This window comes from Klebsiella sp. WP4-W18-ESBL-05, assembly GCF_014169075.1.
Taxonomy (GTDB): domain Bacteria; phylum Pseudomonadota; class Gammaproteobacteria; order Enterobacterales; family Enterobacteriaceae; genus Kluyvera; species Kluyvera ascorbata_B.
Genome location: NZ_AP022057.1, coordinates 514,051 through 627,837 on the forward strand (window position 1 = coordinate 514,051; position 113,787 = coordinate 627,837).

Below are 113,787 nucleotides of genomic sequence, written 5' to 3' on the forward strand. Positions count from 1 at the left end.
ACTCGACGATCAAAATGGCGTTCTTCGCCGATAGGCCTATCGTCGTCAGCAGACCCACCTGGAAGTAAACGTCGTTATTCAGACCGCGCAATGAGGCTGCCAGCAGCGCACCCACAACGCCCAGCGGAACAACCAGCATAACCGAAAATGGGATTGACCAGCTCTCATAGAGCGCGGCCAGGCACAAAAAGACCACAATCAGCGAAATAGCATAAAGCGCTGGCGCCTGGTTTCCGGATAAGCGTTCCTGGTACGACATTCCTGTCCAATCGAAGCCGATGCCAGACGGCAGCCTGCTGGCCAGTTGTTCCATCAGCGCCATCGCCTCGCCGGTACTTTTACCCGGCGCCGCTTCCCCCATAATTTCCATGGAAGGCAGACCGTTGTAGCGTTCCAGGCGTGGAGAGCCGTAAACCCAACGTGAGCTGACGAAAGCGGAGAATGGCACCATTTCGCCATTGCTGCTGCGCACATACATATTGTTGACATCGCCCGGCAGCATGCGGAATTTGGCATCTGCCTGAACATACACCTTCTTCACACGACCGCGATCGATAAAGTCGTTAACGTAGGCGCCACCTAGCGCCGCCGAGATAGTCTGGTTAATATCCGACAGCGAAACGCCCAACGCCTGCGCTTTTTCCTGATCGACTTCAAGTTTGAACTGTGCGGTATCTTCCAGACCATTAGGGCGTACGCGCACTAACTGGTCCGGATGCTGCTGCACCATACCCAGCAGCTGATTGCGTGCCTGAGTGAGCGCCGTGTGGCCAAGGTTGCCCTGATCGATGAGCTCGAAGTCAAACCCGGTCGCCGTGCCCAGCTCGATAATCGCCGGCATGTTGAAAGGGAACACCATGGCGTCTTTTATCTGGCTAAAGGCCATCGTCGCCCGCTTGATAATAGCCCCTACGCCGTTTTCATCACCGCTGCGCGTCTCCCAGGGCTTGAGGCTAACGAAGGCCATGCCTGCGTTCTGACCCTGGCCGCTGAAGCTAAAACCGTTGACGGTAAAGACGCTTTCAACGTTGGCCTTCTCGTTGTTCAGGTAATACTGAGTGACCGTATCCAGCACCTTCTGCGTACGTTCTTGCGTCGCACCGGCGGGCAGTTGGACCATCGTCAGGAATACGCCCTGATCTTCATCCGGTAAGAACGAGGTGGGCAGACGGACAAACAGCAGCGCCATCCCGACCACGATCAGCACGTAGATAACCAGATAGCGCCCGGTATTGCGCAGAATGCCGCTTACGCTGTGGGTGTAATGGTTTACGCTACGATCAAATTTATTGTTGAACCACGCGAAGAACCCTTTCTTTTCGTGATGCCCGGCCGCGCTGGGCTTCAGTAACGTCGCGCACAGCGCAGGTGTCAGAATCAACGCAACCAGCACCGACAGCGCCATTGCCGACACGATGGTAATGGAGAACTGTCGATAAATGGCACCAGTAGAGCCACCGAAGAAGGCCATCGGTACAAAGACCGCCGACAGCACCATGGCAATACCAACCAGCGCCCCCTGGATCTGCGACATCGATTTTTCCGTCGCTTCGACCGGAGAGAGCCGCTCTTCCACCATCACGCGCTCGACGTTTTCGACCACCACAATGGCATCATCGACTAACAGGCCTATTGCAAGCACCATACCGAACATCGTCAGGGTATTTATCGAATAGCCGAACATCGCCAGCACGGCGAAGGTGCCCAGCAGCACCACCGGCACGGCAATGGTCGGAATCAGCGTGGCGCGCATATTTTGCAGGAACAGATACATCACGAGAAAGACGAGAATGATGGCCTCAAACAGCGTCTTGATCACTTCATGAATCGAAATAGTGACGAAAGGCGTGGTGTCATAGGGATAGACGACCTTCATTCCCTGCGGAAAGAACGGCTGCAGCTCCGCCAGCTTCGCCTTAATGGCATTGGCGGTATCCAGCGCGTTCGCGCCGGTGGCAAGCTTAATACCGAGCCCCGAAGCTGGCTTTCCGTTGATGCGGGCAACCACGTTGTAGTTCTCGCCGCCCAGCTCAATTTTTGCAACATCGCTCAAGTGAACGACAGAACCGTCGGCGTTGACGCGGAGGGTAATATTGCCAAACTCCGCCGGATCTTTCAGCCGCGTTTGGGCAATGATTGAGGCGTTGAGCTGCTGCCCCTTCACGGCAGGCGTACCGCCCAACTGGCCCGCGGCAATCTGGTTATTCTGCACCTTCAACTGATTGATCACGTCAACCGGCGTCAGGTTGTACTTGTTGAGCTGATTGTTGTCGAGCCAGATACGCATTGCGTACTGAGCACCGAACAGCTGCACGTCGCCCACGCCGTTCAGTCGGCTGATGGGGTCTTTTACGTTGGAAGCAATATAGTCAGAAATATCGTCCTGAATGGTCTTCGGGTTATCGGAGATAAACCCGGCAACCAGCAGGAAGCTGCTGCTTGATTTCTCAACGCTGATTCCCTGCTGCTGTACTTCCTGCGGCAAGAGAGGGGTAGCCAGCTGCAGCTTGTTCTGCACCTGCACCTGTGCGATGTCCGGATCGGTCCCTGAATTAAAGGTCAAGGTAATGGTCACCGATCCCGCGGAGTCGCTGGTTGAGGACATATACATCAGGTTATCGATACCGTTCATATTCTGTTCGATAACCTGCGTCACGGTATCCTGCACGGTCTGCGCGTCTGCTCCGGGGTAGTTGGCAGAAATCGCCACGGCAGGCGGCGCAATGGTCGGATACTGGGCGATAGGCAGCTGTAAAATAGCTAGCCCACCCGCAATCATCATAATGATCGCCAGAACCCAGGCGAATACCGGGCGATGGATAAAAAACTTAGACATAGGATAGCTACCTTATTGCGCAGCCGGAGCCGCGGTGTCCTCTTCTGCTTTGACGGTGACGCCCGGATGTACTTTCTGCAGCCCGCTGACGATAACCTTCTCACCGGCCTTCAGGCCGCTGGTGACCAGCCACTGGTCGCCTACGGCTTGCGCCGCCACCACGTTGCGGATTTCTACCTGATTTTTGTCGTTCACCAGCAGTACGGTGGCATCGCCGCGCGGCGTACGGGTGACGCCCTGCTGTGGTACCAGCATTGCGCTCGGGTTGACTCCCTCATCGATGCGCGCGCGTACAAACATGCCCGGCAGCAGCGTATGCTGAGGGTTAGGGAATAGTGCGCGTAGCGTAATGGAGCCGGTGCTCTCATCAACGGTGACGTCAGAAAACTGCAGAGAACCTTTCAGCGCGTAGGGTTGACCGTTTTCCATTAGCAATTGAACGCTTTTGGCACCTTCGCCCTGTTGCAGGCTTTCTTGTTTCAGACGCATAAAATCACTGCTGGACTGAGTCACATCGACGTAGATGGGATCGAGCTGCTGCACCGTGGCCATGGCTTCCGCCTGGCCGTTGGTAACCAGCGCGCCTTCCGTTACGCTGGATTTACCGATACGGCCGGTAATGGGAGAGGTCACTTTGGTGTAGGCCAGATTAATACGCGCACTCTCAACGGCGGCTTTCGCGGCCATAACATCGGCGTCAGCCTGGCGCGCGGTAGCCACGGCCTGATCGTAATCCTGCTGGCTGATATATTTCGTTCCCAGCAGCGGGACGTAGCGTTTGACCGTCAGATGTGCGATGGCGGCGGCGGCTTCCGCTTTAGATGCATCGCCTTTGGCGCTGTCATACGCAGCCTGGTAGGTTGCAGGGTCTATCTGATAAAGCGATTGCCCGGCTTCAATATCGCTCCCTTCTACAAAGTTGCGCTTCAGAATAATGCCGCTGACCTGCGGTCGCACCTCCGCGACGCGAAACGCGGAAGTACGGCCCGGCAGTTCCGTGGTGATAGAGAGCGGTGCGTTGTTCACGATGTGAACGATGACCTGAGGTGTGGGCGCATGCGCCTGCTGATCTCCAGAATTATCGCAGCCGCTCAGTAATGTCGCAGAGATAATTAAGCTGGATAAGAGTGTAATCCTGGCGTGGCTCGTCATTGCGGTTCCTTATAGATTGATAGCCATTTTTGACCACGAATCTGAGAAAGAAAGGGAGAATAGAAACAGTTCGATATCCTACAAATAAATATCGGTGGATGTAAGTGATAGTTATTTTTAACAGAATGCCAGGGCACGGAAACACAAAAATAGCAGGAATGGAGAATTCTCCAGATAAAATAGAGGTGGTTGTTATTTGCGTGGTGAATATGATTGCGTGAAATATATGTATTTTTGATTTATTAATTTTCAATAACCATCAAACTTTTTGGTAAAATTTATCTGTCACGCGGTGGTAAATTAGCTGGAGTATTCCATTCACCGCTTATTCAGCGGCAGGCGACCGATGGTATGGCCAGAAAAACACGGGAAGAGGCGCTCAAAACGCGCCAGCTGCTGCTGGACGTGGCAATTGAGCAGTTCGCGTTACGCGGAGTCAGTAACACGACGCTGACCGATATCGCCGCGGCTGCCGGCGTGACGCGCGGTGCCGTATATTGGCATTTCGTCAGTAAGAGTGAGCTGTTTAATGCCATGTGGCAAGCGCAGCTCCCGCTGCGCGATCTTATTCATCATAAATTGATACCAATAGAGCATGAAAATCCGTTGCTGGCGCTGAGGAATAAATTCGTGGCGGGGCTGCAATATATAGCCGAAACGCCGAGGCAGAAAGCGCTGATGCAAATTTTGTATCACAAGTGTGAATTTACCAGCGATATGATGTCGGAGCAGGATATCAGGCAGAAAATCGGGTTTGACTATAATACCGTGCGGGGTATTTTACAGACATGCGTACGTAACCGATTATTACCTGTAGATACAAATATTGAGATTATATTGATTGTCTTGCATAGCGCATTTATCGGCATCATTAAAAACTGGCTTATGGAACCACGGCAATTTGATCTCTATCAGCAGGCTCCGCTGCTGGTGGATAATATTATGTCTGTTCTCTGCGACTCACATCTTTGGGCTGCCTCGCCGGTACGGGCGGCGAAGGGTTGATTTTGGCCTCGCGAACGGGGCTGAAAAGATTTCATCTCGTTACGCTTTCCCTGTTGCGGCCATGCGCAATCTGTCATCTTATCGATAACTTACCGTGCTTATCATGAGGTGCTTATGAAATGTGTGTCTCGCCAGATTGGCGATTTTGAAGTCATTGCATTGAGCGACGGAAACATGTCCGCCAGTCTGGATTTGCTCTCAGGCATTACGACAACGGATGCCGGCGAGATTCAGCGCAGCGCTGGCGTAACGGATCCCGGCAACCTGCACATTTATGGCTATCTGATTCGCGGGCGCGGGCGAACGATTCTGGTTGATTCTGGTACGGGAGGAGCAAACAACGTCGGTGGCCAGCTCGCTGGGCATTTACAGGACTTTGGGGTTGTGCCGCAGGCGGTAGACACGTTGCTGTTGACGCATGCGCATCCGGACCATATCGGCGGTCTGCTGAACGAGGCGGGCGATGCGGTGTATCCCAATGCACAGCTGTACCTCCATCCGAATGAAGTCGCTTTCTGGCAAGATGATGAACGTCTGGCGCAGGCGAACGAGCGGGCGCAGCGCAATTTCACCCGGGCAAGGCGGACGCTGGCGGTATACGGCGAAAGGGTCCATCTGCTGGACGACAAGCCGATCGTAGAAGGCATTCGGCCTGTTGCACTACCGGGCCATACGCCGGGGCATACGGGCTATCGGATTGACTCGCCGCAGGAAAGCCTGATTATCTGGGGGGACATCGTACATTTCCCCTATATTCAGACCGCGCAGCCGGATGTGTCTATTGCGTTTGATATCGATCCTGAGCAGGCGAAGGCATCACGTAAACGGATTCTGGCTCAGGCGGTGCAGGAAAAGCTGCTGGTGGCGGGAATGCACTTTGGCGGGTCTGGCTTCGCGCGGGTCATCCCTGAAGGTCAGGGCTATCGTATGGTGTATTGCGAAGCATAAGCAGGCAATAAAAAAGGCGCATCCCCATGCCGAGTAGCGCCTTTTCTATCAACAACATAACTGATTAGTATCAGTTCATGCCGTACTGTCAAACTTCCTGTTTTTATGTTTTTCTATGATTATTATATTCCTTATAAAATCAATTATTTAAGAAAAATAATGACTGTATATTGTTCCAGTGCTTTTTGTTGTTTATGCTGTTGTGCAACGAATTCTGTATAAACATTTGTATAAACACTTTGGGCTGGGTGGTGGTTTATGGCTGGCGAACTTAACAAACTGAGCGACAGGAAGTTAAAGGGATTACATGGCATCCCGGCCAGTAAGATTGAGTTTTATGCTGATGGTGCCGGGTTGAGCGCGAAGGTAACGAAAGCTGGCGGTATTAGCTGGGTGTTTACTTACAGACTCGACGGGCAGAAGCTGCACCGGCTGACTCTGGGGCGCTACCCGGATATGAGTCTCAAAGAGGCCCGTTCCTCGCGTGATAAATGTCGCCAGTGGTTGGCTTCAGGTAAAGACCCAAAGCACCAGTTGGCGCTAACTACTCAGGAAACGCTTAAACCGGTTACGGTGCAGGAAGCTATCGAATACTGGATACGCGAATATGCGGAAGAAAACCGTGCGAACGTTGAGCGGCATAAAGCGGAGTTACGCAAACATATTTACCCTTACATTGGGAAAATGGCGCTCGCTGACTGCGAAACTCGATACTGGCTTGACTGTTTTGACAGAATGAAAAAGAAAACGCCAGTTGCAGCGGGTTATGTATTCCAGATGTGTAAGCAGGCCCTGAAATTCTGTCGTGTTCGCCGCTACGCCGTCAGTACCGCCCTTGAGGATTTGAGTATTCCCGATGTTGGTAAAAAGCAGGCGAAAAAAGATCGGGTATTGAAAGATAAAGAGGTTGGGGGATTGTGGGCTGCGATATCGTCCGGTGATGTTTTTTTGCCTTACTACACAAACTTGCTCAGAATCGCCACTTTATTCGGTTGCCGAACCCAAGAGGCCAGATTATCAGAGTGGACCGAATGGGATATGGATGCGTGGGTGTGGACTGTTCCGAAAGCACATAGTAAAGGTGGTGAAAAAATTGTACGCCCTGTTCCGGAGGCGATGCACTCATTTATTAAAATGCTCCACGATGAGACAAAATCATCCGGCTATCTTCTCGGAGTAGTGAAGAATAGCGAGGCAGTTAGCCAGTGGGGCCGTAGCGTTTATAAAAAACTGGGGCACTCTGAACCCTGGACTTTACATGATCTACGGCGAACTCTTGCAACGCATATGAATGATATGGGTATCGCTCCACACGTTGTTGAACAGTTGCTGGGCCACTCAATGCCGGGGGTTATGGCTATTTATAACCGTAGTCTGTACTTGCCTGAGAAGCTGGACGCGCTGAACAAATGGTATGACCGCTTAGAACTTCTTGCAGGTAATCATCAAAATGTGGTTCTGTTATCTGTAACGAATAGAAATTAAACTGATATTGCGGGCCTAGGTCGGCCAACCGAAAAGCGGGATACCCTACCTGCCTGGCCCGCAAATTATTTAGGGGCGTTGAGGGTGACGGTATGGGTATGCCATTACGTGAGTATTATCCTATAACTCGAGTGGCTAGTTTATTAGGATATGAAACAAATGATCTTTTACACTGTGATGTAGCCCCCTGAAACACCGGACAGTAGCTGTATCTCCAGATAAGAGATAGGCTTGAATATATGTCTAACACTAACGCCAATTTTGAGATGACCGGGATCCTGTTAGGGCAAGAAGTCCGTAAACGTAAAACTCCTCAGGAGAAGATCGCCATTATCCAGCAGACGATGGAGCCGGGTATGAATGTCTCCCATGTCGCCCGCCTGCATGGTATCCAGCCCAGCCTGCTGTTTAAGTGGAAGAAGCAATATCAGGAAGGCAGCCTCACCGCCGTTGCGGCTGGAGAGGAAGTCGTTCCTGCTTCTGAGCTTACTGCTGCTCTGAAGCAGGTCCGGGAGCTTCAGCGCCTTCTGGGCAAGAAAACGATGGAAGTTGAGATCCTGAAAGAAGCCGTGGAGTACGGTCAGTCGCGAAAATGGATAGCGCACGCGCCCTTGTTGCCAAAGGACGGGGAATAGCCATGGTCAGCCGGACCATGGGCGTGTCGCGTGCGCAACTGTCACTGCGGATTAACCGTTCTGCCGACTGGCAGGACAGGCGCTGTAACCGGCGTAATGAAGAAGCAGACGCAGAAATACTGTCGGCTATCCTCAACATTATCAGCGATATGCCGAGTTATGGTTATCGACGCGTGTGGGGCATCCTGCGCAAGCAACGTCGCACAGAGGGACAGCCACCTGTGAATGCCAAACGGCTTTACAGGATAATGAGCGAGCATAACCTGTTGTTGTTGCATCACAAACCAGAGCGACCGAAGCGTGAACATAAGGGCAAGATAGCGGTGGCAGAAAGCGATATGCGCTGGTGTTCAGATGGCTTCGAGTTCGGCTGCGACAACGGCGAAAAACTGCGGGTAACGTTCGCGCTGGACTGCTGCGACCGTGAGGCCATAGACTGGGCAGCAAGCACGGGAGGCTATGACAGTTCGACCGTGCAGGATGTGATGCTGAGGTCGGTGGAAAAGCGCTTCGGCGACAGGTTGCCCGACACAGCGGTGCAGTGGCTGACGGATAACGGTTCAGCGTATACCGCGTATGAAACGCGGAGGTTCGCGAGAGAGCTGAATCTGGAGCCCTGCACAACAGCGGTGAGCAGCCCGCAGAGTAATGGCATGGCCGAACGGTTCGTGAAAACGATGAAAGAAGACTATATCGCGTTCATGCCAAAACCGGATGTGAGAACAGCACTGCGAAACCTTGCAGTAGCGTTCACGCATTACAATGAAAACCACCCGCACAGCGCGCTGGGATATCACTCCCCGAGGGAATACCGGCGGCAGCGGACATCGTTAACTTAAGATACAAAAGCTGTTCGGAGATGGAGGGTCAAGATCATGATCTTTTACACTGGGCCTCTATTGGTTCAATACGATTATTTATTAATTTCGATGTAACTAACTTAACAAAAGGGTATGTTGTATTCACAGATGAAGGCCTGTCTTTGAGAACGAAATTCATTGAAAAAGGTATCGCTTCTGATTCGTTTTCGAGGGTCTATAATTTAAAAAATATTAGGGATATTAACTACCCAGATCCAAAAATAAATTATGATGGAAGTGAGCTTATTTTAAAGGATGCATTGGAGTGTGGGTTTAGTGGTTTTTGGCAACTACCTAAAACATTCTTTGGATTGACCGAGCTTTATGATATTCATCCTCAATTCTTTCAGGTGTGGATGTCAGTATCGAACAAGATGATAGTTAATTTTAATAGTGAGGAACCTATTGATTTTGATTTGGATGATATCTATGTCATGAAAAATGACTTTATCATGTTAAGAGATAGTAGAGATGGTGAGTCATTACCTAGTTTTTATAATGGCGGTGTATTACCTCCTGATACTGAAGTTTCAACAGCCGCGCTAAATCCGGGGAGGGCAGAACATCATGCAAAAAAGAGAGAAGAAGTATTAAAAGCTGCCATTTATATTAAACATTGCCACCCCGAACTGTGTGACAATTATACCAACTGGGCTAATGCTATTAGTGACCATGCTCATAAATTTTGGAACAGTGGTGAAGCACCCTTATCGATTAAAACGATTGCTGCATTAATTGGTGAGGCTCATAGGCTACCAACACCATCATCGTAAGCAGGTTCCCGAGTTAGGGAAGGTGCGAACAAGTTCCTGATATGAGATCATCATATTCATCCGGAGCGCATCCCAGAGGGACATCATGAGCCATCAACTCACCTTCGCCGATAGTGAATTCAGCACTAAGCGCCGTCAGACCCGAAAAGAGATTTTCCTCTCCCGCATGGAGCAGATTCTGCCATGGCAGAATATGACCGCTGTCATCGAGCCGTTTTATCCCAAGGCGGGCAATGGCCGACGGCCCTATCCGCTGGAGACCATGCTGCGTATTCACTGCATGCAGCATTGGTACAACCTGAGCGACGGTGCCATGGAAGATGCCCTGTACGAAATCGCCTCCATGCGCCTGTTTGCCCGATTATCCCTGGATAGCGCCCTGCCGGATCGCACCACCATCATGAATTTCCGCCACCTGCTCGAGCAGCATCAACTGGCCCGTCAATTGTTCAAGACCATCAATCGCTGGCTGGCCGAAGCAGGCGTCATGATGACCCAAGGCACTTTGGTGGATGCCACCATCATTGAGGCACCCAGCTCTACCAAGAACAAAGAGCAGCAACGCGATCCGGAGATGCATCAGACCAAGAAAGGCAATCAGTGGCACTTTGGCATGAAGGCCCACATTGGTGTCGATGCCAAGAGTGGCCTGACCCACAGCCTAGTCACCACCGCGGCCAACGAGCATGACCTCAATCAGCTGGGTAATCTGCTTCATGGAGAGGAGCAATTTGTCTCAGCCGATGCCGGCTACCAAGGAGCGCCACAGCGCGAGGAGCTGGCCGAGGTGGATGTGGACTGGCTGATCGCCGAGCGTCCCGGCAAGGTAAAAACCTTGAAGCAGCATCCGCGCAAGAACAAAACGGCCATCAACATCGAATACATGAAAGCCAGCATCCGTGCCAGGGTGGAGCACCCGTTTCGCATCATCAAGCGGCAGTTCGGCTTCGTGAAAGCCAGATACAAGGGGCTGCTGAAAAACGATAACCAACTGGCGATGTTATTCACCCTGGCCAACCTGTTTCGGGTGGACCAAATGATACGTCAGTGGGAGAGATCTCAGTAAAAACCGGAAATAACGCCAGAAATGGTGGAAAAAATAGCCTAAATAGGCTGATTCGATGTGTTTGCGGGAAAAAAATCGGCCCAGATCCGCGAAATTTTAATCAGCGAGTCAGCTTGGGAAGAAATGACCTGCTTATTCGCACCTTCCTTAGCTTAATTCCTCCCCGAGTTATGCTAACTCGGGTTTCAATACAAAGAAATATGCATCAAGATTCTCCAAACAACGCCAGAACAGATAGGAAGTGTTCCTTCTGAGGACGTTAACTGGAGGTTTTATGCTAAATACTGTTTTCATCCCACCAACGGCTGAGCAGCGCCGCCAAATTCTTAGGGACTACGGATTTGAATATGACCGACGTATTCGTGAGGCCGAATGCTTGGAAATAACTAGTCTTTCCCGCTCTACCCGCTGGAATATGGAAAATGAGAGTAAATTTCCTACCCGATGCCACTTTGGGCCTAACAGCTGCGCATGGCTCCTTTCTGACATTCTTTGGTGGGTTCGTAACCCGCCTTCAGTTTTAAACGTTAATAATCCGCACAGCCGCAAGTCTGCATAAACAGTTTAGATAAGATCATTACTGAGCATTTGTTGCGTGCTGTTGCGTTAGTTATACAGCAGTATTGCTAACGCTGTCGCGGCGGCTCTCAATGTGAATATATTGGAGCACTGAAAATGGTATCGAAAAAAATTACTGCCTTAACTGGTAGCGGCCAAACTCAATCTGAAACCAGCCTAGAGGATATTTCTGGTAATAATTTTGCTGCGCGAATCCCTGTAACCATGAGCACTATTGGCGGGAAAGAAATTCAGTCTGTAAGCGGTCGTAAGTTGCATACGTTTTTGGCTGTAGGGCGTGACTTTACCAACTGGATCAAAGGGCGCATTAAGCAGTACGGGTTCGTCGAAGGGGTTGATTATGCGATTGTCGAATATTTGACCTCGCCAAAACGGGCGAGCTCAAAATCTCGCCAGCGTATTGAGCATGACTACATTGTCAGCCTGAATATGGCTAAAGAGCTTTCTATGGTTGAGCGTAACGCGCAAGGCAAGATGGCCCGCCAGTATTTCATTGACTGTGAAGAACGTCTGCGCCGTGTAGCACCAGAGGAACATGAGGCGGCGATGCTGGGCTGGCGTAAAAATCGTGTAGCTGCCTGCGAAGATCATAAAAGCATGGCCGACGCAATGAAGGGCTATATAGAGCGCACCGGCGACAGGCAGCACGGATTTGCCTACAGCAATGAATGCTCGTTCCTGAATAGCCTTGTGTTGGGTATGCACCCGCGAACGTGGGCGAAACAGAAAGATATTCCGGTAAAGCAGGTTCGTGACCATATGAATGCAGATCAACTGGCACTGCTGGCTTATCTGGAAAGTCGTGATTGTGCTCTGCTAGATCTTGATACCCGTACGGCAACCCGCAAGACAAAACTCACTGAACTGGCACAGCGCTGGCTGGTTAGACGTGTTGGAGGTGCCGGATGATTGCGTATGAAGAAAAGGCGACCTTGCCGGGTCGCCAGTGCGGAATAAATCAAAAGCAAAATTATATTACTAAATAGCTGCGCCTAATACCGCTACACTTTTGCCTGACCATGTTTTCCTCCGGGGAATGGGCTGGCGGTTTCCATAAAATGGCGGACCTTTTTCAGTAACTGCCACATTGAGCGGCACTGATGATTACGGGTTATCGTGTCATGAAGTGCCTGCCATAGCCGTTCCACATGATTCACCCACGGCGAGTAAACCGGCTGGTAAATTACCCTGAACTTGGGATTTGCTTTCAACCAGCGCTGTGTTTCGCGGCTTTTATGGATAATGTAGTTATCAACGATCAGCGTGATTGTTTTCGCCCGCCGGTAAGTGGCTTTCAGGTGCTTCAGCAGAGCGATAAACAGCGCTGAACTTTTGCTGTTGCCGCCCACGTAGCTGACTTTACCCGTGCCACTGTGCAGTGCGCCGGCCAGATAGTATTTTTCGTTCTGCCCCGGCGTCACTACCCGTTTCTGCTGTCCGCGCAACTGCCAGTCCGCACCGATTTTAGGATTAAGGTGGATATCCACTTCATCTTCATAAAATACCGGATGCTCTGCGCTGCATTCATCCAGCGCTTTGTGGATTACCGCCATCTTTTCATCTTTATGTGGGTCACGGATACGCAGAGTTGGCGCGGCCCTGCGCCATACAAGCCCCGCAGATGGCAACCAGCGGCGAACGGTTCCTGCATGTAACTGGCAACCGGTTATCTCATTGATTTTTATTGCCAGTAATTCGGTGCTCCAGCGTGAACGTTGATAACCAAAATCGCCGGGAGAATGCTTTATCAGCTCACGTAACAGGGTGCAGATATGTTCAAAAGGCCAGCGTCGGGAGCGCCCTGCGGGTAAGGATTTCAGGCCTTCAATACCTGAGTGCGTAAACCAGTTAATCCAGCGACCAACGGATGAACGGGCACAACAGAGAGTTCTGGCAACATCGCTGACCCGTTCACCCCGATGAAGCATCAGCATGGCCGTGAGTCTGCGGGCATGATTTTTATCACGCGTTTTATGAATAGCTTTCTGCATCAGGCGTCGTTCGCCACGGGGTATTGGTACTATGATCGGCATCGCTCAGTCCGGTTGGTGATTTTGGTTGGTTTGGCGATTGATCAGATCGCACAATCCGGGCTGAGTTCCCTTTCAGTGATCTACTATTCCGCGCAGCTATTTAGGCTAGCTGCTGGTGGTCAAAGGCTGAGCGATACGGGACTAGTTGAGTTATCTCCTGATATTTCAGGAACTGTGGCAATGGCGCAGTTGGGGGGTACTGCAATGCAGTATACCCCGGATTTAAAATCTGACCTTTTGCACACCTCATTAAGAGTTGCACAAATGCAACTCGGTACATCCCCCCAGAACTGGGGAAACCCAGATATTAGCGACCAAACGCCAGAACTGGAGTCTGCTCAGCCCTTCGGCTCAATCCCCTGCCGACGTAATTCGGCACGAGCTAACTCTTTCATCCAGTTACCGAGGCTAATGCCATCACGTTCTGCTGCTTCATTAAGTTGCTGGCGTAATTCAGGAGTAATTCGGATTTGGAAGGTTGGTGATAGCCCTTCACCTTTTGGTGTTTTGTCTCGTTTGATAGTTGACATGTACGTACGTAATCCTCTAGCATGGATTTTATTATGTACGTACGTTAACACGACGAACATACAAAAGACAACGCCCCGGACTGTTAGAGCAGTACCGAGGCGTCTAACCAAACCGTTATACGAGGTAACGACTATGGCTGAATCACAGCATACCCAAACTCGCCCTGAATTTACATGGCGTTTTCTCTCCACCTCTGAACGCTACCCTACCGCTAAACCGTTGGTGATCTACGTCAACGCATCCAGTGAGCAGGAAGCACGTGACACCATGCCGGGTGTAAACCTCATTTTTGCTGCCCGTCTTCCTTATCACTCGTTTAAGGTTCTGGAGGTGCGCCATGCGTAAAACCTTCCAGGCTTATGGTTTTGCCGTTAACAAGCGCGGCCACACAGTAGGTATTCACTACACCTTAACCAGCACAAGTTATGACGATGCTAAATCAGCAGCTCAGTTGTTGGCTCAGCAAGAGGGCTATAAGCATGTCCGTATCAACTTCGTTCGGGAGGTGAGTCATGCATAAAATTAAATGGTCGGAAATTGACATTGAAGATGAACTACGTCGCCTGGAATCGCTGCTCTCAACATCGCTGTATATGAATTTAGATGATGAAACTGAATACAGCGTTGCTATGGATTTGATCAGCATGTCGTTGTCCCGCGTTAGGGAACTGAAAGTGGCTAGTGAGGTGAGTCATGCGTGATATCTACCATCAGTTAGTTAAGCACTCACATGAGTTTAAAAGCCTCACTAATGAGGATTTGGCTGAGACCAGTGATTTATATGCTGCTGGGGCATTCGCCATCAATAGCGCACTAACCCTTATCGGAAATTTGGCTCACGATGCTACGACTGCCGAAGACTATGCGGATGAAGATGCTCGCCGCGATCTGGTCCTTGTTAGCCATGTATTGCGGCACCTCCCACGAATGGCGCTGGCACTTAATCAAAGCAGCGAAGCGGCAGATTATGTGCGTGCCCAGCGCAGAACAGCAGGGGAACAATCATGATCAGCAATATCGAATTTAACGAGCTGGAGAAGCGCGTTGATCTGCTGGTGGATAAGGTGCTTTCCCTCGAGCTGCGGATCAAATCGCTGACTGATAGCCAGGGTGGAGAGATTCCGCCGGGCATGGCTCCGGTTTCTTCTCTGGCAGCCGAGTATGGCATTTCCACCAAGAAGGCCGAAGAACTGGCGAAGAATACGGGCGTGATGCTGGTGAAGATGAAATCGGGTGGTTTCGTCGCCCCGGCTGAAAAATTCAGGGAAGAGGCCCGGATGGTGCTTAGAGCAGCCAAGCGTAAATATGGATCGGCGTTCTGGTATCACCCATTACTGGGCAAGTTTCAGATGAGTGGGGGGATCCCGAAATGAAAAGCGCTCCGAACCTGAAACATCTGCCAAAGGAAAAATTCACAGAGGCGGTTATTTTTGCCGGTGCTGATGCCTACGCCCACGCTAAGGGATGGGAAGAGGGGCTCGGTAAGCAAATTGCCGAAGATACAACGCCGCCTATCTATCTGGGGCCAAAGCAGCTGGCAGAGCTGGATAACCTGCAAATTATCGATAAAGGTCGCCGCAGTGCTCGTGTATATCTGGCCGGGAGCATTGAACCGATACTGATTAACGCCATTGGTGAGAAGCTGGCTCAGGCAGGAGTTCAGGAAGCCAAGTTCTATAAGGGGATTCCGGATCGTCAGCCTGAGGACTGGCACGACTATCTGAATCGGATACGGGAGCAATCCAAAACTGAGGAAAGCAGTATTCTCCAGTTTCCAGGAGCTAAACAAGAGCAAAAAAAAGAGACGGGTGATGAACTTAAACCTCGTGTCGAAAGCCGTGATGATGGCATTTTCTGGATTACGCCGAAGGTCGATAAAGAAACCGGAGAGATTATTAACCCTGAAACGTGGCTATGCTCACCTCTTGAGGTGGTTGGGGCGGGTAGTGACGGGGCAGAGCGATATCTTGTGTTGCGCTGGCGTTCGCCGCGTGGTCACGAAGAAATCACTCGGGCGATCCCCTGTGCTGATATCGGTGAACGTGATGGCTGGCGCTCTCTCAAGGCTGGTGGAGTAAACGTCACCACGAAAAATACGTTTAGAGCGATTTTGGCGGACTGGCTGCAACAATGTGGCAAGGGGCGGGAATGGATAATCAGCCACACCACCGGCTGGCATCACGGGGCATACATTATGCCCGATGGTGAAGTGATCGGCGATCCGGAGACTCCAATACTGTTTAACGGTCGCAGCGCGGCATCCTCCGGTTATGCGGTTGCTGGTACTTCTGAGAGCTGGCGTGATTCAGTTGCCCGTCTGTCCGGAGGTAACCCTTCAATGATGCTGGGCGTGGCAGCTTCATTATCAGCGCCGCTTATCGGTCTGGTGGGGGCTGATGGCTTTGGTGTCCATCTGTTCGAGCAATCTAGCGCCGGTAAGACGACCACCGCCAATATTGCGAGCAGTCTTTGGGGGGAACCGGATGCATTACGGCTTACATGGTACGGTACGGCGCTGGGCATCGCCAATGAAGCGGAGGCCCATAATGACAGTCTGTTACCGCTTGATGAAGTGGGGCAGGGCAGCAGCGCCAAAGATGTCGCTACATCAGCATATACCTTGTTTAACGGTGCCGGGAAGCTGCAGGGAGCTAAAGAGGGTGGCAACCGGGAGTTGAAACGCTGGCGTACTGTGGCGATCAGCACCGGGGAAATGGATATTGAAACGTTCCTGGCTGCTGGTGGAATTAAGGTTAAGGCTGGTCAGCTGGTGCGCTTGCTGAATATCCCTATGGAGAAATCAACGGTCTTTAACGGTCTGCCAAACGGTAAGGCTCATGCTGATGCACTGAAAGAGGCATGGATCGATAACCACGGAGCAGCAGGGCGTGAGTGGGTCAAATGGCTGGCAACTCACCAGCAGGAGGCTAAACAGGCTGTGCGGGATGCGCAGACACGCTGGCGAGGTCTTATTCCGGCTGATTACGGTGAGCAGGTACACCGTGTGGCCGAGCGCTTCGCTATTCTTGAGGCTGCGCTGGTAACTGGTTCGCCGATCACCGGTTGGAGTGAACAGGCCAGCCGTGATGCTATCCAGCATAGCTTTAACGCCTGGGTAAAAGAGTTTGGGACAGGTAACAAAGAACACCAGCAGATCATCGAGCAGTGCGAGGCATTCCTTAACGCTCATGGCCTGAGTCGTTTTGCTCCGCTGCCATACTGCCCGTCAGATATGCCAATACGTGATCTGGCTGGCTACCGCGATAGGGGTAAGCATGATGATTCACCAATGGTGTTTTATACCTTCCCTTCTGCGTTCGAAAAAGAGATAGCGCAGGGGTTCAATGCGAAGCAGTTCGCCAGAGTTCTGTCTGAATCTGGAATGTTGACACCCCCAGCAAGCGGCAGGGGATATCAGCGAAAATCACCGCGTATCGATGGGCGGCAGATTAATGTTTACGTCATTCAGTACCAGCAGGAGGGAACCGAAGAATAATTACACGTGAGGGTTTATTTTGTTGGTTCAGTTGGTTCAGTAGGTAGTGTGCATTGTTATCGTGCTGTTTATATTGATTATTTCACACAGAAACTGAACCAACACTGAACCAACAAATGCCTGTTTTGAACCAACAAACGGGGGATTTGAACCAACATGTCTACCCTGCCCGAATAAGTGTTTTTACTGAACCAACATAAAAACGGCGTTGTTGGTTCAAAACGGGGCTTTGTTGGTTCACTAAATGAAAATAAGTCTTTTAAAAACAACGCTCTTTACAAATTGAACCAACTGAACCAACTGAACCAACATAGTTTTGTTTATATACGCAGAAAAATGAGGTGAAAAATGTTGGATGCCGGAATGATTGAGAAGAAATCAGCAGGAAGTGCATCGTTGTGGATGCGTGAGGCTGTGGAGGAGATAGATAAATAATTTGGCATTGGCTATGCCAGCAACAACCCTGAGCTGGTGGCAGGGGTCATGCAGGCTGCAGCCATTGATCAAGCGGGGATGTATATCCGATCGCTGGTGGAAACGCTGGATTTATGGCCCGGTTCGCTGGCTTAAAGCTGAGAGTAAGCCAATGATCACTTAAGCACATATATTTTTAAGCAGATAAGCAACATAATTGATGGAGGTAAATTATGGCCTTTAACGATTTTATGGAAGAATCAGAACTGTTTGAGTTACTGGGCAAGAAAAAAACTGCTGTATGGCGGTTACGAAAAGACCATGGCTTTCCGAATCCAGTTCTTACCTACCCGTCGCGCTACAGCCGCAAAGCTGTAATGAAATGGCTTGAAGATGGTGGTATTAACCGTACGGTTTAAGGTTATTGAACCTGAATTTTTCTGGCTGCACTCTTTTGGGTGCAGTTATTTTCCTGTCAGGTAGGGATGGATGTTGATCATTACCTGTAATCATTATTCTCCGGCATACCGTTCGCCTCTTCGCGTAGAGTTTCCAGGCCATTGGAAACCTCACCTTTCTGACCAGTTAGAAAAATCCTGGTGGTTAACATCTGTTGAATAAAGCAGCAAAAAGGAGTTCACACCTTACGCACTATACAGTGCTACGCCCAAAGCCGCGTCAGCGCTGGCTTTAGGGGTATACACCCCTTGTGCATAAATAGTGAAAGTTGTATACAAAAATGCGGAAAATCGGCCTGTAAGCCGCACCAGATAAGAGTTGTCTGTGTATACAGATAGGATTTAAATTTGTTTAAACTAACCCCCCTTTGATATGGTTTGATTGTTCAGTTGTCTGCTGGCTGTAAGCGTACCCAACGGGGAAGAGTGATGTTCCTCGCACTAATGTTTTCATTAAACGGGTATCTTTAATGGAGTTTGGTTAAGGATTCACAGCAGGGTTGTAGAATGTTTTGGTCATTAATGGAGATAATGAAATATGCAAAGACTGGTTGAAATTAAAAAACGTCTTGAATTAATCGAAGAAGCATTAAATGAACAGTATCCAAATTATAAATCAGACCCTGAGATTACGGCACAAATTACAGAATTGAAAGGACATGTACAAGACGCTCGTAAAATAATACAAAAAAAGAAATCCCTAGGTGAACTATCAGACTTTGAAATAGCATTTATCGAACCAGCTATTAATGATGTTTACTTAACCTCGATCGATAAAATTCGTCGTGGAGCCAAACCTAGCCCTAGCGTAAGTGAACATATATACGATACGTCTGTGACTTTGGATCATTGGTTGGGCGAAATTGGTAGGTTTAAATCCAATCAGAATGGTTAAAGTGATTTGTAATGTTTTGATTTTTGTAAGGGTGGAATTCGGAGGGGAGAAATGGTAGCAAGCGTATCAACTAAGGAAAATTTGCCTAAGCTGGAGACAACCTTTCATGTCAAAGCGAATGGTTCAAGTATAAATATCAAACTTGGTGCTTTAGAGTTTAATCATGTCTTATCTCCATGTGAAAAATATTTATATGTTCAACTTTGTAACTCAACGTCTGAGGACTCAGGTAAATTCATTAAATTAGATGTAACTACTGGACGTAAAATTTATTCGGTAGGGCCTGAGTGGGGATGGGCCAGAGGCTATACATTTAATCATGATGGAAATATTTGTGTTGAGACAGATCACTATGGTACTTGGCTAGTTAATGATGATGGAGGTATTTCAGACCGCGCTGGTTACTATATGCGCCGCGTGAAGACTGCTGATTATGGAACGATGAGAGCTTTGCCTGATTTTTTTGAGTTGCATGGGAAAACACCTGAAACATGTGCCGTGGCGATGGAGGCTCTTGAACGATTTTTGAGTACATGTTCATCCATGTTCCATGGGCTGTCGTATGGTGCTCTGGCATTAAAATCACGTGCTGAGATTCAAGCCTTTTTGGGTGATAACTCAGGGGCACTACAGAGTTGCGTTGATGCTTTATGCCTTGACCCAAAAGTTACAGTTAAACGAATGCTGAATTCACTTAGTAAAAAACTTAATCTTGATAAAGATACCTTAAAGCCTTCTGATTGGGTTGAGTCGCTAAAAGTTGATATAGAAGCCAATCGTAATGTTGAGATTAATAAGATTGAAGAAAATCGCAATCAGATAAAAGATAAGGATGTGATTGTTGTCGGTGAGATGAAGTTTATGAATAAAGAACCACATGCTAAAAATAACATCATGAAATATTTTTTGCTGATAGTGGTCTTAGTGGCAGCATTAGTCGCTCTCTTCAAGTGATATTCATATAGGTAATTAATAATCATAAGGTTTAGATTATGCAGGAGCTAACGATACAGTTTGCCAAAGATTTACACAGTGTGTTTCAAAGCAATTGCAATAAATTAGATAAGATAGGAATACCATTTTTTTATAGTTTTCCGACAAATGCATGCCAGGGCGCATCTGTGTATCTTAGCTTATTTTTTACGTGGCTTGTGCCGGAGGCTAATGTCAGAGTTGTTAAAGGAAGTCATAGAACGCTGGATCATCATCACTACTGGGTCGAACTTGATGGGAAGGTGTTTGATTTGACAAATGCTCAGTTCGAATCCTGGTTGGGAGAAAGGTATCCTGAGCTGGACTCTCCTGTATATGCTCAAAGAAAGCATCCTCTTCGTAATTATTTTTTTTATAAAGAAAGAGAGTCGGCCATCCGTGCTTATGCAACATTTTGTAGCGAGCATGCGAACGTAAAAGATGTAGACAAGGCGCAATGGTTTGTTATGGGGAAACTCAGAGAAATGGGCTGGGAACTTGAGCAGGATATCACTGGTGGCCGATTGATAAAAATAAGATAGCCAGTTACCACCACTGATAACTATTGGCGATGTCGTTACATCGCCTTTTTCATATTATTATCGTTTCATTTTATGCAATGAATGTGTTGATCGTTTCATAATCGGCAACTACAATTACTGTATAAACATCAGGGGGTGGTATGAACAAGAAGCAAAACTCACAAGTAGTGCTACTGACGCGTGGACAGGTTGAAGCTTTGCAACGCATTCAGGAAGAGGAGCGTAAACGTTCTGAATTTGGCATTCAGCCGTCAATCCATGAAATTGCACGCAAGCTGGTGGATAAGGCGCTGAGTTATCACGGAGGCGCTTTCTGATGGCAAAAGTATCGTTAACAGCACTCCTTGGATTTACTGGGATTACTGGTGGTGCAAATAACGTCCGCAATCCCCAAAAGCCAACACCTCGACAGCGGGAAAAATCCATGAGCAAAAAAGAGCGTAGCTTTGCACATCTTGATGCTGCAGCTAATCAAACGATTGTTGTGCAGGACCAGCAGCAAACCCAGACTCTGAAACCAGCAGGTTCTTACCGTATTTCCAGTCAGCATAGCCGTGGGCATAACGTTGCAATTTCAGAGGAAGGGAAGAATAGCCCTGTTCTGGCGGTTAAGCTGTTACGTGAAACGAAACTAAGCTCCAGTAAAATCCGCGCCCGCCTTCGGGAAGAGCCTGCGGCTTTATCAAAGTTCACGGCAGATTTCATGGAAGAAAATATGCCCGGCTGGGAATTTCTCAACGATGAGGAAAAATCCAGAACTGCCATGCAGCTATCCATCCGTGATAATGATCAGAACGGTTATCACGCTTCCCGGAATCGTGCATCTCAAACGCTTAAATCGCTTGAAGAACCACTTACTGACGATGAAAAGCAGGCGATGATCGAAAATCTTCGTCTGGACCAAAATGCTTCCGATCCTGATACACCGGATAATATAGCGGCCAGAAAACAAGCTGACGATGAATATCAGGAGCAGGTTGCCAGGGCTATTGTTGCCAGAAACAATCAAATGCGTTCCACCGGTGTGTTCTTACCAGGCGATACCCGTACAGCTGGTGGTAAGCCCTCCGCACCTCGAAATGAGTTGCAGATGATTAAGGCTGGTCTTAAATCCGGGGCTATCGTGGTTTCCCTGCCCTCAAATGGAGAAATCCATCCATGAATTTCAGCCACCTGAATAACAGTCCCATGGCTGTGGCAGGTGGCCTTTGGGCCTCTGTCACCCCGGTAACAAATGATGTTGCTGCGTTGTCAGTGCATTCAGAGGCCCACTATATTGCGAGCAGCAAACCAGCTAAACACAACCCCATACTTGCTCTCCGTCTTATTGAACAGGGCATACCTCACCAGAAAGCAATCAGTCTGCTGGAGAAGTCCCCGCGAGCACTAAGCAATTATACCGTTCGGAAAATGGAACGTTTCTGCCCCGGCTGGGAGCTGATGACTGAAGAGATGCAGAATATGGAGGCGTATCTCCATAGTGTCAGAACCAGCGATGGAAATGGATATCTGGCTTGTATGAATGCGGCCACAGCGGCATTAAATAAATTTATAGAGCCGGTAACGGCTGAAGACTTTATCCTGGTGGGAGATAGTGCTGATGTCTAATTCATTTGATTTTGAGCTGGTGGCTGACGATAAGGTCAGTGGTGCAATTGAGCGTATTAATGAATCACTGAATGACTTGCAGCCGAAGCTGGATAAAACCAGAACGGGGCTGCAATTCGGTGGGCAGGAAACACTGGATGGTTTGAACGGGTATAACTCTCGCCTTGATCTAATGGCTCAAAGTGCCAGAGATAATGTGCAGTATATCGGTGATATGGTCCCGCCATTAAAAATGGTCGGAGATGTTTCCAGAAAACTTGAGGGATTGGCAAAGATTGGCCTTGTTGGCGGTGCTATCGGCGGTGTCGCCTACGCCACTGGAAAACTGGCTGAAAGCTATCGGGAGGCGGCTCGTGAAGCTTACAACCTTGACGTATCGTCTAAAAACGCTGGGATGCGGGTGGATGACTTCTCACGCGTGGCTGGTGCGTTGCAGTTTGTCGGCGCAGATAGTGAGAGTGCAAGAGCATCAGTCGAGAGTTTTGCAAAGGCGCTGAAGGAGGCAAGTAGCGGCAGCAATCAAGGAATAATGGGAGCTTTTGCGATGATTGGCGTGGAGATACAGAAAAATAAGGACGGTTCTGTTGATACGCTGAAAACGTTACAGGAGATTGCGCGTATATTTCCAACGCTGCGTCCAGAGCAACAGAAGTCCTTTGGTGATGCAGTGGGCTTTACTCCTGACATGCTGGCCTTAATGCGCGAAGGGGCCAGGCTAACCGAGATTCTTACAAAAGCCGATAAAGTTGGTCTGACTGTTGATCCCGCGCTCAATAAGCAATTGACGGACTTTAACTCAGCAATAAACGAGGTCAGCGCCTCATGGGATGGCTTTAAGTCTAAAGTCGAGCGTAAAATTTACTCACACCTTGATAATAACGGCATAACGGATACTGTTCGTGGCGCGTCCGATATGCTTGAGAACAACTTCGACAATATCTCAATTGGCCGCTTCTCGGGACAAAACAAAGGGGATGATTCTGCATTAATGCGCCGAGCATTGCGCGACCCTGAGTTTATCAAACAGCTCGATGGGAATGAAAAAAACCAGCTGACTGCTGGCGTTATGACTGATCAGGCGAGAAATAAATACCGCAGACATTATTATAACCAGGACAGGTCACAACAATTACTGGACGATATGTCTGCCATTACCCGCCCTGAGGTTCCTGGTAGAAACAATGTGCCATATAACCAAGGGGGGCAGTATGATTCTATTTTTAGCGATGCTGGCAAAAAATGGGGAGTCGACCCGCGGCTACTCAAAGCCATTATGATGCAAGAATCTGGTGGCAATCCTAACGCTATTAGTGATGCTGATGCTCGTGGGTTAATGCAGATAATCCCCCAGAACTTCAAAGCCACCGGGATAACGGACTGGAAAGACCCAAACCAGAATATTAATGCCGGAGCACAAATTTTATCTGAAAACTTACAGAGGTCAGGTGGCGACGTACCTCTGGCGCTTAGATATTACCACGGAGGATATGACCGCCGTCGATGGGGACCAAAGAATCAGGCTTATCCATATGCGGTCCTCGATAATTACCAGCAAATTATTAAAAGTGAAGCCCGCCAACGTGACGGCTTTCCAGATATCCCTATTAATGGGCAATCTGCAGGTTCAGGCATTTTGCAGCCAATTCAGAATGGGAGCCGTAGTGAAAGTGTGCTCACTGATAACCTGGCTCGTTCGCTTAAAGAGGCAATGTCCGATCAGACGCTGAAGCTTGAAATCACCATGGTCAATGACAAGGGTGAACGTAAGACCTACAACGTTGAGAATAATGGGCGGATCACTACGCCAATGAATTATTGATACCTATAGGCACTCAGGAGGTGACCGTATATAAAAATGGGTCCTTCCTGAGACTTTTGTAAGGCACGGGCATTGCGCGCCGCAGTGTTTTCCTAGCTACAGGTTTTGAATTTGATTGACACTTTACACTAAGGTTTTTCCGGTTGCTGGGTTGTTAACTCCCTTGAGCGGCAAGGGATTACCGGGAATAACCGCCGATCCTGATTGACAGTCAGGTTGACACTTTCTGTCTGAAAAGTGTCAACCTGACAGAAAAAGTGTCAAGTAGCTGGCGTTTTACAGTTTGATTGACAGTTTCCCGCTGGTGGGTTGACACATTGCCTGCCAATGATAATTACCCAGGAGAAAAAAATATGTTGCTGATGAGTGTGAGTCAGTACGCTAAACACGCAGGGCTAAGTCGTCAGGCCCTTTACAACTGGGAGGCTAAGCAAGGTTTCCCCGCACGAGTGGACGGCAAGATTGACCAACTGGCCTGTGATGCTTATCTGGCCCGGTATCGTAGTAGTAGCGACCCGCGTACAAAGAATGCAAAGAGCAAGCCCATATCGGCCAAGGGGGTAAAGTCGATGGGGCGTGAGCCGGTGGATATGAGCGTGAGCGAGATAAAGCGCATTATGGCTGGCGACGCTAACAAAGCGACCGGAATGGTTCTGGAAGAGCATGCTCAACTAGCCGCGCAAGCAGTGGGCTTGTTTTTGAGTAAAGGTCCGAATAATCCCCCTATCACGTTTGGTGGTTACCGCTTGTCGATTGTTGAAACGCCAGCTCATGAGGTCGGGCAGATCATTGCTGGTGGTGCGTTCGGCCTGTCTGCTGACGATGTGATTTTTGAATGCCGGGATTACACTCTGGCACTAATGAGTGATGAGATCGAAGAAACAGCCATGCGGAGGGTAACTCCTTCGCTACTGTACGCCCTGGCCGACTACAACCACTAAAGCAAAGTGTGCCTGCAGGCTCCTGTTTGCCAGCCTCCGGGCTGGTTTTTTTGCGTTATTGCTCCATGAGTTCGGATCACAAAAGGATACTATCATGTTGAAACAGGCAAAAATCGAGGCTGTGATTGAAGAATTGGCACGCCAGCAGGGGCACGAGCTTAATGCCGCCGATATGCTGGAGATTCGTTGCCGTGTGGCCTGTACGCTAGCGGCCAAAGAACGGCACCGCCGGCGCATGACAGCACCCGAATACCGATGGCGCAAGCCTGATAAATTACGCCGTTGAAAGAGGTTTCGCCCTTAAAGCACCAGCACTGTTCTGGTGCTTTTTTGTTGGTCCAGCCAAACATGTATAAACATCTGTATAAACAATAATAAAAAAGGCGCGTCCCCATGCCGAGTAGCGCCTTCTTAAACAACAACTTAACTGATTAGTATCAGTTCATGCCGTATTTTTTCAGTTTCTTACGCAGAGTACCGCGGTTGATGCCCATCATCAGGGCTGCGCGGGTCTGGTTACCACGGGTGTATTGCATCACCATGTCCAACAGGGGCTGTTCTACTTCAGCCAGTACCAGCTCATACAGGTCATTAACGTCCTGACCGTTCAGTTGAGCAAAATAGTTCTTCAGTGCCTGTTTAACCGAGTCACGCAGGGGTTTTTGGGTTACCTGATCCTGAGAGTTAACGGTAGAAACGGTCAGTACGTCAGAATTTACGCGTTGTTCGAACATAGTTCTGTCAGCTCTTTATTTCTATTACGCAAAATTTTCGAAGTATGCCTCCAACGCCTCCAGCTGTTCGCTGGCATCCTCAATGGCGTTGAATGTGCGCCGAAACTGGTCATTTGGAGCGTGCTCCTGGAGATACCAGGAGACGTGTTTCCGCGCGATTCGGTAGCCTTTTGCTTGACCATAAAAGTCGTGCAGTTCCCGAACGTGCGCACAAAGCAAGCGCTTAACCTCTGCCAAAGGCAGCGGGGGCAGCAGCTCCCCAGTGTCCAGATAATGCTGGATTTCCCGAAAGATCCAGGGTCTTCCCTGAGCCGCACGGCCTATCATCAGGGCATCAGCCCCCGTATAGTCGAGTACAGCTCTGGCTTTAAGCGGGTCAGTAATGTCACCATTCGCGATAATCGGAATGGAAACGTTCTGCTTAACTGTCCGAATGCTGTCGTATTCAGCTTCTCCGTTAAACAAGCAGGCGCGAGTGCGTCCGTGAATAGTCAGAGCCTGAATGCCACAATCTTCAGCCAGTTGGGCAATCTCTACACAGTTACGGTGTTCAGGAGCCCAGCCAGTGCGAATCTTGAGTGTGACAGGAACGTCCACCGCCTTTACAACCGCGTTCAGGATAGCCTTCACCTGATCCGGGTATTGCAGTAGGGCTGAGCCTGCGAGCTTGCGATTCACCTTTTTTGCCGGACAGCCCATATTGATATCAATAATCTGGGCGCCGCTTTCCACATTAATGCGGGCGGCTCCGGCCATTTCTTCAGGATCGCTACCGGCGATTTGCACCGTGCGAATACCTGGCTCATCCACGTGCACCATCCGTAGCCGGGACTTGTCGCTCTCCCACACCTGTGGGTTGGAGGACATCATCTCTGATACGGTTAGGCCTGCCCCCATCTCGTAGCACAACGTCCGGAATGGTCTGTCAGTAATGCCAGCCATGGGCGCTGCGATCAGGCGATTTCTGAGCTGGTGTTGTCCGATGCGCATGAGTTAAGAAATGACCATACTGTGACTGCAAGGCGGCGTATATTACGCATTTTTTGCACGAGATGAAAGGCCAAACTTTGAGCAATCAGATGTTGTAGATCAATGAATCTCAGTCCTGAAAGCGATTCGAAGATAAATTTCTATATTAATCATAAAATTAAATAAAAGTGGATGATTTGTGCGCATTGATAAAATCATCAAACTTCTCTCGCATTCTTACGTAATGGCCAACGTCTGAACGATAAAACGATGATATTATGAACAATATTGAAGAGCTAAATGAGATCTGTCTCGCATTTATGGCGGGGAAAAGAGAGCAGGTAGGGGAAAATGCGGCCCGCAGGCCGCATTGAGAGAAGATTATTTTTTGCGTCCGGTAATCCGGCACCACTCTTCTTTTTCGACTACAGCATCGAGGTCGAAAAGGTCGGCGTACGCTTCGCACACGCTTTCCGCCTGGCTGGCGAGAATACCGGAAAGGCCCAGCAGGCCGCCTGTAACCGGCAGTACGCTGATTAATGGCGCCAGCTCGCGTAACGGGCCGGCCAGGATGTTAGCGACCACCACGTCGGCTTTCATGGCTTCTGGCTGGTCCTGCGGCAGATACAGCTCCAGACGCTCAGAAACGCCGTTACGCTGGGCGTTATCGCGGCTCGCCTGAATAGCCTGCGGATCGATATCGATCCCGATTGCGCGCGCGGCACCCAGCTTCAGTGCGGCGATCGCAAGGATCCCTGAACCGCAGCCGAAGTCGATCACGGTTTTACCCGCCAGATCCAGACCGTCCAGCCACTGCAGGCACAGAGAGGTTGTTGGATGGGTGCCGGTGCCAAACGCCAGACCCGGATCGAGCATGACGTTGACCGCGTTCTCGTCCGGCACGTCGCGCCAGCTTGGGCAGATCCACAGACGTTCGCCAAAACGCATGGGGTGGAAGTTATCCATCCACTCGCGTTCCCAGTCTTTGTCTTCCAGCTGTTCGATTTTATGCGCAAAGCCTGTGCCCAGCAGCGGATGCTGTTCCAGGAGGGCAACGACCTCTTTCATGTCGGTTTCTGCGTCGAACAGGCCGATAACGTCGGTATCGCCCCACAGGCGAGTTTCACCCGGCAGCGGCTCGAAGACCGGCGTGTCATGCGTATCCTGGAAGGTGATGGAGACCGAACCGGCTTCCATCAGCGCATCGCTAAGATCTTCGGCATTCTCGCCGGTTGTGTTCAGTTTCAGTTGGATCCACGGCATGGCAAAACTCTTTATTTATCAGTAGAAATTACGGCAGCCTGCGGTGCTGGGTGACCAAAACGGTTCCCGACCACAAACGCCAGCAAACTTAGCAGTAACGAGGGCACAATCGGATGGAAGCCCAGGTACTGAATCTTAAACGTCGCCAGCACGGCGTAAAGTACGCCGCCGACGATCATCGCGCTTAATGCACCGGCGGCGTTCGCGCGCTCCCAGTAGAGGCCAAGCACTAGCGGCCACAGGAATACGGCTTCCAGCCCGCCAAAGGCCAGCAGGTTCAGCCAGATGATCATCTCCGGCGGTCGCCAGGCGGCCAGCATCATCAGAATGCCCAGTACCAACGTGGTCCAGGTTGAGATGCGTTTCAGGCGGTGTTCGTTATGTATTTTAGTCGGCTGCGAACTGAGCCACAGATCTTTAACGATCGTCGCCGACGCCTGCAAGAGGTGGGCGTTTACGTTCGACATAATCGCCGCCATCGGTGCGGCAAGAAACAGGCCGGCGGCCCACGGCGGTAGAACCTGTACCATCAGCGTCGGGATCACCAGATCCGGTACGGTGAGGTGTGGTAGCACCGCACGCCCGAGCGCGCCCGCCAGGTGCATCCCCAGCATCAAAATTGCGACGACGATAGTGCCGATAATAATCCCGCGGTGCACCGCCTTACTGTCTTTATAGGAGATGCAGCGAACGGCAGTATGCGGCAGGCCAATCACGCCAAAGCAGACCAGTACCCAGAACGAGGTCATAAAGGTTGGCGTCAGGATATCGTCCGCACCGTGTGGAGAGACCAGCTGCGGGTTGATCTGTTCCAGCGTATTGACCGCGTTATGCAGACCACCGGCGGCATGAACCACGCCAACCAGCAGCACGATGGTGCCAATCAGCATCACCATCCCTTGCATGGTGTCGTTGAGCACGCTGGCGCGGAAGCCGCCAAAGGCGGTGTACAGTGCGATGGTGATACCAAAGATCAGTAGCCCGGTTTCGTACTTAATCCCCGCTGCGGTTTCCAGCAGCCGCGCGCCGCCGATAAACTGGACGGCAATCGCCCCCACAAACGCAATCAGCAGGCTGATACTGGCGATCCAGACGACAGCACGATTCTGGTAGCGAGCCTGCAGCATGTCGTTAAGGGTAATGGCATTATAACGGCGCGCCAGAATGGCGAATTTCTTGCCCAATACCCCCAGCGATAGCCAGATAGTCGGCACCTGAATCAGCGCCAGCAGCACCCAGCCTAGCCCGTATTTATAGGCGGCGCCTGGCCCGCCGATAAACGAGCTGGCGCTGATATAGGTGGTGGTCAGCGTCATTGCCAGCACAAAACCGCCCATCGAACGGCTACCGAGAAAATACTCGCTGAGGAAGGAGCCGGTGCTGCGTTTACGCATGGCGTACAGCGACAGGCCGAACACCACGAACAGGTACAGCACCAGGACAACGATAATCTCAGTTTGCATCGTTATCCTCCAAAGGAATATCACGGAAGATAAAGCGCACCATCAGCCAGCAAAGAAGGATAAACACCAGCGGCATCAGCAGGCAGGCCATTTCAAACCAGCGCGGCAGGCCGGTGAAGCCCTGCATTGAGCTTGGTATGTAAGCGCTTGCTAACCATGCTGCAAGATAAAGAAGGGTTAGCCCCAGCGCCCAGCGCGCCTCTTTATGGGCCTGAACAAAACGCTTGTCCATTTTTTGTCCCTTGTGGATGAAGAAAGCGGGGATTGTACCGCAAGGAAAAGATGAGGGGAGAGAAAAACAAAAAAGGCCGGAAAATCCGGCCTTTTGCTGCGAGAACAGGATTATTTTTCCTGCAATCCGAGTTTTTTCTCCAGATAGTGGATGTTAGTACCACCATGCTGGAAGTTCTCGTCGCTCATAATACGCATCTGCAGATCAACGTTGGTTTTGATACCGTCGATGATCAGCTCCTGCAGCGCATTCTTCATGCGAGCAATCGCCACGTCACGGGTCTCACCGAAGCAGATGAGCTTGCCGATCATTGAGTCATAATACGGCGGTACGGTGTAGCCGGCGTAGATATGAGATTCCCAACGAACGCCAAAACCGCCCGGCGCGTGGAAGCGGGTAATTTTACCCGGGCTTGGCAGGAAGGTATCCGGGTCTTCGGCGTTGATACGGCATTCCACCGCGTGGCCGCGAACCTGAACTTCTTCTTGCTTGATGGACAGCGGCTGACCGGCAGCGATACGCAGCTGCTCTTTGATCAGGTCAACGCCGGTGATCATCTCGGTAACCGGGTGCTCTACCTGGATACGGGTGTTCATTTCAATGAAGTAGAACTCGCCGTTTTCGAACAGGAACTCGAAAGTACCTGCACCACGGTAGCCGATATCCACGCACGCTTTCGCGCAGCGTTCGCCGATGTAGCGACGCAGTTCCGGGGTAATGCCCGGCGCTGGTGCTTCTTCGACGACTTTCTGGTGACGACGCTGCATAGAGCAGTCGCGTTCAGCCAGATAGATAGCGTTGCCCTGGCCATCAGCCAGCACCTGGATCTCGACGTGGCGAGGATTTTCCAGGTATTTCTCCATGTACACCATGTCGTTGTTGAAAGCAGACTTCGCTTCCGCTTTGGTCATGGCAATGGACTGCGCCAGATCGGCATCGCTGCGCACCACGCGCATACCGCGACCGCCGCCGCCGCCGGAGGCTTTTATAATGACCGGGTAGCCGATGCGTTTCGCATGTGCGCGGTTAGCGTCCATGTCGTCGCCCAGCGGGCCGTCAGAGCCCGGAACGGTTGGTACGCCGGCTTTCTTCATCGCGGTGATTGCAGACACTTTGTCGCCCATCAGGCGAATGGTGTCGGCTTTCGGGCCGATGAAGATAAAGCCAGAACGTTCAACCTGCTCGGCAAAGTTGGCGTTCTCAGAGAGGAAGCCATAGCCTGGGTGAATCGCAACGGCCCCGGTGATCTCAGCGGCGCTGATGATAGCCGGGATGTTCAGATAGCTTTTTACGGACGGAGCCGGGCCGATACAAACCGTCTCATCCGCCAGCAGTACGTGTTTTAAATCGCGGTCCGCAGTGGAGTGTACAGCGACGGTCTTAATGCCCAGTTCTTTACAGGCACGCAGAATACGCAGTGCGATCTCGCCGCGGTTCGCGATGACAATTTTATCCAGCATCTTCGCCTCGTTACTCGATGACGACCAGAGGCTCGTCAAATTCAACCGGCTGACCGCTTTCTACCAGGATTGCTTTCACAGTCCCTGCTTTGTCAGCTTCGATCTGGTTCATCATTTTCATCGCTTCAACGATGCACAGGGTGTCGCCCACGTTAACTTTCTGACCAATTTCCACGAATGCTTTAGCATCCGGGCCTGGGGTGCGATAGAAAGTACCAACCATCGGGGAACGTACGATGTGACCACTGATTTCAGCTTTAGCCGGAGCTTCAGCTGCAGCTGGTGCTGCCGCGACAGGTGCCTGCTGTTGCATTACAGGCGCTGCATAAGCCTGCTGCATCACTGGAATGCCGGTGTTCGGTGCTGAACGGCTGATGCGTACAGACTCTTCGCCTTCAGAAATTTCCAGTTCGTTGATGCCAGACTCTTCGACCAGCTCGATCAGTTTTTTAATCTTACGAATATCCATGAGTGGGTTCCGTACTCTTTGTTTAGTTTGATTGTGACAGGCGTTTTACCGCCGTCTGTAAAGCGTATGAATAGCCGTCAGCCCCGAGTCCGCAGATAACGCCGGAAGCGATATCAGACAGATACGAGTGATGGCGGAATGGTTCGCGCGCATGAACGTTGCTCAGGTGAATCTCGATAAACGGGATGCTCACCGCCAGCAACGCATCGCGAAGGGCAACGCTCGTGTGCGTGAACGCGGCCGGATTGATCAGGATATAGTCAATATTGTCTTTAGCCTGATGAATACGGTCGATGAGGACGTACTCGGCGTTGGATTGCAGGCTATCGAGCGTGACGTTCAAGGCTTCGGCTTCCGCGTTTAAGCGGCTTACGATCTGGGAAAGCGTCAGCGTGCCGTACTTCTCTGGCTCACGGGTGCCTAACATATTCAGGTTCGGGCCGTTCAAAAGCAAAATGCGAAACTTGTCAGTCATTGTGCTGCTATCTCCTGCAATTCTCGGGTAAAAAACAAAATATACCTTCGATGCGCGATTGTCACCTTTTCAGAGGCTTAAAACCCCCTCCAGGAAAACCAAGGTCGCACATTATAACTATTTCGTAGCATTTGGCAGCTAAATACTGGTCTTATCAGGGAAGATTATCAACCGCTATCGTGTAAAGAACGTCTGACTATAAGTGAATTGTGGTAAACCGCACATATCGCGACATCATCGCCACCATTGGCGAAACTTCTTGTATCGGCAGGCCAACAGCACGATGGCGCACCCAGCGTAGAGAAGCGGCTGGGGTGAGATTATCTTCACCGACCATAGGTAATGTATCGGCGCGAGGATCGCGACAAGATAGACGAAATTGTGCAAAAGCTGCCAGCGCCGACCTAATTTTCGCTGCATAGCCTGAGTAGAGGTCACCGCCAGCGCGAGCAGGATTAACCAGCAGGCGAAACCCAGCAACAAATACGGCCGGGTAACAATCTCCTGCCCTAATAGCGACACATTGCGGATGCCGAGCTCCAGTAAACTGTAGCTGGTCAGGTGAATCGTCGCCCACGCAAAGCACCACAGCCCCAGTAATTGGCGCGTACGAATCAGCAGCGGCTGTTTAGCGTAGCGCGCCAGCGGAGCGACTAACAAGGTCGCCAGCAGTAATTTCAGAGCCATCCTACCGGTAAAATGCTGAATATCCTTCACCGGGTCGGCGCTAAGCTGGCCGTGAGAAACCGCCCAGAACAGCCAGACAAAGGGCAAAAATGCCGCCAGATGCAGGAAAACTTTCAGCCAGATAACCTGTTTAGCCGTTAAACGCATTAAAAGTTCTCCCGCAGGTTCATGCCGCGATACAACGATGCCACTTCATCGGCATAGCCGTTAAACAGCAGCGTCGGCTGGCGTTGGACGTCGAGGATGCCGCCTGCGCCAATAAAACGCTCGCTGGCCTGCGACCAGCGCGGATGATCGACGTGTGGGTTAACGTTGGCATAAAACCCGTATTCATCCGGCGCCGCCAGGTTCCACGTAGAATGAGGCCGCTCGCGGGTGAGCATAATGCTGACGATCGATTTAATGCCTTTAAAACCGTATTTCCACGGCACGGTCAGGCGGATCGGTGCGCCGTTTTGCGGCGGCAGCGCTTTGCCGTAGACGCCTACGGTCAGCAGCGTCAGGGGGTGCATCGCCTCGTCGAGGCGTAACCCTTCTATATAAGGATACGCGAGGCCGCCGCCGATAAAGCGGTCTTTTTGTCCGGGCATGGTTTCCGGCGAGTAGAGCGTTTTGAAGGCGACATATTTGGCGTTGCTGGTGGGCTCGACGGCAGCCAGCAGCTTATGCAGCGGGAAGCCAATCCACGGAACCACCATCGACCAGGCTTCAACGCAGCGCATACGGTAAATTCGCTCTTCCAGCGGAAAACGTTTTGTCAGAGAGTCATGGTCAAGCGTTAAGGGTTTCGCGACTTCACCGCCGATGGTCAACGTCCACGGGTTGGTCGGCAAGCTTCCGGCGTTGGCCGCCGGGTCGGCTTTATCAAGGCCAAACTCATAGAAGTTGTTGTAGCCGGTGACTTTATTTTCCGGCGTTAACGTCAGCTTATTTTGCCATTGTGTGGGCTGCGTGAAGGTCAGCGGCGCACCGGAGGGGGCGGCGGGACGGTCATTACCTTTAAACCAGTCGGTGAGGCTGGAGGCGTGAAGCGGAAACGAGGCCGTGGCGGCGCCGAGGCCTAGCATTTTCAGCACCTGGCGGCGCTTGAGCATAAACACGGACTCGGCCGTGACGTCTGCTTCGGTCAGTTTTTTGTAGCTCATGATGCACTCCGTCATGCTTTTTTTCTAAGCATGACGGAGGCAACGGGTTAATGCGAATATGTCACGAAAAATTGCAGATTAGGCGATTTTGACCAACGTACGGCCCTGAATCTGGTTGTTAATGATTTTGTCGGCGAAGCGCGGTGCGTCTTCCAGCGCTATCTCCGTCGCACTCTGCGCAAAGAACGATTCCGGCAGGTCGACAACCAGACGCTTCCAGGCTTCAGCGCGCCGCGCCGCTGGCGTCATGACCGAGTCGACGCCCTGAAGACGGACATTGCGCAGAATAAACGGCATGACGGTAGTCGGCAGGGCAAAACCGCCCGCCAGGCCGCAGGCCGCAACGCAGCCACCGTAGTTCATCTGCGCCAGCACTTTCGCCAGCACTTTGTCGCCAACCGTATCCACGGCACCGGCCCAAATCTGTTTTTCCAGCGGACGGGTTTCGGCAAATTCATCGCGGCTCAGAATACGGTTTGCGCCGAGCGCGCGCAGATAGTCGTGAGTGCTTTCTCGCCCGGAAACCGCCGTCACCTGGTAACCCAGCTTGTGCAGCAGGGCGATCGCGGTGCTGCCTACGCCGCCGCTGGCGCCGGTCACCACGATTTCCCCGTCGTCAGGACGCACGCCCGCGTCTTCTAACGCCATGACGCAGAGCATGGCGGTAAAGCCCGCAGTACCGATGATCATCGCCTTACGCCCATCAAGACCTGCTGGCAGCGGCACCAGCCAGTCGCCGTTGACGCGTGCGCGCTCGGACAGCCCGCCCCAGTGGTTTTCGCCCACGCCCCAACCGGTCAGCAGAACCGGCTGACCCGGGGTATAGCGCGCGTCGTCGCTGGCGTGCACCGTACCGGCGAAGTCGATACCCGGCACCATCGGGAAGTTACGGATAATCTTCCCTTTGCCGGTAATGGCCAGCGCGTCTTTGTAGTTCAGGCTGGACCACTGGATATCCACGGTGACGTTACCCTGCGGCAGCAGACTGTCGTCAACGGCCTTCACTGCGGCGATGGTTTTGCCATCCTGCTGATCTAAGATGAGTGCCTGCATAACCCTTTCCTTACTTACATGGACTGATAGTGAAAAAATTAACCCGGGACTATACTCGCTTATCATAATTTGATGCCGATTTGGCGCAATAAATTGCCAGATCCGCCAGGTTTGGTAGTATGCCGACCTGGTTTGATATGTTAGTGCTTACTTCTTGTAAGACACGGATGCTGGCACCCGACCTGCTGTCGGGAGACGAATAACCCGCGGAGTTAACTCAGGGATGCGATTAACGACGAAGTTCTCAGCCTTTTTTACGCTCTTAACCGGGCTTACCATCTTTGTGACGTTAATCGGCTCCTCGCTGAGTTTCTATAACGGCATACAGTATAAGATAGCCAGCCGCGTTCAGGCTGTCGCGACGGTTCTGGATAACCGTCTGGTCAGCACCTCATTTGATAAGCTGGATAATCAGCTTGATGAAATCATGGTGCCGCTCGACATCGTGCATATCGACTTTACTCTCAACGGTAAATCGCTGTTCAGCCATACGCGCAGCAGTAGCTATTTGCCGATGGGCAGCCATTATCAGTTCCGCGAAATGTCCGTGCCATCGCTTAAACATCCGGGAATGACGATTCATCTGGTCTATCAGGACCCGATGGCCAACTATTTCCGTTCGCTGATGACGACCGCACCGCTGACGATCACCATTGCCTTTATGGTGCTGGTGGTGTTTATCGCCGTGCGCTGGCTGCGTCGCCAGCTGGCCGGCGAAGAGCTGCTGGAACAGCGAGCGACGCGCATCCTCAACGGCGAACGCGGCGCGAAGGTAAAAGGCAGCATTCATGAATGGCCGGCGCGCACCAGTTCGGCGCTGGATATGCTGCTGTCGGATCTGCAGTTCGCCAGCGATCAGCGCAGCCGCCTGGATACGCTGATCCGTTCCTACGCCGCGCAGGATGCGAAAACCGGTCTAAGCAATCGCCTGTTCTTTGATAACCAACTGGCCACGCTGCTGGATGACCAGGAAAACGTCGGCTCGCATGGCATCGTGATGATGATTCGCCTGCCAGATTTTGATTTCCTGCGCGATAACTGGGGCCGCGCAGCAGCGGAAGAGCATGTCTTTACGCTCATCAATCTGCTTTCTACCTTTATAATGCGCTACCCCGGCGCGTTGCTGGCGCGCTACCGCCGCAGCGACTTTACGGTGCTGTTGCCGCATCGCACGTTGAAAGAGGCGGACAGCATCGCCGGGCAGTTGCTGAAGGCGATAGACGGTCTGCCGTTGGCCAAAATTCTCGACCGTGACGATATGATGCATATCGGTATTTGCGCCTGGCGCAGCGGACAAACCACCGAACAGGTGATGGAGCACGCTGAAGCCGCGGTGCGTAATGCGGTGCTGCAAGGCAGCAACAGCTGGGCTATCTATGATGATTCGCTGCCGGAAAAAGGCCGTGGCAACGTGCGCTGGCGTACGCTCATCGAGCAGATGCTCAGCCGCGGCGGCCCGCGTATCTATCAAAAACCGGCCGTCATGCGTGACGGTAGCGTGCATCACCGTGAGCTGATGTGTCGCATTTTTGACGGCAAAGAGGAAGTGATTGCCGCCGAGTATATGCCGATGGTGCTGGAGTTTGGTTTAGGTGAAGAGTACGACCGCCAACAGATTACCCGTCTGGTTCCTTTCCTGGGATTCTGGCCTGAAGAAAATCTGGCCATTCAGGTCACGGTTGAGTCGCTGATTCGCCCGCGCTTTCAACGCTGGCTCCGTGATGTATTAATGCAGTGCGAAAAATCGCATCGCCGACGGATTATTTTTGAACTTGCTGAGGTAGATGTCTGTCAACATATGACGCGTCTTCAGCCCGTCGTCCGTTTATTGCATGCTTTAGGCGTTCGGGTTGCCGTTACCCAAGCGGGTTTAGCGCTTGTCAGCACCACCTGGATTAAACAGCTTGAGATTGAACTGATTAAGCTCGATCCGGTGCTGGTGCGGAATATTGAAAAGCGCAGCCAAAACCAACTGCTGGTACAAAGCCTGGTCGAGGCCTGCAAGGGCACTTCTATCCAGGTGTTTGCCGCCGGCGTCCGCAGCCGCGGCGAGTGGCAGGTTTTAACGGAATGCGGAGTTTTCGGCGGCCAGGGCGATTTTTTTGCTGCTTCACAGCCACTTGACGCAAATGTGAAAAAATATTCGCAAAGATATTCGGTTTGACCTGCTGTTTAACGTGTTTATCACGTAGAATAACGCGCGCGGTTTTTTCTGGGGGTGTGCATGTCTGCTCGCCGGAAAAAAAGACGCACCATGCATGTGAGGTCCTTTGACAGGTACAAATCCAGGAAGGAGCGGCAGTGAGTCTCCCTGCACTGAAGGAGTCAGGTTGGATTTGTAACAAAGGTAACGAACTGCACTAATTTTCACCGTTGCAGATGATTTTTGCGCCTTGTCGCTGCTGCGTGTGGTTGGTAAAGTAAGCGGATTTTGTTTTCCGCCCCAGCTTTCAGGATTATCCCTTAGTATGTTGAAAAAATTTCGTGGCATGTTTTCCAATGACCTGTCCATTGACCTGGGTACCGCGAATACCCTGATTTACGTAAAAGGACAAGGCATCGTATTGAATGAGCCTTCCGTGGTCGCCATTCGTCAGGATCGTGCCGGTTCACCGAAAAGCGTGGCCGCCGTAGGTCATGACGCTAAACAGATGCTGGGCCGTACGCCGGGCAACATCGCGGCCATTCGTCCGATGAAAGACGGCGTTATCGCTGACTTCTTCGTGACCGAGAAAATGCTCCAGCACTTCATCAAACAGGTTCACAGCAACAGCTTTATGCGCCCGAGCCCGCGCGTGCTGGTTTGTGTGCCGGTTGGCGCAACCCAGGTTGAACGCCGCGCAATCCGTGAATCCGCTCAGGGCGCTGGCGCCCGTGAAGTCTTCCTGATTGAAGAACCGATGGCTGCGGCAATCGGTGCGGGTCTGCCGGTTTCTGAAGCAACCGGTTCTATGGTTGTGGATATCGGTGGTGGTACTACCGAAGTCGCCGTTATCTCTCTGAACGGCGTGGTTTACTCTTCCTCTGTCCGTATCGGCGGCGACCGCTTCGACGAAGCGATCATCAACTACGTTCGTCGTAACTACGGCTCTCTGATCGGTGAAGCGACCGCAGAACGTATCAAGCACGAAATCGGCTCCGCTTACCCGGGTGACGAAGTGCGTGAAATCGAAGTCCGTGGCCGTAACCTGGCAGAAGGTGTTCCGCGTGGCTTCACGCTGAACTCCAATGAAATTCTTGAAGCGCTGCAGGAACCGCTGACCGGTATCGTAAGCGCCGTGATGGTTGCACTGGAACAGTGCCCGCCAGAACTGGCTTCCGACATCTCCGAACGCGGTATGGTGCTGACCGGCGGCGGCGCGCTGCTGCGCAACCTCGATCGCCTGCTGATGGAAGAAACCGGTATTCCAGTTGTCGTTGCTGAAGATCCGCTGACCTGCGTAGCGCGCGGCGGCGGCAAGGCGCTGGAAATGATCGACATGCACGGCGGCGATTTGTTTAGCGAAGAGTAGTCAGCATGAGGTTCAGGGTAGCCAGCAGGCTACCCTTAATTTCACTGACACGAGAATACGCATAGCCTATGAAGCCCATTTTTAGCCGTGGCCCGTCGCTGCAGATTCGCCTTATTCTGGCGGTGCTGGTGGCGCTGGGTGTCATTATCGCCGACAGCCGCCTGGGTATGTTCAGTCAAATCCGAACATACATGGATACTGCCGTCAGTCCTTTCTATTTTGTTTCTAATGGTCCCCGTGAACTGCTCGATAGCGTCTCGCAAACGCTGGCATCACGCGACCAGCTCGAGCTTGAAAACCGCGCATTACGTCAGGAGCTGCTGCTGAAAAACAGCGACCTGCTGATGCTGGGTCAGTACAAACAGGAAAATGCCCGTTTACGCGAACTGTTAGGTTCACCGCTGCGCCAGGACGAACAAAAAATGGTGACGCAGGTGATCTCAACGGTTAACGATCCGTACAGCGATCAGGTTGTTATCGATAAAGGCACCGTCAACGGCGTCTATGAAGGCCAGCCGGTCATCAGCGACAAAGGCGTTGTGGGTCAGGTTGTCGCTGTGGCAAAACTGACCAGCCGCGTGCTGCTGATTTGCGATGCAACCCACGCGTTGCCGATTCAGGTGCTGCGTAACGATATCCGCGTGATTGCCGCCGGTAACGGCTGCACCGACGATTTACAGCTGGAGCATCTGCCGGCCAACACCGACATTCGCGTCGGCGATGTGCTGGTTACCTCCGGTCTGGGCGGCCGATTCCCGGAAGGGTATCCGGTCGGCGTTGTCTCGTCGGTTAAGCTGGACACTCAGCGTGCCTATACCGTTATTCAAGCGCGCCCAACGGCGGGCCTGCAGCGTCTGCGCTATCTGCTGCTGCTGTGGGGCGCCGATCGGAATGGCACTAACCCGATGACCCCGGAAGAGGTACATCGCGTTGCTAACGAACGCCTGATGCAGATGATGCCGCAGGTGCTGCCGTCGCCGGAAGCGATGGGGCCACAGCTGCCTGCGCCAGCAACCGGCATGACCGCCCCCTCTGCGGATACGCCGCCACCTCAGCTCCCCTCAGGAGGGCAATAGTGGCAAGTTACCGTAGCCAGGGACGCTGGGTAATCTGGCTCTCGTTTCTTATCGCACTGTTGCTACAAGTTATGCCCTGGCCGGATGACCTCACGGTTTTCCGGCCGAACTGGGTCCTGCTTATTCTGCTTTACTGGTCGCTGGCGCTACCGCACCGGGTGAATGTGGGCACGGGCTTCGTGATGGGTGCCATACTGGATCTGATCAGTGGTTCAACGCTCGGCGTGCGCGCGCTGTCGTTGAGCATTGTGGCGTATCTGGTGGCGCTAAAGTATCAGCTGTTCCGCAACCTGGCGCTCTGGCAGCAGGCGCTGGTCGTTATGCTACTCTCGCTCGCGACGGATATTATTGTTTTCTGGGCAGAGTTTTTAGTGATCAACGTCTCTTTCCGACCTGAAGTGTTCTGGAGTAGTGTAGTAAACGGCGTGCTTTGGCCATGGATATTTCTACTGATGCGTAAAGTTCGTCAGCAATTTGCCGTTCAATAAGGTCGTTATGGTATCTCTCTATCTTGCTTCAGGTTCCCCGCGTCGCCAGGAACTGCTTACTCAGCTTGGCATCTCGTTTGAGAAAGTGGTTCCGGGTATTGAAGAAGTGCGCCGTCCTCATGAGGAGGCTCAGCACTACGTGGCGCGGCTGGCGCGAGAAAAAGCGCAGGCGGGCGTTGCCCTCGTGTGTAAGGATCGCCCGGTTCTGGGGGCGGATACCATTGTTATCCTTAACGGTGAAGTGCTGGAGAAACCGCGCGATGAAGCACATGCAGCCGCTATGCTGCGTATGCTCTCAGGGAATACCCATCAGGTGATGACCGCCGTTGCGCTGGCTGACCGCCAGCACACGCTCGACTGTCTGGTGGTCACCGAGGTGACCTTCCGGACGCTCTCTGATGATGATATCGCAGCGTATGTTGCGAGCGGAGAACCTTTAGATAAAGCAGGTGCATACGGTATTCAAGGGTTGGGTGGCTGTTTCGTCAGGAAGATCAATGGCAGCTATCACGCCGTAGTCGGCTTACCGCTGGTGGAAACGTATGAGTTGCTGAGTAACTTTAACTCGCTACGTGAAAAAAGGGATAAACATGACGGCTGAATTATTAGTTAACGTGACGCCATCGGAGACGCGGGTGGCGTATATCGACGGCGGCATTTTGCAGGAAATTCATATTGAGCGTGAAGCGCGACGCGGAATAGTAGGCAATATCTACAAAGGTCGTGTCAGTCGGGTCTTGCCGGGTATGCAGGCGGCTTTTGTAGATATTGGTCTGGATAAGGCGGCGTTCCTTCACGCCTCCGATATCATGCCGCACACCGAATGTGTCGCCGGCGAAGAACAAAAACAATTCACCGTGCGCGACATCTCCGAGCTGGTACGCCAGGGCCAGGATCTGATGGTGCAGGTGGTAAAAGATCCGCTGGGCACCAAAGGCGCGCGTCTGACCACTGACATTACCTTACCCTCCCGCTATCTGGTGTTTATGCCGGGTGCCTCGCACGTCGGCGTGTCGCAGCGTATTGAAAGCGAAGCCGAACGCGAGCGCCTAAAGAAGGTGGTGGCCGAATACTGCGATGAGCAGGGCGGCTTTATTATTCGTACGGCGGCAGAAGGCGTGTGTGAAGAGGACTTAGCCTCAGATGCCGCCTACCTTAAACGCGTCTGGACCAAAGTGATGGAGCGCAAAAAGCGCCCGCAGACCCGCTACCAGATGTACGGTGAACTGGCGCTGGCGCAGCGTGTGCTGCGCGACTTTGCTGACGCCCAACTGGATAAAATTCGCGTTGACTCGCGTTTGACCTACGAAGCGTTAATGGAATTTACGGCTGAATATATGCCTGAAATGACCAATAAGCTTGAGCACTACAGCGGTCGCCAGCCTATCTTTGATCTCTTCGATGTTGAGAATGAAATCCAGCGTGCGCTGGAGCGTAAAGTAGAACTCAAGTCAGGTGGCTATCTGGTTATCGACCAGACCGAGGCCATGACCACCGTCGACATTAATACCGGAGCCTTCGTTGGCCACCGTAATCTCGATGACACCATCTTCAATACCAACATTGAAGCGACCCAGGCGATTGCTCGCCAGCTGCGCCTGCGTAACCTCGGCGGGATTATCATCATCGATTTTATCGATATGAATAACGAAGACCACCGTCGTCGCGTGCTGCATTCGCTGGAGCAGGCGCTGAGCAAAGACCGCGTCAAAACCAGCGTCAACGGTTTCTCGCCGCTCGGATTGGTTGAGATGACCCGCAAGCGCACCCGCGAAAGCGTTGAGCATGTGCTGTGCACGGAATGCCCGACCTGTCACGGTCGCGGTACGGTGAAGACGGTCGAAACGGTGTGCTACGAAATCATGCGTGAAATTGTGCGCGTGCATCATGCCTACGACTCTGATCGTTTCCTGGTCTATGCTTCTCCATCTGTGGCGGAAACGCTGAAGGGCGAAGAGTCCCATGCGCTGGCGGAAGTCGAAATATTTGTCGGCAAGCAGGTAAAAGTACAGATTGAACCGCTCTATAACCCGGAGCAGTTCGATGTGGTCATGATGTAATAACGCAGCCTGCTGCAACCCAAGGAGAGATGCGTGAGGCGATTGCCGGGGATACTACTGCTCACCGTTGCTACACTGATTGTCATTGTCGCGCTGCTGGTGAGCGGCCTGCGTCTTGCCTTGCCGCATCTGGACCAATGGCGCCCGACGCTGCTGGCGAAAATTGAAGCCGCCACCGGGCTGCCCGTCTCTGCTTCACAAATTCAGGCCAACTGGCAGACCTTCGGTCCGACGCTTGAGGTTCGTGACATCAAGGCCGGGCTGAACGACGGCGGCGAACTCTCCATTAAACGTGCCTCGATGGCGCTGGATGTCTGGCAGAGCCTGCTGCACCTGCGCTGGCAATTTCGCGAGCTGACCTTCTGGCAGCTGCAGGTCCGCACCAATACCCCGCTGCAGAATAACGACGGCGACGGTGGCCTTAAGGGCGACCGTATCAGCGATCTGTTTCTGCGCCAGTTTGATCATTTTACCCTGCGCGATAGCCACCTTAGCTTCCTGACTCTCTCCGGCCAGCGCGCCGAGCTGGCGGTTCCGCAGCTGACGTGGGTGAACGATAAAAATCGTCACCGTGCCGAAGGCGAACTGAGCCTGTCCAGCCTCACCGGCCAGCACGGGGTGATGAAGGTTCGCATGGATCTGCGCGACGAAAATGGCCTGCTGAACAAAGGGCGGCTGTGGCTGCAGGCCGACGATATCGACGTGAAGCCGTGGCTGGGCCAGTGGATGCAGGACAATATCGCGCTGACCAGCGCCCGCTTTAGCCTTGAGGGCTGGGCGTCGGTGGACAAGGGCGAGATCGCCAGCGGCGACGTGTGGCTGAAAAAGGGCGGCGCCAGCTGGCAGGGCGACGCGCAGACGCATCGGCTGTCGGTGGATAACCTCACCGCGCATCTGTCGCGGGAAAAGGAAGGCTGGGAGCTGCGGATCCCTGATACTCGCATCACCATCGACGATACGCCGTGGCCGCGCGGCGCGCTGGCGCTGGCGTGGATTCCCGCGCAGGAAGTGGGCGGCAAGGATCATCAGCGTAGCGATGAACTGCGCATTCGTGCCAGCCATTTGTCGTTGGCCGGGCTTAATGGCCTGTTGCCGATCGCCGCCAGGATCTCGCCGGACGTCGCCGATATCTGGCACACCGCGCAGCCGACGGGGATGATTGATGCGCTGGCTGTCGATATCCCGCTTCAGGACGCCGGAAAAACGCGCTTTAACGCGAGCTGGGATGGGCTGGCGTGGAAGCAATGGAAACTTCTGCCCGGCGCTGAACATGTCTCCGGCAGCGTGGCCGGGAGCGTCGAGAACGGCACGCTGCGCGTGGCGATGCAAAAAGCGCTGATGCCCTACGAGCACGTTTTCCGTGCGCCGCTGGAAATTGCGGACGGTACGGCGACCCTGAACTGGGTCAATGACGATCGCGGCTTTATGCTGGACGGGCGCAATATCGACGTGCAGGCGACCGGCGTGCGCGCGGCGGGCGGCTTCCGCTACCTGCAGCCGAAAGACGATCAGCCCTGGCTGGGGATTCTTGCCGGTATCAGCACCGACGACGGTGGCCAGGCATGGCGCTATTTCCCGGAAAACCTGATGGGTACCAAGCTGGTCGACTACCTGAGCGGCGCCATTAAAGCCGGAAAGGCGGAAAACGCGACGCTGGTGTACGGCGGTAATCCGCATCTGTTCCCCTATAAGCACAACGAGGGCCAGTTCCAGGTCTACGTTCCGCTGCATGACGCGACCTTTGCCTTCCAGCCTGACTGGCCGGCGTTGACCAACCTCAATATTGAGCTCAACTTTATCAACGATGGCCTGTGGATGAAGGCCGACAAAGCGGCGCTCGGCGGCGTGATGGCCAGCAATCTTGAGGCGGCCATTCCGGACTATGAGAAAGAAAAGCTGCTGATTGATGCTGATATCAATGGTCCGGGTAAGGCGGTTGGCCCGTATTTCCAGGATACCCCGCTGCACGATTCGCTGGCGGCGGCGCTTGAGGAGCTGCAGATAGATGGTGATGTAAGCGCTCGCTTACATCTTGATATCCCGCTCGACGGCGAGCTGGTCACCGCGAAAGGCAAAGTCGCGCTCAATAACAACAGTCTGTTTATCAAGCCGCTGGACAGCACGCTGCACAACCTGAAAGGCGCGTTCAGCTTTGAGAACGGTAACCTCACCAGCGAGCCGTTGACCGCAACCTGGTTTAATCAGCCGCTTAAAGTTGATTTTACGACCACCGAAGGCGCCAAAGCCTATCAGGTGGGCGTCAATATGCAGGCCGACTGGCAGCCGGCAAAAACCGGGGTACTGCCGCGGCAGCTTAACGATGCGCTGAAGGGCAGCGTACCGTGGAAAGGCAACGTTGCCATTGAGCTACCGTATCATAGTGGTGCCACCTACAAGGTGGGTATCACCGGCGACCTGCAAAATATGAGCAGTAGCTTACCGCCTCCGGCGGATAAAGCAGCGGGTCAGGCGCTGCCGCTGAAGATTAACGTCGACGGGAATCTACGCAGTTTCGATCTGACCGGCAGCGTTGGCCCTGGCAATCATATCAACAGCCGCTGGCGGTTGGGCAATAAGCTGGCGCTGGAGAGCGCCATTCTGACGTCGGATAGCCGTACAGTGCCGCCGTTGCCGCAAACTCCGGGGATTGAGCTGAACCTGCCACCGATGGACGGCGCGCAGTGGCTGGCGCTGTTCCAGCACGGCGCGGCGGACAGCGTGAGTTCGGCCGCTGCTTTCCCGGAAAGCGTGACGCTGCGTACGCCATCGCTCACCTTTGCTGGCCAGCAGTGGAATAACCTGAGCCTGGTCTCCAGGCCAACGGCTGAAGGCAAACAGGTTGAAGCGCAGGGGCGTGAAATTAACGCCAGCCTGACCATGAAAAACGGCGCGCCGTGGCAGGCCGCGGTGCGCTATCTCTACTACAACCCATCGGCTAACCCGCTGGCGCAGACGGCTGGTGTATCTACCACGGGTAGCGCAAGCGCCGCGAGCCAGATTGATTTCCACGGCTGGCCGGATCTCCAGCTGCGCTGTGCGGAATGCTGGCTGTGGGGGCAGAAATACGGGCGTATCGACGGTGATTTCAGCGTAAAAGGCGATACGCTATCGCTGGCAAACGGCCTGATCGATACCGGCTTCGGGCGCCTGACCGCCGACGGCTTATGGGTGAATGCGCCCGCCGAGCAGCGTACCTCGCTGAAGGGGAAAATCCATGGCAAAAACGTTGATGATGCCGTCGCTTTCTTCGGCGTGTCTACGCCAATTCGCGACGCCGCCGTTGATGTCGACTACGATTTACATTGGCGCGATAAACCGTGGCAGCCTGATGTCGCTTCGCTGAATGGTATTCTTAAGACACACCTCAGCAAGGGCCAGTTTACCGATATTTCTACCGGCCATGCCGGGCAGCTGCTGCGCCTGCTGAGCGTAGATGCGCTGCTGCGCAAGCTGCGCTTTGACTTTAGCGACACCTTCAGCGAAGGTTTTTACTTTGACTCCATCCGCAGCACCGCCTGGATTAAAGACGGGGTGCTGAACACCGACGATACGCTGGTGGACGGTCTGGAGGCCGATATCGCCATGAAAGGTTCGGTTAACCTGGTGCGCCGCGAGCTGAATATGGAAGCGATCGTCGCGCCGGAAATCTCGGCGACGGTCGGCGTTGCGACCGCCTTCGCGGTGAACCCGATTATCGGCGCAGCGGTGTTTGCCGCGACGAAAGTGCTGGGACCGCTGTGGAACAAGGTGTCGATCCTGCGCTACCGCATCACCGGTCCAATCGACAAGCCGCAAATTAACGAAGTGCTGCGCCAGGCGCGCAGCGATAAAAAGCCATGATTTGACGCAAGCCTCAAATTGCCTCAATCTCATACGACAAACACCCGGAATACAGGCCCGCCGTGCGTCAGGCAAGCGGGCATTAACGAGTAGCGAAATAATGAGTCTAAACCTGGTAAGTGAACAATTGCTGGCGGCGAACGGCCTGAATCATCAGGATCTGTTTGCCATTCTTGGTCAACTCACGGAGCGTCGGCTGGACTATGGCGATCTCTATTTTCAGTCCAGCTATCACGAATCCTGGGTTTTAGAAGACCGCATCATCAAAGACGGCTCTTATAATATCGATCAGGGCGTCGGCGTCCGTGCCGTTAGCGGCGAGAAAACGGGCTTTGCCTATGCTGACCAGATAAGCCTGCTGGCGCTGGAACAGAGCGCACAGGCTGCGCGGACTATTGTGCGCGACGCGGGCGATGGCAAAGTGCAGACGCTCGGCGCGGTAGAACATCCTGCGCTCTATACCTCTCTCGATCCGCTGCAGAGTATGACCCGTGAAGAGAAGCTGGATATTTTGCGCCGCGTGGACAGCGTTGCGCGTGCGGCGGATTCGCGCGTGCAGGAAGTGACAGCCAGCCTGACCGGCGTCTATGAGCTGATTCTGGTGGCCTCCACCGACGGCACGCTGGCGGCGGATGTGCGCCCGCTGGTGCGTCTGTCTGTTAGCGTGCAGGTCGAAGAAGAGGGTAAGCGCGAGCGCGGTGCCAGCGGCGGCGGCGGTCGTTTTGGCTATGACTACTTCCTTGCCGATCTCGACGGTGAGGTGCGCGCCGATGCGTGGGCGAAAGAAGCCGTACGTATGGCGCTGGTCAACCTGTCTGCGGTGGCTGCGCCTGCGGGAACCCTGCCGGTTGTTCTGGGGGCGGGCTGGCCGGGCGTGCTGCTGCACGAAGCGGTAGGGCACGGGCTGGAAGGCGACTTTAACCGTCGCGGAACGTCGGTCTTCAGCGGTCAGATGGGTCAACTGGTGGCTTCCGAGCTGTGTACTATCGTTGATGACGGCACCCTTGGCGATCGCCGTGGTTCTGTGGCAATCGATGATGAAGGTACGCCGGGTCAGTACAACGTGCTGATCGAAAACGGTATTCTGAAAGGCTATATGCAGGATAAGCTCAATGCGCGCCTGATGGGCGTCGCGCCAACCGGTAACGGCCGTCGTGAATCCTATGCGCACCTGCCAATGCCGCGCATGACCAATACCTATATGCTGGCCGGGAAATCGACGCCGCAGGAAATTATTGAATCCGTGGAGTACGGCCTGTATGCGCCTAACTTTGGCGGCGGCCAGGTCGATATCACCTCCGGTAAGTTTGTGTTCTCGACCTCGGAAGCCTACCTGATTGAAAACGGTAAGGTGACCAAGCCGGTGAAAGGGGCAACGCTGATTGGCTCCGGTATTGAAACCATGCAGCAGGTGTCGATGGTCGGTAACGATCTGAAGCTGGATAACGGCGTGGGCGTCTGCGGTAAAGAAGGCCAGAGCCTGCCGGTGGGCGTCGGCCAGCCGACGCTGAAGGTCGATAATTTAACGGTGGGCGGTACCGCCTGATCTGAAAAAATGCACCTCCTTGTGAGGTGCATTGAGACGGATGACAACGTCCGAAATGCCCGATGGCGCAACGCTTATCGGGCCTATCGCTATTCTTTACTTCTCCCCCGCATTCCCTGGAACAGTCTCGCCACTTCCACAAAATAGTCGGTCAGATAGTTAATACAGACCTGCACCTTCAGCGGCAGCTTGTCCTTTTCGGTATACAGCGCATATACCGGGCGAGGATCGGACTGATAGCGTGGGAATAAGATCTCCAGCTCGCCGCTGTTGATCTCATTGATCGCCCACATCAGCGGCACGTAGGCAATGCCGGCACCGGCAACCAGCCAGCGTGAGATGGTCATCGGATCGTTGGTGACAAACCGACCTTGTGGCAGCAGCTTGGTGGATATCCCTTCGGGCGCTATCAGCTCAAATTCGTTATCCGGACGGACGCTATATTCCAGCCATGAATGGTTGCTCAGGTCGGCCGGTTTTTCGGGCACGCCATACTGTGCGAGGTATTTTTTTGACGCACAGACCACCATCGGCATCGCGCCGAGGCGGCGCGAGAAGAGGCTGGAATCCTGCAGCGCCCCCACGCGGATCACCACGTCCAGGCCATCGGCAATCAGGTCCGGTGCGGGGATCCCTGTCACCAGGTTCACGGTCAGGCCAGGGTACTCTTTCAACATATCGGCGGTGATCCTGGCGAGAACATTTTGTGCCATAGTTGAAGAGCAGCCGACGCGCAGCGTACCGATCGGCGTATTGTTAAAAGCGTAAAGCTGCTCGTGAACGTCCTGGACTTCGAACAGCATACGCCGGCAGCCCTGGTAGTAAATTTTACCGGCTTCGGTGAGGCCAATGCTCCGCGTGCTGCGGTTAAGCAGCTTGACCTGGAGCTCATCTTCCAGTTTAGAGACAGTCTGGCTGATGGAAGATACGCTCATTTGTAGCTGCCGGGCCGCGGCGGTAAAGGAGCCTTGCTCGACAACCTTGGCAAATACCGACATCCGTTTTAGTCGTTCCATTGTTCACTCTGGCTTAAAAGTGATTTGCATCACACTATGTAGATAAGGCTATAACAGTTACGTTAATATACTGTTAGTTGAATAACTAAAGTTCCAATCTCACCTGCACGCTAGTCTAGTAAGGTCAACATGAGCCTGTTTCCTGTCATCGTGATTTTCGGTCTCTCTTTTCCGCCGATCTTCTTTGAGCTGCTCTTATCGCTCGCCATTTTTTGGCTGGTGCGTCGCGTGCTGACGCCAACCGGGATCTACGATTTTGTCTGGCATCCTGCGTTGTTCAACACCGCGCTTTATTGCTGCCTGTTTTATTTGATATCACGTTTGTTCGTTTGAGGTGGATGTGAAAACACTAACAAGAAATCTATCCCGTACCGCCATTACGGTGATACTGGTCATCCTGGCGTTCATCGCAATCTTTCGCGCCTGGGTCTATTACACCGAATCACCCTGGACGCGTGACGCTCGCTTTAGCGCGGACGTCGTGGCGATTGCCCCTGACGTTTCGGGCCTGATTACCGGGGTACAGGTTAAGGATAACCAACTGGTTAGCAAAAATCAGGTGCTGTTTGTTATCGACCAGCCGCGTTATCAGAAGGCGCTCGCGGAAGCGGAAGCGGATGTGGCCTATTATCAGGCGCTGGCCGCTGAAAAAGGGCGTGAAGCCAGCCGTCGTAACCAGCTGGGCGTCAGCGCCATGTCGCGCGAAGAAATCGATCAGTCGAATAACGTGCTGCAAACCGTTCTGCACCAGTTGGCGAAAGCACAGGCCACGCGTGACCTGGCGCGTCTTGACCTCGATCGTACCGTGATCCGCGCCCCGGCCGACGGCTGGGTGACCAACCTGAACGTGTATGCCGGTGAATTTATTACCCGTGGCTCGACGGCGGTAGCGCTCGTTAAACAGCACTCTTTCTACGTGATGGCCTACCTGGAAGAAACCAAGCTCGAGCACGTACGTCCCGGTTATCGTGCGGAAATTACCCCGCTGGGCAGCAACCGAGTACTGAAAGGCACCGTTGATAGCGTGGCGGCGGGTGTGACCAACGCCAGCAGCAGCGTTGACAGCAAGGGGATGGCCACCATTGACTCTAACCTGGAATGGGTGCGTCTGGCGCAGCGCGTGCCGGTACGTATCCATCTTGATGACGAGCCGGGCAACCTATGGCCCGCGGGGACAACCGCGACGGTGGTGATCACCGGTGCGAAGGATCGCGATGCGCGCCAGATGACCTTCTTCCAGAAACTGGCGCTGCGCCTGCGTGAATTCGGTTAATCGTCATGGGCATCTTCAGTATTGCCAACCAGCACATCCGCTTTGCCATCAAGCTGGCCTGCGCGGTGGTGCTGGCGCTGTTTGTCGGCTTTCATTTTCAGCTTGAAACGCCCCGCTGGGCGGTACTGACGGCGGCGATTGTCGCCGCTGGCCCCGCGTTTGCAGCCGGTGGGGAACCTTATGCGGGGGCCATTCGCTATCGCGGGATGCTGCGTATCGTCGGCACCTTTATCGGCTGTATCGCCGCGCTGGCGATCATTATCACCATGATCCGCGCACCGCTGCTGATGCTGCTGGTGTGCAGTATCTGGGCCGGGTTCTGTACCTGGATCTCATCGCTGGTACGCGTCGAGAACTCCTATGCCTGGGGGCTTTCCGGCTATACCGCGCTCATTATTGTCATCACTATTCAGTCCGAGCCGCTGCTCACGCCGCAGTTTGCCGTCGAACGCTGCAGCGAGATCGTGATCGGTATCGTTTGTGCGATCGTTGCGGATCTGCTGTTTTCACCGCGCTCGATCAAAAAAGAGATCGATCACGAACTGGATGCCATGCTCGTCGATCAGTATCGCCTGATGCAGTTGTGCATCAAGCATGGCGACAGCGATGAAATGGACCGCGCCTGGCACGCGCTGGTGCGTCGCGCCACCGCGATGGAGGGCATGCGCAGCAACCTCAATATGGAATCCTCACGCTGGGTGCGCGCCAACCGTCGTCTGAAGGCATTGAATACCGTATCGCTGACGATGATCACCCAAGCCTGTGAAACGTTTATTATGCAAAACTCGCGGCCGGAGCTGGTGACGGATGCCTATCGCGAACTGTTTGCTGAACCGGTCGAAACGGTGCAGGACGTACACCGTCAGCTTAAACGTATGCGCCGGGTGCTGGCGTGGACCGGTGAGCACGATACGCCGGTGACGATTTACAGCTGGGTGGGCGCCGCCACGCGCTATCTGTTGCTGAAGCGCGGGGTGATTGGCAACGCGAAAATCAGCGCCCGGGAAGAAGAAATTCTGCAAAGCGAAGTGGTGGTGCGTCCCGAGTCGGCCGAACGCCATCACGCGATGGTTAACTTCTGGCGTACCACCGTCTCCTGCGCGCTGGGGATCCTGTTCTGGCTGTGGACCGGCTGGACCTCCGGCAGCGGGGCGATGGTGATGATCGCGGTAGTGACCTCGCTGGCGATGCGTCTGCCCAACCCGCGCATGGTGGCGATTGACTTTCTTTACGGCACGATTGCCGCGTTACCGATCGGGTCGCTCTACTTCCTGGTCATTATGCCCGCCACACAGCAAAGTATGCTGCTGCTGTGCCTGAGTCTGGCGGTGATGTGCTTCTTTATCGGCATTGAAGTACAGAAGCGTCGGCTGGGGTCGCTCGGCGCGTTGGCCAGTACCATCAACATTCTGGTGCTCGATAATCCGATGACCTTCCACTTCAGCCAGTTTCTCGACAGCGCGCTGGGGCAAATTGTCGGCTGCTTTATGGCGCTGATTGTGATCCTGTTGATCCGCGATAACTCGCGTCTGCGTACCGGTCGGGTGCTGCTGAACCAGTTTGTGTTTGCCGCCGTCTCGGCGATGACCACCAATATGGCGCGGCGTAAAGAGAATCACCTGCCGGCGCTCTATCAGCAGCTCTTTTTGCTGCTCAACAAGTTCCCGGGTGATATTGCCAAGTTCCGTCTTGCGCTGACGCTCATTATTGCGCACCAGCGCCTGCGCGATGCGCCGATCCCTATCAACGATGACCTGTCGGCGTTCCACCGCCAGCTGCGCCGTACCGCCGATCGGGTGATTTCGGCGAGCAGCGATGATAAGCGCCGCTACTACTTCTCGCGTCTGCTTGAAGAGCTTGAGGTGTACCAGCAAAAGCTGCGGGTGTGGGAAGCACCAGTCCAGGTGACACAGCCGGTTGAGCGGCTGGTGGCGATGCTGCACAAGTATCAAAGTGCGTTAACCATTCATTAATCGGACTCCCGACGTCGATACGAGGTCGGGATCTTTCCCTTTCACTTCCTATCCCCGCAAAAGCGCTGTCTATACTTAACTGGAAACACTTTTCAGGAGGGTGTAATGACCACGCAAGCGCTACAGGACAACGAGCTTTTTCAAACCGGTTACCTGGTCAACGGTGAATGGCGCCGTCTTGATGCGACCTTTGATGTGCTGAACCCGGCAACGGGCGATGTGGTGGCAAAGGTGGCGAAGGCTGGGAAAACAGAAACCGAGCAGGCGATTGCAGCAGCGGCAAACGCGTTCCCGCTCTGGCGGGCCAAAACGGCGAAAGCGCGTTCAGAGTTGCTTTACCGCTGGTATCAGCTGATCGTTGAGCATAAAAGCTGGTTGGCGCAGCTCATGACCATTGAACAGGGGAAGCCGCTGAAAGAGGCGGAAGGCGAAGTGGACTATGCGGCAAGCTTCATTCAGTGGTTTGCCGAACAGGGAAAACGGGCGAACGGTGAAATCATTCCTCCGGCAAAACCCGGTTCGCGAATTCTGGCTACGCGGGAGCCAATTGGCGTCGTCGCGGCGATTACACCGTGGAATTTCCCGATGGCGATGCTCACGCGTAAGCTAGGACCCGCGCTGGCCGCGGGCTGTACTGGCGTGATAAAGCCGGCGAATAACACACCGCTTTGTGCATTTGCACTGCTGACGCTGGCGAAAAAGGCCGGTATTCCCGATGGCGTACTGAACGCCGTTGCGGGTAATACGCAGGAAATCAGCGACGCGATTATGGCCAGCCACGAGGTACGCAAAATCTCGTTCACCGGCTCGACGTCGGTTGGGAAAACGTTGGTCCGCAACGCGGCGGAAACGATGAAGAAGGTATCGATGGAACTGGGCGGCAACGCGCCTTATATCGTGTTTGAGGATGCCGATATCGACGCAGCCGTTCAGGGGGCGGTAGCGAATAAGTTCCGTAACGCCGTGCAGGTGTGCGTCAGCGTGAACCGTTTTTATATTCATGACAGCGTCTATGACCGCTTCACCCGCCAGCTTGCTGACGCCGTGAAGGCGCTGAAGGTGGGCAATGGCCTGGATGATGGCGTGGTGGTTGGCCCACTCATCGAGCCTGCGGCGGTCAGGAAGGTACGTGAACACGTGGAAGATGCCGTTGCGAAAGGCGCACAGGTGCTGGTCGGCGGGCAGTCGCATGCGCTGGGAGGGAATTTCTGGCAGCCGACGGTGCTCGGAGACTGCAACGAACACATGCTGCTGGCGCAGGAAGAAACCTTTGGACCGCTGGCGGCCTGTTTCCGTTTTCAGGATGAAGAAGAGGTCATTCAGCGGGCGAATAATACCCCTTATGGCCTGGCCGCCTACTTCTATACCCAGAACCTGCCACGCGTCTTCCGCGTCGCGCAGGCGCTGGAGAGCGGGATGATTGGCATTAACGAATGTGCGGTATCCACCGAACTGGGGCCGTTCGGCGGTGTGAAAGAGTCCGGATTGGGACGTGAAGGTTCGGTGCTGGGTCTGGAAGAGTACCTTGAGGTGAAAACGCTGCACATCGGGGGACTTTAAGCTTGTTGGCTGGGAAGGGGGCGTGAGATGAAAATCTATACTTTTGATTTTGACGAGATAGAGGATCAGGGCGATTTTTATCGAGAGTTCGCCCGACTCTTTGCCCTCGATCGTGAGTCTATTCGCGATTTAGACGCGCTGTGGAGCGTGGTCACGGGGCCACACATGCCGCTGCCGCTGGAGATCGAGTTTAGCCATCTGAGCGAAAAGCAGCGCCGCCGCTACGGTGCGCTGATTCTGCTGTTTGATGAAGCGGAAGAAGAGCTGGAAGGGATGCTGCGCTTTAACGTTCAGCGCGGATAAAAAAAGCCCTCGCATAAGGGCGAGGGCAAGTCGTCGGACAAGACGACGAGGGTTTATTTGTACAGCTCAGCCGTAGCGTGCCAATGGTCGCCGGTACGGGCTTCAATTACGCGGTAGCTGCTGGCACCTTCTTTTTCTGCTTTAGCGGCTAATGCGCTGCGCATATCCATTGGGTCACTGCCAACCTGAGAGACAGATACGGTGCCCATGGATTGCAGGTTTTGCGCTTGTTCAGCGTTTACCTGATGCACTGCTGCGCTGGCGCCAAAGGACAGTACGGATGCCAGACCAAGAGATGCGATGATCATTGCGCTTTTCATAATTCTTTACTCCTCACCTTATTTTTCATTCTTCAGCGGTGAGAGGACATACTTCAGATTCCTGGACCGCTGGGTCGTTAACTTTTAAAACTGCCGACGTTTAACTGCGCGCTGTCTTATTTGTACAGTTCTGCTGTTGCGTGCCAGTGAGCGCCGGTACGGGCTTCAATGATGCGATAGGATGACGCACCTTGTTCTTCCGCTTTTTTGTTCAGCATTTCGTGCATATCCATCGGGGATGAACCGACGGAACCGATAGAAACGGTGCCGATTGGCTGGCGATTTTGCGCCTGATCGCTGTTGATAGAATCAGCGGCAAACGCGCCAAATGAGATAACGGAAAGGATGCTCAGAGCGGCAACAGTTGATTTGATTTTCATGATACTCACCTCGTCGAATTTTTTTGGAAGGTCTTTGTTTTGTGACCCTCATCACGAAATTAAGTATACACTAATCACATGAAATATTAATACCCCGCTAATTGTTTCGTCTGTAATTAGACGTCAGGAATCGTCATTTTTAGAACAGATTTGTATAAAAAAAGCCAAATTCTGGCAAAGTCTTGTTAAAATAATGCGAAAAATCAAAAAGATATCGTTTTTTGATTTTTCGTGCGGTGAGTAAAGGATATATTCACTGAATCTATGCGTTAGGTCGAAGAATCGCACTAAATGCTAACGAAACGGCAGTGGAACCTGTGGAGAAGGGCGGGAAAAGCAGCTCCTCTGGTGGTCCAGAGGAGAACGGCGGAGGATTTACAGTTCCTGCTCGAACAGAACCTGGATGGCTTCATAGAGGTCTTTTACGGTAAAGCCACGGGCCGGCGTCGTGAAGATGGTGTCATCACCGGCGATGCTGCCGAGAATGCCCTCTGCTTTGCCCAATGAGTCCAGCAGACGAGCAATCAGCTGCGCTGCGCCTGGGCTGGTATGGATAACCACCACGGCATCGTTGTAATCGATATCCAGTACCAGATTCTTCAGCGGGCTGGTGGTGGTCGGCACGCCCAGTTCGGCCGGCAGACAGTAAACCATTTCCATTTTGGCGTTGCGGGTACGCACGGCGCCAAACTTGGTCAGCATGCGAGAAACTTTGGATTGGTTAATATTATCGAAGCCTTCTTCCTGCAAGGCCTGAACAATTTCGCCCTGAGAGCTGAATTTTTCTTCCTTCAGTAATGCTTTAAAGGCTTTAACTAATTCTTCTTGTTTCGTTGAACTTCGCATAAGTCACCCGATTATGGTGGTGAAATTAACATTATTATGCATATAGGCGAATATTTATGCAAAATAATTTGCTCCAGGAGACCCGGGCAAATACAGAAAGGCGGGATTTTAGCAAAATTCAGGCCTAAGAAACATGCCTATATCACGGGATCCAAATAAGTTAAAAGTGAATGAAATGTTATTAAATTGCTGTTGTTTTACCCAATTCGCTGAGTATATTGTAATCGATAGTTGATGAAAGTTTGGTTTCGTAGAAAGGCCTTTTTCTGGGAGTAGTGCGGATGCTGTTGGATAGCCCGCATTCTGTAAGCAATTATATTGTAATTATTTACCTTGTGAATTAAGGTCGCCGCAACGGAGTAACAACAGGTAGCTCCTGCGTTGGTTATGCGGTCCACGACAGGTTGTTGCCTGAATGTCATTAACCATAATAAGGAGTTTAGGATGAAAGTCGCAGTCCTTGGTGCCGCCGGCGGTATTGGCCAGGCGCTTGCCCTACTACTAAAGACCCAACTGCCTTCAGGTTCAGAACTCTCCCTCTATGATATTGCCCCCGTCACACCGGGCGTGGCGGTCGATCTCAGCCATATTCCTACTGATGTCAAAATCAAAGGATTCTCCGGCGAAGATGCGACGCCTGCGCTGGTTGGGGCGGATGTTGTCCTGATTTCTGCCGGGGTTGCTCGTAAGCCCGGTATGGATCGCTCCGATCTGTTTAATGTTAACGCCGGGATTGTGAAAAACCTGGTGCAGCAAATTGCAAAAACCGCGCCGAAAGCCTGCATTGGTATTATTACCAACCCGGTCAACACCACCGTCGCTATTGCTGCGGAAGTGCTAAAAAAAGCGGGCGTGTACGATAAGAATAAACTGTTCGGCGTGACCACGCTGGATATCATCCGCTCCAATACCTTTGTGGCGGAGCTCAAAGATAAAAGCGCCGGTGAGGTGGAAGTTCCGGTAATTGGCGGCCACTCCGGCGTCACCATTCTGCCTTTATTGTCGCAAATTTCCGGCGTGAGCTTCTCCGATCAGGAAGTAAACGATCTGACCAAACGCATCCAGAACGCGGGCACTGAAGTGGTGGAAGCGAAAGCGGGCGGCGGGTCGGCAACGCTCTCTATGGGGCAGGCGGCGGCGCGTTTCGGTCTGTCTCTGGTTCGTGCGCTGCAGGGCGAGAAGGGCGTGGTGGAATGCGCCTATGTGGAAGGCGACGGTCAATATGCGCGCTTCTTCTCGCAGCCGCTGCTGCTGGGTAAAAACGGGGTGGAAGAGCGTCAGTCTATCGGCAAGCTCAGCGCTTACGAGCAGCAGGCGCTGGAAGGTATGCTGGAGACGCTGAGAAAAGATATTCAGCTGGGTGAAGACTTTATTAATAAGTAAGTCGTGAAGCCTGAGATGTCACAAAGGGGCCAATGGCCCCTTTGCTTTTTCGGTGAGCGTTTAGTTTGACGCCGGGTATTCCTGGATAGTCACCTGCATCGTCAGCTTTTTATCGTCACGCATCACGACGACCGGAATAACGGACCCCGGGCGAATCTCTGCCACCTGGTCCATTGTCTCCAGCGCAGACACCGCCGGTTTACCGTTCACCGAGATAATCACGTCATTATTTTGAATGCCCGCCTGCGCCGCCGGGCCGTCTGGCGCAATTTCATTAACCACAATGCCCTGAATCTGGTCGATACCGCCGCCCTGCGAATGCAGCGGCGCGATCTCCCGCCCGCTGATGCCGATAAAGCCACGAATAACGCGTCCGTCGCGAATCAGCTTATCCATGATTTTAGTTGCCAGCTGGAACGGAATGGCAAAGCTCAGACCTTCTGGCGTTTCGCCGTCGTTGCTCTTATCGAAGGAGAGGGTGTTGATCCCCATCAGCTCGCCCAGCGAGTTCACCAGCGCGCCGCCGGAGTTACCGTGGTTGATTGAGGCATCGGTCTGTAAGAAGTTTTGTCGCCCGCTTGGGTTGAGGCCGATACGTCCGGTGGCGCTGATAATCCCCTGGGTAATGGTCTGCCCCAGGTTATACGGGTTGCCGATCGCCAGCACGACGTCGCCGATGTGCGGCGTACGCGCCGGGTTGATAGGAATGACCGGCAGGCCGCCGGTGGCGTTGATTTTCAGCACCGCCAGGTCGGTCAGACTATCAGAACCAACCAGCAGGGCCTCAAATACGCGGCCGTCTTGTAAGGCGACGATGATCTGATCCGCATCGTTGATGACATGCTTGTTGGTAATAATGTAGCCACGTTCGTCCATAATGACGCCGGAGCCGAGCGTTTTGATCTCCAACTGATTATTACTGCTGCTGTTCAGGCTACGGTTATAGACGTTCACCACCGCCGGCGCGGCACGGCGCACCGCGGCATTGTAGCTGGCGGGCGTTTCATCCGTGCTGCTAAAGCGCGGAGCGGAAATAGGGTTCCATTGACGTAACGAGGGGACGGAGACAATCAATATGCCGCCGACCAGTAAACCAATTGCAACCGAACGTAAGAGCTTTACAAGCATGATACAGGCATCGTTGATAAGGAAACTGGACGAAGCATACCACGAGTTAAGCGGACATACAGCGTATACGCTGCATCCGCCCCGTGAGCTGGCTGTCGAAGGCTCATCCTTGAGCCTGGAGCGTCAAAACGCGACAGCTTGCGCCAGTATTGGCTGACGCAGGGTAACGGATGACCGGCTCAGGTCATTACCGTAGAAGCAGATAAATACTTTCGCCGCCGCGCATCACGTTCAGCGCGATAACCGCCGGTTTGGCCTCCAGCACTTTACGCAGTTCAGCAATAGACTGCGTGGTCTGGCGGTTAATACCGATGATAACGTCGTCTTTATGCAGGCCAATCTGCGCGGCCGGGCTGCCTTTCTCAACGTTAGAGATAACCACCCCTTTGGTGCCATTTTTCGCCTGGCCGTCGCTCAGCGATGCCCCTTCCAGCGCCGGAATAATCAGTTGCGCGCTGGCGGTTGCGGAGGTGCTTTTATCCAGCGTGACTTCGACTTCCAGCGGTTTACCGTCGCGTAACAGCCCCAGCTTCACTTTTGAACCTGGCGCCGTTGTCGCAATGCGCGAGCGCAGCTCGGCGAAGCTGCTCAGCGGCTTGCCGTTGAGGCTGGTAATCACGTCGCCGGATTTAATGCCTGCTTTTGCGGAGCCAGAGCCTGGCAGCACTTCGCTCACGAAAGCGCCGCGCTGTACGTCGAGGTTAAACGCTTTGGCAATGTCGGCATTCATCTCCATGCCGCGAATGCCAAGCAGGCCACGCTTGATCTCGCCGAACTGGATCAACTGCTGGGCCAGGGTCTGCGCCATGTTGCTGGGGATGGCAAACCCGATGCCGATGCTGCCGCCGCCGGGCGCCAGAATGGCGGTGTTAATGCCGATCAGTTCGCCATTGAGATTGAGCAGCGCACCGCCGGAGTTACCGCGGTTAATGGCGGCGTCGGTCTGAATAAAGTTCTCGAGCCCTTCCAGATTCAGGCCGCTGCGGCCCAGCGCGGAAACAATGCCGGAGGTGACGGTCTGCCCCAGGCCGAACGGGTTGCCGACGGCGACGGCAAAGTCGCCTACGCGCAGTTTGTCGGAGTCGGCGATGGCGATTTGCGTCAGATGGCTGGCTTTTTGAATTTGCAGCAGCGCGATATCGCTTTGATCGTCACTGCCGATAAGCTTCGCTTCAAACTCGCGGCCATCGTTCAGCTGCACGCTGATTTTCTGTGCGTCGCTGATGACGTGGTTGTTGGTTAGCACGTAGCCTTTAATCGCATCAATGATCACGCCAGAGCCAAGCCCTTCAAACTGCTGGCCCGGCTCGTTGGTTGCATTGCCGCCGTCATCGCCAAAGAATTTTTTCAGCTCATCCGGGACCTGCTGGTTCACCGGGGCCGTGCCTTCTACCTGTACGCTCACTACCGCAGGCAGCACTTTCTCCAGCATCGGCGCGAGGCTAGGCAGTGCGCCCTGGCCAGGAACCTGCGTCGGCAGTGACGCGAACACCGGCGACGGTGCGGCAACGGATAACCCCACGCTGAATGCCAATGCACTTAACAGTAACGTTGATTTATTCATTGATGCTGGCCCTCATGACCCTGGATGCAAGAATATGACTTCCCGAAAAGACTGATGTTATTGAAGTAAATATAGACGGCGTGAGCAGAAGAGGACGGGCGCAGGTCATGCGCCCGTAAAATATTTGTGGAATGCAGATTAATCGCGTTTGGCACCGCTGCGCAGCAGGCCGGATGCGCCCTCTGAATAGTCGCGCGGCATCTGCACCGGCGCCTGATCGTTACCGGCTTCGGATTCCGCGAGACGGTTGCGGAACGGGTTGGCTTCCGCTGACATGCCCGGCAGCAGGTTGCTGGAGCTTTTCGCCATGTGCTGGTAAATCTGGCGGTAATCATCGGCCATGTTATCCAGCAGCTCGGCGCTGCGGGCAAAATGGCTGACCAGCTCTTCGCGATACTCTTCCAGCTCGGCTTTGTTTTTTTCGAGCTCGTATTGCAGCGCCTGCTGCTGGCGTAGTTTGCGATTACCAAAACGCATGGCCACGGCACCGATGATGATACCGACAACTAACCCAATTAGCGCGTATTCCCAGGTCATGAACATCTCCCGTTGTTTTGTTGTTCCGTAGGGTATTGGCTATAAGGCAACTCCGTGCCTGCGCCCGATAGTGCCACTATAACCGCTAATCCTGTAGAAGTGGAATCCTGACGCATCATCGCGTAGTGTAGAACGGACTTTTTTTAGTCAATCGTGAAGTAAGACATACCGGTTTTCAAAGGAATAACAATTAGATCATGCAAAGCCAGTCCCCCACATCGCGCTATCTTCAGGCCCTTGAAGAGGGCAGTCATCAACCCGACGATGTCCAGCGTGAGGCGGTTAATCGCCTCGACACCATTTACCAGGAACTCCAGCACAAAATGCCCGCAGCGGCCCCCGGCGGCGGCCTGCGCGCGCGCTTTGGTAAGCTGTTGGGCAAAAAAGAACCCGATGCACCACAGGCAGTGCGTGGCCTTTATATGTGGGGCGGCGTGGGGCGCGGCAAAACCTGGCTGATGGACATGTTCTATCAAAGCTTGCCCGGCGAGCGGAAGCAGCGCCTGCACTTCCACCGCTTTATGCTGCGGGTGCATGAGGAGCTGTCGGCGTTGCAGGGGCACAGTGACCCGTTGGAAATTGTCGCCGAGCGCTTTAAAGCAGAAACCGACGTGCTCTGCTTCGACGAATTTTTTGTTTCGGATATCACCGACGCCATGCTGCTCGGCGGCCTGATGAAAGCGCTGTTTGCGCGCGGTATTACGCTGGTCGCAACGTCCAACATTCCGCCGGATGAGCTGTACCGTAATGGCCTCCAGCGCGCGCGCTTCCTGCCAGCGATTGAGGCGATCAAAACGCACTGCGATATCATGAACGTGGACGCTGGCATTGACTATCGTCTGCGCACGCTCACCCAGGCTCACCTGTGGCTGTCGCCGTTAAACGAGGCGACGCGCGCGCAGATGAATAAACTGTGGCTGGCGCTGGCAGGTACGCCGCAGCAGAACCACACGACGCTGGAAATTAACCACCGTCCGCTGCCGACGCTCGGCGTAGAGAACCAAACGCTGGCGGTCTCGTTTACCACGCTGTGCGTTGATGCGCGCAGCCAGCACGACTACATTGCGCTCTCCCGCCTGTTCCACACCGTCATGCTGTACGACGTACCGGTGATGACGCCGCTGCTGGAGAGCGAGGCTCGGCGCTTTATCGCGCTGGTGGACGAGTTTTACGAGCGTCACGTCAAGCTGGTGGTCAGCGCTGAGGTTGAGCTGTACAACATCTACCAGGGCGAGCGGCTGAAATTTGAGTTCCAGCGCTGCCTGTCGCGTCTGCAGGAAATGCAGAGCGAAGAGTACCTGAAGCGCGCGCATATGCCCTGAATGCCACCCTCTCCCCGTGGGAGAGGGGCTGAGGATGTGGCCAGCGGGCCACACCGCTCCAAACCTTGAAAAACCCGCAGCAAATCACATAAAGGGGTCGATCTTTGACCCCGACTTCTCTATAATCTTGCGACCCCACGTTACAAGAGAGTTTTTTTCCCGAAACTTTCTCTGCGCCGGCATAGGCTATTCGAAGGGGTAGGTTTGCTGGACAATGTCGTGTGAACCTCAACTGACTAAACGTTTGGGTGTTCACCAACGTGTAACTTATTTATTTGGGTAAGCTTTTAATGAAAACTTTTACAGCTAAACCAGAAACCGTAAAACGCGACTGGTATGTTGTTGACGCGACCGGTAAAACTCTGGGCCGTCTGGCTACTGAACTGGCTCTGCGCCTGCGCGGTAAGCATAAAGCGGAATACACTCCGCACGTAGATACCGGTGATTACATCATCGTTCTGAACGCTGACAAAGTTGCTGTAACCGGCAACAAGCGTACTGACAAAGTGTACTATCATCACACCGGCCACATCGGTGGTATCAAACAAGCGACCTTTGAAGAGATGATTGCTCGCCGTCCTGAGCGTGTGATTGAAATCGCGGTTAAAGGCATGCTGCCAAAAGGCCCGCTGGGTCGTGCTATGTTCCGTAAACTGAAAGTTTACGCTGGCAACGAGCACAACCACGCGGCACAGCAACCGCAAGTTCTTGACATCTAATCGGGATTATAGGCAATGGCTGAAAATCAATACTACGGCACTGGTCGCCGCAAAAGTTCCGCAGCTCGCGTGTTCATCAAACCGGGCAACGGCAAAATCGTTATCAACCAACGTTCTCTGGAACAGTACTTCGGTCGTGAAACTGCCCGCATGGTAGTTCGTCAGCCGCTGGAACTGGTCGACATGGTTGAGAAACTGGATCTGTACATCACCGTTAAAGGTGGTGGTATCTCTGGTCAGGCTGGTGCGATCCGTCACGGTATCACCCGCGCTCTGATGGAGTACGACGAGTCCCTGCGTGGCGAACTGCGTAAAGCTGGCTTCGTTACTCGTGATGCTCGTCAGGTTGAACGTAAGAAAGTCGGCCTGCGTAAAGCACGTCGTCGTCCGCAGTTCTCCAAACGTTAATTGGTTTCTGCTTCGGCAGACAATCATTGGCGAAAAACCCGCTTCGGCGGGTTTTTTTATGCCCGTAAAGCAGGGCTGCCGGGCTCTTTTTCCGCTTTTCCGGAATCCCCTCACCACAAGTCGTTCAAAATCTGGTAGACTATCTTCCAATTTTCTGCCCAAATGCGCGCGATTGTTCATTTTTTGTTTAGAACGTGAACGAGAATGTCGCCAGCGTGCAGATGAGGCTTATCGTCTGGCTGGCCGCCGTTGTGGCTGGCAGCAGTACAAATTCTGATTATACCTGGAGGTTTTCATGGCTGTCGCTGCCAACAAACGTTCGGTAATGACGCTGTTTTCTGGTCCTACTGACATCTATAGCCATCAGGTCCGCATCGTGCTGGCTGAGAAAGGTGTCAGCTTTGAGATAGAGCACGTGGAAAAGGACAATCCACCGCAGGATCTGATTGACCTCAACCCGAATCAAAGCGTTCCGACACTCGTAGATCGTGAGCTAACGCTGTGGGAATCACGCATCATTATGGAATATCTTGATGAGCGTTTCCCGCACCCGCCGCTGATGCCAGTTTACCCGGTTGCACGTGGCGAAAGCCGCCTGTATATGCACCGTATTGAGAAAGACTGGTACTCACTGATGAACGTCGTGATGACCGGTTCCGCCGCGCAGGCAGACGCCGCGCGTAAACAACTGCGTGAAGAGCTGCTGGCGATTGCGCCGGTCTTCACTCAGAAGCCGTTCTTCCTGAGCGACGAATTCAGCATCGTTGATTGCTACCTGGCTCCGCTGCTGTGGCGTCTGCCGGTAATGGGTATCGAGCTGAGCGGCGCGGGTGCGAAAGAGCTGAAAGGCTATATGACCCGTGTCTTCGAACGTGACTCTTTCCTCGCCTCCTTAACGGAAGCCGAGCGCGAAATGCGCCTTGGCCGGGGTTAATTGAATGGAAGTATCACAGCTTTCTCCGCGTCGTCCGTACCTGCTGCGCGCGTTCTATGAGTGGCTGCTGGATAACCAGCTGACGCCGCACCTGGTGGTAGACGTTATGCTGCCGGGCGTGAACGTGCCGATGGAGTACGCGCGTGACGGGCAGATCGTGTTGAACATCTCGCCGCGCGCGGTGGGCAACCTTGAGCTGGCCAATGATGAAGTGCGCTTTAACGCGCGCTTCGGCGGCGTGCCGCGTCAGGTTTCCGTCCCGCTGGCGGCCGTGCTGGCTATCTATGCTCGCGAAAACGGTGCTGGAACCATGTTTGAACCCGAAGCAGCTTACGATGAAGATGCCGAAAGCTTCAACGATGATGAGAACGTGGACAACGCTGGAAGCGAAACGGTGATGTCGGTCATTGACGGCAACAAACCGGATAGCGATGACGGCGACGAGCCGGACGACACGCCACCGCCGCCTCGCGGCGGGCGACCGGCGCTGCGCGTTGTGAAATAAAAAACAGGCCCTTTGGGGCCTGTTTTGTTATGTCAGTTTGATAATAAGTTACCCTGCGCGGCCAATGCCTTTTGTGAGCGAATCAGCTCATCTGCCAGCCGCTTTTCATCAGGCAGCTGTACTCTGTATTCGCTTGCCATCACGGTATTGGGCAGACCGTTCAGTGAGTAGTGCGCTTCCCCAGCCCCTTTCTCCGCACACAGAATGAGCCCCACGGGCGGATTTTCTCCCGGCATAGTCCAGTGCTCTTTGGCATAGTTCAGGTACATATTCATTTGTCCCGCATCGGCATAGCTGAATTTGCCTACTTTCAGGTCGATAACCAACAGACAGCGTAATTTCCGGTGGAAAAATAGCAGGTCGATGCGAAACCAGCTGTCGTCAATCCGCAAGCGACGCTGACGGCCTACAAATGCAAAGTCATCACCGAGTTCCAGCATAAAGTCCATCAGGTGGTTGAGTAGGGCCTCTTCAAGATCGGACTCTGAATACTCGTCTTTCAGGTCCAGAAATTCCAGAATGAACGGGTCGCGTATTGCCTGCTCTGGCGTAACCTCGGCGGCGGCGGGCGCAGCCTGTTGTAGCATGGCCGTTTTATCGCGAGACAGCAGCGTCCGCTCGTAAAATTGTGTGGCGATTTGCCTATCGAGCTGCCGTACTGACCATCCGCAGCGGAGCGTCTCTTTCTCGTAAAAGCTGCGCGCATCGGGACTTTTTACCGACAGAAGGCGGACGTATGCAGACCAGGGAAGCGGGAAAAACTTGGCCAGTTGTATGAGATATTTAGATTCTGCAGACACCGTCTGCGGAATTTCAATATGTTGAAAATAAATGTAAAAAGTGCGTATTTGCCACAGGATTCTTGTAGAAAAACCGCGTTTATACCTTTGGCTTAAATCCTGCGATAAACGATCAATGAGCTGTTCACCATAAGCCGCTCTGGTTTCACCACCTTGCTCAAATTCGACAATGCGTCGGCCAATTTCCCAGTATGTCGCGGTCATGAGTGCGTTAACGCTGCGAACTATTTCAGTTCGTGCGCAATCGACCAGATGGATAATACCGTCGTGGATCTGCTGATAATCATCTGCGTTTTGAGGTGCCGCCGGCGTGTTCATATTTCATCCCTGTAGTGATAGTCGCAATGTGAAATTTTGCCGCTATCAATACGCCCGGGCGCTGAAGTGATCAATCCGCGTTCTACTAATTACAAAGACTTGCAGTCTGAATTGCGAGCAGCTTTCAAAGAATGGCGGGGATATACGAAGAAAAAAGCCCCTGTCCGCAAATGTGGACAGGGGCCAGAGAAGAGCCTTCTTACACTTCCAGGTAGTTCATAATCCCGTCAGCCGCCTTACGGCCTTCGGCAATTGCTGTCACCACCAGATCCGAACCACGCACGATGTCACCACCGGCGAAGATTTTCGGGTTGCTGGTCTGGAAGGCGTTTTCGTGGCCTTCAGGCGCAATGATGCGGCCCTGAGAGTCCAGCTCAACGCTGTGTTTCGCCAGCCATTCCATGCTGTGTGGACGGAAGCCAAACGCCATCACGACGGCATCGGCCGGGATGACATGCTCGGAACCGGCGACGATCTCCGCGCGACGGCGGCCTTTCGCATCCGGCTGTCCCATTTCGGTGCGCGCCATCTTCACGCCGCTTACTTTGCCATTAGCATTCACTTCAATGCCCAGCGGCTGGATGTTGAACTGGAATTCCACGCCTTCTTCACGCGCGTTTTTCACTTCGCGTTTCGAACCCGGCATGTTCTCTTCGTCACGGCGATAAGCACAGATAACGTGAGCCGCATTTTGACGAATGGAGGTGCGCACGCAGTCCATCGCAGTATCACCACCGCCCAGTACCACCACGCGCTTGCCTTCCATGCTGACGTACGGTTCTTCGGCGGTTTCGCCGAAGCCCATGATCTGCTTGGTGTTGGCAATCAGGAACGGCAGAGCGTCGAATACGCCAGACGCGTCTTCGTTCTCCAGGCCGCCGCGCATGGACTGATAGGTGCCCACGCCGAGGAAGACGGCGTCGTAATCTTTCAGCAGATCGTCGAGCTGCACGTCGCGTCCCACTTCGACATTCAGTTTGAACTCAATGCCCATCCCGGTGAAGATTTCACGGCGGCGGGTCATCACCTCTTTTTCCAGCTTGAAGGCCGGGATACCGAAGGTCAGCAGACCGCCGATTTCAGGGTGACGGTCAAAGACCACCGCTTTCACGCCGTTACGGGTCAGTACGTCGGCGCATGCCAGGCCCGCTGGGCCCGCACCGATGATGGCGACTTTCTTGCCGGTTTGCTTCACGCCGGTCAGATCCGGACGCCAACCCATCTCAAACGCTTTATCGTTGATATAGCGCTCGATGTTGCCGATGGTCACTGCGCCGAACTCGTCGTTCAGCGTACAGGAACCTTCACACAGGCGGTCCTGCGGGCAAACGCGCCCGCAGACTTCCGGTAGGGTGTTGGTCTGGTGCGACAGCTCGGCTGCCTCAAAAATACGTCCTTCGTTGGCGAGCTTCAGCCAGTTAGGGATGTAGTTATGTACCGGACATTTCCACTCACAGTACGGGTTACCGCAGGACAGGCAGCGGTCTGCCTGTGCTTTGGCCTGGCCTTCGGAAAACGGCTCGTAGATCTCAATAAATTCGATCTTGCGGATCTTCAGCGGTTTCTTCGGCGGATCAACGCGCTGCAGGTCGATAAATTGATAAACGTTCTGACTCATGATGACCTCTTACTGCGCCTGCACACGCAGCTCAGCTGCGCTACGACTACGGTGACCCAACAGGGCTTTCACATCACTGGACTTCGGCTTAACCAGCGCGAACTTCGCGGAGTAAGACGGCCAGTGCGCCAGGATCTCTTCGCCGCGGGAAGAACCGGTTAACTGCACGTGTTCGGTAATCAGACCGCGCAGGTGCTCTTCGTGAATCGCCAGCGAGTCGACATCCAGCACTTCCACCAGTTCCGGGTTAACGCGTTTACGGAAATCACCGTCTTCATCCAGTACGTAAGCAAAGCCGCCCGTCATACCGGCGCCGAAGTTAACGCCCGTTTTGCCCAGCACGCAGACGATGCCGCCGGTCATGTATTCACAGCCGTTGTCGCCAATACCTTCCACCACGGTAATCGCCCCGGAGTTACGTACGCCGAAACGTTCACCTGCACGCCCTGCGGCGTACAGACGACCACCGGTTGCGCCGTACAGGCAGGTGTTGCCGATAATGCTCGCTTCGTGGCTGCGGAAGGAAGAACCCACCGGAGGACGGATCGCCAGCAGACCACCCGCCATGCCTTTACCGACGTAGTCGTTGGCATCGCCGGTCAGGTACAGCTCAACGCCGCCGGCGTTCCACACGCCGAAGCTCTGGCCCGCGGTACCGTTGAAGTGCGCCTTAATCGGGTCTGCCGCCAGCCCCTGGTCACCATGCGTCTGGGCGATGTAGCCCGATAGCGATGCGCCCACGGAACGATCGGTGTTGCGGATGTCGAACCAGAAGGTTTTGCTCTGGCGCTCATCAACAAACGGTTTTGCCTGCTGCAGCAGCTGCGCGTTCAGCACGCCGTTATCAAACGGCGGGTTGTTCTCGGTGCAGTACAGCGCTTTGCCAGGATGCGGCTCGGCGGTTTCCAGCAGACGAGACAGCTCCAGCTTCTGCTGCTTGGCGGTGAAGCCATCCAGCTCTTTGAGCAGGTCGGTGCGGCCAATCAGGTCTACGAGGCGGGTTACGCCCAGCGAGGCCATCAGCTCGCGCACTTCACGGGCGATAAATTCAAAGTAGTTAGTCACTTTGAACGGCAGGCCGTGATAGTGGTTCTTACGCAGTTTTTCATCCTGAGTTGCCACACCCGTTGCGCAGTTGTTCAGGTGGCAAATACGTAAGTATTTACAGCCCAGCGCGACCATTGGACCGGTGCCGAAGCCGAAGCTTTCCGCGCCGAGGATCGCCGCTTTAATGATGTCGACGCCGGTTTTCAGGCCGCCGTCTACCTGCAGACGAATCTTGTGACGCAGGCCGTTGGCAACCAGCGCCTGCTGGGTTTCCACCAGGCCCAGCTCCCACGGGCAGCCCGCGTATTTGACGGAAGACAGCGGGCTTGCGCCGGTGCCGCCGTCATAGCCAGCGATGGTAATCAGGTCAGCGTAAGCTTTCGCTACGCCCGTGGCGATAGTGCCGACGCCCGGTTCGGAAACCAGCTTCACGGAGATCATCGCCTTCGGGTTGACCTGTTTCAGGTCGAAAATCAGCTGCGCCAGATCCTCGATAGAGTAAATATCGTGGTGCGGTGGCGGAGAAATCAGCGTTACGCCCGGTACGGAATAGCGCAGTTTAGCAATGTACGGGGTGACTTTATCACCCGGCAACTGACCGCCTTCGCCTGGCTTCGCGCCCTGGGCAACTTTAATCTGAATCACGTCGGCGTTAACCAGATACGCTGGCGTCACGCCAAAGCGACCGGAAGCCACCTGCTTAATGCGCGATACTTTGTTGGTACCGTAACGCGCCGGGTCTTCGCCGCCTTCGCCGGAGTTCGAGTTGCCGCCGATGCTGTTCATCGCTTCCGCCAGCGCTTCGTGTGCTTCCGGGCTCAGTGCGCCGATAGACATCGCGGCGGTGTCGAAACGTTTGAACAGGTCGCTTGCTGGTTCAACGTCGGCCAGGTTGACGGTTTCCCCGTTCGGGGTTATCGCCAGCAGGTCGCGCAGCGTCGCCGCCGGACGGTTGTTCACCAGCTCGGCATATTCTTTGTAATCGCTGTACTCACCGCTCTGTACTGCCTGTTGCAGGGTGCGCACCACGTCCGGGTTATAAGCGTGATATTCGCCGCCGTGAACGTATTTGAGCAGCCCGCCCTGATCCAGCGGTTTACGCGCCAGCCAGGCACGTTTCGACAGGTTCAGCAGATCCTGCTGGAAGTCGTCGAACGACGCGCCGCCAATGCGGCTGACCACGCCCTGGAAGCAGTTAGCGACCACATCGTCGTGCAGGCCAACCGCTTCAAACAGCTTGGAGCAGCGGTAGGAGGCAATGGTCGAGATGCCCATTTTGGACATGATCTTGTACAGGCCTTTGTTGATGCCGTTACGGTAATTCAGCATCACCGTGCGGTAGTCTTTCTCGATAGCATGCGTATCAATCAGACGTCCCAGGGTTTCATAAGCCAGATACGGGTAGATAGCCGTTGCGCCGAAGCCGAGCAGTACCGCAAAGTGGTGCGGGTCGCGGGCGCTGGCGGTTTCGACGATGATGTTGGCATCGCAGCGCAGGCTCTTATCAACCAGACGGGTCTGGATAGCGCCTACCGCCATCGGGGCCGGTACTGGCAGACGATTTTTGCCGATGTTACGATCGGACAGCACCAGCAGTACGGTACCGCTGCGCACCATCTCTTCGGCTTTATCGCACAGCGCTTTTACCGTCGTTTCGAGATCGGTTTCCGTCACGTCGAAGGTGATATCCAGCGTATCGGCGCGGTAGTGCTCCTCTTTCATCGTGGTGAGCTGATTGAAATCGGAGTACAGCAGAATCGGTGATTTGAAGCTCAGACGGTGTGCCTGGCCTTCCGCTTCGCAGAAGACGTTCATTTCACGGCCGATGCTGGTCGCCAGCGACATCACGTGCGCTTCACGCAGCGGGTCGATTGGCGGGTTAGTCACCTGCGCAAACTGCTGGCGGAAGTAGTCGTAAATAATACGCGGCTGGCTGGAGAGCACGGCAAACGGGGTATCGTCACCCATTGAGCCGACCGCTTCCTGGCCGTTTTCGCCGAGCACGCGGATAACGGAATCCAGCTCTTCAGCGCTGTAGTTAAACTGTTTCTGATAGCTGGCAAGCGTATCGTCGTCCAGCTCACGGCTGCCAACGCGGTCATCGGCCAGATCTTCAAACGGCACCAGGCGGCGAACGTTCTTCTCCATCCACTCTTTGTACGGGTGGCGGCTTTTCAGATCGTTGTCGGTTTCAGCAGAGTGCAGGATGCGGCCGCTGCGGGTGTCGATAACCATCAGCTCGCCTGGGCCTACGCGGCCTTTTTCAACCACTTCGTCAGGCTGGTAATCCCAGATACCGACTTCAGAAGCGCAGGTGATGAGCTTGTCTTTGGTGATGACGTAGCGCGCCGGGCGCAGACCGTTACGGTCGAGGTTACAGGCGGCATAGCGACCGTCAGACATGACGATACCTGCCGGGCCGTCCCACGGCTCCATGTGCATGGAGTTAAAGTCGAAGAACGAACGCAGGTCCGGGTCCATATCCGGGTTGTTCTGCCAGGCCGGTGGTACCAGCAGACGCATGGCGCGAATGATGTCCATCCCGCCTGCCAGCAGCAGCTCAAGCATGTTATCCATGGAGCTGGAGTCGGAGCCGGTTTCGTTAACGAAAGGCGCAGCGTCGTGCAGATCCGGGATCAGCGGGGTCTGGAACTTATAGGTACGCGCGCGTGCCCACTGGCGGTTACCGGTGATGGTGTTGATCTCGCCGTTGTGCGCCAGATAGCGGAACGGCTGAGCCAGCGGCCAGCGTGGAACGGTGTTGGTGGAGAAGCGCTGGTGGAACAGGCAGATGGCCGACTCCAGACGCAGGTCCGCGAGGTCCAGGTAGAAGCGCGGCAAATCCGCCGGCATACACAGACCTTTATAGATGTTGACCAGGTTCGACAGGCTACAAACGTAGAAGTCTTTATCTTCCTGGAGGCGTTTTTCGATACGGCGACGGGCGATAAACAGACGGCGTTCCATATCGCGCGGACGCCAGCCCGCAGGGGCGTTAACGAAAATTTGTTCAATGCGAGGCAGAGAGGAGAGGGCGATTTCACCCAGTACGCCTTCATTGGTTGGCACATCGCGCCAGCCGACGATAGACAGGGTTTCACGCTGTAGTTCTTCTTCTACAACACGGCGAGACGCCGCTGCCAGTTCAGGATCCTTATTCAGGAACAGCATCCCAACGGCATAGTTTTTCGCTAAGCGCCAGCCGCGCTCTTCGGCGACGATGCGAAAGAAACGGTCAGGTTTTTGCAGCAGCAGGCCACAACCGTCACCGGTTTTACCGTCGGCGAGTATTGCGCCGCGGTGCTGCATTCGGGCCAGTGCGTGTATCGCGGTACGCACTACCTTGTGGCTAGGTTCGCCTTCTATGTGGGCGATCAGGCCGAAACCACAGTTATCCCTCTCAAGGGATTTATCGTACAACATATCAGTGAACCTCCCCAGGCTCTACGGGACGCCCCCTTAATCGATTGCGCGCAAGGCACAGCAAGAGCATGGCGACGGGGTGAGGCACTCTTTGCCTAACCTCGCATTCGCCCTCTTTTATCCTTTTCGCGTAGGTCACACAAGTTTGAGGACTTGCTTAAGAGGGAATCTCAATTACTGCATAAATATGATGAGCAGGCTGCTCATCCAGAAAGCTTCCAGCGGATTCCCAACTTATCGGGAATCGCTACATAGGTCAAATGGCAATCTTATTTATACAGAAATGTGCTATAGAGCAGTTAACATAATGATTAATATAAAAAATAATGCATTTTTCTCGGTTAAGGACCTGATGGGGATGCCGCAATGAGTGTGATCTGTCTCACTATCTGTAAGCGCGCTTTTAATCTTCATGTGCTGTTTTGGATATTAAAAGTAGCATTTAATGCTGGTATTGACAGTGGGGGTATATGATCGCTCTGTTTTTCAACGGGCGCTGGATTATTGCAAATAACGGTACTGACATAAGCAAAAATAATCACGCTTCTTCTGAATGAAATTGCAGTAATTTTGATTTGTTATGCAATAAGGTAAAGGGTCTACATGGCGATTGATCCAGGTCATCGCCGATCGAGACTAAAAGTGGCAGGCTTGGGCCCTTTCTTCAGGCCGGTCTATCAGATTATGCAGTTACAAAAATTAGTCAATATGTTTGGTGGGGATCTTACGCGTCGTTACGGCGAAAAGGTTCATAAACTGACGCTGCATGGTGGATTCAGCTGCCCAAACCGCGATGGCACCATTGGCCGGGGCGGTTGTACGTTCTGTAATGTCGCCTCGTTTGCCGATGAAGCGCAGCAGCATAAGTCGATTGCCGAGCAGCTTGCTCATCAGGCGCAGCTGGTGAACCGCGCAAAGCGCTATCTGGCCTATTTCCAGGCCTATACCAGCACCTTTGCCGAAGTGCAGGTGCTGCGTTCGATGTACCAGCAGGCGGTAAGCCAGGCCAATATCGTCGGGCTGTGCGTGGGTACGCGCCCGGACTGCGTGCCGGAGGCGGTACTAGACCTGTTGAGTGAGTACCACGAGCAGGGCTATGAAGTGTGGCTGGAGCTGGGGCTGCAAACCGCGCACGATAAAACGCTGCACCGGATTAACCGCGGCCACGACTTTGCCTGTTACCAGAATACGACGCGTCTGGCACGTGAACGCGGCCTGAAGGTGTGCAGTCACCTGATTGTCGGCCTGCCCGGGGAAGGGCAGAGCGAATGCCTGGAGACGCTCCAGCAGGTGGTTGAGACGGGCGTTGACGGCATTAAGCTGCATCCGCTGCATATTGTCACCGGTAGCATTATGGCGAAGGCCTGGGAGGCCGGTCGTCTGAACGGCATTGCGCTGGACGACTATACGGTGACCGCGGGCGAGATGATTCGTCATACGCCGCCGGAGGTGATTTATCACCGTATTTCCGCCAGCGCTCGCCGGCCAACGCTGCTGGCGCCGCTATGGTGTGAGAACCGCTGGACCGGGATGGTCGAGCTGGATAAATACCTGAATGAACACGGTGTGCAGGGCTCGGCGCTGGGCACGCCTTGGGTGCAGCCGTAGTGTCGTCACGCCTCGCCGCCGTGTAGGCCTGATGGCGCTGCGCTTATCAGGCCTACAACACCGACTTCACAGATAATCCTCGCATTTTTTACACAACCTACCGCGCTGCGCTCAGAATTGGGTATGATTGAACGACGTTGTCGTTAAGGAATCCCTTATGAAGCAAATCCGTATGCTGGCGCAGTATTACGTCGACCTGATGATGAAGCTGGGTCTGGTACGTTTCTCTCTGTTGCTCGCGCTGGCGCTGGTGGTACTGGCGATTGTGGTACAGATGGCCGTCACCATGGTGCTGCATGGCCAGGTGGAGAGTATCGATGTTATTCGCTCCATCTTCTTCGGCCTGCTGATTACCCCATGGGCAGTGTATTTTCTGTCGGTGGTGGTTGAGCAGCTTGAAGAGTCGCGGCAGCGTCTGTCCCGGCTGGTTGAAAAGCTTGAAGAGATGCGCGAACGCGACCTTAAGCTCAACGTTCAGCTGAAAGACAATATTTCCCAGCTTAACCAGGAGATCAGCGACCGTGAAAAAGCGGAAGCGGAACGTCTGGCTACCCTTGAACAGCTGCGTATTGAGGTACAGGAGCGCGAAGAGACGCAGATCCGCCTTGAGCAGCAGTCCTCCTTCCTGCGTTCGTTCCTCGACGCATCGCCGGATTTGGTTTTCTATCGCAATGAAGATAAAGAATTTTCCGGCTGTAACCGGGCGATGGAGCTACTGACGGGTAAAAGTGAAAAGCAGCTGATTCACCTGCATCCTGAAGAGGTGTATAGCGCAGAGGCGGCGGCAAAAGTCATTGAAACCGATGAAAAAGTCTTCCGTCATAATGTCTCGCTCACCTACGAACAATGGCTCGATTACCCGGACGGACGCAAAGCGTGTTTTGAGATCCGTAAAGTGCCGTACTACGACCGCGTGGGGAAACGCCACGGCCTGATGGGCTTTGGTCGCGATATTACCGAACGCAAGCGCTACCAGGACGCACTGGAACGCGCCAGCCGCGACAAAACGACCTTTATCTCCACCATCAGCCATGAACTGCGCACGCCGCTTAACGGCATCGTGGGGCTTAGCCGAATCCTGCTCGACACTAACCTGACGGCAGAACAGGAGAAATACCTGAAAACCATTCACGTGTCGGCGGTCACGCTGGGCAATATCTTCAACGATATTATTGATATGGATAAGATGGAGCGCCGCAAGGTGCAACTGGATAACCAGGAGGTTGATTTCACCGGCTTCCTGGCGGATCTCGAAAACCTTTCCGGTTTGCAGGCCCAGCAAAAGGGGCTTCGCTTCATTATGGAGCCAACGTTGCCGCTGCCGCATAAAGTGATTACCGACGGTACCCGCCTGCGACAGATTCTGTGGAACCTGATCAGCAACGCCGTGAAGTTTACCCAGCAGGGCAACGTGGTGGTCCGCGTGCGCTATGACGAGGGCGATATGCTGCACTTCGAGGTGGAGGATTCCGGTATCGGTATCCCGCAGGAGGAGCAGGATAAAATCTTTGCCATGTATTATCAGGTGAAAGATAGCCAGGGCGGTAAACCGGCCACCGGTACCGGGATCGGTCTTGCCGTGTCGAAGCGTCTGGCGAAAAGCATGGGCGGGGATATCGACGTCTCCAGCCAGCCGGGCCACGGCTCTGTCTTTACCCTGACGGTGCATGCGCCGGCGGTGGCTGAGGAAGTCGAAGATACGCTGGAAGAAGACGATATGCCGCTGCCCGCACTGCACGTGCTGCTGGTGGAAGACATTGAGCTGAACGTGATTGTTGCCCGCTCCGTGCTGGAAAAACTGGGGAATAGCGTAGACGTCGCCATGACCGGTAAAGCCGCGCTGGAGATGTTTACGCCGGGTGAATATGACCTGGTGCTGCTGGATATCCAACTGCCGGACATGACCGGTCTGGATATTTCCCGCGAGTTGACGCGTAAATATCATGCCGACGATCTGCCGCCGCTGGTGGCACTGACGGCCAATGTACTGAAGGATAAGAAAGAATATCTGGATGCTGGCATGGACGATGTGCTGAGTAAACCGCTCTCGGTACCGGCCTTGACGGCGATGATCAAGAAGTTCTGGGATACCGCTGAAGACGAAGAGGAGAGTACCGTGAGCCAGAGTGATAACGGCAAGTCGCAGCAGCTGCTCGATATACCTATGCTGGAGCAGTATATCGAACTGGTAGGGCCGAAGCTGATTACCGATGGCCTGGCCGTGTTTGAAAAAATGATGCCGGGCTACCTGGCGGTGCTGGAGTCAAACCTGACCGCCCGTGACCAAAAAGGCATTGTCGAGGAAGGACACAAGATTAAGGGGGCTGCCGGTTCCGTAGGGCTTCGTCACCTTCAGCAACTAGGGCAACAGATCCAGTCACCGGACCTGCCGGCATGGTGGGATAACGTAGGTGAATGGGTTGAAGAAATGAAGTCGGAATGGCAGCACGATGTGGCGGTATTGAAAGCGTGGGTAGCCAACGTTGATAAAAAATGACCCCGGTCTAGCCGGGGTGCGCGAATACTGCGCCAACACCAGGGAACTGGTGGCTGCGTCAGATGATTGGCTTGATTTTGTTTGTTTGACACAACCTGAAATACGATTGCACGCTCAATAAGATAGCAAAACTTAAAATGTTTGTTACGTGAATCAGTAAAATGTGTGAAGCGTAACGCTTAATCAGAAATATTAATCAGCGTCAGAGAGTTAGCGAGAACGAGATGGCTTTGAGGAGTGTAGCTGGGCTAAAACGTCTGGTCTTGCGGCTGCTGCTGCTATTGGTGCTGGCATGGGGCGGCGGCATTGCCGCGTTCAGTATTCTGCCGGTACCATTTTCTGCCGTGATGATTGAGCGCCAGGTGGGGGCATGGCTGTCGGGAGACTTCGGCTATGTTGCCCGTTCGGACTGGGTCAGCATGGATGACATTTCGCCGTGGATGGGGCTCGCGGTGATTGCCGCCGAGGACCAAAAGTTCCCCGATCACTGGGGCTTTGACGTCACGGCAATTGAGAAGGCGCTGGCGCACAATGAGCGCAACGAAAACCGCATCCGCGGCGCATCAACGCTGTCGCAGCAGACGGCAAAGAACCTGTTCCTGTGGGACGGGCGCAGCTGGCTGCGTAAAGGGCTGGAGGCGGGTCTCACGCTGGGAATTGAGACGGTGTGGAGCAAGAAGCGCATTCTGACCGTCTACCTGAATATCGCTGAGTTTGGCGACGGCGTTTTTGGCGTGGAGGCTGCGTCGCAGCGCTTTTTCCATAAACCGGCCAGTAAGTTGACGATGGCGGAGGCTGCGCTGCTGGCGGCCGTGTTGCCAAACCCCATTCGCTTTAAGGCCAGCGCGCCGTCAGGGTATGTACGCAGCCGTCAGGCGTGGATTTTACGCCAGATGCGTCAGCTGGGCGGGGAAGGGTTTATGCGGGAAAATAAGCTGTATTAGCGGCAGGTTGCGGTGAGTTTTGTAGGCGCTGATAAGCGTAGCGCCATCTGGCATTCGTAAGGCACCGCTGTATTGCCGGATGGCGGCGTAAACGCCTTATCCGGCCTACGAGACTAGTCTTCGTCAAACCCGGCGTTAAACAGCGCAATCACCGCCGCCAGCGCTTCCACTTCCTGTGGGCCGGTGGCTTCAACCTCAATCTGGCGACCCTTGGCGGAGTCGAGCATCAGCAGCGCAATCACGCTGTTGGCTTCCGCTTCGGTGCCTTCGTCATTACGCAGCAAGACTTCCGCGTCAAAATCCTGCATCAGCTCAAACAGCTTCATCGCCGGGCGAGCGTGCATGCCCAGCTTATTAGTGATTTCAACGGTCTGTTTTACGGTCATGATTTGCGTTTTTCCAGCGTCCGATGACGAGACTGCACGTTCTTACCGCGTGAGCGGAAGTAGTCAGCCAGCTGTTCGGCAACGTAAACCGAACGGTGTTTACCGCCGGTACAACCAATGGCCACCGTCAGATAGCTACGGTTGTTGGTTTCCAGCATAGGTAACCATAGCTCAAGATAGCTGCGGGTCTGGTAAATAAAGTTGTGAACCTCGGTGTGCCTGTCGAGGAACGCGGCGACCGGTTTGTCGAGGCCGGTCATCGGACGCAGCTTCGGATCCCAGTGCGGGTTCGGCAGGAAGCGCACGTCGAAAACGTAATCGGCGTCGATAGGGATACCGTGCTTGAAGCCGAAGGATTCAAATACCATCGTCAGCTCACGCTCGCGTTTACCCAGAAGACGGGTACGCAGCATTTCCGCCAGCTCGTGAACGGACATCTCGGAGGTATCGACGATCAGATCGGCGCGAGAGCGCAGCGGCTCCAGCAGGTTGCTCTCTTCATCAATGGCGCTTTCCAGCGACAGATTCTTACTTGAGAGGGGGTGCAGACGACGGGTGTCGCTGTAGCGACGAATCAGCGTATTGCGATCGGCATCGAGGAACAGAAGCTGCGGGGAGAAGTTGTCCGGCAGGTTCTCCATTGCACGTTCGAAGATTTCCGGCGTTTCGGGCATGTTACGCACGTCAATGCTGACGGCGGCCGATATCTCGCGGTCAGCCAGCGTTTTCGCCAGTTCCGGCAGCAGCACCACCGGCAGGTTATCCACGCAGTAGAAGCCCATATCTTCCAGCGCCCTCAGGGCCACTGATTTTCCCGAGCCAGAGCGGCCGCTGACGATCATCAGTACCATGTACCGTTTCTCCTCAGTACGATGTGATGTCCATTATGCATCATCGTGGGTTTCCGTATCGGTGATGATTTGATACAGCTCTTCGTCGCTCTGCGCGGCGCGCAGGCGGCGACAAATGGTTTTATCCGCCAGACGTTTTGCCACCAGGGAAAGCGTATGCAGGTGGGTTTTGGTCTGGTCTGCCGGCACCAGTAGCGCAAAGAGTAAATCGACCGGCTGGTTGTCGATGGCGTCGAAGGCGATTGGCGTTTCCAACTGCACAAACACGCCGACGGCGCGCAGCGTATCTTCTTCCAGCTTGCCGTGCGGGATCGCGATACCGTTACCGATGCCGGTACTGCCCATTTTTTCACGGGTCAGAATGGCTTCAAACACCACCTGCGGCGGCAGGCTAAGTTGTTTAGCCGCCAGCTCGCTGATGATCTCAAGCGCGCGTTTTTTACTCTGGCAGTGTACTGCACTGCGGGTACATTCCTGGTTAAGGACATTGCTCAGTTGTAGAGCCGAATCGTTATTTGTCATAATTTCACCTAAGCGCCGCCCGATATGCCGGGCATATCGGGCGGCTGCTCGGACAATCAATGTTGTTTTAGTTTATCTTTGTGCTTGTTTAACTGTCTCGCCAGTTTATCGATTAAACCGTCGATAGCGGCGTACATATCCTGCCCTTCCGCGCTGGCATGAAGTTCGCCCCCGTTAACGTGCAGTGTAGCATCCGAGATGTGCGTCAATTTCTCCACTTTTAACACAATATGGACCTGATTGATCCTCTCGAAGAATTGTTCCAGCTTGCTGAATTTCGCATTCACGAATTCGCGCATTGGCTCGGTAATTTCGACGTTGTGTCCAGTGATGTTGAGCTGCATAGTGTCTTCCTTATCAGTAGTGTCAGACCAGCTGTTTACGCTGGTTAGACGGCGGAATGGATAAAGACTCTCGGTACTTTGCAACGGTGCGCCGTGCCACCATGATACCCTGTTCAGAGAGCATGGTGGTCAGTTTACTGTCGCTCAGTGGTTTTGCGGGATTCTCCGCGGCAATCAATTTCTTCACCAGTGCACGAATCGCCGTGGACGAGGCTTCGCCGCCGCCCTCGGTGCTGACGTGGCTGGAGAAGAAATACTTAAGCTCGAAAATGCCCCGTGGGCTATGCAAATACTTCTGCGTGGTAACACGCGAAATCGTGGACTCGTGCATTTCGACGGTCTGGGCGATGTCCGCCAGCACCATCGGTTTCATATACTCTTCGCCAAGATCGAAAAAGGCCTGCTGCTGTTCAACGATGCAGCGGCTGACGCGCAGCAGCGTGTCGTTGCGGCTTTCCAGACTCTTAATCAGCCACTTCGCTTCCTGCAGGTTGCTGCGGATAAACTGGCTGTCGGCGTCGTTGCGGGCGTTATTGCACATGCCAGCATAGTGCTGGTTAATCTGCAGACGCGGGATGCTGTCGGCGTTCAGTTCAACCACCCAGCGATCGTTCACCTTACGCACCAGCACGTCAGGAATGACGTATTCAGGTTCACCGGTCTGGATCGATTGGCCGGGGCGCGGATCTAATGACTGGATCAGATCGACCGCTTCTTTCAGCACGTCTTCTTTCAGCCGCGTGACGCGCATCAGCGAACGGAAGTCATGGTTGGCGAGCAGATCCAGATGCTCACTGATGATCAGGCGAGCTTCATCAAGACGCGGCGTCGTAGGTGAGAACTGGGAAAGCTGGATCAGCAAACAGTCGCGGAGATCTTTGGCGGCGACGCCTACCGGATCGAAGCGCTGGATGCGCTTCAACACCGCTTCCACTTCATCGAGGCCAATCTCGTCGTCGCCGATGCTTTCGCGAATATCTTCCACGGAAACGGTGAGGTAGCCGGTGTCGTCCACCGCGTCGACGATGGAGGTGGCGATGGCGCGATCGGTATCGGTAAACGGCGTCAGTTCAACCTGCCACATCAGGTAATCCTGCAGCGACTGGGTTGTTTCGCCCTGGTAAACCGGCAGCTCGTCGTCCTGGTAGTCGGCCCCGGTGCCGGAAGGCGTCCCGGCGGTATAGATCTCGTCCCAGCTGGCGTCAAGCGGCAGCTCTTCGGGCATATCGGGCTTTTCCAGCGCGTCAACGCTGTCCAGCGTTTCGTGATCGGTGGCTTCCTGAGTTTCTACTTCTTCGTGAAGATCGGTTTGCTCGAGCAGGGGGTTGCTCTCCAGCGCCTGCTGGAGTTCCTGCTGAAGTTCCAGCGTAGACAGCTGCAGCAGACGAATAGCCTGCTGCAGCTGTGGCGTCATGGCAAGCTGTTGGCTGAGCCTTAATTGCAAACCTTGCTTCATGTTCAGAACGAATATCTCCCGCTAACGTCGTTAACCACTACCCTATCAGAGTCTGAAGTCTTCCCCAAGATACACGCGTTTAACATGTTCGTCTTGTAGGATCTCCTGAGGGGTACCGTGGGCAATCAGATGCCCCTGGCTGACGATATAAGCGCGTTCACACACCGCCAGCGTTTCACGGACGTTGTGGTCGGTAATCAGTACGCCAAGGCCGCTGTCGCGCAGGTGTTCGATAATACGTTTAATGTCGATAACCGAAATCGGGTCTACGCCGGCAAACGGTTCATCCAGCAGGATAAATTTCGGGTTTGCCGCCAGCGCGCGGGCGATTTCGACGCGGCGGCGTTCCCCGCCGGATAGCGCCTGGCCCAGACTGTCGCGCAGATGCTCGATGTGGAACTCTTCCATCAGCTCTTTAGCACGGTCTTCACGCTGTTCGTTGCTCAGATCGTCGCGGATTTGCAGCACAGCCATCAGGTTATCGTAAACGCTCAGACGGCGGAAAATAGAGGCTTCCTGCGGCAGATAGCCGATACCCCGGCGCGCGCGCGCGTGCAGCGGCAGCAGGCTGATGTCTTCGTCATCAATGATGATATTGCCCGCGTCGCGCGGCACGATCCCAACCACCATGTAGAAGGTGGTGGTTTTACCCGCGCCGTTTGGCCCAAGCAGACCCACAATCTCACCGGAATTCACGGTCAGACTGACATCTTCCACTACGCGGCGGCCTTTGTAGGCCTTCGCCAGATTTTTTGCAGTTAATGTCGCCATAACGGATTAGTTACTCTTTTTCTGTGCCGGAGCCTGATCTTTGGACTTGTCCTGCAGCTGGGATGGCACCAGAACGGTGGTCACGCGTTTGCCTTTATCGCTAAACGCCTGCATTTTCTGTTCCTTGACCAGGTACGTGATCTTGTCGCCCTTGATGTTGCTGTCGAGCTGCTCAAGGTAAGCGTTGCCGGTCAGCACCACGAAGTCGTTCGCCAGCTCATAGCGCATTTTCGACGCATGGCCTTTCACCGGTTTGCCGTTGTCCTGCATCTGGTAGAAGGTGGCCGGATTGCCGTAGCCTTCAATAACTTCTTTACCCTGCTGATTCGCAGGGCGGGTCACGACCACTTTGTCAGCGTTAATTTTGATTGTGCCCTGGGTGACGACGACGTTGCCGGTAAAGGTCACGACGTTGCCCTGCATATCCAACGACTGCTGATCGGATTCAATGTGAATCGGTTGATTGGTATCGCCGGTCACCGCCATGGCCGGCAGGCTAGCGGCCAGCAGAGAAGCGACGAGCGCCAGCTTAAGGCTGAGTTTGTTTGTTCTGAATTTCATAAGAGGTTCTAACCTTTTCAATCAGCTCGGCGTTTTTGCTGCGTAAATTGCCGCGCATTTTCAGGCCGCTGGAATTAAATGTTGTGCCGTATAACGTCACCAGATCGTCAGAGGAAACATCCTGAGTTATCAGGTTTACCTGGGCATTATCCGTCGTAATCTTACGCAGTTGTGCGTCTTCTGTCAGCGCGTTGATTTCAACGTGCCCGTAGAGGTACAGCATGCGGTCGTTGGTCAGCTTCGCTTTATCGGCTTTAATCGACCAGGTTGGCACCTTGGCGGCGTCAAATGTTGTCAGTACGGGGCGAGTAAACCACGACAGACTCTGATCGGAAAAATACTCCACGTGTTCGGCAATTAACCGGTAGGAGAGCGCGCCTTCGGGGCTGTACACCACCGTATCGGTATGCTCGCTTTTATAAGTTGGATCGCCAGCGTTTGTTGTCACCGGGCCGCTGTCTTCTTTATCGGCAAGATTAAGGCCGATCAGGACAAGCGCCACCAGCGATAGCAGAATGATAACCCAACGTCTGGTTTTACTCATATGGATTGCCCTTTGGCTTCGTCCAGCTTCCCTTGCGCCAGCAGCAGCAGATCGCAGACTTCACGAACCGCGCCGCGGCCTCCCGCAATACGCGTGACGTAATCAGCGCGCGGTGGCAGCAGCGGGTGCGCGTCCGCTACCGCGACGCTGAGACCGACTTCTGCCATGACCGGCCAGTCGATCAGATCGTCGCCCACGTAGGCCACTTCCTCCGGCTGAAGGTCAAGCTTCGCCAGCAGTTCACGGTAGGCAATGAGCTTATCCGACTGACCCTGATAGAGATGCGTGATGCCGAGCGTCGCGCAGCGGTCTTCTAACAGTTTAGCTTTTCGCCCGGTAATAATCGCCACTTCGATGTCGGAGGTAAGGGCACAGCGTACGCCGTAACCATCGCGAACGTTGAAGGCCTTCAACTCTTCGCCGTTGTTGCCCATGTAGATAAGGCCATCGGACAGCACTCCATCGACGTCGAGGATCAGCAGGCGGATTTTCTCCGCCTTCGCGATAAATTGTGGACTCACCGGCCCGTAGCAGGTAGCGACCGATGCGACAGCATTACTCATTCTTTATATCCTTGATTACACTACGCCTGCGCGCAGTAGGTCGTGCATATGTATCACACCTAGCAGATGGTCGCCATCGGCAACCAGCACGCAGGTGATATGACGTGATTGCATCAGGTTCAGCGCGTCGACCGCCAGGATACCCGGACGAATGCGGATACCGCCCGGCGTCATGACGTCGGCAATGCCGAGGCTGCGCACGTCGACGCCATTGTCGAAAATGCGTCGCAGGTCGCCGTCGGTGAAAATACCTTTAATCTGCATATTGTCGTCGCAGATGGCCGTCATCCCCAGATTCTTGCGGGTAATTTCCAGCAGCGCATCGCGCAGCGATGCGTCCGGACTGACGTGCGGAATTTCATCGCCAGTATGCATAATATCGTTAACGCGCAGGAGAAGCTTGCGACCCAGTGCGCCGCCGGGGTGCGAGAGAGCAAAATCTTCGGCGGTAAACCCGCGGGCCTTGAGCAACGCGACGGCCAGCGCATCGCCCATCACCAGCGCAGCGGTGGTGCTGGACGTCGGCGCCAGCCCGAGCGGACAGGCTTCTCGCGGCACCTTCACGCACAGGTGAATATCCGCCGCGCGGCCCATGCTGCTATCCGGGCGGCTGGTGAGGCAAATCAGCGGCACACGCAGGCGTTTAAGTACCGGAATGAGCGCCAGAATTTCGTTTGATTCGCCGGAGTTAGACAGCGCGATAACCACATCCTGCGGCGTGACCATGCCCAAATCGCCGTGCGCCGCTTCGCCGGGATGGACGAAGAAGGCAGAGGTGCCGGTGCTGGCGAAGGTGGCCGCCATTTTGCGGCCGATGTGGCCTGATTTCCCCATCCCCATGACCACAACTTTGCCGGTGCAGTAGAAGATCTTCTCGCAGGCGTCGCTGAAATCCTGGTTAATGTATTGATCGAGCTGTTCCAGCCCTTCCCGTTCAATCGCCAGAACGTCTCTTCCGGCCTGCTGGAAGTCGAAATTTGGCTGCAAATCTATTTGCGACATAGTGTTATCCCGATTCATTCGATGAAGAGCGGCATTGCCCCATAGAGCAGCGCCAGCCACGCAACAAACCCGCCGATCAACAGTAAGCCCGCGCCGCGGCCTATCTGGCGTCGACGCCAGCACAGGAGGGCGAAGACCACGCTCACCACAACCATTACGCCATAGTCCCGGGTAAACGCGAGCGGGTTAAACGACCCCGGTGCGATAAGGGCGGGGATGCCCAGAACGATAGCGATATTAAAGAAATTCGAGCCGATGATATTACCGACCGCAATATCATTTTCACCTTTGCGCACGCCGGCGATGGCGGTTGCCAGCTCCGGCAGGCTGGTGCCGAGTGCAATGATCGTCAGACCAATGGTCAGTTCGCTCATGGCAAAAAAGTTCGCCAGCACCGTGGCGTTATCAATCACCATTCGGGTTGCCATCGGCATAATAATCAGCGCAACGCCAAGCCATAAGCAGGCGACGGGGAGCGAACCGTCGCGCGGCAGCTCGGCCAACTGCTCCTGCGTAAATTTATCATTGCCCTGACGTTCGGCCAGGCGCGCTATCTTAATGATAAACAGCAGCCATAGCGCCGCCAGAACGATGAGAAAGATACCGTCAAACCGCGAGAGTTCGCCATCATAGAGAACATACCCGGCCAGCAGGCTCACGACCAACATTAGCGGTATTTCGCGGCGCAGGATATCAGAATGCACGGTAAAAGGGTGGAACAACGCGGTCAGGCCGAGGATCAGCAGGATATTGACGATATTGGATCCGATGGCGGTGCCAACGGCGACGTCAACCTGGCCATGCAACGAGGCGGCGGCGGAGACGATGATTTCCGGCAGCGAAGTACCGATGCTGACCACGGTCATACCGATAATCAGCGGAGGAACGCCCAGAGCACGGCACAGAATGGAGGCGGAGTACACAAGGCGATCGGCGCTGTAGACAACCAGAAGTAAACCAATAATTAACAGAGCCGTGGCTAAGAGCATCTAAAGTCCTTTCTTCAGGTATAATCGTCGGTCCGCACGTCTGGACGTAACGAATTCTTAATTTTGACTTTATGAGCCGTAAAAGTAAAACAAATGCCAGATTTCGTTAACCCGTGCGGCTAGGATTCTGTAAGAATGCGCAATCGAGTGGGAAATGATTCCCCTTAAGGACCTGGAAAGGTAAGCCTATGAGCCACACTATCGAGAATTTGGTCGATATGCGCGACGTCACGTTCAGCCGTGGCAGTCGGGTGATCTTCGACAATATCTCGCTGTCGGTGCCGCGCGGAAAAATTACCGCGATTATGGGGCCGTCGGGGATTGGCAAGACCACGCTGCTGCGCCTGATCGGCGGGCAAATTCCCCCGGACAGCGGAGAGATCCTCTTTGATGGCGAGAACGTGCCGCACATGTCGCGTTCCCGTCTTTATACTGTCCGTAAACGGATGAGTATGCTGTTTCAGTCCGGTGCGCTGTTTACCGACATGAACGTGTTTGACAACGTGGCGTACCCGATCCGCGAGCACACCCAGCTGCCCGCGCCGTTATTAAAAAGTACGGTGATGATGAAGCTGGAGGCCGTTGGCCTGCGCGGGGCGGCGAAACTGATGCCATCCGAGCTTTCCGGCGGGATGGCCAGGCGCGCTGCGCTGGCCAGGGCGATTGCCCTGGAGCCGGATCTGATCATGTTCGATGAGCCTTTCGTCGGCCAGGATCCGATCACCATGGGCGTGCTGGTGAAGCTGATTTCTGAACTCAACAGCGCATTGGGTGTCACCTGTATTGTGGTTTCCCACGACGTGCCGGAAGTGCTGAGTATTGCTGATTTTGCCTATATCATGGCGGATCGCAAAATCATCGCTCACGGCAGCGCCACTTCGTTGCAGGAAAACGACGATCCTCGAGTGCGTCAGTTCCTCGACGGGATCGCCGACGGCCCGGTGCCGTTCCGTTTCCCTGCGGGCGACTATCGCCGCGACCTCATCGGCACAGGGAGTTAATCGACTCATGCTGTTAAATGCACTGGCAGCGCTTGGACATCGCGGGATCAAGACCATCGCGACGTTCGGGCGAGCCGGGTTAATGTTGTTCAATGCCATCGTTGGCAAGCCGGAGTTCCGCAAGCACGCGCCGTTGCTGGTGCGCCAGCTGTATAACGTCGGCGTGCTGTCTATGGTTATCATCATTGTGTCGGGCGTATTTATCGGCATGGTGCTGGGCCTGCAGGGCTATCTGGTGCTGACCACCTACAGCGCAGAGACCAGTCTCGGTATGCTGGTCGCGCTGTCGCTGCTGCGCGAGCTGGGGCCGGTTGTCGCCGCGCTGCTGTTTGCCGGCCGTGCCGGTTCAGCGCTAACGGCGGAAATTGGCCTGATGCGTGCCACCGAACAGCTCTCCAGTATGGAGATGATGGCGGTGGATCCGCTGCGTCGGGTCATCTCGCCGCGCTTCTGGGCGGGGGTGATCTCGCTGCCGCTGCTGACGATTATCTTTGTGGCGGTGGGCATCTGGGGCGGTTCGCTGGTGGGCGTAAGCTGGAAAGGCATTGATGCCGGGTTCTTCTGGTCGGCAATGCAAAATGCGGTGGACTGGCGTCTCGATCTGGTGAACTGCCTGATTAAGAGCCTGGTTTTCGCCATTACGGTGACATGGATTGCGTTATTTAACGGTTACGATGCGATCCCCACTTCTGCCGGAATCAGCCGGGCGACCACCCGTACCGTGGTGCATGCGTCGCTGGCGGTTCTTGGGCTGGACTTTGTGCTGACGGCACTGATGTTTGGGAATTGAGTGAATGCAAACGAAAAAGAGTGAAATCTGGGTCGGTATTTTTCTGCTGGTGGCCCTGCTGGCGGCGCTGTTTGTCTGCCTGAAGGCGGCGGACGTGTCGTCCATAAAATCAGAGCCAACCTACCGCATTTACGCCACCTTCGATAACATCGGCGGCCTGAAGGCACGTTCGCCGGTGCGGATTGGCGGCGTGGTCATTGGCCGGGTGGCCGATATTAGTCTGGACCCGAAAACCTACTTACCCCGCGTGGCTATTGATATTGAAGATCGCTACAACCACATCCCCGATACCAGTTCGCTGGCGATTCGAACTTCGGGCCTGCTGGGCGAGCAGTATCTGGCGCTGAACGTGGGTTTTGAAGACCCAGAGCTGGGAACGTCTATTCTTAAAGACGGCGGCGTCATTCAGGACACCAAATCAGCGATGGTGCTGGAAGATCTTATTGGGCAGTTCCTTTACAACAGCAAAGGTGGCGACAATAAGAATTCAGGCGATGCGCCGGCATCCACAGATGGACATACTGATACGGCGACGCCGGCAACTGGCGCGACGAATTAATCTCAGGAGATACTCGATATGTTTAAACGTTTACTGATGGTCGCCATGCTGGTGATTGCACCGTTAACGGCGGCGACGGCGGCGGACCAATCTAACCCTTACAAGCTGATGAACGAAGCGGCGCAGAAAACATTCGATCGCCTGAAGAATGAGCAGCCTAAAATTCGCGCTAATCCGAACTACCTGCGTGAGGTAGTCGATCAGGAACTGCTGCCGTATGTGCAGGTAAAATATGCCGGTGCGCTGGTGCTGGGCCGTTACTACAAAGATGCGACCCCGGCGCAGCGCGAAGCCTACTTCGCTGCTTTCCGTGAATACCTGAAACAGGCGTACGGTCAGGCGCTGGCGATGTACCACGGTCAGACCTACCAGATTGCGCCGGAACAGCCTCTGGGCGATGCGAGCATTTTGCCTATCCGCGTTACCATCATCGATCCGAACGGCCGCCCGCCGGTACGACTGGACTTCCAGTGGCGTAAAAATACCCAGACGGGTAACTGGCAGGCGTTTGATATGATTGCGGAAGGGGTGAGCATGATCACCACCAAGCAGAACGAATGGAGCGACCTGCTGCGTACTAAAGGCATTGACGGCCTGACCGCGCAGCTGAAATCCATCTCTGCGCAGCCGATTACCCTGGAACAGAAAAAATAATGGCCGAATCGCTGAGCTGGACGCGCGAAGGTGAACGCCTTGCGCTGCACGGCGAACTGGATCAGGACTTTCTGGTGCCGCTATGGGAGGCCAGAAACGAGGCGACGCAGGGCGTGTCGGTGATAGACCTCAGCGATCTTCGCCGCGTCGATACCGCCGGTCTGGCCCTGTTGGTGCACCTGGTCGATCTGATTCGCTCTCAGGGACGCAAGGTGACGCTGGAGGGCGTAAGCGAAAAAGTGGCGACGCTGAAAGGGTTGTATAATCTACCTGAAGATATGATCCCTTAAAAATTTCAGCACGTTATTGTTTCCAATACTCCTAAAGCCCCATCAATCTTAACGATGGGGCTTTTTGCTTGTTTAAGACTGCGCCACTTTCCTCTAAGATGTGGGGCTGTTTTCACTCTCAAATGAAATGTGAACCTATGGAAAATAATGAAATTCAGACCGTGCTGATGAATGCACTCTCCCTTCAGGAAGTTCTCGTTTCTGGCGACGGTAGCCACTTCCAGGTGATTGCCGTGGGTGAGATGTTTGATGGCATGAGCCGGGTTAAGAAGCAGCAGACTATCTATGGCCCGCTGATGGAGTACCTTGCGGACAACCGCATTCATGCCCTGTCGATCAAAGCGTATACCCCGCAAGAATGGGCGCGCGATCGCAAACTCAACGGCTTTTGAGCCATGGGAAAAGTGTGAACACTTTTCCGGTGGCGAACGTGAATACTTAACAGAGATAAGATTTGATGGATAAATTTCGTGTGCAGGGGCCAACTCGCCTTCAGGGTGAGGTCACCATTAGCGGTGCCAAAAATGCTGCCCTGCCGATTCTTTTTGCCGCACTGCTGGCTGAAGACCCGGTAGAGATCCAGAACGTACCGAAGCTGAAAGACGTGGATACCTCCATGAAGCTGCTGACGCAGCTGGGTGCGAAGGTTGAACGCAACGGTTCCGTATGGATTGACGCCAGCTCGGTTAACGTGTTCTGTGCCCCTTACGAGCTGGTTAAAACCATGCGTGCGTCTATCTGGGCGCTGGGCCCGCTGGTGGCGCGTTTCGGTCAGGGTCAGGTTTCGCTGCCGGGCGGTTGCACCATCGGCGCGCGTCCGGTCGATCTGCACATCTCTGGTCTTGAACAGCTGGGCGCGGAAATTAAGCTGGAAGAGGGCTACGTCAAAGCGTCCGTCAACGGTCGTCTGAAAGGCGCGCATATCGTTATGGATATGGTCAGCGTAGGCGCGACCGTCACCATCATGACTGCAGCGACGCTGGCGGAAGGCACCACCATTATTGAAAATGCCGCGCGCGAGCCGGAAATCGTCGATACGGCGAACTTCCTGAACGCGATGGGCGCCAAGGTATCTGGTCAGGGTACCGACCGTATCACCATCGAAGGCGTGAAACGTCTGGGCGGCGGCGTTTATCGCGTCCTGCCTGACCGTATCGAAACCGGCACCTTCCTGGTGGCGGCGGCGATCTCCGGCGGTAAAATTGTCTGCCGTAACGCACAGCCGGATACGCTGGACGCGGTGCTGGCCAAGCTGCGTGAAGCCGGTGCCGACATTGAAGTGGGGGACGACTGGATTAGCCTTGATATGCACGGCAAGCGCCCGAAAGCGGTGAACGTGCGTACTGCGCCGCACCCGGCGTTTCCGACCGACATGCAGGCGCAGTTCACGCTGTTGAATATGGTGGCGGAAGGGACCGGCGTGATCACGGAAACCGTCTTCGAAAACCGTTTCATGCACATTCCGGAACTGATCCGTATGGGCGCACGCGCGGAAATCGAAAGCAACACCGCGATTTGCCACGGCGTTGAGCAGCTCTCCGGCGCTCAGGTGATGGCAACCGACCTGCGTGCTTCCGCAAGCCTCGTGCTGGCGGGCTGTATTGCTCAGGGCACCACCGTTGTTGACCGTATCTATCACATCGATCGCGGCTATGAACGCATTGAAGATAAGCTGCGTGCGTTAGGCGCAAACATCGAACGCGTTAAAGGCGAGTAATCTCTGCCCGCCGTTGTGAAGCGCCCTCCGGAACCCCGGAGGGCGCTTTTTTATGCGGTGTCCTTCTTTGGCTGGCGCATCGCCTGCGTTCTGTCGATAAACTCATGCGTCACCGGGTCGTGATATCTCGACGGCCAGATGACACACGGTTCCGTCTCCAGAACCTTCGCAATAATCACTTCTCCCTTTGGCCAGGGGCGTGAGAGCACGTTAGCCAACGTTGATGAGCTCAGGCCGTTTTTGCGCGATTCTGCGGCCATTGAGGTGCCTTTTTTGCGTAGCCCGGCGATGATGTCCGCCGGATGCCAGTCGATAAATTTATCCATACTTCCTCCCTGAGAGCGCTGTTTAAATCGCCAGATTGGGCGAAGAATGTACTTTATCGCGCTTTTCATGAAGATTCTAAAAAGTTCGTGTAAGTTATGGAAAATTAGGAAAACGTTAATTTTCAGGCGTGAATAGACGTTATTGGATGCTTTTAAGAACTTTCCCGCGCGATGCGCGGGAAAGGATTAACGATCGCGCTGAACGGCAATATGGGCGAGCCCAATGAGCGCGTCGCGCCATGGGGAGTCAGGCAGCGGTGCCAGGGCAGCAATCGCTTTATCGACTTCTTCTTCGGCGCGCTGGCGGGTCCACTCCAGTGAACCGCTGGCGGCCATAGCTTCCAGCACCGGCTCCAGCAGATGGCGGCCGTTACCTTGCTCAATGGCACCGCGAATCAGCTGCGCCTGTTCCGGCGTACCGTTACGCATGGCGTGCAGTAGCGGCAGCGTCGGTTTGCCTTCATTCAGGTCGTCGCCAACGTTTTTACCCAGCGTCTCACCATCGGCGCTGTAGTCGAGCAGATCGTCGATCAGCTGGAAGGCGGTGCCCAGGTAGCGGCCATAGTCCTGCAGACCTTTTTCCTGCTCTGGCGTACAGCCTGCGAGCAGTCCGGAACACTGAGCGGCAGCTTCGAACAGGCGCGCAGTTTTGCTATAAATCACGCGCATGTAATTTTCTTCGGTGATGTCCGGATCGTTAACGTTCATCAACTGAAGGACTTCGCCTTCGGCAATGACGTTGACCGCTTCGGACATGACTTCCAGCACCTTCAGTGAACCGAGGCTGGTCATCATCTGGAAGGCGCGGGTGTAGATAAAGTCGCCAACCAGCACGCTGGCCGCGTTGCCAAAGGCGGCATTGGCCGTGGCCTTGCCGCGGCGCATATCGGACTCATCAACCACATCGTCATGCAGCAGCGTTGCGGTATGAATAAATTCGATCAGCGCGGCGATTTTGACATGGGCATTTCCCTGATAGCCAACGGCGCGGGCGGCCAGCACGGCGATCATCGGACGAATCCGTTTTCCACCGCCGCTCACGATGTAATAGCCTAGCTGGTTGATCAACTGGACGTCCGAGTTGAGCTGCTCAAGAATCGTCGCATTGACTCCCGCCATATCCTGCGCGGTTAACTCATTGATTTTTTGTAAATTCATCGCAAAAGCCGGGCTTAATGTCCTGTTTACCACTTATCCATACGGGATAACGAAGGTTTTACGTTAGAGTTGTAAGTACGATTGTACTGAAAAAACGCGCCAGATAAACGTTGCCGTGTGCGTTGTGTTTTTTTTCTGCATCTATTGATGGTAGCACTTGTCAAAGGCTCGCGTTTTGCGTAATATTCGCGCCCTATTGTGAATATTTATAGCGCACTCTGAATCACACGAAGATGTGCGCGGAAGCGGAGTTTATATGTACGCGGTTTTCCAAAGTGGTGGTAAACAACACCGAGTAAGCGAAGGTCAGACCGTTCGCCTGGAAAAGCTGGACATCGCAACTGGTGAATCTGTTGATTTCACTGAAGTTCTGATGATCGCAAACGGTGAAGAAGTCAAAATCGGCGTTCCTTTCGTTGATGGCGGCGTTATCAAAGCTGAAGTTGTTGCTCACGGTCGTGGCGAGAAAGTTAAAATTGTTAAGTTTCGTCGTCGTAAACACTACCGTAAGCAGCAGGGCCATCGTCAGTGGTTCACTGATGTGAAAATCACTGGCATCAGCGCTTAAGTTAAGGGGAGCAGATTAAATGGCACATAAAAAGGCTGGCGGCTCGACTCGTAACGGTCGCGATTCAGAAGCTAAACGTCTGGGCGTAAAACGCTTCGGCGGTGAAACAGTTCTGGCTGGTAGCATCATCGTTCGTCAACGTGGTACCAAATTCCACGCTGGCTCCAACGTTGGTTGCGGCAAAGACCACACTCTGTTTGCTAAAGCAGACGGTAAAGTGAAATTTGAAGTTAAAGGTCCGAATAACCGTAAATATATCAGCATCGTTGCTGAATAAGTTATTCGCGTCCCGGTAACGGATAAAAGCCCCGCAACACGTTGCGGGGCTTTTTACATTCGACGCCAGGAAAATGATAGTTTGTCGCGCTAGAGAATCCGGTATGAAGCAACAGGCGGGTATAGGTATTCTGTTGGCGCTCACCACGGCGATATGCTGGGGTGCACTGCCGATTGCGATGAAGCAGGTTCTGGAGGTCATGGAACCGCCTACCGTCGTGTTCTACCGTTTTTTGATGGCCAGCTGTGGTCTGGGCCTGATTTTGACCTGGAAGCGCAAGCTGCCCTCTCTGCAGCTTTTTCGCAACCCGCGTTGGCTGGTGCTGCTGCTGATTGCCACCGGCGGTCTGTTTGGCAACTTCGTGCTGTTTAGCTCTTCGCTACAGTACGTCAGCCCGACGGCGTCGCAGGTGATTGGCCAGCTCTCGCCCGTCGGCATGATGGTGGCGAGCGTCTTTATCCTCAAAGAAAAGATGCGCGGCACGCAGATTATCGGCGCGACCATGCTGATCTGCGGGCTGGTGATGTTCTTTAACACCAGCCTGATTGAAATTTTTACCCGTCTGACCGATTACACCTGGGGCGTTATCTTCGGTGTCGGTGCGGCGATGGTCTGGGTGAGCTACGGCGTCGCGCAAAAGGTGTTATTGCGACGGATGGCCTCACAGCAGATTCTCTTTTTATTGTACACTTTATGTACAATTGCACTGCTGCCGTTAGCAAAGCCCGGTGTCATCGGGCAACTGAGCGACTGGCAGCTAGCCTGTCTGATCTTTTGTGGTCTGAACACACTGGTCGGCTATGGGGCGCTGGCGGAAGCCATGGCGCGCTGGCAGGCGGCGCAGGTGAGCGCGTTAGTTACGCTGACTCCCCTGTTCACCCTGTTATTTTCAGATTTATTATCAATGGCCTGGCCCGATTTCTTCGCCAGACCGATGTTGAACCTTTTAGGTTACCTCGGTGCGTTTGTCGTGGTTGCGGGCGCGATGTATTCCGCCATTGGTCATCGTCTATGGGGGCGGTGGCGTAAGCGTGAAGCGGTTGTTCCGTTACCCCGCGCAGGCGAATGATTTACGGAGAGTAAAATGAAGTTTGTTGATGAAGCAACGATCCTGGTCGTAGCAGGTGATGGCGGTAATGGTTGCGTAAGCTTCCGCCGTGAAAAATATATTCCGAAAGGTGGCCCGGACGGCGGTGACGGCGGCGACGGCGGTGACGTCTGGATGGAAGCCGACGAGAACCTGAACACCCTGATCGACTACCGTTTCGAAAAATCCTTCCGTGCCGAGCGCGGTCAGAACGGCGCGAGCCGTGACTGTACCGGTAAACGTGGTAAAGACGTCACCATCAAGGTGCCAGTGGGTACCCGCGTTATCGATCAGGGCACCGGCGAAACCATGGGCGATATGACCAAACACGGTCAACGTCTGATGGTCGCTAAAGGCGGCTGGCACGGTCTGGGTAACACCCGTTTCAAATCTTCCGTGAACCGTACGCCGCGTCAAAAGACCATGGGTACGCCGGGCGATAAACGTGACCTGCAGCTCGAACTGATGCTGCTGGCGGACGTGGGGATGCTGGGGATGCCGAACGCCGGTAAATCCACCTTTATCCGCGCCGTGTCTGCGGCCAAGCCGAAAGTGGCGGACTACCCGTTTACCACGCTGGTACCAAGCCTTGGCGTGGTGCGTGTCGACAACGAGAAGAGCTTTGTGATCGCCGATATCCCGGGGCTGATTGAAGGTGCGTCCGAAGGCGCTGGCCTCGGTATCCGCTTCCTGAAGCACCTTGAGCGCTGCCGCGTGCTGCTGCACATTATCGATATCGATCCGATTGACGGTTCCGATCCGGCTGAGAACGCAAAAATTATCATTGGCGAGCTGGAGAAATACAGCGAGAAGCTGGCGAATAAGCCACGCTGGCTGCTGTTCAACAAGATCGACACCATGGACAAAGCAGAAGCCGAAGCGAAAGCTAAAGCGATTGCCGAAGCGATGGGTTGGGAAGATAAGTACTATCTGATCTCAGCAGCAAGCCAGGTTGGCGTAAAAGACCTGTGCTGGGATGTGATGAACTTTATCATTGAAAACCCAATTACTCAGGCTGAAGAAGCTAAACAGCCTGAGAAAGTCGAGTTCATGTGGGATGACTATCACCGCCAGCAGCTTGACGAAGTCGCCGCAGAAGCGGAAGACGAAGAGTGGGATGACGACTGGGATGAAGACGACGAAGAAGGCGTTGAGTTCATCTACAAGCGTTAATCTCCTCGTAGCCGGATGGCGCTTGCGCTTATCCGGCCTACAATATGCAACGGGCCGCAAATGCGGCCCGTTTTGTTATGTGCTTGTAGGCCGGATAAGACGCGTAAGCGTGCCATCCGGCAAGCGCGCACTCAGTTATTCTGATAAATATCTTTGTACAATCGGCTTTCAAAGCGCACCAGCGGAATACGGCGGTTACGCTGATCGGCCGGCGACACGGCATAGCCCGAGAGATACTGCACGAAGGCCATCCGCTGCCCGCTGGCGGTGGTGATAAAGCCCGCCAGGTTGTATACGCCCTGCAATGATCCGGTTTTTGCCGATACTTTGCCGTCAACGCCTGCCTGGTGTAGGCCAGCGCGGTACTGCAGTGAACCGTCGTGGCCGGCGAGCGGCAGCATCGAGATAAAGTTCAGCTCATTATCATGCTGGGCGATGTACTGAAGCGCTTGCATCATAGTGGCGGGGGCAATCAGGTTATGACGTGAAAGCCCGGAGCCGTCGGCGATAATCGTATTACCGAGATCAACCCCTGCCTGCTGGCGCAGAATCTGCCGTACCGCATCGGAACCCGCACGCCAGGTACCGGGCACACCAAAGCGTGCATGGCCAATCATGCGGAATACCGTGTCGGCAATCATGTTGTCGGATTTCTTCAGCATAATCTTCAGCAGATCGTGCAGCGGCGCGGACTGTTTGCTGGCAATCACCGTTCCCGGCTCGTTGACCAGCGTCTGGCGCAGCAGGGTGCCGCTATAGGTGATACCCGCTTGCTTAAGCTCATCTTTGATAATCGCCCCGGCATAGCTTGCGCCATCCTGAATGGCGAACGCCAGCGGCAACGGTTCGGCACGCTGTGGCAGACAGCCGGTGAGCGTATAGCGGTTGAGATCGCCCGGCACCACGTCCAGCTCGCAGTATTGCGCCTCCGGTGAGCCTTTCGCCAGCGTTCGCACCTGGCTGAACATGGTCACCGGGTAGTAAGAGGCGATGCGAATGAACGCCAGATCGTTGGCTTTTTGCGCGCTGTAAAGCGAGATCGAGAAGCAGTTGCGGTCAACGATGGCGGCGGCTGGCGGTGCGCTGAAGCACTGGGTCATGTCGTTCCATGGCCAGCCGGGCGCTTTATCGTGGCTGGCAAAAATCGAGGTGTCGATCAGTACGTTGCCCTCAATGGTCTGCACGCCGGCCTTTTTCAGCGCTGCGACCATATTGCGAAGATCCTGGCGTCTTAGCGTAGGATCACCACCAAATCGCGCAATCAGGTCACCTTTAAGCGTCCCGTTATCAATGCTGCCTTTGCTCTCCAGCGTGGTGGTAAAACGAAAATCAGGCCCGAGCTGCAACAGCGCTGCCAGCGCGGTGAGCACCTTTTGGGTACTGGCCGGTAGCGCCATCTGCTGGCCATGGTAGTCAATCAGTGGCGCAGGGGCGCCCACTTTCTGCACCAACAGCGCGAGGTTGGCCCCGGCAGGAAGTTGATTGATATACTCATCAACATTCGCGGCCTGAACGCTAAACGCTATACTGGTGGTCAATCCGATGATAAATCTGGAAAATCGCATATTCTCGCGCTAACAACCTGGAAACAAGCCGTCATACTACGGCGCAACGCCCTGTAAAGTAAACGATGACCCGTAGTGAACTTCAGGGTAAAATGCGTATCAAATTAAAAATTACTGCTGACCTGGGGCTTTGTACCCGGGTCGGTTTTCTTTTGCTTCTGGCCTGGCGTTGATAGCAACCCAGGCGGGCTGAGTAGCCGGAGCGGGGCTAACCGCTCCCAACAGGAATGTTCAAGAGGTATAACAATGCAAGCTATTCCGATGACCCTTCGTGGTGCAGAAAAACTGCGTGAAGAACTGGATTTTCTGAAGTCCGTACGTCGCCCAGAGATTATTGCGGCCATCGCCGAAGCGCGCGAGCACGGCGACCTGAAAGAGAACGCGGAGTATCATGCTGCCCGTGAGCAGCAGGGCTTCTGCGAAGGTCGTATCAAAGATATCGAAGCGAAGCTGTCCAACGCGCAGGTTATCGACATCACCAAAATGCCGAATAACGGCCGCGTCATTTTCGGTTCTACCGTGAAGGTACTGAATCTGGACAACGATGAAGAGCAGACCTATCGCATCGTCGGTGACGATGAAGCTGACTTCAAACAGAATCTGATTTCTGTGAACTCACCTATCGCCCGCGGCCTGATCGGTAAAGAACAGGACGATGTCGTGACTATCCGTACGCCGGGTGGTGAAGTTGAGTACGAAATCATCAAAGTGGATTATCTGTAAATTTTGTTCAACACTGAAAATGTTGACTGAGTGTAAAGATAAGAAAAAGGCCGCATAGCGGCCTTTTATCAAGCATAAGAGCGTGGCATGTTGCTAGCCCTCGTAAAGGAAAACCCTCATTTAACACAATGTTGTGTCAGAAATTAGGATATTCTTAACGTGGCAGCGAGATTTTGCGTTCTTTACCAGGGCGATAAAGCACCAGCAATTTGCCGATGACCTGTACGTTACAGGCGCCGGTTTCGCGCACGATAGCGTCCACGATCAAGGTTTTGGTCTCGCGATCTTCCGAGGCGATTTTCACCTTGATAAGTTCATGGTGCTCTAACGCTTGTTCAATCTCGGCCAGTACCCCTTCGGTCAAACCATTGTTGCCAAGCATAACTACCGGCTTGAGCGGATGTGCCAGACCTTTCAGGTGCTGTTTTTGTTTAGTACTCAGATTCATCGTATATTTTTGCTTACGTTGGGATTGAAAACGGGTCATTCTACCGCCATCTCCCATATATCGCCAAATGGCGCGTAGAAATTTACGCCAAAAGGTTACGATGAACTGTCCCGATGGGAATGTTAAATGACAGGTAAAAAGCGTTCTGCCAGCTCAAGCCGCTGGCTTCAGGAACACTTTAGCGATAAATATGTTCAAGAGGCACAGAAAAAGGGGTTACGTTCCCGTGCCTGGTTTAAACTTGATGAAATACAGCAAAGTGACAAACTTTTTAAGCCGGGGATGACGGTTGTCGATCTCGGTGCTGCGCCAGGAGGCTGGTCACAGTACGTGGTCACGCAGATTGGCGGCAAAGGCCGCATCATCGCTTGCGATCTTTTACCTATGGATCCAATCGTTGGTGTGGACTTCCTTCAGGGCGATTTTCGTGATGAACTCGTCATGAAGGCATTACTCGAACGCGTGGGTGACAGTAAAGTACAAGTTGTCATGTCAGATATGGCACCAAACATGAGCGGAACGCCGGCGGTAGACATTCCCCGGGCCATGTATCTGGTGGAGCTGGCGCTTGAAATGGCGCGTGATGTGCTTGCGCCAGGCGGAAGTTTTGTAGTGAAGGTGTTCCAGGGCGAAGGCTTCGATGAGTATCTAAGGGAAATTCGCTCCCTGTTTACGAAGGTTAAAGTTCGTAAGCCGGACTCTTCGCGTGCGCGTTCACGCGAAGTGTACATTGTAGCGACCGGGCGAAAATCATAGACGGTGGTTTTTCAAACGAAAGTTTTGAAAGAAACTGGATATAGAGTATCCTGACGCTGTTTTTAACACAGTTGTAATAAGAGGTTAATCCCTTGAGTGACATGGCGAAAAACCTAATACTCTGGCTGGTCATTGCCGTTGTGCTGATGTCAGTATTCCAGAGCTTTGGGCCCAGCGAATCGAACAGCCATAAGGTGGATTATTCTACCTTCCTGCAAGAGGTCAATAACGACCAGGTTCGCGAAGCGCGTATCAACGGACGTGAGATCAACGTTACCAAGAAAGATAGTAACCGTTACACGACCTACATCCCGGTTAACGATCCGAAGCTGCTTGATAACCTGCTGACGAAAAACGTCAAAGTGGTTGGCGAGCCGCCAGAAGAGCCGAGCCTGCTGGCGTCGATCTTCATTTCCTGGTTCCCGATGCTGCTGCTTATCGGCGTCTGGATCTTCTTCATGCGTCAAATGCAGGGCGGCGGTGGCAAAGGTGCCATGTCGTTCGGTAAGAGCAAAGCGCGCATGCTGACGGAAGATCAGATCAAAACCACTTTCGCCGATGTTGCGGGCTGCGACGAAGCGAAAGAGGAAGTGGGCGAACTGGTTGAATACCTGCGTGAGCCGAGCCGTTTCCAGAAGTTGGGCGGTAAGATTCCGAAAGGCGTCCTGATGGTCGGTCCTCCGGGTACCGGTAAAACGCTGCTGGCGAAAGCCATTGCCGGCGAAGCCAAGGTGCCGTTCTTTACCATTTCCGGTTCTGACTTCGTGGAAATGTTCGTGGGCGTCGGCGCATCTCGTGTGCGTGACATGTTCGAACAGGCCAAGAAAGCAGCACCGTGCATCATCTTCATCGATGAAATCGACGCCGTCGGTCGCCAGCGTGGCGCAGGTCTGGGCGGTGGTCACGATGAACGTGAGCAAACGCTGAACCAGATGCTGGTTGAGATGGATGGCTTCGAAGGTAACGAAGGTATCATCGTTATCGCGGCAACTAACCGTCCAGACGTACTTGACCCGGCGCTGCTGCGTCCAGGCCGTTTCGACCGTCAGGTTGTGGTCGGTCTGCCAGACGTTCGCGGTCGTGAACAGATTCTGAAAGTGCATATGCGTCGCGTACCGCTGGCGCCGGATATCGATGCGGCAATCATTGCTCGCGGTACTCCGGGCTTCTCCGGTGCAGACCTGGCGAACCTGGTGAACGAAGCGGCGCTGTTTGCTGCTCGTGGCAACAAACGCGTTGTGTCGATGGTTGAGTTCGAGAAAGCGAAAGACAAAATCATGATGGGTGCGGAACGTCGCTCCATGGTGATGACGGAAGCGCAGAAAGAATCTACCGCGTATCACGAAGCGGGCCACGCGATTATCGGTCGCCTGGTGCCGGAACACGATCCGGTGCACAAAGTAACGATTATCCCGCGCGGCCGTGCGCTGGGTGTAACCTTCTTCCTGCCTGAAGGCGATGCGATCAGCGCCAGCCGTCAGAAGCTGGAAAGCCAGATCTCGACCCTGTACGGCGGTCGTCTGGCGGAAGAGATCATCTACGGCGTTGAGCATGTATCCACCGGTGCGTCGAACGACATTAAAGTCGCGACCAACCTGGCGCGTAACATGGTCACCCAGTGGGGCTTCTCCGACAAACTCGGTCCGCTGCTGTATGCAGAAGAAGAGGGCGAAGTATTCCTGGGCCGTAGCGTCGCGAAAGCGAAACATATGTCCGATGAAACCGCGCGTATCATCGACCAGGAAGTGAAGTCGCTCGTGGAACGTAACTACAACCGCGCGCGCCAGCTTCTGAACGACAACATGGACATTCTGCATGCCATGAAAGATGCGCTCATGAAATATGAGACCATCGATGCACCGCAGATTGACGACCTGATGGCTCGCCGCGACGTGCGTCCGCCAGCAGGTTGGGAAGAACCGGGTTCATCCAACAACAACTCGGGCAGCACCGGTAAACCAAGTGCGCCGCGTCCGGTTGATGAACCACGTGCGCCGGACTCTGGCACCATGTCAGAGCAGCTGGGCGACAAATAAGTTCTCCCCCGTGGAAGACTGCGTTGTACCTGAAACCCTGGGGCTTGCCCCGGGGTTTTTTATATTCAGAAATCAATAATTAAAAGGATTCGATATGAAACTCACCGCCCAGGGCTCCATCCTGGATCTCTCCCATCCGCACGTGATGGGGATCCTCAACGTCACGCCGGACTCTTTCTCCGACGGTGGCACGCACAATACGCTGGTTGAGGCGGTGAAACATGCGAACCTGATGATTAACGCGGGCGCGACCATCGTTGACGTAGGCGGCGAGTCCACTCGCCCGGGCGCGCTGGACGTGAGCGTGGAAGAAGAGCTTGATCGCGTTATCCCAGTGGTGGAAGCGATCGCCCAGCGCTTTGAAGTGTGGATCTCTGTCGATACGTCTAAGCCTGAAGTGATTCGTGAGTCTGCCCGTGCCGGAGCGCACATCATTAACGATATCCGCTCGCTCAGCGAGCCGGGCGCGCTCGAAGCTGCGGCCGAAACCGGACTGCCCGTTTCGCTGATGCATATGCAGGGCAACCCAAAAACCATGCAGGATGCGCCGAAGTATGACGATGTCTTTGCTGAGGTAAATCAGTATTTTATTGAACAGATTGCCCGCTGCGAACGGGCAGGAATCTCAAAAGATAAATTGTTGCTCGACCCGGGGTTCGGTTTCGGTAAAAATCTGTCCCATAACTATGCATTACTGGCGCGTTTGTCAGAGTTCCATCATTTCGGCCTGCCGCTGTTTGTCGGCATGTCGCGTAAATCAATGATTGGTCAACTGCTGAACGTGGGGCCGTCGGAGCGCCTTAGCGGCAGCCTGGCGTGCGCGGTGATTGCTGCCATGCAGGGCGCGCATATTGTTCGCGTCCACGACGTCAAAGAAACTGTTGAAGCGATGCGTGTGGTTGAGGCCACCTTGTCTGCGAAGGGAAATAAACGTTATGAGTAATCGCAAGTATTTTGGTACCGATGGGATTCGTGGTCGCGTAGGTGATGCGCCGATTACCCCTGATTTTGTTCTGAAGCTCGGCTGGGCGGCAGGCAAGGTACTGGCAAGCCACGGATCGCGTAAAATTATTATTGGTAAAGATACCCGTATCTCAGGCTATATGCTGGAGTCCGCGCTGGAAGCCGGTCTGGCGGCCGCGGGTCTGTCGGCCTCTTTCACCGGGCCGATGCCGACGCCAGCGGTGGCTTACCTGACCCGCACGTTCCGCGCGGAAGCCGGTATCGTTATCTCCGCATCGCATAACCCGTTTTATGACAATGGCATCAAATTCTTCTCCATCGACGGCACCAAGCTGCCGGACGAAGTGGAAGAGGCCATTGAAGCCGAGATGGAAAAAGAGATCACCTGCGTTGATTCCGCCGAGCTGGGTAAAGCTAGCCGCATCGTTGATGCGGCGGGCCGCTATATTGAGTTCTGCAAAGGCACCTTCCCGAACGAGCTGAGCCTGAACGGGCTGAAAGTGGTCGTTGACTGCGCCAACGGCGCAACCTACCACATTGCGCCGAATGTGCTGCGCGAACTGGGCGCCACCGTGATCGCCATCGGCTGCGAACCGAACGGCGTCAACATTAACGAAGAAGTGGGGGCCACCGACGTCCGCGCTTTGCAGGCGCGCGTATTGGCTGAGAAAGCCGATGTGGGCATCGCGCTGGACGGTGACGGCGACCGCGTCATCATGGTTGATCACCAGGGTAATAAAATCGATGGTGATCAGATTATGTATATCATCGCCCGCGAAGCGCTGCGCCAGGGCCAGCTGCGCGGCGGCGTTGTTGGTACGCTGATGAGCAATATGGGGCTGGAAGTGGCGCTCAAGCAGCTCGGCATTCCGTTTACCCGCGCGAAAGTGGGCGACCGCTACGTGCTGGAAAAAATGCAGGAGAAAGGCTGGCGCATCGGTGCGGAAAACTCCGGTCACGTGATCCTGCTGGACAAAACCACGACCGGCGACGGTATTGTGGCGGGCCTGCAGGTGGTGGCGGCCATGGTGCGTAACCACATGAGCCTGCACGATCTGAGCAGCGGCATGAAGATGTTCCCGCAGGTGCTGGTGAATGTGCGCTACACCGACGGCAAATCGAACCCGCTGGACAACGAGGCGGTGAAGGCGGCGGCCCTGGCGGCAGAAGCGGCGATGGGTAATCGTGGCCGCGTACTGCTGCGTAAATCAGGCACCGAGCCGTTGATTCGGGTGATGGTTGAAGGGGAAGATGAAGCGCAGGTAACCGAGCTTGCGCATCGCATCGCCGACGCGGTTAAAGCGGCCTGACAGACAGGCTAAGTGATTAAAAAGGCGGCGCTTGCCGCCTTTTTCTTATTAACTGAGACAGTTTTGCTGTTTTTTTCCGCAGTTGATACAATGTGTGGAAATTGCCCTTGCGAAGGTCATTCGCTTTGGTTAGTATTCACACCCGCTTCAGTGGGAAACTTAAATGTCCCGCTTTATTGGTCGAAGCACTTGGTACGCGGCATTCCCGCAAGGAACAGGTTGATTATGTACGAAGCTCTTTTAGTTGTTTTCCTTATTGTAGCGATTGGCCTTGTGGTCCTCGTTATGCTGCAACAAGGTAAAGGCGCTGATATGGGAGCCTCCTTTGGAGCAGGCGCTTCCGGCACATTGTTTGGTTCAAGTGGTTCAGGTAACTTCATGACCCGCATGACCGCTGTGTTCGCGACACTGTTCTTCATTATCAGTCTGGTGCTGGGTAACATCAACAGCAACAAGACCAATAAAGGAAGTGAGTGGGATAACCTGACTGCACCGAAGACTGAGCAAACGACTCAGCCAGCGGCACCGGCTCAGCCGACCAGCGATATCCCGCACTAAGTATTCTGTACCGAGGTGGTGGAATTGGTAGACACGCTACCTTGAGGTGGTAGTGCCCTAACGGGCTTGTGGGTTCGAGTCCCATCCTCGGTACCAATATTCCGAAAGAAAGACGCTGAAAAGCGTCTTTTTTTTCGTCCGTATCTTTTATCCCTTCTTTCCTCGGGGTATACGGGCCGCAGCTCCCTTACCCGCAAAACACGGTTAATCCGCCTTAGGAAAATCTACCACCGTGTCGTTCACCCGGTTCACCATATTGGTAAACAGAATGGCGCTGATTGCGCTGATAATCTCAACGATCTGACGATCGCTGAAGCCTGCATGTTTCAGCGCGGTCACGTTGGCTTCCGGCAGCGTACCGGTGGTGGTGACCAGGGTTTGTGCAAATTTCACCAGCGCATCAAGCTGTGCATCTTCGGCGTATTCTCCACGACGTAGCGCGTGGATCTGCTCGCTACTAAAGCCCGCCTTTTTTGCCATCAGCGTATGGGCCGCCAGGCAGTAATCGCACTGCGTCGCTTCGCTCACGGACAGGTTAATTGCTTCCAGCATTTTAGCGTTCAGGCTGCCTTTATGTAGCATGGCGTTGTGCGCCAGCGCCTGCTGCAGCGCCTCCGGTGAATGCCCACCAATGGTCAGATAGGCGTTCGGTACTTTACCCACTGCTTTTTTGATCCCGCTGAAAAGTTCTGCGGCTTTGCCCGTTGCATCTTGTTCGCGAATGTCTGTTAAACGGCTCATCATCTTCTCCTGTCGTTCGAGGGTTTGTTGTGGCAATGGAAACATCATAGGACAGGTTGACGTGATAGACTGGCGCGATTCGTCTCATCTTTTTGTCTTATCGTCTCAGGAGCTGTATGGACAGTCTTAGCCATCTCTTAACGCTGCTGGCACCGCGCTGTGAAGTGAATCTGCACTGCCGCTTTGGCGGACGCTGGCAGGCGGGGCATAGCCAGATGCGGACGGGCGTCGTTCCCTGGCACTTTGTACTGCGCGGAGAGGGGCGACTCACCGTGGGGAAGGAAACGCGTCAGATGCGTACGGGAGACGTTATCCTGCTGCCGCACGGTTCACCACATCTGATGGAAAGCCTGGTCGAGTGGGGGCAGGTGCTGCCGGTCGCCCATCGCTTTAACGGTACGCTGACCGAGATGCGCACAGCATCAGACAGCAATGCGCTGGAGATGCTGTGCGGAGAGTTCTACTTCGGGCCGCACGTAAACTGGCTGTTCAGCGAAGACAGTGAACTCATCCATCTGCATACCCACGAACGGGAAGACTGCCCTGAACTGGAGACGATGCTGAACGTATTGGTTCGTGAGAGTCTGGCTGAGCGGCCGGGCGCTGCCGCTATCGTACGCAGCCTGGGCGATACGCTGCTGGTACTACTGATGCGCACGTTGCTGGCGGCGAAAGCACCACCGGGCGGACTGCTACGGTTAATGAGCGATGAGCGACTGATGCCCGCGGTGCTTGCGGTACTCGCGGCACCAGAACAACCGTGGACCATGGAGACAATGGCTTCCCGGGCGTTTTTATCACGTGCCACGTTTGCCCGCCACTTTGCTCGCGTCTACCACCTGACACCTCAGGCCTGGCTGACGCAGCTGCGTATGGTGATGGCCGCGCGGTTACTTCACCAGGACCGACAGGCGCGGGTGGAGGCGATCGCCGAACGCTGCGGATTTCAATCGCTGGCCTCATTCTAAAAAAGCTTTAAAAAGTACTACGGCCTGACGCCGGGAGAGTGGCGGCGGCGATAACAAGAAAAAGGCCGCACAGGCGGCCCTTGATGGCGTTTACACAGGCTTATTTGCCTTTGTTTTCCAGATTCTCAACCTGCGGCAGGCCGGTTGCAGAAGAGGCGGTCAGCAGCCCGGTCTGGGCGTAGCCGAACAGCTTCTCGCGGGTATCGGTAATGTCCAGGTTACGCATAGTCAGCTGGCCGATGCGGTCTTCAGCGCTAAACATAGAGTCACCTTTTTCCATGGTCAGACGTTCTGCTTTATAGGTCAGGTTGTCAGACACGGTATTCATGATGGAGTAGTCGTTACCGCGGCGCAGTTCCAGCGTGACTTCACCCGTAATCTGGCTGGCCACCCAACGCTGCAGAGAGTCACGCAGCATCAGCGCCTGGGAGTCAAACCAACGGCCCTGATACAGCAAGCGGCCCAGTTGGCGACCGTGAGCGTGATACTGCTCGATGGTATCTTCGTTGTGAATACCGGTCAGCAGACGCTCGTAAGCGATGTGCAGAAGTGCCATCCCCGGCGCTTCGTAGATACCACGGCTCTTCGCTTCGATAATACGGTTTTCAATCTGGTCACTCATGCCCAGACCATGACGCCCGCCGATGCGGTTTGCTTCCAGCATCATCTCTACGTCGTCGCTGAAGGTTTTACCGTTAAGCGCAACCGGATGGCCCTGCTCAAAACGCACGGTCACTTCTTCTGCCGGCACTTTTACGTTTTCGTCCCAGAACTTCACACCCATAATCGGGTTAACGATTTTGAGGCTGGAGTTCAGGAATTCCAGATCTTTTGCTTCGTGCGTTGCGCCAAGCATGTTGGAGTCGGTTGAGTAGGCTTTCTCCACGGACATTTTGTAGTCGAAACCGCAGGAGATCATAAACTCTGACATTTCATGACGGCCGCCCAGTTCATCGATAAAATCGCTATCCAGCCACGGTTTGTAAATCTGTAGCTCGGCGTTGGTCAGCAGGCCGTAGCGATAGAAACGCTCAATATCGTTACCTTTGTAGGTGCTGCCGTCGCCCCAGATGTTAACGCCGTCTTCTTTCATGGCGGCGACCAGCATGGTGCCGGTAACCGCACGGCCCAGTGGAGTGGTGTTGAAGTAGGTCAGGCCGCCGGTAGTATTGTGGAAAGCACCGCATTGGATAGCGGCGATGCCTTCGGCAACCAGCTGTTTACGACAGTCGATCAGGCGAGCGTTCTCTGCGCCATATTCCATAGCACGACGAGGAATTGCATCATAATCATCTTCGTCCGGCTGACCCAGGTTTGCAGTATATGCATAAGGGACAGCGCCTTTTTGTCGCATCCACAGCAGCGCTGCGCTGGTGTCAAGACCGCCAGAGAAGGCGATACCAATACGTTGACCTACCGGAAGATGCTTGAGAATCGTCGTCATAAAGTAAAACCCTGCTTGATTGACTGAAGGAGAAATTACGTTCCGCTGTCAGTGAATTTTTATGCAAAATAAATGAGTTTTCATTTAATCACGTTTTATCTGTGACAGGAAGACATTCATGCATTTTTATTCAAAAAATCCGCACTGCCAGCGAAGGTTGTCAGGCGTACCTTAGCGCGATGGCCGGCGCATTTCTTCTGCATAGAATGTGAGGTTGACAAGTTGTGATAATGCTCACTATACTGGAGGCCGGTTTTACGTCCCGTCCTCGGTACCAAATCCCAGCATTATTTGCATTTTTTACTCAAAACGCGTAAAATTTGCCACGTTTCAGGCGCGGGGTGGAGCAGCCTGGTAGCTCGTCGGGCTCATAACCCGAAGGTCGTCGGTTCAAATCCGGCCCCCGCAACCACTTTCCCTTAGAGTTCATTTTCAAATATACTGTGAAGACTTAGGCCTTCGTAGCTGGATTTGAAAAAAAATTCTTTCGGAAGGTTCTCCAGGCCGCAGTTGCGGCTATAGGGTTCAGTTATCTAAAGCCCCGATTTATCGGGGTTTTTTGTTATCTGACTACAGAATAACTGGGCTTTAGGCCCTTTTTTTATGTCTTGGGGGTGGGTTTGTCCACATTAGAGCAAAAATTAACAGAGATGATTACAGCGCCGGTTGAAGCCCTGGGCTACGAACTGGTCGGCATCGAATTTATTCGCGGTCGCACATCCACACTGCGCATCTATATTGATAGTGAAGATGGCATCAATGTTGATGATTGTGCTGATGTGAGCCACCAGGTAAGCGCGGTGATGGACGTTGAAGATCCGATTACCGTCGCTTACAACCTGGAAGTTTCCTCTCCGGGCCTCGATCGTCCGATGTTCACCGCGGAACACTATGTGCGTTTCCTGGGTGAAGAGGTGACGCTGGTCCTGCGCATGGCGGTACAGAACCGTCGTAAATGGCAGGGCATTATCAAAGCGGTAGACGGTGAGATGATCACTGTGACAGTCGAAGGCAAAGATGAAGTGTTCGCGCTGAGTAACATCCAGAAGGCGAACCTGGTTCCCCACTTTTAACAGTCTGGATTGAGGTGAAAGGCCCCGATGAACAAAGAAATTTTGGCTGTTGTTGAAGCCGTCTCCAACGAGAAAGCGCTGCCGCGTGAGAAGATTTTCGAAGCGCTGGAAAGTGCGCTGGCAACGGCGACAAAGAAAAAATACGAACAGGAAATCGACGTACGCGTTGAAATCGATCGCCGCAGCGGCGACTTCGATACTTTCCGTCGCTGGGTCATTGTTGAAGAAGTTACCCAGCCAACCAAAGAAATTACGCTCGAAGCGGCACGCTTCGAAGACGAAAGCCTGAACGTAGGCGATTACGTTGAAGATCAGATTGAATCCGTCACCTTTGACCGTATTACGACTCAGACGGCAAAACAGGTTATCGTGCAGAAGGTCCGTGAAGCCGAGCGCGCGATGGTTGTCGATCAGTTCCGCGATCAGGAAGGCGAAATCGTCACTGGCGTAGTGAAGAAAGTGAACCGCGACAACATCTCTCTGGAAGTGAAATCCGAAGGGATGGCCGGGAACGCTGAAGCCGTAATCCTGCGTGAAGACATGCTGCCGCGTGAAAACTTCCGTCCGGGCGACCGCATCCGCGGCGTACTGTACGCCGTTCGCCCAGAAGCGCGCGGCGCACAGCTGTTCGTCACCCGTTCTAAGCCGGAGATGCTGATCGAACTGTTCCGCATCGAAGTGCCGGAAATCGGTGAAGAAGTGATTGAAATTAAAGCGGCCGCTCGCGATCCGGGCTCTCGTGCCAAAATCGCGGTAAAAACCAACGACAAACGTATCGACCCGGTCGGCGCTTGCGTAGGTATGCGCGGCGCACGCGTGCAGGCGGTTTCTACCGAACTGGGCGGCGAGCGTATCGATATCGTGCTGTGGGACGACAACCCGGCGCAGTTCGTGATCAATGCTATGGCACCTGCTGATGTGGCATCCATCGTGGTTGATGAAGACAAGCACACCATGGATATCGCGGTAGAAGCAGGTAACCTGGCGCAGGCGATCGGCCGTAACGGCCAGAACGTGCGTCTGGCTTCTCAGCTGAGCGGCTGGGAACTCAACGTGATGACCGTTGACGACCTGCAGGCGAAGCATCAGGCGGAAGCGCACGCGGCGATCGATACCTTCACCAAATATCTCGATATTGATGAAGAGTTCGCGACCGTGCTGGTAGAAGAAGGCTTCTCCACGCTTGAAGAACTGGCCTATGTGCCAATGAAAGAACTGCTGGAAATTGATGGTCTGGACGAAGCGACCGTTGAGGCGCTGCGCGAACGTGCGAAAAACGCCCTGACCACTCTGGCACTTGCCCAGGAAGAAAGCCTCGGTGATAACAAACCGGCTGACGATCTGCTGAACCTGGAAGGGTTAGATCGCGCACTGGCTTTCAAACTGGCCGCTCGTGGCGTTTGTACGCTGGAAGACCTCGCTGAACAAGGCGTTGACGACCTGTCTGACATCGAAGGGTTAACCGACGAGAAAGCGGGTGAGCTGATTATGGCTGCGCGTAATATTTGCTGGTTCGGCGACGAAGCGTAATAAACTGTAGCAGGAAGGAACAGCATGACAGATGTAACCGTAAAAACGCTGGCCGCAGAGATACAGACCTCGGTGGATCGCCTGGTACAGCAATTTGCTGATGCGGGTATCCCGAAATCTGCAGATGACTCTGTGTCCGCACAAGAGAAGCAAACCTTACTGGCGCACCTGAACCGCGAAAACGGTTCTGCGCCGGATAAGTTGACTTTGCAGCGCAAAACGCGCAGTACTCTCAACATTCCAGGTACCGGTGGAAAAAGCAAATCGGTACAAATCGAAGTCCGCAAGACACGCACCTTTGTGAAACGCGATCCGCAAGAGGCTGAACGCCTGGCCGCGGAAGAGCAGGCGCAGCGTGAAGCGGAAGAGCAAGCCCGTCGTGAAGCTGAAGAAGCAGCTAAACGCGAGGCGCAACAAAAAGCTGAACGTGAGGCCGCAGAAAAAGCTAATCGTGAAGCCGCTGATAAAGCGAAACGTGAAGCTGCGGAAAAAGACAAAGTGAGCAATCAACAGACCGACGATATGACCAAAACCGCCCAGGCTGAAAAAGCCCGCCGTGAAAATGAAGCTGCCGAGCTGAAGCGTAAAGCGGAAGAAGAAGCCCGCCGTAAGCTGGAAGAAGAAGCTCGCCGCGTGGCTGAAGAAGCGCGCCGTATGGCAGAAGAAAACGAGAAGAACGGTGTGAATACCGCTGAGCCAACTGAAGACACCAGCGATTATCACGTCACCACTTCTCAGCACGCACGCCAGGCTGAAGACGAAAACGACCGTGAAGTCGAAGGTGGTCGTGGTCGTGGCCGTAATACGAAAGCCGCCCGCCCGGCGAAAAAAGGCAACAAACACGCCGAATCTAAAGCCGATCGTGAAGAAGCGCGTGCCGCTGTTCGCGGGGGTAAAGGCGGCAAACAGCGTAAAGGTTCCGCGCTGCAGCAGGGCTTCCAGAAGCCGGCTCAGGCCGTTAACCGTGACGTTGTGATTGGCGAAACCATCACCGTTGGCGAACTGGCTAACAAGATGGCGGTGAAAGGTTCTCAGGTCATCAAAGCGATGATGAAGCTGGGCGCCATGGCCACCATTAACCAGGTCATCGACCAGGAAACCGCACAGCTGGTTGCCGAAGAGATGGGCCACAAAGTTATCCTGCGTCGTGAAAACGAGCTGGAAGAAGCGGTAATGAGCGACCGTGACACCGGCGCTGCGGCTGAACCGCGCGCACCGGTTGTGACCATCATGGGTCACGTTGACCACGGTAAAACCTCTCTGCTGGACTACATTCGTTCCACGAAAGTAGCCTCTGGCGAAGCGGGCGGCATTACCCAGCACATCGGTGCATACCACGTTGAAACCGACAACGGTATGATCACCTTCCTGGACACCCCGGGGCACGCCGCGTTTACCTCTATGCGTGCTCGTGGTGCGCAGGCAACGGATATCGTTGTTCTGGTTGTTGCAGCAGACGATGGCGTGATGCCGCAGACTATCGAAGCTATCCAGCACGCGAAAGCGGCAGGTGTGCCGGTTGTGGTTGCGGTAAACAAAATCGACAAACCAGAAGCGGATCCGGATCGCGTTAAAAACGAACTGTCCCAGTACGGCATCCTGCCGGAAGAGTGGGGCGGTGAAAGCCAGTTCGTTCACGTATCTGCGAAAGCCGGTACCGGTATCGACGAGCTGCTGGACGCTATCCTGCTGCAGGCTGAAGTTCTGGAGCTGAAAGCGGTCCGTAAAGGCATGGCGAGCGGCGCGGTTATCGAATCCTTCCTGGATAAAGGTCGTGGTCCGGTTGCTACCGTACTGGTTCGTGAAGGTACGCTGCACAAGGGCGATATCGTTCTGTGTGGCTTCGAATACGGTCGCGTTCGTGCAATGCGTAACGAACTGGGTCAGGAAGTCCTGGAAGCAGGTCCGTCTATTCCGGTGGAAATCCTCGGCCTGTCCGGCGTTCCGGCTGCGGGTGACGAAGTGACCGTCGTTCGTGACGAGAAGAAAGCCCGTGAAGTTGCGCTGTATCGTCAGGGCAAATTCCGTGAAGTTAAACTGGCTCGTCAGCAGAAATCTAAACTCGAGAACATGTTCGCCAACATGACCGAAGGCGAAGTTCACGAAGTGAACATCGTCCTGAAGGCCGACGTTCAGGGTTCTGTGGAAGCGATCTCCGACTCCTTGCTGAAACTGTCTACCGACGAAGTGAAAGTGAAGATCATCGGTTCTGGCGTAGGTGGTATCACCGAAACCGACGCAACCCTGGCGGCGGCATCCAACGCGATTCTGGTTGGCTTCAACGTCCGTGCTGATGCCTCTGCACGTAAAGTGATCGAAGCGGAAAGCCTGGATCTGCGCTACTACTCCGTCATCTATAACCTGATCGACGAAGTGAAAGCGGCGATGAGCGGCATGCTGTCTCCGGAACTGAAACAGCAGATCATCGGTCTGGCTGAAGTTCGTGATGTGTTTAAATCACCGAAATTCGGTGCGATCGCGGGCTGTATGGTTACCGAAGGCACCATCAAACGTCACAACCCGATCCGCGTTCTGCGTGACAACGTGGTTATCTACGAAGGCGAGCTGGAATCCCTGCGCCGCTTCAAAGATGACGTCAACGAAGTCCGTAACGGCATGGAATGTGGTATCGGCGTGAAGAACTACAACGACGTTCGCGTTGGCGATATGATCGAAGTGTTCGAAATCATCGAGATCCAACGTACCATCGCTTAATCTTCGTTAAGATTGCCGATTGTAGGCCGGGTAAGCGAAGCGCCACCCGGCATGAATTTCAAAAGGGGCTGATAGCCCCTTTTTTGTCTGGAGAATTTATTATGGCGAAAGAATTTGGTCGCCCGCAGCGCGTGGCCCAGGAGATGCAAAAAGAGATCGCAATCATCCTGCAGCGCGAAATTAAAGACCCGCGTCTGGGCATGATGACCACCGTTTCTGGCGTTGAAATGTCCCGCGACCTGGCCTATGCCAAAGTATTTGTCACCTTCCTGAACGATCAGGATGAAGCCGCGGTGAAAGCGGGCATCAAAGCGCTGCAGGAAGCCTCTGGCTTTATTCGCTCGCTGCTGGGCAAAGCCATGCGCCTGCGTATCGTGCCGGAACTGACCTTCTTCTACGACAACTCGTTGGTTGAAGGTATGCGCATGTCCAACCTGGTGACCAACGTGGTGAAGCATGACGAAGAGCGTCGTGTTAACCCGGACGACAGCAAGGAGGACTGATGAGTCGTCCTCGTCGTCGCGGCCGTGACATTCACGGCGTGCTGTTGCTGGATAAACCGCAGGGTGCGTCCAGCAATGATGTGCTGCAAAAGGTGAAGCGTATTTATAACGCCAACCGCGCCGGGCATACCGGCGCGCTGGATCCGCTGGCAACCGGTATGCTGCCGATTTGCCTCGGTGAAGCCACCAAGTTTTCCCAGTATCTGCTGGACTCCGATAAACGCTATCGGGTGATTGCGCGTTTAGGCCAGCGTACCGATACCTCGGATGCCGATGGGCAGATCGTGGAAGAGCGTCCGGTGACCTTTAGCGAGGCGCAGCTGGCCGATGCGCTGGAAAGCTTCCGTGGCGATACGCAGCAGGTGCCGTCGATGTACTCGGCGCTGAAGTACCAGGGCAAAAAGCTCTACGAATACGCGCGTCAGGGTATCGAAGTGCCGCGCGAAGCGCGCCCGATTACCGTCTACGAACTGCTGTTTATTCGCCATGAAGGTCACGAGCTGGAGCTGGAAATTCACTGCTCTAAAGGCACCTATATTCGTACCATTATTGACGATCTGGGTGAGAAGCTCGGCTGCGGCGCGCACGTGATTTTCCTGCGTCGCCTGGCGGTCAGCAAATACCCGGTCGAACGTATGGTGACGCTGGAGCATTTGCGCGAGCTGGTTGAACAGGCCGAGCAGCAGGGGATCCCGGCTGCGGAGCTACTCGATCCGTTACTGATGCCGATGGACAGTCCCGCTTCGGACTATCCGATTGTGAATATTCCTTTAACGTCATCGGTTTACTTTAAAAATGGTAACCCGGTACGGACCTCCGGCGCACCGCTGGAAGGGCTGGTGCGCGTGACGGAAGGCGAAGAAGGCAAATTCCTCGGAATGGGTGAAATCGATGATGAAGGCCGCGTGGCTCCGCGCCGTCTGGTGGTCGAATACACCGAGTAAGTCAGATTGTGTGGCTTGCGATAACAGAGCGCTGCGGGTAGAATGTCGCGGCTTAACGTCTGCTTAATTGTTTAACAATTGGCAAGCGTTATCTCAGGGGCTGCTGAATTAGAGATCGGCACCCTTTCTTTCTTTTAAATTTGGAGTTCAAAATGTCTCTAAGCGTTGAAGCTAAAGCACAAATCGTTTCTGAGTTCGGTCGTGGCGCGAACGACAGCGGTTCCACCGAAGTTCAGGTTGCACTGCTGACTGCACAGATCAACCACCTGCAGGGTCACTTTGCAGAGCACAAAAAAGATCACCACAGCCGTCGTGGTCTGCTGCGCATGGTTTCTCAGCGTCGTAAGCTGCTGGACTACCTGAAACGTAAAGATGTTGCACGCTACACCGCGCTGATCGAGCGTCTGGGTCTGCGTCGCTAACTCTAGCGAGTTTCAGAAAGAGGGGCCTTTATGGCCCCTTTTTTCCACCGGACGACCGCTATTTATCAGAAAGAGTACCCGTCAAAACGCTGCCTGGTGTTGTGGTAATCTCGTTTGTCTGCAATGCGTTTAGACAAAATTGAGCTGAAATTACCAACACAGCAGTATTTTGAAAGATAGCGGGTATAATGTATTGTTGTTGTACATATTCTTCATTGCAGAGGTTCGCGCGGCTAATGAGAGGCTTTACCCGCATCGGGTTAGGGTTGTCATTAGTCGCGAGGATGCAAAGAAGATCGGTTTCATTGGCCGGCACGCCACAGGGTGTGCCGCCGTTCATTAAGAAAGGATAGAATTTTGCTTAATCCGATCGTTCGTAAGTTCCAGTACGGTCAGCATACCGTTACGCTGGAAACCGGCATGATGGCACGTCAGGCGACTGCCGCTGTTATGGTTAGCATGGATGACACTGCGGTATTCGTTACCGTTGTGGGTCAGAAAAAAGCGAAACCAGGCCAGGACTTCTTCCCGCTGACCGTTAACTATCAGGAGCGTACCTACGCTGCTGGCCGTATCCCGGGTAGCTTCTTCCGCCGTGAAGGCCGTCCGAGCGAAGGCGAAACCCTGATCGCGCGTCTGATTGACCGCCCGGTTCGTCCGCTGTTCCCGGAAGGCTTCGTCAACGAAGTTCAGGTCATCGCGACCGTCGTTTCCGTTAACCCGCAGGTTAACCCGGATATCGTGGCAATGATCGGTGCATCCGCTGCGCTGTCTCTGTCCGGTATTCCGTTCAACGGCCCGATCGGTGCCGCACGCGTCGGTTACATCAACGACCAGTACGTGCTGAACCCGACTCAGGACGAACTGAAAGAGAGCAAGCTGGACCTGGTGGTTGCCGGTACTGAAGCCGCTGTACTGATGGTTGAGTCCGAAGCAGAACTGCTGAGCGAAGACACCATGCTGGGTGCGGTCGTATTCGGCCACGAGCAGCAGCAGATCGTTATTCAGAACATCAACGACCTGGTGAAAGAAGCCGGTAAACCGCGTTGGGATTGGCAGCCGGAAGCCGTTAACGAAGCGCTGAACGCGCGCGTTGCTGCACTGGCTGAATCTCGCCTGAGCGACGCTTACCGCATCACCGACAAACAAGAGCGTTACGCTCAGGTTGACGTGATCAAATCTGAAACCATCGCGACGCTGGTGGCTGAAGACGAAACCCTGGACGCGAACGAACTGGGTGAAATCCTGCACGCTATCGAGAAAAACGTTGTGCGTAGCCGCGTACTGGCTGGCGAACCGCGTATCGATGGCCGCGAAAAAGACATGATCCGTGGTCTGGACGTGCGCACTGGCGTACTGCCGCGTACTCACGGCTCCGCACTGTTCACCCGTGGCGAAACTCAGGCGCTGGTTACCGCGACCCTGGGTACCGCACGTGACGCACAGGTTCTTGATGAACTGATGGGCGAGCGCACCGACAACTTCCTGTTCCACTACAACTTCCCTCCGTACTCCGTAGGGGAAACCGGCATGGTCGGTTCTCCGAAGCGTCG

At 54.1% G+C, this 113,787-nt stretch carries 113 protein-coding genes and 2 tRNA genes (2 of these 115 cut by a window edge); 73 read left to right on the forward strand and 42 right to left on the reverse strand.

The annotated features are described in order from the left end of the window. Positions 1-2,836, reverse strand: partial view of an efflux RND transporter permease subunit gene (locus tag H7R58_RS02510; protein WP_182929922.1) — the 5' portion only. Its footprint begins 275 nt before the window's first position; 2,836 of the gene's 3,111 nt are visible here — the first part of the coding sequence; the start codon lies at positions 2,834-2,836; its stop codon lies beyond the left edge, outside the window. A gap of 12 nt (positions 2,837-2,848) precedes the next feature. Further along, complete coding sequence (locus H7R58_RS02515; protein WP_106931005.1) at positions 2,849-3,988, reverse strand: efflux RND transporter periplasmic adaptor subunit; 1,140 nt, start codon at positions 3,986-3,988, stop codon at positions 2,849-2,851. A gap of 351 nt (positions 3,989-4,339) precedes the next feature. Here H7R58_RS02515 and envR point away from each other — a divergent pair, with 351 nt between their 5' ends. The 8 genes from envR (at position 4,340) to H7R58_RS02555 (ending at position 12,248) form a co-directional block, all read left to right on the forward strand. Beyond that, the gene (envR, locus tag H7R58_RS02520) at positions 4,340-4,993 is read left to right on the forward strand and encodes an acrEF/envCD operon transcriptional regulator (RefSeq protein ID WP_106931003.1); all 654 of its coding nucleotides are present in this window, start codon (positions 4,340-4,342) and stop codon (positions 4,991-4,993) included. Positions 4,994-5,107: 114 nt separating this feature from the next. Next, on the forward strand, positions 5,108-5,941 hold the full coding sequence (locus H7R58_RS02525; protein WP_106931001.1) for an MBL fold metallo-hydrolase: 834 nt from the start codon (positions 5,108-5,110) through the stop codon (positions 5,939-5,941). A 258-nt stretch (positions 5,942-6,199) separates the two neighbouring features. Then, positions 6,200-7,426, forward strand: coding sequence for a tyrosine-type recombinase/integrase (locus tag H7R58_RS02530; RefSeq protein ID WP_182929923.1), 1,227 nt, complete (start codon positions 6,200-6,202; stop codon positions 7,424-7,426). A 266-nt stretch (positions 7,427-7,692) separates the two neighbouring features. After that, positions 7,693-8,900, forward strand: a protein-coding gene (locus tag H7R58_RS02535) for an IS3 family transposase (RefSeq protein WP_089617520.1) whose coding sequence is annotated in 2 segments (ribosomal slippage) — positions 7,693-8,014 and positions 8,014-8,900 — 1,209 coding nt in all. Because the reading frame shifts where the segments join, the coding sequence is not laid out codon by codon here. Positions 8,901-8,920: 20 nt separating this feature from the next. After that, positions 8,921-9,694: a hypothetical protein gene (locus H7R58_RS02540; protein ID WP_182934584.1), complete on the forward strand. Its 774-nt coding sequence runs from the start codon at positions 8,921-8,923 to the stop codon at positions 9,692-9,694. A gap of 85 nt (positions 9,695-9,779) precedes the next feature. Then, positions 9,780-10,760 (forward strand): IS5-like element ISKpn26 family transposase, encoded by a 981-nt coding sequence (locus tag H7R58_RS02545; RefSeq protein WP_000019445.1) that lies wholly within the window; start codon positions 9,780-9,782, stop codon positions 10,758-10,760. A 274-nt stretch (positions 10,761-11,034) separates the two neighbouring features. Then, entirely contained in the window at positions 11,035-11,319 is a 285-nt protein-coding gene (locus H7R58_RS02550) for a helix-turn-helix transcriptional regulator (RefSeq protein WP_182929925.1), read from the forward strand. Between the two features lie 116 nt (positions 11,320-11,435). After that, entirely contained in the window at positions 11,436-12,248 is an 813-nt protein-coding gene (locus H7R58_RS02555; RefSeq protein WP_182929926.1) for an antA/AntB antirepressor family protein, read from the forward strand. A gap of 92 nt (positions 12,249-12,340) precedes the next feature. Here the strand turns inward: H7R58_RS02555 and H7R58_RS02560 are convergent, their stop codons facing one another. Both H7R58_RS02560 and H7R58_RS02565 read right to left on the reverse strand, forming a co-directional pair. After that, positions 12,341-13,372 (reverse strand): IS630-like element ISEc33 family transposase, encoded by a 1,032-nt coding sequence (locus H7R58_RS02560; protein WP_001395480.1) that lies wholly within the window; start codon positions 13,370-13,372, stop codon positions 12,341-12,343. Positions 13,373-13,710: 338 nt separating this feature from the next. Beyond that, a complete protein-coding gene (locus tag H7R58_RS02565) occupies positions 13,711-13,902 on the reverse strand; it encodes a toxin-antitoxin system HicB family antitoxin (protein WP_003846253.1) in 192 nt (63 codons plus the stop codon). Positions 13,903-14,035: 133 nt separating this feature from the next. Between H7R58_RS02565 and H7R58_RS02570 the strand changes: the two genes are divergently transcribed. From H7R58_RS02570 to H7R58_RS02645, 16 genes are all read left to right on the forward strand, one after another. After that, positions 14,036-14,248: a host cell division inhibitor Icd-like protein gene (locus H7R58_RS02570; protein WP_182929927.1), complete on the forward strand. Its 213-nt coding sequence runs from the start codon at positions 14,036-14,038 to the stop codon at positions 14,246-14,248. Beyond that, positions 14,241-14,423: a hypothetical protein gene (locus H7R58_RS02575; protein WP_182929928.1), complete on the forward strand. Its 183-nt coding sequence runs from the start codon at positions 14,241-14,243 to the stop codon at positions 14,421-14,423. Before H7R58_RS02570 ends, H7R58_RS02575 begins: the two co-directional genes overlap by 8 nt. Continuing rightward, positions 14,416-14,604, forward strand: coding sequence for a hypothetical protein (locus H7R58_RS02580; protein WP_182929929.1), 189 nt, complete (start codon positions 14,416-14,418; stop codon positions 14,602-14,604). Before H7R58_RS02575 ends, H7R58_RS02580 begins: the two co-directional genes overlap by 8 nt. Beyond that, positions 14,597-14,911 (forward strand): hypothetical protein, encoded by a 315-nt coding sequence (locus H7R58_RS02585; protein WP_003846259.1) that lies wholly within the window; start codon positions 14,597-14,599, stop codon positions 14,909-14,911. The genes H7R58_RS02580 and H7R58_RS02585 overlap by 8 nt, the downstream gene beginning before the upstream one ends. Then, entirely contained in the window at positions 14,908-15,276 is a 369-nt protein-coding gene (locus H7R58_RS02590) for a hypothetical protein (protein WP_003846262.1), read from the forward strand. The genes H7R58_RS02585 and H7R58_RS02590 overlap by 4 nt, the downstream gene beginning before the upstream one ends. Then, positions 15,273-17,399, forward strand: a complete 2,127-nt coding sequence (locus H7R58_RS02595) for a DUF927 domain-containing protein (protein ID WP_182929930.1) — start codon at positions 15,273-15,275, stop codon at positions 17,397-17,399. The genes H7R58_RS02590 and H7R58_RS02595 overlap by 4 nt, the downstream gene beginning before the upstream one ends. 647 nt (positions 17,400-18,046) lie before the next feature. Next, positions 18,047-18,232, forward strand: coding sequence for a hypothetical protein (locus H7R58_RS02600; RefSeq protein WP_106931077.1), 186 nt, complete (start codon positions 18,047-18,049; stop codon positions 18,230-18,232). A 577-nt stretch (positions 18,233-18,809) separates the two neighbouring features. Next, positions 18,810-19,166, forward strand: a complete 357-nt coding sequence (locus H7R58_RS02605; RefSeq protein WP_053266291.1) for a hypothetical protein — start codon at positions 18,810-18,812, stop codon at positions 19,164-19,166. Between the two features lie 51 nt (positions 19,167-19,217). Continuing rightward, positions 19,218-20,120, forward strand: coding sequence for a hypothetical protein (locus H7R58_RS02610; RefSeq protein ID WP_182929931.1), 903 nt, complete (start codon positions 19,218-19,220; stop codon positions 20,118-20,120). Between the two features lie 38 nt (positions 20,121-20,158). Further along, the gene (locus H7R58_RS02615) at positions 20,159-20,680 is read left to right on the forward strand and encodes a hypothetical protein (protein WP_182934585.1); all 522 of its coding nucleotides are present in this window, start codon (positions 20,159-20,161) and stop codon (positions 20,678-20,680) included. Between the two features lie 140 nt (positions 20,681-20,820). Continuing rightward, the gene (locus H7R58_RS02620) at positions 20,821-20,997 is read left to right on the forward strand and encodes a hypothetical protein (RefSeq protein WP_172952670.1); all 177 of its coding nucleotides are present in this window, start codon (positions 20,821-20,823) and stop codon (positions 20,995-20,997) included. Beyond that, positions 20,997-21,842, forward strand: a complete 846-nt coding sequence (locus H7R58_RS02625) for a hypothetical protein (protein WP_182929933.1) — start codon at positions 20,997-20,999, stop codon at positions 21,840-21,842. The genes H7R58_RS02620 and H7R58_RS02625 overlap by 1 nt, the downstream gene beginning before the upstream one ends. Then, complete coding sequence (locus tag H7R58_RS02630) at positions 21,839-22,288, forward strand: hypothetical protein (protein ID WP_182929934.1); 450 nt, start codon at positions 21,839-21,841, stop codon at positions 22,286-22,288. The genes H7R58_RS02625 and H7R58_RS02630 overlap by 4 nt, the downstream gene beginning before the upstream one ends. Further along, positions 22,281-24,107: a transglycosylase SLT domain-containing protein gene (locus H7R58_RS02635; protein WP_182929935.1), complete on the forward strand. Its 1,827-nt coding sequence runs from the start codon at positions 22,281-22,283 to the stop codon at positions 24,105-24,107. Before H7R58_RS02630 ends, H7R58_RS02635 begins: the two co-directional genes overlap by 8 nt. A gap of 353 nt (positions 24,108-24,460) precedes the next feature. After that, positions 24,461-25,048, forward strand: a complete 588-nt coding sequence (locus tag H7R58_RS02640; RefSeq protein ID WP_182929936.1) for a hypothetical protein — start codon at positions 24,461-24,463, stop codon at positions 25,046-25,048. A gap of 94 nt (positions 25,049-25,142) precedes the next feature. Next, complete coding sequence (locus tag H7R58_RS02645) at positions 25,143-25,334, forward strand: hypothetical protein (RefSeq protein WP_181512337.1); 192 nt, start codon at positions 25,143-25,145, stop codon at positions 25,332-25,334. 151 nt (positions 25,335-25,485) lie between these two features. Here H7R58_RS02645 and fis read toward each other — a convergent pair whose 3' ends face one another. From fis to H7R58_RS02700, 11 genes are all read right to left on the reverse strand, one after another. Then, positions 25,486-25,782 (reverse strand): DNA-binding transcriptional regulator Fis, encoded by a 297-nt coding sequence (fis, locus tag H7R58_RS02650; RefSeq protein WP_000462905.1) that lies wholly within the window; start codon positions 25,780-25,782, stop codon positions 25,486-25,488. 24 nt (positions 25,783-25,806) lie between these two features. Further along, on the reverse strand, positions 25,807-26,772 hold the full coding sequence (gene dusB, locus H7R58_RS02655) for a tRNA dihydrouridine synthase DusB (RefSeq protein WP_106927353.1): 966 nt from the start codon (positions 26,770-26,772) through the stop codon (positions 25,807-25,809). A gap of 360 nt (positions 26,773-27,132) precedes the next feature. Beyond that, a complete protein-coding gene (prmA, locus tag H7R58_RS02660) occupies positions 27,133-28,014 on the reverse strand; it encodes a 50S ribosomal protein L11 methyltransferase (RefSeq protein ID WP_106927351.1) in 882 nt (293 codons plus the stop codon). Between the two features lie 11 nt (positions 28,015-28,025). After that, a complete protein-coding gene (gene panF / locus H7R58_RS02665; RefSeq protein WP_106927349.1) occupies positions 28,026-29,477 on the reverse strand; it encodes a sodium/pantothenate symporter in 1,452 nt (483 codons plus the stop codon). Beyond that, positions 29,467-29,709 (reverse strand): YhdT family protein, encoded by a 243-nt coding sequence (locus H7R58_RS02670; RefSeq protein ID WP_106927347.1) that lies wholly within the window; start codon positions 29,707-29,709, stop codon positions 29,467-29,469. Before H7R58_RS02670 ends, panF begins: the two co-directional genes overlap by 11 nt. Positions 29,710-29,819: 110 nt before the next feature. After that, a complete protein-coding gene (accC, locus tag H7R58_RS02675) occupies positions 29,820-31,169 on the reverse strand; it encodes an acetyl-CoA carboxylase biotin carboxylase subunit (protein ID WP_106927345.1) in 1,350 nt (449 codons plus the stop codon). 10 nt (positions 31,170-31,179) lie between these two features. Further along, a complete protein-coding gene (accB, locus tag H7R58_RS02680; RefSeq protein WP_106927343.1) occupies positions 31,180-31,638 on the reverse strand; it encodes an acetyl-CoA carboxylase biotin carboxyl carrier protein in 459 nt (152 codons plus the stop codon). A gap of 22 nt (positions 31,639-31,660) precedes the next feature. Further along, positions 31,661-32,113 (reverse strand): type II 3-dehydroquinate dehydratase, encoded by a 453-nt coding sequence (aroQ, locus tag H7R58_RS02685; protein ID WP_106927341.1) that lies wholly within the window; start codon positions 32,111-32,113, stop codon positions 31,661-31,663. 234 nt (positions 32,114-32,347) lie between these two features. Then, positions 32,348-32,947: a protein-methionine-sulfoxide reductase heme-binding subunit MsrQ gene (gene msrQ / locus H7R58_RS02690; protein ID WP_182929937.1), complete on the reverse strand. Its 600-nt coding sequence runs from the start codon at positions 32,945-32,947 to the stop codon at positions 32,348-32,350. Further along, positions 32,947-33,945, reverse strand: a complete 999-nt coding sequence (gene msrP, locus H7R58_RS02695) for a protein-methionine-sulfoxide reductase catalytic subunit MsrP (protein WP_106927337.1) — start codon at positions 33,943-33,945, stop codon at positions 32,947-32,949. Before msrP ends, msrQ begins: the two co-directional genes overlap by 1 nt. A gap of 78 nt (positions 33,946-34,023) precedes the next feature. Further along, positions 34,024-34,998, reverse strand: a complete 975-nt coding sequence (locus tag H7R58_RS02700; protein WP_182929938.1) for an acrylyl-CoA reductase (NADPH) — start codon at positions 34,996-34,998, stop codon at positions 34,024-34,026. A 223-nt stretch (positions 34,999-35,221) separates the two neighbouring features. Here H7R58_RS02700 and csrD point away from each other — a divergent pair, with 223 nt between their 5' ends. From csrD to tldD, 8 genes are all read left to right on the forward strand, one after another. Next, on the forward strand, positions 35,222-37,162 hold the full coding sequence (csrD, locus tag H7R58_RS02705; RefSeq protein ID WP_106927333.1) for an RNase E specificity factor CsrD: 1,941 nt from the start codon (positions 35,222-35,224) through the stop codon (positions 37,160-37,162). A 304-nt stretch (positions 37,163-37,466) separates the two neighbouring features. Then, positions 37,467-38,510, forward strand: a complete 1,044-nt coding sequence (mreB, locus tag H7R58_RS02710; protein ID WP_000913396.1) for a rod shape-determining protein MreB — start codon at positions 37,467-37,469, stop codon at positions 38,508-38,510. A 68-nt stretch (positions 38,511-38,578) separates the two neighbouring features. Then, a complete protein-coding gene (gene mreC, locus H7R58_RS02715) occupies positions 38,579-39,586 on the forward strand; it encodes a rod shape-determining protein MreC (RefSeq protein ID WP_182929939.1) in 1,008 nt (335 codons plus the stop codon). Beyond that, positions 39,586-40,074, forward strand: coding sequence for a rod shape-determining protein MreD (gene mreD, locus H7R58_RS02720; RefSeq protein ID WP_064541739.1), 489 nt, complete (start codon positions 39,586-39,588; stop codon positions 40,072-40,074). The genes mreC and mreD overlap by 1 nt, the downstream gene beginning before the upstream one ends. 7 nt (positions 40,075-40,081) lie before the next feature. Next, the gene (locus H7R58_RS02725) at positions 40,082-40,675 is read left to right on the forward strand and encodes a Maf family protein (protein WP_182934586.1); all 594 of its coding nucleotides are present in this window, start codon (positions 40,082-40,084) and stop codon (positions 40,673-40,675) included. Continuing rightward, complete coding sequence (gene rng / locus H7R58_RS02730) at positions 40,665-42,134, forward strand: ribonuclease G (RefSeq protein ID WP_182929940.1); 1,470 nt, start codon at positions 40,665-40,667, stop codon at positions 42,132-42,134. The genes H7R58_RS02725 and rng overlap by 11 nt, the downstream gene beginning before the upstream one ends. 33 nt (positions 42,135-42,167) lie before the next feature. Beyond that, the gene (yhdP, locus tag H7R58_RS02735; protein WP_182929941.1) at positions 42,168-45,974 is read left to right on the forward strand and encodes an AsmA2 domain-containing protein YhdP; all 3,807 of its coding nucleotides are present in this window, start codon (positions 42,168-42,170) and stop codon (positions 45,972-45,974) included. Between the two features lie 100 nt (positions 45,975-46,074). Continuing rightward, the gene (tldD, locus tag H7R58_RS02740; RefSeq protein WP_182929942.1) at positions 46,075-47,520 is read left to right on the forward strand and encodes a metalloprotease TldD; all 1,446 of its coding nucleotides are present in this window, start codon (positions 46,075-46,077) and stop codon (positions 47,518-47,520) included. A gap of 89 nt (positions 47,521-47,609) precedes the next feature. Here the strand turns inward: tldD and aaeR are convergent, their stop codons facing one another. Further along, a complete protein-coding gene (gene aaeR / locus H7R58_RS02745; protein WP_106927323.1) occupies positions 47,610-48,536 on the reverse strand; it encodes an HTH-type transcriptional activator AaeR in 927 nt (308 codons plus the stop codon). Between the two features lie 129 nt (positions 48,537-48,665). On the opposite strand from aaeR, the gene aaeX reads away from it, so the two are divergent. From aaeX to H7R58_RS02770, 5 genes are all read left to right on the forward strand, one after another. Beyond that, the gene (gene aaeX, locus H7R58_RS02750; protein ID WP_035891204.1) at positions 48,666-48,869 is read left to right on the forward strand and encodes a p-hydroxybenzoic acid efflux pump operon protein AaeX; all 204 of its coding nucleotides are present in this window, start codon (positions 48,666-48,668) and stop codon (positions 48,867-48,869) included. A 7-nt stretch (positions 48,870-48,876) separates the two neighbouring features. Then, entirely contained in the window at positions 48,877-49,809 is a 933-nt protein-coding gene (gene aaeA, locus H7R58_RS02755; RefSeq protein WP_106927321.1) for a p-hydroxybenzoic acid efflux pump subunit AaeA, read from the forward strand. A gap of 5 nt (positions 49,810-49,814) precedes the next feature. Then, positions 49,815-51,782: a p-hydroxybenzoic acid efflux pump subunit AaeB gene (gene aaeB, locus H7R58_RS02760; RefSeq protein ID WP_106927318.1), complete on the forward strand. Its 1,968-nt coding sequence runs from the start codon at positions 49,815-49,817 to the stop codon at positions 51,780-51,782. Positions 51,783-51,887: 105 nt separating this feature from the next. Continuing rightward, the gene (locus H7R58_RS02765) at positions 51,888-53,342 is read left to right on the forward strand and encodes an NAD-dependent succinate-semialdehyde dehydrogenase (protein WP_182929943.1); all 1,455 of its coding nucleotides are present in this window, start codon (positions 51,888-51,890) and stop codon (positions 53,340-53,342) included. 27 nt (positions 53,343-53,369) lie between these two features. Continuing rightward, on the forward strand, positions 53,370-53,645 hold the full coding sequence (locus tag H7R58_RS02770) for a barstar family protein (protein ID WP_106927313.1): 276 nt from the start codon (positions 53,370-53,372) through the stop codon (positions 53,643-53,645). Positions 53,646-53,698: 53 nt separating this feature from the next. Here H7R58_RS02770 and yhcN-B read toward each other — a convergent pair whose 3' ends face one another. From yhcN-B to argR, 3 genes are all read right to left on the reverse strand, one after another. After that, positions 53,699-53,965, reverse strand: a complete 267-nt coding sequence (yhcN-B, locus tag H7R58_RS02775) for a DUF1471 family stress response protein YhcN-B (RefSeq protein WP_106927311.1) — start codon at positions 53,963-53,965, stop codon at positions 53,699-53,701. Positions 53,966-54,081: 116 nt separating this feature from the next. Next, positions 54,082-54,345 carry a peroxide/acid stress response protein YhcN gene (yhcN, locus tag H7R58_RS02780; RefSeq protein WP_106927309.1) on the reverse strand — a complete coding sequence of 88 codons (264 nt, stop codon included), beginning with the start codon at positions 54,343-54,345 and terminating at the stop codon, positions 54,082-54,084. A gap of 375 nt (positions 54,346-54,720) precedes the next feature. Beyond that, the gene (gene argR / locus H7R58_RS02785) at positions 54,721-55,191 is read right to left on the reverse strand and encodes a transcriptional regulator ArgR (protein ID WP_035891195.1); all 471 of its coding nucleotides are present in this window, start codon (positions 55,189-55,191) and stop codon (positions 54,721-54,723) included. A gap of 444 nt (positions 55,192-55,635) precedes the next feature. Here argR and mdh point away from each other — a divergent pair, with 444 nt between their 5' ends. Continuing rightward, positions 55,636-56,574: a malate dehydrogenase gene (gene mdh, locus H7R58_RS02790; RefSeq protein ID WP_106927305.1), complete on the forward strand. Its 939-nt coding sequence runs from the start codon at positions 55,636-55,638 to the stop codon at positions 56,572-56,574. Between the two features lie 60 nt (positions 56,575-56,634). On the opposite strand, the gene degS is transcribed toward mdh, so the two are convergent. The 3 genes from degS to zapG form a co-directional block, all read right to left on the reverse strand. Next, on the reverse strand, positions 56,635-57,702 hold the full coding sequence (gene degS, locus H7R58_RS02795) for an outer membrane-stress sensor serine endopeptidase DegS (RefSeq protein ID WP_182929944.1): 1,068 nt from the start codon (positions 57,700-57,702) through the stop codon (positions 56,635-56,637). 187 nt (positions 57,703-57,889) lie between these two features. Beyond that, positions 57,890-59,266, reverse strand: a complete 1,377-nt coding sequence (degQ, locus tag H7R58_RS02800; protein WP_106927301.1) for a serine endoprotease DegQ — start codon at positions 59,264-59,266, stop codon at positions 57,890-57,892. A gap of 138 nt (positions 59,267-59,404) precedes the next feature. Further along, on the reverse strand, positions 59,405-59,803 hold the full coding sequence (gene zapG, locus H7R58_RS02805) for a Z-ring associated protein ZapG (protein WP_106927360.1): 399 nt from the start codon (positions 59,801-59,803) through the stop codon (positions 59,405-59,407). Positions 59,804-60,000: 197 nt separating this feature from the next. On the opposite strand from zapG, the gene zapE reads away from it, so the two are divergent. The 5 genes from zapE to sspB all read left to right on the forward strand — a co-directional run bounded on the left by zapE (position 60,001) and on the right by sspB (position 63,691). Continuing rightward, the gene (gene zapE, locus H7R58_RS02810) at positions 60,001-61,125 is read left to right on the forward strand and encodes a cell division protein ZapE (protein WP_106927299.1); all 1,125 of its coding nucleotides are present in this window, start codon (positions 60,001-60,003) and stop codon (positions 61,123-61,125) included. Positions 61,126-61,415: 290 nt separating this feature from the next. Further along, complete coding sequence (gene rplM / locus H7R58_RS02815) at positions 61,416-61,844, forward strand: 50S ribosomal protein L13 (RefSeq protein ID WP_000847556.1); 429 nt, start codon at positions 61,416-61,418, stop codon at positions 61,842-61,844. 15 nt (positions 61,845-61,859) lie between these two features. Continuing rightward, positions 61,860-62,252 (forward strand): 30S ribosomal protein S9, encoded by a 393-nt coding sequence (gene rpsI / locus H7R58_RS02820; RefSeq protein ID WP_000829815.1) that lies wholly within the window; start codon positions 61,860-61,862, stop codon positions 62,250-62,252. A gap of 295 nt (positions 62,253-62,547) precedes the next feature. Next, positions 62,548-63,186, forward strand: coding sequence for a stringent starvation protein SspA (sspA, locus tag H7R58_RS02825; protein ID WP_106927297.1), 639 nt, complete (start codon positions 62,548-62,550; stop codon positions 63,184-63,186). Between the two features lie 4 nt (positions 63,187-63,190). Beyond that, complete coding sequence (gene sspB / locus H7R58_RS02830) at positions 63,191-63,691, forward strand: ClpXP protease specificity-enhancing factor (protein ID WP_182929945.1); 501 nt, start codon at positions 63,191-63,193, stop codon at positions 63,689-63,691. Between the two features lie 32 nt (positions 63,692-63,723). Here the strand turns inward: sspB and H7R58_RS02835 are convergent, their stop codons facing one another. From H7R58_RS02835 to gltB, 3 genes are all read right to left on the reverse strand, one after another. Further along, positions 63,724-64,809, reverse strand: a complete 1,086-nt coding sequence (locus tag H7R58_RS02835) for a PDDEXK nuclease domain-containing protein (protein WP_106927293.1) — start codon at positions 64,807-64,809, stop codon at positions 63,724-63,726. 199 nt (positions 64,810-65,008) lie between these two features. Further along, positions 65,009-66,427, reverse strand: coding sequence for a glutamate synthase small subunit (locus tag H7R58_RS02840; RefSeq protein ID WP_106927291.1), 1,419 nt, complete (start codon positions 66,425-66,427; stop codon positions 65,009-65,011). A gap of 9 nt (positions 66,428-66,436) precedes the next feature. Next, on the reverse strand, positions 66,437-70,897 hold the full coding sequence (gene gltB / locus H7R58_RS02845) for a glutamate synthase large subunit (protein ID WP_106927289.1): 4,461 nt from the start codon (positions 70,895-70,897) through the stop codon (positions 66,437-66,439). Positions 70,898-71,581: 684 nt separating this feature from the next. On the opposite strand from gltB, the gene H7R58_RS02850 reads away from it, so the two are divergent. From H7R58_RS02850 to mtgA, 3 genes are all read left to right on the forward strand, one after another. Further along, positions 71,582-72,505 (forward strand): tRNA modification radical SAM protein MnmL/YtqA, encoded by a 924-nt coding sequence (locus tag H7R58_RS02850; protein ID WP_182929947.1) that lies wholly within the window; start codon positions 71,582-71,584, stop codon positions 72,503-72,505. A 157-nt stretch (positions 72,506-72,662) separates the two neighbouring features. After that, positions 72,663-75,002 carry an aerobic respiration two-component sensor histidine kinase ArcB gene (arcB, locus tag H7R58_RS02855; protein WP_106927286.1) on the forward strand — a complete coding sequence of 780 codons (2,340 nt, stop codon included), beginning with the start codon at positions 72,663-72,665 and terminating at the stop codon, positions 75,000-75,002. Between the two features lie 224 nt (positions 75,003-75,226). Continuing rightward, positions 75,227-75,946: a monofunctional biosynthetic peptidoglycan transglycosylase gene (gene mtgA / locus H7R58_RS02860; RefSeq protein WP_182934587.1), complete on the forward strand. Its 720-nt coding sequence runs from the start codon at positions 75,227-75,229 to the stop codon at positions 75,944-75,946. A gap of 113 nt (positions 75,947-76,059) precedes the next feature. Here the strand turns inward: mtgA and npr are convergent, their stop codons facing one another. The 11 genes from npr to H7R58_RS02915 are packed head-to-tail and all read right to left on the reverse strand — an operon-like array spanning position 76,060 to position 83,935. Beyond that, on the reverse strand, positions 76,060-76,332 hold the full coding sequence (gene npr / locus H7R58_RS02865; protein ID WP_052283608.1) for a PTS phosphocarrier protein NPr: 273 nt from the start codon (positions 76,330-76,332) through the stop codon (positions 76,060-76,062). Continuing rightward, positions 76,329-77,183, reverse strand: coding sequence for an RNase adapter RapZ (gene rapZ / locus H7R58_RS02870; RefSeq protein ID WP_106927282.1), 855 nt, complete (start codon positions 77,181-77,183; stop codon positions 76,329-76,331). The genes npr and rapZ overlap by 4 nt, the downstream gene beginning before the upstream one ends. A gap of 33 nt (positions 77,184-77,216) precedes the next feature. Then, positions 77,217-77,705: a PTS IIA-like nitrogen regulatory protein PtsN gene (ptsN, locus tag H7R58_RS02875; protein WP_035891171.1), complete on the reverse strand. Its 489-nt coding sequence runs from the start codon at positions 77,703-77,705 to the stop codon at positions 77,217-77,219. A 56-nt stretch (positions 77,706-77,761) separates the two neighbouring features. Continuing rightward, complete coding sequence (gene hpf, locus H7R58_RS02880) at positions 77,762-78,049, reverse strand: ribosome hibernation promoting factor (RefSeq protein WP_106927280.1); 288 nt, start codon at positions 78,047-78,049, stop codon at positions 77,762-77,764. Positions 78,050-78,071: 22 nt separating this feature from the next. Next, positions 78,072-79,505: an RNA polymerase factor sigma-54 gene (gene rpoN, locus H7R58_RS02885; RefSeq protein ID WP_106927279.1), complete on the reverse strand. Its 1,434-nt coding sequence runs from the start codon at positions 79,503-79,505 to the stop codon at positions 78,072-78,074. A 45-nt stretch (positions 79,506-79,550) separates the two neighbouring features. Continuing rightward, the gene (gene lptB, locus H7R58_RS02890) at positions 79,551-80,276 is read right to left on the reverse strand and encodes an LPS export ABC transporter ATP-binding protein (protein WP_035891167.1); all 726 of its coding nucleotides are present in this window, start codon (positions 80,274-80,276) and stop codon (positions 79,551-79,553) included. Positions 80,277-80,282: 6 nt separating this feature from the next. Continuing rightward, entirely contained in the window at positions 80,283-80,837 is a 555-nt protein-coding gene (lptA, locus tag H7R58_RS02895) for a lipopolysaccharide ABC transporter substrate-binding protein LptA (protein WP_106927277.1), read from the reverse strand. Beyond that, on the reverse strand, positions 80,806-81,381 hold the full coding sequence (lptC, locus tag H7R58_RS02900) for an LPS export ABC transporter periplasmic protein LptC (RefSeq protein ID WP_106927275.1): 576 nt from the start codon (positions 81,379-81,381) through the stop codon (positions 80,806-80,808). Before lptC ends, lptA begins: the two co-directional genes overlap by 32 nt. Further along, positions 81,378-81,944 (reverse strand): 3-deoxy-manno-octulosonate-8-phosphatase KdsC, encoded by a 567-nt coding sequence (kdsC, locus tag H7R58_RS02905; protein ID WP_106927273.1) that lies wholly within the window; start codon positions 81,942-81,944, stop codon positions 81,378-81,380. Before kdsC ends, lptC begins: the two co-directional genes overlap by 4 nt. 15 nt (positions 81,945-81,959) lie before the next feature. Continuing rightward, on the reverse strand, positions 81,960-82,946 hold the full coding sequence (gene kdsD / locus H7R58_RS02910; protein WP_182934588.1) for an arabinose-5-phosphate isomerase KdsD: 987 nt from the start codon (positions 82,944-82,946) through the stop codon (positions 81,960-81,962). A 14-nt stretch (positions 82,947-82,960) separates the two neighbouring features. Beyond that, on the reverse strand, positions 82,961-83,935 hold the full coding sequence (locus H7R58_RS02915) for a calcium/sodium antiporter (RefSeq protein WP_106927269.1): 975 nt from the start codon (positions 83,933-83,935) through the stop codon (positions 82,961-82,963). Positions 83,936-84,123: 188 nt separating this feature from the next. On the opposite strand from H7R58_RS02915, the gene mlaF reads away from it, so the two are divergent. The 7 genes from mlaF (at position 84,124) to murA (ending at position 88,946) form a co-directional block, all read left to right on the forward strand. Beyond that, the gene (gene mlaF / locus H7R58_RS02920; RefSeq protein ID WP_106927267.1) at positions 84,124-84,936 is read left to right on the forward strand and encodes a phospholipid ABC transporter ATP-binding protein MlaF; all 813 of its coding nucleotides are present in this window, start codon (positions 84,124-84,126) and stop codon (positions 84,934-84,936) included. Between the two features lie 7 nt (positions 84,937-84,943). Continuing rightward, complete coding sequence (gene mlaE / locus H7R58_RS02925; protein ID WP_106927265.1) at positions 84,944-85,726, forward strand: lipid asymmetry maintenance ABC transporter permease subunit MlaE; 783 nt, start codon at positions 84,944-84,946, stop codon at positions 85,724-85,726. A gap of 4 nt (positions 85,727-85,730) precedes the next feature. Then, on the forward strand, positions 85,731-86,285 hold the full coding sequence (gene mlaD / locus H7R58_RS02930; RefSeq protein ID WP_106927262.1) for an outer membrane lipid asymmetry maintenance protein MlaD: 555 nt from the start codon (positions 85,731-85,733) through the stop codon (positions 86,283-86,285). 18 nt (positions 86,286-86,303) lie between these two features. Then, positions 86,304-86,939 carry a phospholipid-binding protein MlaC gene (mlaC, locus tag H7R58_RS02935; RefSeq protein WP_106927260.1) on the forward strand — a complete coding sequence of 212 codons (636 nt, stop codon included), beginning with the start codon at positions 86,304-86,306 and terminating at the stop codon, positions 86,937-86,939. Continuing rightward, on the forward strand, positions 86,939-87,229 hold the full coding sequence (mlaB, locus tag H7R58_RS02940) for a lipid asymmetry maintenance protein MlaB (RefSeq protein ID WP_106927258.1): 291 nt from the start codon (positions 86,939-86,941) through the stop codon (positions 87,227-87,229). Before mlaC ends, mlaB begins: the two co-directional genes overlap by 1 nt. A gap of 137 nt (positions 87,230-87,366) precedes the next feature. Then, complete coding sequence (ibaG, locus tag H7R58_RS02945; RefSeq protein WP_035891140.1) at positions 87,367-87,621, forward strand: BolA family iron metabolism protein IbaG; 255 nt, start codon at positions 87,367-87,369, stop codon at positions 87,619-87,621. A gap of 65 nt (positions 87,622-87,686) precedes the next feature. Continuing rightward, the gene (gene murA, locus H7R58_RS02950) at positions 87,687-88,946 is read left to right on the forward strand and encodes a UDP-N-acetylglucosamine 1-carboxyvinyltransferase (protein ID WP_106927254.1); all 1,260 of its coding nucleotides are present in this window, start codon (positions 87,687-87,689) and stop codon (positions 88,944-88,946) included. A 50-nt stretch (positions 88,947-88,996) separates the two neighbouring features. Here murA and sfsB read toward each other — a convergent pair whose 3' ends face one another. After that, positions 88,997-89,272, reverse strand: coding sequence for a DNA-binding transcriptional regulator SfsB (gene sfsB / locus H7R58_RS02955; protein ID WP_182929950.1), 276 nt, complete (start codon positions 89,270-89,272; stop codon positions 88,997-88,999). Positions 89,273-89,458: 186 nt separating this feature from the next. Beyond that, the gene (ispB, locus tag H7R58_RS02960; protein ID WP_182929951.1) at positions 89,459-90,430 is read right to left on the reverse strand and encodes an octaprenyl diphosphate synthase; all 972 of its coding nucleotides are present in this window, start codon (positions 90,428-90,430) and stop codon (positions 89,459-89,461) included. Positions 90,431-90,686: 256 nt separating this feature from the next. On the opposite strand from ispB, the gene rplU reads away from it, so the two are divergent. The 4 genes from rplU to cgtA all read left to right on the forward strand — a co-directional run bounded on the left by rplU (position 90,687) and on the right by cgtA (position 93,535). After that, complete coding sequence (rplU, locus tag H7R58_RS02965) at positions 90,687-90,998, forward strand: 50S ribosomal protein L21 (protein ID WP_106927248.1); 312 nt, start codon at positions 90,687-90,689, stop codon at positions 90,996-90,998. 19 nt (positions 90,999-91,017) lie between these two features. Then, the gene (rpmA, locus tag H7R58_RS02970; protein ID WP_064541895.1) at positions 91,018-91,275 is read left to right on the forward strand and encodes a 50S ribosomal protein L27; all 258 of its coding nucleotides are present in this window, start codon (positions 91,018-91,020) and stop codon (positions 91,273-91,275) included. 103 nt (positions 91,276-91,378) lie between these two features. Then, entirely contained in the window at positions 91,379-92,344 is a 966-nt protein-coding gene (locus H7R58_RS02975; protein WP_106927246.1) for a DMT family transporter, read from the forward strand. A 15-nt stretch (positions 92,345-92,359) separates the two neighbouring features. Then, positions 92,360-93,535 (forward strand): Obg family GTPase CgtA, encoded by a 1,176-nt coding sequence (cgtA, locus tag H7R58_RS02980; RefSeq protein WP_106927244.1) that lies wholly within the window; start codon positions 92,360-92,362, stop codon positions 93,533-93,535. Between the two features lie 131 nt (positions 93,536-93,666). On the opposite strand, the gene dacB is transcribed toward cgtA, so the two are convergent. Next, on the reverse strand, positions 93,667-95,100 hold the full coding sequence (gene dacB / locus H7R58_RS02985; protein ID WP_106927242.1) for a serine-type D-Ala-D-Ala carboxypeptidase: 1,434 nt from the start codon (positions 95,098-95,100) through the stop codon (positions 93,667-93,669). Between the two features lie 246 nt (positions 95,101-95,346). Between dacB and greA the strand changes: the two genes are divergently transcribed. Then, a complete protein-coding gene (gene greA, locus H7R58_RS02990; RefSeq protein ID WP_106927240.1) occupies positions 95,347-95,823 on the forward strand; it encodes a transcription elongation factor GreA in 477 nt (158 codons plus the stop codon). A gap of 154 nt (positions 95,824-95,977) precedes the next feature. Here greA and yhbY read toward each other — a convergent pair whose 3' ends face one another. Further along, a complete protein-coding gene (gene yhbY / locus H7R58_RS02995) occupies positions 95,978-96,271 on the reverse strand; it encodes a ribosome assembly RNA-binding protein YhbY (RefSeq protein ID WP_182929952.1) in 294 nt (97 codons plus the stop codon). Between the two features lie 126 nt (positions 96,272-96,397). Between yhbY and rlmE the strand changes: the two genes are divergently transcribed. From rlmE to H7R58_RS03025, 6 genes are all read left to right on the forward strand, one after another. Beyond that, positions 96,398-97,027 carry a 23S rRNA (uridine(2552)-2'-O)-methyltransferase RlmE gene (gene rlmE, locus H7R58_RS03000; RefSeq protein WP_182929953.1) on the forward strand — a complete coding sequence of 210 codons (630 nt, stop codon included), beginning with the start codon at positions 96,398-96,400 and terminating at the stop codon, positions 97,025-97,027. A gap of 101 nt (positions 97,028-97,128) precedes the next feature. After that, a complete protein-coding gene (ftsH, locus tag H7R58_RS03005) occupies positions 97,129-99,063 on the forward strand; it encodes an ATP-dependent zinc metalloprotease FtsH (RefSeq protein ID WP_106927236.1) in 1,935 nt (644 codons plus the stop codon). A 94-nt stretch (positions 99,064-99,157) separates the two neighbouring features. After that, positions 99,158-100,006, forward strand: coding sequence for a dihydropteroate synthase (gene folP / locus H7R58_RS03010; RefSeq protein ID WP_106927234.1), 849 nt, complete (start codon positions 99,158-99,160; stop codon positions 100,004-100,006). Then, the gene (gene glmM, locus H7R58_RS03015) at positions 99,999-101,336 is read left to right on the forward strand and encodes a phosphoglucosamine mutase (protein ID WP_106927232.1); all 1,338 of its coding nucleotides are present in this window, start codon (positions 99,999-100,001) and stop codon (positions 101,334-101,336) included. Before folP ends, glmM begins: the two co-directional genes overlap by 8 nt. 225 nt (positions 101,337-101,561) lie before the next feature. Continuing rightward, positions 101,562-101,894 (forward strand): preprotein translocase subunit SecG, encoded by a 333-nt coding sequence (gene secG, locus H7R58_RS03020; protein ID WP_106927230.1) that lies wholly within the window; start codon positions 101,562-101,564, stop codon positions 101,892-101,894. 9 nt (positions 101,895-101,903) lie between these two features. After that, positions 101,904-101,990 (forward strand) — tRNA-Leu (locus H7R58_RS03025). Between the two features lie 108 nt (positions 101,991-102,098). Here the strand turns inward: H7R58_RS03025 and H7R58_RS03030 are convergent. Next, complete coding sequence (locus H7R58_RS03030; RefSeq protein WP_182929954.1) at positions 102,099-102,635, reverse strand: carboxymuconolactone decarboxylase family protein; 537 nt, start codon at positions 102,633-102,635, stop codon at positions 102,099-102,101. Positions 102,636-102,751: 116 nt separating this feature from the next. Here H7R58_RS03030 and H7R58_RS03035 point away from each other — a divergent pair, with 116 nt between their 5' ends. After that, on the forward strand, positions 102,752-103,603 hold the full coding sequence (locus tag H7R58_RS03035; protein WP_182934589.1) for an AraC family transcriptional regulator: 852 nt from the start codon (positions 102,752-102,754) through the stop codon (positions 103,601-103,603). A 100-nt stretch (positions 103,604-103,703) separates the two neighbouring features. Here H7R58_RS03035 and argG read toward each other — a convergent pair whose 3' ends face one another. After that, on the reverse strand, positions 103,704-105,047 hold the full coding sequence (gene argG / locus H7R58_RS03040) for an argininosuccinate synthase (protein ID WP_182929956.1): 1,344 nt from the start codon (positions 105,045-105,047) through the stop codon (positions 103,704-103,706). Positions 105,048-105,382: 335 nt separating this feature from the next. Between argG and H7R58_RS03045 the strand changes: the two genes are divergently transcribed. The 8 genes from H7R58_RS03045 to pnp form a co-directional block, all read left to right on the forward strand. Then, a tRNA-Met gene (locus tag H7R58_RS03045) sits at positions 105,383-105,459 on the forward strand. A 208-nt stretch (positions 105,460-105,667) separates the two neighbouring features. After that, the gene (gene rimP / locus H7R58_RS03050) at positions 105,668-106,120 is read left to right on the forward strand and encodes a ribosome maturation factor RimP (RefSeq protein WP_064541967.1); all 453 of its coding nucleotides are present in this window, start codon (positions 105,668-105,670) and stop codon (positions 106,118-106,120) included. A gap of 27 nt (positions 106,121-106,147) precedes the next feature. Next, positions 106,148-107,650, forward strand: coding sequence for a transcription termination factor NusA (gene nusA / locus H7R58_RS03055; protein ID WP_106927222.1), 1,503 nt, complete (start codon positions 106,148-106,150; stop codon positions 107,648-107,650). A gap of 24 nt (positions 107,651-107,674) precedes the next feature. After that, positions 107,675-110,365, forward strand: a complete 2,691-nt coding sequence (gene infB / locus H7R58_RS03060) for a translation initiation factor IF-2 (protein ID WP_106927220.1) — start codon at positions 107,675-107,677, stop codon at positions 110,363-110,365. 101 nt (positions 110,366-110,466) lie between these two features. Further along, positions 110,467-110,868 (forward strand): 30S ribosome-binding factor RbfA, encoded by a 402-nt coding sequence (gene rbfA / locus H7R58_RS03065; protein ID WP_106927218.1) that lies wholly within the window; start codon positions 110,467-110,469, stop codon positions 110,866-110,868. Next, entirely contained in the window at positions 110,868-111,812 is a 945-nt protein-coding gene (truB, locus tag H7R58_RS03070; RefSeq protein ID WP_106927216.1) for a tRNA pseudouridine(55) synthase TruB, read from the forward strand. The genes rbfA and truB overlap by 1 nt, the downstream gene beginning before the upstream one ends. A gap of 152 nt (positions 111,813-111,964) precedes the next feature. Beyond that, positions 111,965-112,234, forward strand: a complete 270-nt coding sequence (rpsO, locus tag H7R58_RS03075; RefSeq protein WP_035891092.1) for a 30S ribosomal protein S15 — start codon at positions 111,965-111,967, stop codon at positions 112,232-112,234. A 357-nt stretch (positions 112,235-112,591) separates the two neighbouring features. After that, on the forward strand, positions 112,592-113,787 hold the 5' portion of the coding sequence (gene pnp, locus H7R58_RS03080) for a polyribonucleotide nucleotidyltransferase (RefSeq protein WP_106927214.1). Its footprint extends 940 nt past the window's final position; 1,196 of the gene's 2,136 nt are visible here — the first part of the coding sequence; it begins with the start codon at positions 112,592-112,594; its stop codon lies off the right edge, out of view.

Excerpts from the sequence above, each read along its gene's own strand:
- npr (WP_052283608.1), bottom strand. The coding sequence starts at position 76,332 with ATGACCGTAAAACAGACCGTTGAAATCACTAATAAGCTGGGCATGCAC.
- rpoN (WP_106927279.1), bottom strand. The coding sequence starts at position 79,505 with ATGAAGCAAGGTTTGCAATTAAGGCTCAGCCAACAGCTTGCCATGACG.
- ftsH (WP_106927236.1), top strand. The coding sequence starts at position 97,129 with ATGGCGAAAAACCTAATACTCTGGCTGGTCATTGCCGTTGTGCTGATG.
- ptsN (WP_035891171.1), bottom strand. The coding sequence starts at position 77,705 with ATGACAAATAACGATTCGGCTCTACAACTGAGCAATGTCCTTAACCAG.
- mlaD (WP_106927262.1), top strand. The coding sequence starts at position 85,731 with ATGCAAACGAAAAAGAGTGAAATCTGGGTCGGTATTTTTCTGCTGGTG.
- dacB (WP_106927242.1), bottom strand. The coding sequence starts at position 95,100 with ATGCGATTTTCCAGATTTATCATCGGATTGACCACCAGTATAGCGTTT.
- rpsO (WP_035891092.1), top strand. The coding sequence starts at position 111,965 with ATGTCTCTAAGCGTTGAAGCTAAAGCACAAATCGTTTCTGAGTTCGGT.
- rplM (WP_000847556.1), top strand. The coding sequence starts at position 61,416 with ATGAAAACTTTTACAGCTAAACCAGAAACCGTAAAACGCGACTGGTAT.
- H7R58_RS02550 (WP_182929925.1), top strand. The coding sequence starts at position 11,035 with ATGCTAAATACTGTTTTCATCCCACCAACGGCTGAGCAGCGCCGCCAA.
- H7R58_RS03035 (WP_182934589.1), top strand. The coding sequence starts at position 102,752 with ATGGACAGTCTTAGCCATCTCTTAACGCTGCTGGCACCGCGCTGTGAA.
- infB (WP_106927220.1), top strand. The coding sequence starts at position 107,675 with ATGACAGATGTAACCGTAAAAACGCTGGCCGCAGAGATACAGACCTCG.
- H7R58_RS02540 (WP_182934584.1), top strand. The coding sequence starts at position 8,921 with ATGGAGGGTCAAGATCATGATCTTTTACACTGGGCCTCTATTGGTTCA.
- mreB (WP_000913396.1), top strand. The coding sequence starts at position 37,467 with ATGTTGAAAAAATTTCGTGGCATGTTTTCCAATGACCTGTCCATTGAC.
- zapG (WP_106927360.1), bottom strand. The coding sequence starts at position 59,803 with ATGACCTGGGAATACGCGCTAATTGGGTTAGTTGTCGGTATCATCATC.
- H7R58_RS02590 (WP_003846262.1), top strand. The coding sequence starts at position 14,908 with ATGATCAGCAATATCGAATTTAACGAGCTGGAGAAGCGCGTTGATCTG.
- H7R58_RS02850 (WP_182929947.1), top strand. The coding sequence starts at position 71,582 with ATGCAGTTACAAAAATTAGTCAATATGTTTGGTGGGGATCTTACGCGT.
- aaeX (WP_035891204.1), top strand. The coding sequence starts at position 48,666 with ATGAGCCTGTTTCCTGTCATCGTGATTTTCGGTCTCTCTTTTCCGCCG.
- truB (WP_106927216.1), top strand. The coding sequence starts at position 110,868 with ATGAGTCGTCCTCGTCGTCGCGGCCGTGACATTCACGGCGTGCTGTTG.
- rbfA (WP_106927218.1), top strand. The coding sequence starts at position 110,467 with ATGGCGAAAGAATTTGGTCGCCCGCAGCGCGTGGCCCAGGAGATGCAA.
- cgtA (WP_106927244.1), top strand. The coding sequence starts at position 92,360 with ATGAAGTTTGTTGATGAAGCAACGATCCTGGTCGTAGCAGGTGATGGC.
- aroQ (WP_106927341.1), bottom strand. The coding sequence starts at position 32,113 with ATGACTGACAAGTTTCGCATTTTGCTTTTGAACGGCCCGAACCTGAAT.
- rpmA (WP_064541895.1), top strand. The coding sequence starts at position 91,018 with ATGGCACATAAAAAGGCTGGCGGCTCGACTCGTAACGGTCGCGATTCA.
- degS (WP_182929944.1), bottom strand. The coding sequence starts at position 57,702 with ATGCTTGTAAAGCTCTTACGTTCGGTTGCAATTGGTTTACTGGTCGGC.
- H7R58_RS02635 (WP_182929935.1), top strand. The coding sequence starts at position 22,281 with ATGTCTAATTCATTTGATTTTGAGCTGGTGGCTGACGATAAGGTCAGT.
- H7R58_RS02570 (WP_182929927.1), top strand. The coding sequence starts at position 14,036 with ATGGCTGAATCACAGCATACCCAAACTCGCCCTGAATTTACATGGCGT.
- mdh (WP_106927305.1), top strand. The coding sequence starts at position 55,636 with ATGAAAGTCGCAGTCCTTGGTGCCGCCGGCGGTATTGGCCAGGCGCTT.
- H7R58_RS02835 (WP_106927293.1), bottom strand. The coding sequence starts at position 64,809 with ATGAACACGCCGGCGGCACCTCAAAACGCAGATGATTATCAGCAGATC.
- secG (WP_106927230.1), top strand. The coding sequence starts at position 101,562 with ATGTACGAAGCTCTTTTAGTTGTTTTCCTTATTGTAGCGATTGGCCTT.
- kdsC (WP_106927273.1), bottom strand. The coding sequence starts at position 81,944 with ATGAGTAATGCTGTCGCATCGGTCGCTACCTGCTACGGGCCGGTGAGT.
- aaeB (WP_106927318.1), top strand. The coding sequence starts at position 49,815 with ATGGGCATCTTCAGTATTGCCAACCAGCACATCCGCTTTGCCATCAAG.
- degQ (WP_106927301.1), bottom strand. The coding sequence starts at position 59,266 with ATGAATAAATCAACGTTACTGTTAAGTGCATTGGCATTCAGCGTGGGG.
- H7R58_RS02645 (WP_181512337.1), top strand. The coding sequence starts at position 25,143 with ATGTTGAAACAGGCAAAAATCGAGGCTGTGATTGAAGAATTGGCACGC.
- H7R58_RS02605 (WP_053266291.1), top strand. The coding sequence starts at position 18,810 with ATGCAAAGACTGGTTGAAATTAAAAAACGTCTTGAATTAATCGAAGAA.
- H7R58_RS02620 (WP_172952670.1), top strand. The coding sequence starts at position 20,821 with ATGAACAAGAAGCAAAACTCACAAGTAGTGCTACTGACGCGTGGACAG.
- mtgA (WP_182934587.1), top strand. The coding sequence starts at position 75,227 with ATGGCTTTGAGGAGTGTAGCTGGGCTAAAACGTCTGGTCTTGCGGCTG.
- H7R58_RS02585 (WP_003846259.1), top strand. The coding sequence starts at position 14,597 with ATGCGTGATATCTACCATCAGTTAGTTAAGCACTCACATGAGTTTAAA.
- H7R58_RS02610 (WP_182929931.1), top strand. The coding sequence starts at position 19,218 with ATGGTAGCAAGCGTATCAACTAAGGAAAATTTGCCTAAGCTGGAGACA.
- rplU (WP_106927248.1), top strand. The coding sequence starts at position 90,687 with ATGTACGCGGTTTTCCAAAGTGGTGGTAAACAACACCGAGTAAGCGAA.
- H7R58_RS02515 (WP_106931005.1), bottom strand. The coding sequence starts at position 3,988 with ATGACGAGCCACGCCAGGATTACACTCTTATCCAGCTTAATTATCTCT.
- gltB (WP_106927289.1), bottom strand. The coding sequence starts at position 70,897 with ATGTTGTACGATAAATCCCTTGAGAGGGATAACTGTGGTTTCGGCCTG.
- H7R58_RS02525 (WP_106931001.1), top strand. The coding sequence starts at position 5,108 with ATGAAATGTGTGTCTCGCCAGATTGGCGATTTTGAAGTCATTGCATTG.
- panF (WP_106927349.1), bottom strand. The coding sequence starts at position 29,477 with ATGCAAACTGAGATTATCGTTGTCCTGGTGCTGTACCTGTTCGTGGTG.
- H7R58_RS02600 (WP_106931077.1), top strand. The coding sequence starts at position 18,047 with ATGGCCTTTAACGATTTTATGGAAGAATCAGAACTGTTTGAGTTACTG.
- H7R58_RS02560 (WP_001395480.1), bottom strand. The coding sequence starts at position 13,372 with ATGCCGATCATAGTACCAATACCCCGTGGCGAACGACGCCTGATGCAG.
- aaeR (WP_106927323.1), bottom strand. The coding sequence starts at position 48,536 with ATGGAACGACTAAAACGGATGTCGGTATTTGCCAAGGTTGTCGAGCAA.
- sspA (WP_106927297.1), top strand. The coding sequence starts at position 62,548 with ATGGCTGTCGCTGCCAACAAACGTTCGGTAATGACGCTGTTTTCTGGT.
- H7R58_RS02545 (WP_000019445.1), top strand. The coding sequence starts at position 9,780 with ATGAGCCATCAACTCACCTTCGCCGATAGTGAATTCAGCACTAAGCGC.
- H7R58_RS03030 (WP_182929954.1), bottom strand. The coding sequence starts at position 102,635 with ATGAGCCGTTTAACAGACATTCGCGAACAAGATGCAACGGGCAAAGCC.
- yhcN (WP_106927309.1), bottom strand. The coding sequence starts at position 54,345 with ATGAAAATCAAATCAACTGTTGCCGCTCTGAGCATCCTTTCCGTTATC.
- H7R58_RS02765 (WP_182929943.1), top strand. The coding sequence starts at position 51,888 with ATGACCACGCAAGCGCTACAGGACAACGAGCTTTTTCAAACCGGTTAC.
- H7R58_RS02670 (WP_106927347.1), bottom strand. The coding sequence starts at position 29,709 with ATGGACAAGCGTTTTGTTCAGGCCCATAAAGAGGCGCGCTGGGCGCTG.
- accC (WP_106927345.1), bottom strand. The coding sequence starts at position 31,169 with ATGCTGGATAAAATTGTCATCGCGAACCGCGGCGAGATCGCACTGCGT.
- msrQ (WP_182929937.1), bottom strand. The coding sequence starts at position 32,947 with ATGCGTTTAACGGCTAAACAGGTTATCTGGCTGAAAGTTTTCCTGCAT.
- sspB (WP_182929945.1), top strand. The coding sequence starts at position 63,191 with ATGGAAGTATCACAGCTTTCTCCGCGTCGTCCGTACCTGCTGCGCGCG.
- mreC (WP_182929939.1), top strand. The coding sequence starts at position 38,579 with ATGAAGCCCATTTTTAGCCGTGGCCCGTCGCTGCAGATTCGCCTTATT.
- folP (WP_106927234.1), top strand. The coding sequence starts at position 99,158 with ATGAAACTCACCGCCCAGGGCTCCATCCTGGATCTCTCCCATCCGCAC.
- lptB (WP_035891167.1), bottom strand. The coding sequence starts at position 80,276 with ATGGCGACATTAACTGCAAAAAATCTGGCGAAGGCCTACAAAGGCCGC.
- yhbY (WP_182929952.1), bottom strand. The coding sequence starts at position 96,271 with ATGAATCTGAGTACTAAACAAAAACAGCACCTGAAAGGTCTGGCACAT.
- H7R58_RS02915 (WP_106927269.1), bottom strand. The coding sequence starts at position 83,935 with ATGCTCTTAGCCACGGCTCTGTTAATTATTGGTTTACTTCTGGTTGTC.
- H7R58_RS02640 (WP_182929936.1), top strand. The coding sequence starts at position 24,461 with ATGTTGCTGATGAGTGTGAGTCAGTACGCTAAACACGCAGGGCTAAGT.
- rpsI (WP_000829815.1), top strand. The coding sequence starts at position 61,860 with ATGGCTGAAAATCAATACTACGGCACTGGTCGCCGCAAAAGTTCCGCA.
- H7R58_RS02975 (WP_106927246.1), top strand. The coding sequence starts at position 91,379 with ATGAAGCAACAGGCGGGTATAGGTATTCTGTTGGCGCTCACCACGGCG.
- H7R58_RS02555 (WP_182929926.1), top strand. The coding sequence starts at position 11,436 with ATGGTATCGAAAAAAATTACTGCCTTAACTGGTAGCGGCCAAACTCAA.
- rng (WP_182929940.1), top strand. The coding sequence starts at position 40,665 with ATGACGGCTGAATTATTAGTTAACGTGACGCCATCGGAGACGCGGGTG.
- kdsD (WP_182934588.1), bottom strand. The coding sequence starts at position 82,946 with ATGTCGCAAATAGATTTGCAGCCAAATTTCGACTTCCAGCAGGCCGGA.
- H7R58_RS02575 (WP_182929928.1), top strand. The coding sequence starts at position 14,241 with ATGCGTAAAACCTTCCAGGCTTATGGTTTTGCCGTTAACAAGCGCGGC.
- H7R58_RS02770 (WP_106927313.1), top strand. The coding sequence starts at position 53,370 with ATGAAAATCTATACTTTTGATTTTGACGAGATAGAGGATCAGGGCGAT.
- mlaC (WP_106927260.1), top strand. The coding sequence starts at position 86,304 with ATGTTTAAACGTTTACTGATGGTCGCCATGCTGGTGATTGCACCGTTA.
- argG (WP_182929956.1), bottom strand. The coding sequence starts at position 105,047 with ATGACGACGATTCTCAAGCATCTTCCGGTAGGTCAACGTATTGGTATC.
- prmA (WP_106927351.1), bottom strand. The coding sequence starts at position 28,014 with ATGCCGTGGATCCAACTGAAACTGAACACAACCGGCGAGAATGCCGAA.
- ispB (WP_182929951.1), bottom strand. The coding sequence starts at position 90,430 with ATGAATTTACAAAAAATCAATGAGTTAACCGCGCAGGATATGGCGGGA.
- lptA (WP_106927277.1), bottom strand. The coding sequence starts at position 80,837 with ATGAAATTCAGAACAAACAAACTCAGCCTTAAGCTGGCGCTCGTCGCT.
- mlaF (WP_106927267.1), top strand. The coding sequence starts at position 84,124 with ATGAGCCACACTATCGAGAATTTGGTCGATATGCGCGACGTCACGTTC.
- H7R58_RS02725 (WP_182934586.1), top strand. The coding sequence starts at position 40,082 with ATGGTATCTCTCTATCTTGCTTCAGGTTCCCCGCGTCGCCAGGAACTG.
- ibaG (WP_035891140.1), top strand. The coding sequence starts at position 87,367 with ATGGAAAATAATGAAATTCAGACCGTGCTGATGAATGCACTCTCCCTT.
- rapZ (WP_106927282.1), bottom strand. The coding sequence starts at position 77,183 with ATGGTACTGATGATCGTCAGCGGCCGCTCTGGCTCGGGAAAATCAGTG.
- murA (WP_106927254.1), top strand. The coding sequence starts at position 87,687 with ATGGATAAATTTCGTGTGCAGGGGCCAACTCGCCTTCAGGGTGAGGTC.
- lptC (WP_106927275.1), bottom strand. The coding sequence starts at position 81,381 with ATGAGTAAAACCAGACGTTGGGTTATCATTCTGCTATCGCTGGTGGCG.
- H7R58_RS02625 (WP_182929933.1), top strand. The coding sequence starts at position 20,997 with ATGGCAAAAGTATCGTTAACAGCACTCCTTGGATTTACTGGGATTACT.
- glmM (WP_106927232.1), top strand. The coding sequence starts at position 99,999 with ATGAGTAATCGCAAGTATTTTGGTACCGATGGGATTCGTGGTCGCGTA.
- H7R58_RS02530 (WP_182929923.1), top strand. The coding sequence starts at position 6,200 with ATGGCTGGCGAACTTAACAAACTGAGCGACAGGAAGTTAAAGGGATTA.
- H7R58_RS02615 (WP_182934585.1), top strand. The coding sequence starts at position 20,159 with ATGCAGGAGCTAACGATACAGTTTGCCAAAGATTTACACAGTGTGTTT.
- csrD (WP_106927333.1), top strand. The coding sequence starts at position 35,222 with ATGCGATTAACGACGAAGTTCTCAGCCTTTTTTACGCTCTTAACCGGG.
- arcB (WP_106927286.1), top strand. The coding sequence starts at position 72,663 with ATGAAGCAAATCCGTATGCTGGCGCAGTATTACGTCGACCTGATGATG.
- mlaB (WP_106927258.1), top strand. The coding sequence starts at position 86,939 with ATGGCCGAATCGCTGAGCTGGACGCGCGAAGGTGAACGCCTTGCGCTG.
- hpf (WP_106927280.1), bottom strand. The coding sequence starts at position 78,049 with ATGCAGCTCAACATCACTGGACACAACGTCGAAATTACCGAGCCAATG.
- envR (WP_106931003.1), top strand. The coding sequence starts at position 4,340 with ATGGCCAGAAAAACACGGGAAGAGGCGCTCAAAACGCGCCAGCTGCTG.
- greA (WP_106927240.1), top strand. The coding sequence starts at position 95,347 with ATGCAAGCTATTCCGATGACCCTTCGTGGTGCAGAAAAACTGCGTGAA.
- argR (WP_035891195.1), bottom strand. The coding sequence starts at position 55,191 with ATGCGAAGTTCAACGAAACAAGAAGAATTAGTTAAAGCCTTTAAAGCA.
- yhcN-B (WP_106927311.1), bottom strand. The coding sequence starts at position 53,965 with ATGAAAAGCGCAATGATCATCGCATCTCTTGGTCTGGCATCCGTACTG.
- sfsB (WP_182929950.1), bottom strand. The coding sequence starts at position 89,272 with ATGGATAAATTTATCGACTGGCATCCGGCGGACATCATCGCCGGGCTA.
- H7R58_RS02595 (WP_182929930.1), top strand. The coding sequence starts at position 15,273 with ATGAAAAGCGCTCCGAACCTGAAACATCTGCCAAAGGAAAAATTCACA.
- tldD (WP_182929942.1), top strand. The coding sequence starts at position 46,075 with ATGAGTCTAAACCTGGTAAGTGAACAATTGCTGGCGGCGAACGGCCTG.
- mlaE (WP_106927265.1), top strand. The coding sequence starts at position 84,944 with ATGCTGTTAAATGCACTGGCAGCGCTTGGACATCGCGGGATCAAGACC.
- H7R58_RS02840 (WP_106927291.1), bottom strand. The coding sequence starts at position 66,427 with ATGAGTCAGAACGTTTATCAATTTATCGACCTGCAGCGCGTTGATCCG.
- accB (WP_106927343.1), bottom strand. The coding sequence starts at position 31,638 with ATGGATATTCGTAAGATTAAAAAACTGATCGAGCTGGTCGAAGAGTCT.
- nusA (WP_106927222.1), top strand. The coding sequence starts at position 106,148 with ATGAACAAAGAAATTTTGGCTGTTGTTGAAGCCGTCTCCAACGAGAAA.
- H7R58_RS02700 (WP_182929938.1), bottom strand. The coding sequence starts at position 34,998 with ATGCAGGCACTCATCTTAGATCAGCAGGATGGCAAAACCATCGCCGCA.
- H7R58_RS02580 (WP_182929929.1), top strand. The coding sequence starts at position 14,416 with ATGCATAAAATTAAATGGTCGGAAATTGACATTGAAGATGAACTACGT.
- H7R58_RS02565 (WP_003846253.1), bottom strand. The coding sequence starts at position 13,902 with ATGTCAACTATCAAACGAGACAAAACACCAAAAGGTGAAGGGCTATCA.
- rlmE (WP_182929953.1), top strand. The coding sequence starts at position 96,398 with ATGACAGGTAAAAAGCGTTCTGCCAGCTCAAGCCGCTGGCTTCAGGAA.
- dusB (WP_106927353.1), bottom strand. The coding sequence starts at position 26,772 with ATGCGCATCGGACAACACCAGCTCAGAAATCGCCTGATCGCAGCGCCC.
- H7R58_RS02630 (WP_182929934.1), top strand. The coding sequence starts at position 21,839 with ATGAATTTCAGCCACCTGAATAACAGTCCCATGGCTGTGGCAGGTGGC.
- msrP (WP_106927337.1), bottom strand. The coding sequence starts at position 33,945 with ATGAGCTACAAAAAACTGACCGAAGCAGACGTCACGGCCGAGTCCGTG.
- fis (WP_000462905.1), bottom strand. The coding sequence starts at position 25,782 with ATGTTCGAACAACGCGTAAATTCTGACGTACTGACCGTTTCTACCGTT.
- zapE (WP_106927299.1), top strand. The coding sequence starts at position 60,001 with ATGCAAAGCCAGTCCCCCACATCGCGCTATCTTCAGGCCCTTGAAGAG.